The sequence below is a fragment of the Streptomyces sp. cf386 genome, assembly GCF_900103585.1.
Lineage (GTDB): Bacteria > Actinomycetota > Actinomycetes > Streptomycetales > Streptomycetaceae > Streptomyces.
This window is the reverse complement of record NZ_FNHV01000014.1, coordinates 115344-229324: the sequence shown is the minus strand read 5'-3', so window position 1 is coordinate 229324 and position 113981 is coordinate 115344. Positions and strand designations below refer to the sequence as shown.

The 113981-nt window shown below is 70.5% G+C and carries 101 protein-coding genes, 2 tRNA genes and 1 pseudogene (2 of these 104 cut by a window edge); 49 read left to right on the top strand and 55 right to left on the bottom strand.

Annotation, left to right across the window (positions count from 1 at the left end; all coding sequences use genetic code 11):
- Both BLU79_RS32405 and BLU79_RS32400 read right to left on the bottom strand, forming a co-directional pair.
- A tRNA-Asn gene (locus tag BLU79_RS32405) sits at window positions 1-41 on the bottom strand (it extends 32 nt beyond the left edge of the window).
- 5 nt (window positions 42-46) lie between these two features.
- A tRNA-Asn gene (locus tag BLU79_RS32400) sits at window positions 47-119 on the bottom strand.
- Window positions 120-277: 158 nt separating this feature from the next.
- Between BLU79_RS32400 and BLU79_RS32395 the strand changes: the two genes are divergently transcribed.
- From BLU79_RS32395 to BLU79_RS32380, 4 genes are all read left to right on the top strand, one after another.
- Complete coding sequence (locus BLU79_RS32395) at window positions 278-586, top strand: YtxH domain-containing protein (protein WP_093909530.1); 309 nt, start codon at window positions 278-280, stop codon at window positions 584-586.
- Window positions 587-764: 178 nt separating this feature from the next.
- The gene (locus tag BLU79_RS32390; RefSeq protein WP_093909529.1) at window positions 765-2222 is read left to right on the top strand and encodes an FGGY family carbohydrate kinase; all 1458 of its coding nucleotides are present in this window, start codon (window positions 765-767) and stop codon (window positions 2220-2222) included.
- Between the two features lie 162 nt (window positions 2223-2384).
- Window positions 2385-4118 carry an ABC transporter ATP-binding protein gene (locus tag BLU79_RS32385; protein ID WP_093909528.1) on the top strand — a complete coding sequence of 578 codons (1734 nt, stop codon included), beginning with the start codon at window positions 2385-2387 and terminating at the stop codon, window positions 4116-4118.
- Window positions 4118-6046, top strand: coding sequence for an ABC transporter ATP-binding protein (locus tag BLU79_RS32380; RefSeq protein WP_093909527.1), 1929 nt, complete (start codon window positions 4118-4120; stop codon window positions 6044-6046). The genes BLU79_RS32385 and BLU79_RS32380 overlap by 1 nt, the downstream gene beginning before the upstream one ends.
- Before the next feature lie 149 nt (window positions 6047-6195).
- Here BLU79_RS32380 and BLU79_RS32375 read toward each other — a convergent pair whose 3' ends face one another.
- The 3 genes from BLU79_RS32375 to BLU79_RS32365 all read right to left on the bottom strand — a co-directional run bounded on the left by BLU79_RS32375 (window position 6196) and on the right by BLU79_RS32365 (window position 10820).
- Window positions 6196-7506 (bottom strand): RNA polymerase sigma factor, encoded by a 1311-nt coding sequence (locus BLU79_RS32375; protein WP_093909526.1) that lies wholly within the window; start codon window positions 7504-7506, stop codon window positions 6196-6198.
- A 114-nt stretch (window positions 7507-7620) separates the two neighbouring features.
- A complete protein-coding gene (gene dnaG / locus BLU79_RS32370) occupies window positions 7621-9525 on the bottom strand; it encodes a DNA primase (protein ID WP_093909525.1) in 1905 nt (634 codons plus the stop codon).
- A gap of 29 nt (window positions 9526-9554) precedes the next feature.
- A complete protein-coding gene (locus BLU79_RS32365; protein ID WP_093909524.1) occupies window positions 9555-10820 on the bottom strand; it encodes an NAD(P)/FAD-dependent oxidoreductase in 1266 nt (421 codons plus the stop codon).
- A 349-nt stretch (window positions 10821-11169) separates the two neighbouring features.
- Here BLU79_RS32365 and BLU79_RS32360 point away from each other — a divergent pair, with 349 nt between their 5' ends.
- Window positions 11170-12156 (top strand): ArsR/SmtB family transcription factor, encoded by a 987-nt coding sequence (locus tag BLU79_RS32360; RefSeq protein WP_093909523.1) that lies wholly within the window; start codon window positions 11170-11172, stop codon window positions 12154-12156.
- A gap of 24 nt (window positions 12157-12180) precedes the next feature.
- On the opposite strand, the gene BLU79_RS32355 is transcribed toward BLU79_RS32360, so the two are convergent.
- Both BLU79_RS32355 and BLU79_RS32350 read right to left on the bottom strand, forming a co-directional pair.
- A complete protein-coding gene (locus BLU79_RS32355; RefSeq protein ID WP_093909522.1) occupies window positions 12181-13434 on the bottom strand; it encodes a deoxyguanosinetriphosphate triphosphohydrolase in 1254 nt (417 codons plus the stop codon).
- A gap of 164 nt (window positions 13435-13598) precedes the next feature.
- Window positions 13599-14486: a sirohydrochlorin chelatase gene (locus BLU79_RS32350; RefSeq protein ID WP_093909521.1), complete on the bottom strand. Its 888-nt coding sequence runs from the start codon at window positions 14484-14486 to the stop codon at window positions 13599-13601.
- Between the two features lie 223 nt (window positions 14487-14709).
- Between BLU79_RS32350 and BLU79_RS32345 the strand changes: the two genes are divergently transcribed.
- Both BLU79_RS32345 and BLU79_RS32340 read left to right on the top strand, forming a co-directional pair.
- Window positions 14710-15396 carry a SanA/YdcF family protein gene (locus BLU79_RS32345; RefSeq protein ID WP_093909520.1) on the top strand — a complete coding sequence of 229 codons (687 nt, stop codon included), beginning with the start codon at window positions 14710-14712 and terminating at the stop codon, window positions 15394-15396.
- Between the two features lie 108 nt (window positions 15397-15504).
- Window positions 15505-17652 (top strand): molybdopterin oxidoreductase family protein, encoded by a 2148-nt coding sequence (locus tag BLU79_RS32340; RefSeq protein WP_093909519.1) that lies wholly within the window; start codon window positions 15505-15507, stop codon window positions 17650-17652.
- Between the two features lie 36 nt (window positions 17653-17688).
- Here the strand turns inward: BLU79_RS32340 and BLU79_RS32335 are convergent, their stop codons facing one another.
- The gene (locus tag BLU79_RS32335; protein ID WP_177001259.1) at window positions 17689-18123 is read right to left on the bottom strand and encodes a gamma-glutamylcyclotransferase family protein; all 435 of its coding nucleotides are present in this window, start codon (window positions 18121-18123) and stop codon (window positions 17689-17691) included.
- A gap of 111 nt (window positions 18124-18234) precedes the next feature.
- Here BLU79_RS32335 and BLU79_RS32330 point away from each other — a divergent pair, with 111 nt between their 5' ends.
- Together BLU79_RS32330 and BLU79_RS32325 are read left to right on the top strand one after the other, a co-directional pair.
- Window positions 18235-19881, top strand: a complete 1647-nt coding sequence (locus tag BLU79_RS32330; protein ID WP_093909517.1) for a M4 family metallopeptidase — start codon at window positions 18235-18237, stop codon at window positions 19879-19881.
- Between the two features lie 146 nt (window positions 19882-20027).
- A complete protein-coding gene (locus BLU79_RS32325; RefSeq protein WP_093909516.1) occupies window positions 20028-20516 on the top strand; it encodes a GNAT family N-acetyltransferase in 489 nt (162 codons plus the stop codon).
- 30 nt (window positions 20517-20546) lie between these two features.
- Here the strand turns inward: BLU79_RS32325 and BLU79_RS32320 are convergent, their stop codons facing one another.
- Window positions 20547-21578: an IS630 family transposase gene (locus tag BLU79_RS32320; RefSeq protein WP_305657770.1), complete on the bottom strand. Its 1032-nt coding sequence runs from the start codon at window positions 21576-21578 to the stop codon at window positions 20547-20549.
- Between the two features lie 143 nt (window positions 21579-21721).
- Here BLU79_RS32320 and BLU79_RS32315 point away from each other — a divergent pair, with 143 nt between their 5' ends.
- From BLU79_RS32315 to BLU79_RS32305, 3 genes are all read left to right on the top strand, one after another.
- Entirely contained in the window at window positions 21722-22654 is a 933-nt protein-coding gene (locus tag BLU79_RS32315) for an aminoglycoside phosphotransferase family protein (protein WP_093909514.1), read from the top strand.
- Between the two features lie 585 nt (window positions 22655-23239).
- Window positions 23240-23758 carry a hypothetical protein gene (locus BLU79_RS32310; protein ID WP_093909513.1) on the top strand — a complete coding sequence of 173 codons (519 nt, stop codon included), beginning with the start codon at window positions 23240-23242 and terminating at the stop codon, window positions 23756-23758.
- Window positions 23759-23874: 116 nt separating this feature from the next.
- Window positions 23875-24501: a class F sortase gene (locus BLU79_RS32305; RefSeq protein WP_093909512.1), complete on the top strand. Its 627-nt coding sequence runs from the start codon at window positions 23875-23877 to the stop codon at window positions 24499-24501.
- On the opposite strand, the gene BLU79_RS32300 is transcribed toward BLU79_RS32305, so the two are convergent.
- Window positions 24439-24840 (bottom strand): winged helix-turn-helix transcriptional regulator, encoded by a 402-nt coding sequence (locus tag BLU79_RS32300; RefSeq protein WP_093909511.1) that lies wholly within the window; start codon window positions 24838-24840, stop codon window positions 24439-24441. The two genes, BLU79_RS32305 and BLU79_RS32300, sit on opposite strands and share 63 nt — an antisense overlap.
- Window positions 24841-24937: 97 nt before the next feature.
- On the opposite strand from BLU79_RS32300, the gene BLU79_RS32295 reads away from it, so the two are divergent.
- On the top strand, window positions 24938-25876 hold the full coding sequence (locus tag BLU79_RS32295) for an NAD(P)-dependent oxidoreductase (RefSeq protein ID WP_093909510.1): 939 nt from the start codon (window positions 24938-24940) through the stop codon (window positions 25874-25876).
- 173 nt (window positions 25877-26049) lie between these two features.
- Window positions 26050-27117, top strand: coding sequence for a S1C family serine protease (locus BLU79_RS32290; RefSeq protein ID WP_093909509.1), 1068 nt, complete (start codon window positions 26050-26052; stop codon window positions 27115-27117).
- A 33-nt stretch (window positions 27118-27150) separates the two neighbouring features.
- Here the strand turns inward: BLU79_RS32290 and BLU79_RS32285 are convergent, their stop codons facing one another.
- A complete protein-coding gene (locus BLU79_RS32285) occupies window positions 27151-27933 on the bottom strand; it encodes a sulfite exporter TauE/SafE family protein (protein ID WP_093909508.1) in 783 nt (260 codons plus the stop codon).
- A gap of 150 nt (window positions 27934-28083) precedes the next feature.
- On the opposite strand from BLU79_RS32285, the gene BLU79_RS32280 reads away from it, so the two are divergent.
- From BLU79_RS32280 to nirD, 4 genes are all read left to right on the top strand, one after another.
- Window positions 28084-29223, top strand: a complete 1140-nt coding sequence (locus BLU79_RS32280; RefSeq protein WP_093909507.1) for a polyprenyl synthetase family protein — start codon at window positions 28084-28086, stop codon at window positions 29221-29223.
- A 304-nt stretch (window positions 29224-29527) separates the two neighbouring features.
- A complete protein-coding gene (locus BLU79_RS32275) occupies window positions 29528-30760 on the top strand; it encodes an NAD(P)/FAD-dependent oxidoreductase (RefSeq protein WP_093909506.1) in 1233 nt (410 codons plus the stop codon).
- The gene (gene nirB, locus BLU79_RS32270) at window positions 30761-33364 is read left to right on the top strand and encodes a nitrite reductase large subunit NirB (protein ID WP_093909505.1); all 2604 of its coding nucleotides are present in this window, start codon (window positions 30761-30763) and stop codon (window positions 33362-33364) included.
- Complete coding sequence (gene nirD / locus BLU79_RS32265) at window positions 33361-33714, top strand: nitrite reductase small subunit NirD (protein ID WP_093909504.1); 354 nt, start codon at window positions 33361-33363, stop codon at window positions 33712-33714. The genes nirB and nirD overlap by 4 nt, the downstream gene beginning before the upstream one ends.
- Here the strand turns inward: nirD and BLU79_RS32260 are convergent.
- The 4 genes from BLU79_RS32260 to BLU79_RS32245 all read right to left on the bottom strand — a co-directional run bounded on the left by BLU79_RS32260 (window position 33690) and on the right by BLU79_RS32245 (window position 37533).
- A complete protein-coding gene (locus BLU79_RS32260; RefSeq protein WP_093909503.1) occupies window positions 33690-34622 on the bottom strand; it encodes an oxidoreductase in 933 nt (310 codons plus the stop codon). The two genes, nirD and BLU79_RS32260, sit on opposite strands and share 25 nt — an antisense overlap.
- A gap of 77 nt (window positions 34623-34699) precedes the next feature.
- On the bottom strand, window positions 34700-35125 hold the full coding sequence (locus BLU79_RS32255; protein ID WP_093909502.1) for an excalibur calcium-binding domain-containing protein: 426 nt from the start codon (window positions 35123-35125) through the stop codon (window positions 34700-34702).
- Between the two features lie 84 nt (window positions 35126-35209).
- Entirely contained in the window at window positions 35210-36931 is a 1722-nt protein-coding gene (locus BLU79_RS32250) for a SulP family inorganic anion transporter (protein ID WP_093909501.1), read from the bottom strand.
- Window positions 36928-37533 carry a carbonic anhydrase gene (locus BLU79_RS32245; protein ID WP_093909500.1) on the bottom strand — a complete coding sequence of 202 codons (606 nt, stop codon included), beginning with the start codon at window positions 37531-37533 and terminating at the stop codon, window positions 36928-36930. The genes BLU79_RS32250 and BLU79_RS32245 overlap by 4 nt, the downstream gene beginning before the upstream one ends.
- 200 nt (window positions 37534-37733) lie before the next feature.
- On the opposite strand from BLU79_RS32245, the gene BLU79_RS32240 reads away from it, so the two are divergent.
- The 4 genes from BLU79_RS32240 (at window position 37734) to BLU79_RS32225 (ending at window position 41995) form a co-directional block, all read left to right on the top strand.
- Window positions 37734-38558, top strand: a complete 825-nt coding sequence (locus BLU79_RS32240; protein WP_177001257.1) for a response regulator transcription factor — start codon at window positions 37734-37736, stop codon at window positions 38556-38558.
- On the top strand, window positions 38555-40039 hold the full coding sequence (locus BLU79_RS32235) for a sensor histidine kinase (protein WP_093909499.1): 1485 nt from the start codon (window positions 38555-38557) through the stop codon (window positions 40037-40039). The genes BLU79_RS32240 and BLU79_RS32235 overlap by 4 nt, the downstream gene beginning before the upstream one ends.
- Before the next feature lie 242 nt (window positions 40040-40281).
- A complete protein-coding gene (locus BLU79_RS32230) occupies window positions 40282-41439 on the top strand; it encodes an alkaline phosphatase PhoX (protein WP_093909498.1) in 1158 nt (385 codons plus the stop codon).
- 85 nt (window positions 41440-41524) lie between these two features.
- Entirely contained in the window at window positions 41525-41995 is a 471-nt protein-coding gene (locus tag BLU79_RS32225) for an excalibur calcium-binding domain-containing protein (protein ID WP_093909497.1), read from the top strand.
- 41 nt (window positions 41996-42036) lie between these two features.
- Here the strand turns inward: BLU79_RS32225 and BLU79_RS32220 are convergent, their stop codons facing one another.
- The 5 genes from BLU79_RS32220 to BLU79_RS32200 all read right to left on the bottom strand — a co-directional run bounded on the left by BLU79_RS32220 (window position 42037) and on the right by BLU79_RS32200 (window position 48959).
- On the bottom strand, window positions 42037-42285 hold the full coding sequence (locus BLU79_RS32220) for a hypothetical protein (protein WP_093909496.1): 249 nt from the start codon (window positions 42283-42285) through the stop codon (window positions 42037-42039).
- Window positions 42282-43616 carry a S8 family peptidase gene (locus tag BLU79_RS32215; protein WP_093909495.1) on the bottom strand — a complete coding sequence of 445 codons (1335 nt, stop codon included), beginning with the start codon at window positions 43614-43616 and terminating at the stop codon, window positions 42282-42284. The genes BLU79_RS32220 and BLU79_RS32215 overlap by 4 nt, the downstream gene beginning before the upstream one ends.
- Before the next feature lie 326 nt (window positions 43617-43942).
- Window positions 43943-44404, bottom strand: coding sequence for an RICIN domain-containing protein (locus BLU79_RS32210; RefSeq protein ID WP_093909494.1), 462 nt, complete (start codon window positions 44402-44404; stop codon window positions 43943-43945).
- 198 nt (window positions 44405-44602) lie between these two features.
- Complete coding sequence (ppdK, locus tag BLU79_RS32205; RefSeq protein WP_093909493.1) at window positions 44603-47323, bottom strand: pyruvate, phosphate dikinase; 2721 nt, start codon at window positions 47321-47323, stop codon at window positions 44603-44605.
- A 406-nt stretch (window positions 47324-47729) separates the two neighbouring features.
- Window positions 47730-48959 carry an ROK family protein gene (locus tag BLU79_RS32200; protein WP_177001256.1) on the bottom strand — a complete coding sequence of 410 codons (1230 nt, stop codon included), beginning with the start codon at window positions 48957-48959 and terminating at the stop codon, window positions 47730-47732.
- 120 nt (window positions 48960-49079) lie between these two features.
- Here BLU79_RS32200 and BLU79_RS32195 point away from each other — a divergent pair, with 120 nt between their 5' ends.
- From BLU79_RS32195 to BLU79_RS32185, 3 genes are all read left to right on the top strand, one after another.
- Window positions 49080-50504 (top strand): MGH1-like glycoside hydrolase domain-containing protein, encoded by a 1425-nt coding sequence (locus BLU79_RS32195; protein ID WP_093909491.1) that lies wholly within the window; start codon window positions 49080-49082, stop codon window positions 50502-50504.
- Window positions 50501-52438, top strand: a complete 1938-nt coding sequence (locus tag BLU79_RS32190; RefSeq protein WP_093909490.1) for an amylo-alpha-1,6-glucosidase — start codon at window positions 50501-50503, stop codon at window positions 52436-52438. Before BLU79_RS32195 ends, BLU79_RS32190 begins: the two co-directional genes overlap by 4 nt.
- Before the next feature lie 213 nt (window positions 52439-52651).
- Window positions 52652-54523, top strand: coding sequence for an alkaline phosphatase family protein (locus BLU79_RS32185; RefSeq protein WP_371131981.1), 1872 nt, complete (start codon window positions 52652-52654; stop codon window positions 54521-54523).
- A gap of 74 nt (window positions 54524-54597) precedes the next feature.
- On the opposite strand, the gene dusB is transcribed toward BLU79_RS32185, so the two are convergent.
- Complete coding sequence (gene dusB, locus BLU79_RS32180; protein WP_371131980.1) at window positions 54598-55746, bottom strand: tRNA dihydrouridine synthase DusB; 1149 nt, start codon at window positions 55744-55746, stop codon at window positions 54598-54600.
- Between the two features lie 70 nt (window positions 55747-55816).
- Here dusB and BLU79_RS32175 point away from each other — a divergent pair, with 70 nt between their 5' ends.
- Complete coding sequence (locus BLU79_RS32175) at window positions 55817-57262, top strand: MFS transporter (protein ID WP_093909488.1); 1446 nt, start codon at window positions 55817-55819, stop codon at window positions 57260-57262.
- Between the two features lie 51 nt (window positions 57263-57313).
- On the opposite strand, the gene BLU79_RS32170 is transcribed toward BLU79_RS32175, so the two are convergent.
- Window positions 57314-58207, bottom strand: a complete 894-nt coding sequence (locus BLU79_RS32170) for a helix-turn-helix transcriptional regulator (protein ID WP_177001255.1) — start codon at window positions 58205-58207, stop codon at window positions 57314-57316.
- A gap of 101 nt (window positions 58208-58308) precedes the next feature.
- Here BLU79_RS32170 and BLU79_RS32165 point away from each other — a divergent pair, with 101 nt between their 5' ends.
- The 3 genes from BLU79_RS32165 to pqqA all read left to right on the top strand — a co-directional run bounded on the left by BLU79_RS32165 (window position 58309) and on the right by pqqA (window position 60362).
- Window positions 58309-59736, top strand: a complete 1428-nt coding sequence (locus tag BLU79_RS32165; RefSeq protein ID WP_093909487.1) for an MFS transporter — start codon at window positions 58309-58311, stop codon at window positions 59734-59736.
- 146 nt (window positions 59737-59882) lie between these two features.
- Window positions 59883-60089, top strand: coding sequence for a hypothetical protein (locus BLU79_RS32160; RefSeq protein ID WP_093909486.1), 207 nt, complete (start codon window positions 59883-59885; stop codon window positions 60087-60089).
- 129 nt (window positions 60090-60218) lie between these two features.
- Window positions 60219-60362 (top strand): pyrroloquinoline quinone precursor peptide PqqA, encoded by a 144-nt coding sequence (gene pqqA / locus BLU79_RS32155; protein WP_093909485.1) that lies wholly within the window; start codon window positions 60219-60221, stop codon window positions 60360-60362.
- Window positions 60363-60438: 76 nt separating this feature from the next.
- Here the strand turns inward: pqqA and BLU79_RS32150 are convergent, their stop codons facing one another.
- Complete coding sequence (locus BLU79_RS32150; RefSeq protein ID WP_093909484.1) at window positions 60439-61041, bottom strand: TetR/AcrR family transcriptional regulator; 603 nt, start codon at window positions 61039-61041, stop codon at window positions 60439-60441.
- Between the two features lie 29 nt (window positions 61042-61070).
- On the bottom strand, window positions 61071-62078 hold the full coding sequence (locus BLU79_RS32145; RefSeq protein WP_093909483.1) for an aldo/keto reductase: 1008 nt from the start codon (window positions 62076-62078) through the stop codon (window positions 61071-61073).
- A 166-nt stretch (window positions 62079-62244) separates the two neighbouring features.
- Here BLU79_RS32145 and BLU79_RS32140 point away from each other — a divergent pair, with 166 nt between their 5' ends.
- Window positions 62245-63291 (top strand): chitinase, encoded by a 1047-nt coding sequence (locus BLU79_RS32140; protein WP_093909482.1) that lies wholly within the window; start codon window positions 62245-62247, stop codon window positions 63289-63291.
- Window positions 63292-63394: 103 nt separating this feature from the next.
- Window positions 63395-64237, top strand: a complete 843-nt coding sequence (locus BLU79_RS49310; RefSeq protein WP_256333530.1) for a hypothetical protein — start codon at window positions 63395-63397, stop codon at window positions 64235-64237.
- On the opposite strand, the gene BLU79_RS32130 is transcribed toward BLU79_RS49310, so the two are convergent.
- Window positions 64238-64843 (bottom strand): LysE family translocator, encoded by a 606-nt coding sequence (locus BLU79_RS32130; RefSeq protein ID WP_093909481.1) that lies wholly within the window; start codon window positions 64841-64843, stop codon window positions 64238-64240. It lies immediately after the preceding gene.
- A 187-nt stretch (window positions 64844-65030) separates the two neighbouring features.
- On the opposite strand from BLU79_RS32130, the gene BLU79_RS32125 reads away from it, so the two are divergent.
- Window positions 65031-66137, top strand: a complete 1107-nt coding sequence (locus tag BLU79_RS32125) for an endonuclease/exonuclease/phosphatase family protein (RefSeq protein ID WP_093909480.1) — start codon at window positions 65031-65033, stop codon at window positions 66135-66137.
- 46 nt (window positions 66138-66183) lie between these two features.
- On the opposite strand, the gene BLU79_RS32120 is transcribed toward BLU79_RS32125, so the two are convergent.
- The gene (locus BLU79_RS32120) at window positions 66184-67098 is read right to left on the bottom strand and encodes a DUF4394 domain-containing protein (protein ID WP_093909479.1); all 915 of its coding nucleotides are present in this window, start codon (window positions 67096-67098) and stop codon (window positions 66184-66186) included.
- Window positions 67099-67284: 186 nt separating this feature from the next.
- Window positions 67285-68667 carry a glycine--tRNA ligase gene (locus tag BLU79_RS32115; RefSeq protein WP_093909478.1) on the bottom strand — a complete coding sequence of 461 codons (1383 nt, stop codon included), beginning with the start codon at window positions 68665-68667 and terminating at the stop codon, window positions 67285-67287.
- A gap of 175 nt (window positions 68668-68842) precedes the next feature.
- Here BLU79_RS32115 and BLU79_RS32110 point away from each other — a divergent pair, with 175 nt between their 5' ends.
- From BLU79_RS32110 to BLU79_RS32095, 4 genes are read left to right on the top strand one after another with little or no spacing between them, the layout of a single operon-like run.
- On the top strand, window positions 68843-69805 hold the full coding sequence (locus tag BLU79_RS32110; protein WP_093909477.1) for a metal ABC transporter solute-binding protein, Zn/Mn family: 963 nt from the start codon (window positions 68843-68845) through the stop codon (window positions 69803-69805).
- A gap of 36 nt (window positions 69806-69841) precedes the next feature.
- Entirely contained in the window at window positions 69842-70609 is a 768-nt protein-coding gene (locus BLU79_RS32105; RefSeq protein ID WP_093909476.1) for a metal ABC transporter ATP-binding protein, read from the top strand.
- Window positions 70609-71511 (top strand): metal ABC transporter permease, encoded by a 903-nt coding sequence (locus tag BLU79_RS32100; protein ID WP_093909475.1) that lies wholly within the window; start codon window positions 70609-70611, stop codon window positions 71509-71511. The genes BLU79_RS32105 and BLU79_RS32100 overlap by 1 nt, the downstream gene beginning before the upstream one ends.
- Window positions 71512-71570: 59 nt before the next feature.
- Window positions 71571-71981 (top strand): Fur family transcriptional regulator, encoded by a 411-nt coding sequence (locus BLU79_RS32095; RefSeq protein WP_093909474.1) that lies wholly within the window; start codon window positions 71571-71573, stop codon window positions 71979-71981.
- Window positions 71982-72287: 306 nt separating this feature from the next.
- On the opposite strand, the gene BLU79_RS32090 is transcribed toward BLU79_RS32095, so the two are convergent.
- Genes BLU79_RS32090 through BLU79_RS49305 form a run of 5 tightly spaced genes read right to left on the bottom strand, consistent with a single transcriptional unit; the run spans window position 72288 to window position 75369 of the window.
- On the bottom strand, window positions 72288-72812 hold the full coding sequence (locus BLU79_RS32090) for a YcxB family protein (protein WP_093909473.1): 525 nt from the start codon (window positions 72810-72812) through the stop codon (window positions 72288-72290).
- Between the two features lie 44 nt (window positions 72813-72856).
- Window positions 72857-73696, bottom strand: coding sequence for an isoprenyl transferase (locus BLU79_RS32085; RefSeq protein WP_093909472.1), 840 nt, complete (start codon window positions 73694-73696; stop codon window positions 72857-72859).
- A gap of 33 nt (window positions 73697-73729) precedes the next feature.
- Window positions 73730-74476: a DNA repair protein RecO gene (recO, locus tag BLU79_RS32080; protein ID WP_093909471.1), complete on the bottom strand. Its 747-nt coding sequence runs from the start codon at window positions 74474-74476 to the stop codon at window positions 73730-73732.
- A 26-nt stretch (window positions 74477-74502) separates the two neighbouring features.
- Complete coding sequence (locus BLU79_RS32075; protein WP_093909470.1) at window positions 74503-75123, bottom strand: DUF1266 domain-containing protein; 621 nt, start codon at window positions 75121-75123, stop codon at window positions 74503-74505.
- 30 nt (window positions 75124-75153) lie between these two features.
- On the bottom strand, window positions 75154-75369 hold the full coding sequence (locus BLU79_RS49305) for a hypothetical protein (RefSeq protein ID WP_093909469.1): 216 nt from the start codon (window positions 75367-75369) through the stop codon (window positions 75154-75156).
- Between the two features lie 328 nt (window positions 75370-75697).
- Between BLU79_RS49305 and BLU79_RS32060 the strand changes: the two genes are divergently transcribed.
- Together BLU79_RS32060 and BLU79_RS32055 are read left to right on the top strand one after the other, a co-directional pair.
- Entirely contained in the window at window positions 75698-76531 is an 834-nt protein-coding gene (locus BLU79_RS32060) for a helix-turn-helix domain-containing protein (RefSeq protein WP_093909576.1), read from the top strand.
- Entirely contained in the window at window positions 76513-76710 is a 198-nt protein-coding gene (locus tag BLU79_RS32055; RefSeq protein WP_093909467.1) for a DUF397 domain-containing protein, read from the top strand. Before BLU79_RS32060 ends, BLU79_RS32055 begins: the two co-directional genes overlap by 19 nt.
- On the opposite strand, the gene BLU79_RS32050 is transcribed toward BLU79_RS32055, so the two are convergent.
- From BLU79_RS32050 to BLU79_RS32025, 6 genes are all read right to left on the bottom strand, one after another.
- A complete protein-coding gene (locus BLU79_RS32050) occupies window positions 76694-77566 on the bottom strand; it encodes a DUF6879 family protein (RefSeq protein WP_256333529.1) in 873 nt (290 codons plus the stop codon). The genes BLU79_RS32055 and BLU79_RS32050 overlap by 17 nt on opposite strands.
- Before the next feature lie 103 nt (window positions 77567-77669).
- Window positions 77670-78641, bottom strand: a complete 972-nt coding sequence (locus BLU79_RS32045; protein ID WP_093909465.1) for an SCO2521 family protein — start codon at window positions 78639-78641, stop codon at window positions 77670-77672.
- 1 nt (window position 78642) lies between these two features.
- Window positions 78643-79626 (bottom strand): SCO2522 family protein, encoded by a 984-nt coding sequence (locus BLU79_RS32040; RefSeq protein ID WP_093909464.1) that lies wholly within the window; start codon window positions 79624-79626, stop codon window positions 78643-78645.
- Window positions 79623-80540: an SCO2523 family variant P-loop protein gene (locus BLU79_RS32035; RefSeq protein WP_093909463.1), complete on the bottom strand. Its 918-nt coding sequence runs from the start codon at window positions 80538-80540 to the stop codon at window positions 79623-79625. Before BLU79_RS32035 ends, BLU79_RS32040 begins: the two co-directional genes overlap by 4 nt.
- Window positions 80541-80543: 3 nt before the next feature.
- Complete coding sequence (locus BLU79_RS32030; protein ID WP_093909462.1) at window positions 80544-82394, bottom strand: SCO2524 family protein; 1851 nt, start codon at window positions 82392-82394, stop codon at window positions 80544-80546.
- Between the two features lie 65 nt (window positions 82395-82459).
- Window positions 82460-83245: an SCO2525 family SAM-dependent methyltransferase gene (locus BLU79_RS32025; protein WP_093909461.1), complete on the bottom strand. Its 786-nt coding sequence runs from the start codon at window positions 83243-83245 to the stop codon at window positions 82460-82462.
- Window positions 83246-83426: 181 nt separating this feature from the next.
- On the opposite strand from BLU79_RS32025, the gene BLU79_RS32020 reads away from it, so the two are divergent.
- The gene (locus tag BLU79_RS32020) at window positions 83427-83963 is read left to right on the top strand and encodes a GNAT family N-acetyltransferase (protein WP_093909575.1); all 537 of its coding nucleotides are present in this window, start codon (window positions 83427-83429) and stop codon (window positions 83961-83963) included.
- Window positions 83964-83976: 13 nt separating this feature from the next.
- Here BLU79_RS32020 and BLU79_RS32015 read toward each other — a convergent pair whose 3' ends face one another.
- Window positions 83977-85119 (bottom strand): abortive phage infection protein, encoded by a 1143-nt coding sequence (locus BLU79_RS32015; protein WP_093909460.1) that lies wholly within the window; start codon window positions 85117-85119, stop codon window positions 83977-83979.
- 153 nt (window positions 85120-85272) lie between these two features.
- Between BLU79_RS32015 and bla the strand changes: the two genes are divergently transcribed.
- Complete coding sequence (bla, locus tag BLU79_RS32010) at window positions 85273-86151, top strand: class A beta-lactamase (protein ID WP_256333528.1); 879 nt, start codon at window positions 85273-85275, stop codon at window positions 86149-86151.
- Here the strand turns inward: bla and BLU79_RS32005 are convergent.
- On the bottom strand, window positions 86144-86599 hold the full coding sequence (locus BLU79_RS32005) for a protein-tyrosine phosphatase family protein (protein ID WP_093909458.1): 456 nt from the start codon (window positions 86597-86599) through the stop codon (window positions 86144-86146). The genes bla and BLU79_RS32005 overlap by 8 nt on opposite strands.
- An 82-nt stretch (window positions 86600-86681) precedes the next feature.
- On the opposite strand from BLU79_RS32005, the gene BLU79_RS32000 reads away from it, so the two are divergent.
- Entirely contained in the window at window positions 86682-87203 is a 522-nt protein-coding gene (locus tag BLU79_RS32000) for a SigE family RNA polymerase sigma factor (protein WP_093909457.1), read from the top strand.
- Window positions 87200-88141, top strand: a complete 942-nt coding sequence (locus BLU79_RS31995; protein ID WP_093909456.1) for a hypothetical protein — start codon at window positions 87200-87202, stop codon at window positions 88139-88141. Before BLU79_RS32000 ends, BLU79_RS31995 begins: the two co-directional genes overlap by 4 nt.
- A 47-nt stretch (window positions 88142-88188) precedes the next feature.
- On the opposite strand, the gene BLU79_RS31990 is transcribed toward BLU79_RS31995, so the two are convergent.
- The 8 genes from BLU79_RS31990 to BLU79_RS31955 form a co-directional block, all read right to left on the bottom strand.
- Window positions 88189-88605 carry a helix-turn-helix transcriptional regulator gene (locus BLU79_RS31990; RefSeq protein ID WP_256333536.1) on the bottom strand — a complete coding sequence of 139 codons (417 nt, stop codon included), beginning with the start codon at window positions 88603-88605 and terminating at the stop codon, window positions 88189-88191.
- Window positions 88606-88788: 183 nt separating this feature from the next.
- Window positions 88789-91188, bottom strand: coding sequence for an ATP-binding cassette domain-containing protein (locus BLU79_RS31985; RefSeq protein ID WP_093909454.1), 2400 nt, complete (start codon window positions 91186-91188; stop codon window positions 88789-88791).
- A gap of 26 nt (window positions 91189-91214) precedes the next feature.
- Window positions 91215-91625 (bottom strand): VOC family protein, encoded by a 411-nt coding sequence (locus BLU79_RS31980; protein WP_093909574.1) that lies wholly within the window; start codon window positions 91623-91625, stop codon window positions 91215-91217.
- A gap of 215 nt (window positions 91626-91840) precedes the next feature.
- The gene (locus tag BLU79_RS31975) at window positions 91841-92776 is read right to left on the bottom strand and encodes a dihydrodipicolinate synthase family protein (protein WP_093909453.1); all 936 of its coding nucleotides are present in this window, start codon (window positions 92774-92776) and stop codon (window positions 91841-91843) included.
- The gene (locus BLU79_RS31970) at window positions 92776-93795 is read right to left on the bottom strand and encodes an oligopeptide/dipeptide ABC transporter ATP-binding protein (protein WP_093909452.1); all 1020 of its coding nucleotides are present in this window, start codon (window positions 93793-93795) and stop codon (window positions 92776-92778) included. Before BLU79_RS31970 ends, BLU79_RS31975 begins: the two co-directional genes overlap by 1 nt.
- Before the next feature lie 19 nt (window positions 93796-93814).
- The gene (locus tag BLU79_RS31965) at window positions 93815-95803 is read right to left on the bottom strand and encodes a dipeptide/oligopeptide/nickel ABC transporter permease/ATP-binding protein (protein ID WP_093909451.1); all 1989 of its coding nucleotides are present in this window, start codon (window positions 95801-95803) and stop codon (window positions 93815-93817) included.
- Entirely contained in the window at window positions 95800-96759 is a 960-nt protein-coding gene (locus BLU79_RS31960) for an ABC transporter permease (RefSeq protein ID WP_093909450.1), read from the bottom strand. The genes BLU79_RS31965 and BLU79_RS31960 overlap by 4 nt, the downstream gene beginning before the upstream one ends.
- A gap of 17 nt (window positions 96760-96776) precedes the next feature.
- Window positions 96777-98405 carry an ABC transporter substrate-binding protein gene (locus BLU79_RS31955; protein ID WP_093909449.1) on the bottom strand — a complete coding sequence of 543 codons (1629 nt, stop codon included), beginning with the start codon at window positions 98403-98405 and terminating at the stop codon, window positions 96777-96779.
- Window positions 98406-98642: 237 nt separating this feature from the next.
- Between BLU79_RS31955 and BLU79_RS31950 the strand changes: the two genes are divergently transcribed.
- Entirely contained in the window at window positions 98643-99383 is a 741-nt protein-coding gene (locus BLU79_RS31950) for a FadR/GntR family transcriptional regulator (RefSeq protein ID WP_093909573.1), read from the top strand.
- A 74-nt stretch (window positions 99384-99457) separates the two neighbouring features.
- Here the strand turns inward: BLU79_RS31950 and BLU79_RS31945 are convergent, their stop codons facing one another.
- Genes BLU79_RS31945 through BLU79_RS31930 form a run of 4 tightly spaced genes read right to left on the bottom strand, consistent with a single transcriptional unit; the run spans window position 99458 to window position 104767 of the window.
- Window positions 99458-100660, bottom strand: a complete 1203-nt coding sequence (locus BLU79_RS31945) for a sialidase family protein (RefSeq protein WP_093909448.1) — start codon at window positions 100658-100660, stop codon at window positions 99458-99460.
- A 48-nt stretch (window positions 100661-100708) separates the two neighbouring features.
- Window positions 100709-101368 carry a response regulator gene (locus BLU79_RS31940; RefSeq protein ID WP_093909447.1) on the bottom strand — a complete coding sequence of 220 codons (660 nt, stop codon included), beginning with the start codon at window positions 101366-101368 and terminating at the stop codon, window positions 100709-100711.
- The gene (locus BLU79_RS31935) at window positions 101365-102624 is read right to left on the bottom strand and encodes a sensor histidine kinase (RefSeq protein ID WP_093909446.1); all 1260 of its coding nucleotides are present in this window, start codon (window positions 102622-102624) and stop codon (window positions 101365-101367) included. Before BLU79_RS31935 ends, BLU79_RS31940 begins: the two co-directional genes overlap by 4 nt.
- Window positions 102625-102670: 46 nt before the next feature.
- Entirely contained in the window at window positions 102671-104767 is a 2097-nt protein-coding gene (locus BLU79_RS31930) for an MMPL family transporter (RefSeq protein WP_093909445.1), read from the bottom strand.
- 237 nt (window positions 104768-105004) lie between these two features.
- Between BLU79_RS31930 and BLU79_RS31925 the strand changes: the two genes are divergently transcribed.
- Window positions 105005-105433, top strand: coding sequence for a DUF6234 family protein (locus tag BLU79_RS31925; RefSeq protein ID WP_093909444.1), 429 nt, complete (start codon window positions 105005-105007; stop codon window positions 105431-105433).
- A 9-nt stretch (window positions 105434-105442) separates the two neighbouring features.
- Here the strand turns inward: BLU79_RS31925 and BLU79_RS31920 are convergent, their stop codons facing one another.
- Complete coding sequence (locus tag BLU79_RS31920) at window positions 105443-106141, bottom strand: TerB family tellurite resistance protein (protein WP_093909443.1); 699 nt, start codon at window positions 106139-106141, stop codon at window positions 105443-105445.
- Window positions 106142-106403: 262 nt separating this feature from the next.
- A complete protein-coding gene (gene leuA / locus BLU79_RS31915) occupies window positions 106404-108143 on the bottom strand; it encodes a 2-isopropylmalate synthase (RefSeq protein WP_093909442.1) in 1740 nt (579 codons plus the stop codon).
- A gap of 319 nt (window positions 108144-108462) precedes the next feature.
- On the opposite strand from leuA, the gene BLU79_RS31905 reads away from it, so the two are divergent.
- From BLU79_RS31905 to BLU79_RS31890, 4 genes and pseudogenes are all read left to right on the top strand, one after another.
- Window positions 108463-109533, top strand: coding sequence for a M4 family metallopeptidase (locus BLU79_RS31905; protein WP_093909441.1), 1071 nt, complete (start codon window positions 108463-108465; stop codon window positions 109531-109533).
- Between the two features lie 21 nt (window positions 109534-109554).
- On the top strand, window positions 109555-109821 hold the full coding sequence (locus tag BLU79_RS31900) for a protealysin inhibitor emfourin (protein WP_093909440.1): 267 nt from the start codon (window positions 109555-109557) through the stop codon (window positions 109819-109821).
- A 72-nt stretch (window positions 109822-109893) separates the two neighbouring features.
- Entirely contained in the window at window positions 109894-111237 is a 1344-nt protein-coding gene (locus BLU79_RS31895; protein WP_093909439.1) for a GH1 family beta-glucosidase, read from the top strand.
- A pseudogene (locus BLU79_RS31890) lies at window positions 111234-112333 on the top strand (MFS transporter). The gene BLU79_RS31895 and the pseudogene BLU79_RS31890 overlap by 4 nt, the downstream one beginning before the upstream one ends.
- Before the next feature lie 15 nt (window positions 112334-112348).
- On the opposite strand, the gene BLU79_RS31885 reads toward BLU79_RS31890, so the two are convergent.
- Entirely contained in the window at window positions 112349-113203 is an 855-nt protein-coding gene (locus tag BLU79_RS31885; protein WP_093909438.1) for an NAD-dependent epimerase/dehydratase family protein, read from the bottom strand.
- Window positions 113204-113322: 119 nt separating this feature from the next.
- Between BLU79_RS31885 and BLU79_RS31880 the strand changes: the two genes are divergently transcribed.
- Window positions 113323-113981: the 5' portion of a helix-turn-helix transcriptional regulator gene (locus BLU79_RS31880; RefSeq protein WP_093909437.1), read on the top strand. 193 nt of this gene lie beyond the right edge of the window; only the first 659 of its 852 coding nucleotides appear in the window; it begins with the start codon at window positions 113323-113325; its stop codon lies beyond the right edge, outside the window.

Genomic DNA, 113981 nt, shown 5'->3' with positions numbered 1-113981 from the left:
CGGTTAACAGCCGGCTGCTCTGCCAATTGAGCTACGGAGGACCGAGCTCCCCCGACTGGACTCGAACCAGTAACCTGCCGGTTAACAGCCGGCTGCTCTGCCAATTGAGCTACGGAGGAATGCCTCGTTGCATCGAACGTACCTACCTGGGTATTCGCCAGGGGGCGTGCGCTCGCTGCGACACATACATTAGCGCAAGCAGGGGGGTGCTCCGCCAATCGGTTCCCCCCGGCCGCGACGCCGCACCAGGGACCTACGCAAGGGAAGGGTGGCCGCCATGCGCTACCGGCTCACGTTCGTCGTCGGACTCGCCGTCGGTTACGTCCTGGGCACACGTGCCGGACGTGAGCGCTACGAGCAGCTGAAGAAGTCCGCCCGCGAGTTCGCCCAGAACCCCGCGGTCCGCAACACCGCCGAGTCGGCGGCCCAGCAGAGCCGCCATTTCGCGGGCAAGGCCTACCACACGGTCTCCGAGAAGGTGGGCGACCGAGTCCCCGAGTCGGTGGCGGCCCGAGTCCGCTCCCTGCGCGAACGCAGCGCCCACAACGGAGGCGCAGAGGACGACTGGGGCACCAGCAATACGTAGGCCGTACCTGTCGGCTGCTTGGCGTGTCGGTACGTCGTAGGCGCTGGGTGCTGCCACGCCCTGAAGGGGCGCGAGGAACTGCGCGACCAGCCCCACACCACCCGCACCCGAAAACCCACACGCACCCCCACGGCGCCCACGGCCCAAGCCAGCGCAGCGCTACGGCACAATTTGGGCCATGGGGATAGTCGCCGGGTTGGACAGTGCGCCCGATTTCACTCGCATCGTCGTCTGCGACACGGACACAGGTGCCGTGCTCAGGCAGGGGTATGCCCCGCACCCGGTGGAATCGCCGGACGGCGGCGGCACCCGTCCCTCCGATGTCGATCCGCAGGCTTGGCTGCTGTCCCTCGGTGAGGCGGCCGGGGGCGGGCTGCTCGAAGGTGTGCAGGCCATCGGGGTGTCGGCGCAGCAGAACGCGGTGGTGCCGCTCGACGCGCAGGGCAATACCGTGCGCCCCGCGATGGTCGGCGGCGACAAACGTGCGCAGGTCGCGGCGGCCGATCTGATCGACGCGCTGGGCGGGCGCGAGGCGTGGGCGCAGGCGGTGGGGTGTGTGCCGCAGGCCGCGCAGCCGGTGACGAAGCTGCGCTGGCTGGCCAAGACGGAGCCGGAGAACGCCGTACGCGCCGCCGTGCTGATGCAGGCGCACGACTGGCTGGTGTGGCAGCTGCTCGGTCGGCCCGTGAGAAGGACCACAGATCGCGGTGGGGCCTCCGGGACGGGTTACTGGTCGGCGGCGACCGGTACCTACCGCGGGGATCTCGTCGAGCTGGCGCTCGGCCACCAGGCGATGCTGCCCGAGGTGATCGGGCCGGCGGAAGCGGCCGGTACGACCCCCGAAGGGCTGCTGATCTCCGCGGGGACCGGCGAGACCATGGCCGCCGCCTTCGGGCTCGGCATCGGGCTCGGTGACGCCGTCGTGTCGCTCGGCGCGTCCGGGTCCGTGATGGCCGTGCATCCCGAGGCGCTCGTCGACAGCAGCGGGATGATCACCTCCCTGGCCGACGCGACGGGCATGCACCTCCCGGTCGTCACCACCCTGAACGCCGTACGCACCCTGCGCGGCACCGCCGAACTCCTCGGCGTGCCCGATCTGGAGAGCCTGTCCGACCTGGCGATGAAGTCGACGCCGGGGGCCCATGGGCTGGTGCTGCTGCCCTACCTGGAGGGGGAACGGACGCCTAATCTGCCGCACACCGCGGGCACGCTGGCCGGGCTTCGGCGGGAGTCGATGAAGCCGGAGCATCTGGCGCGGGCCGCGTTCGAGGGCATGCTGTGCGGGCTCGCGGACGCGCTCGACGTGCTGCGCGGCCGGGGTGTCGAGGTACGGCGGATCTTCCTGCTCGGGGCGGTCGCCGAGCTGTCGGCCGTGCAGGCGGCGGCGCCGGCGCTGTTCGGGGCGCAGGTCGTCGTACCGCAGCCCGCGGACTACGCGGCGATCGGCGCGGCCCGGCAGGCCGCCTGGGCGCTCGGTGTGTCGCAGGGCACCCTCGACCCGCGCACCCCGCCGGTCTGGCAGGGCGCGGCCGCGCAGGTCCTGGAGCCCGGTGAGGAGCTGGCAGTGGGTCAGGCGGTGCGGCAGCAGTTCGTGTCCGTGCGGGATCAGACGCATCCCGGGGCGTTCCGGCCGTAGCGACGGGATGTGCGGAAGGTAAGAGACCGGTAGGAAGCGAACCCGGAAGGCCGTACGGAGCCGCGCTGACGGCTTAATCGGTTGAGGTAACACCACCGGAGTGTTCGACGATAGGGGCCAGGGGCAACCAATCGCCCCGTCGTCGACTCCGAGAGAAGCAGCGTGCTCATACGACTTCTGCGGACCTACCTCAGGCCCTACCGAAAACCCATCGCCTGGCTGGTGCTGCTGCAGTTCCTGCAGACCTGCGCCACCCTCTACCTGCCCACGCTGAACGCGGACATCATCGACAAGGGCGTCGTCAACGGCGACACCGGTTACATCCTCAGCTACGGCGCCCTGATGGTCGGCATCTCGCTGGCGCAGGTCGTGTGCAACATCGGTGCCGTGTACTACGGCGCCCGGACCGCGTCGGCGCTCGGGCGGGACATGCGGGCGGCCGTCTTCGACCGGGTGCAGTCCTTCTCGGCGCGTGAGGTCGGGCACTTCGGCGCGCCCTCGCTGATCACCCGGACGACCAATGACGTCCAGCAGGTGCAGATGCTGGCGCTGATGACGTTCACGCTGATGGTGTCGGCGCCGATCATGTGCGTGGGCGGCATCGTGCTGGCCCTCGGCCTGGATGTGCCGCTGTCGGCGGTGCTGGTCGCGGTGGTGCCGGTGCTCGGCATCAGCGTGACCTTGATCGTACGGCGGCTGCGGCCGCTGTTCCGGACCATGCAGGAGCGCCTGGACACGGTGAACCGGGTGCTGCGCGAGCAGATCACCGGCAATCGCGTGATCCGTGCCTTCGTGCGGGACGAGTACGAGCAGCAGCGCTTCGGGAAGGCCAACGCCGAGCTCACCGACATGGCGATGGGCACCGGCAGGCTGCTCGCGCTGATGTTCCCGATCGTCATGACGGTGGTGAACCTGTCGTCCATCGCGGTGGTGTGGTTCGGCGCCCACCGGATCGACAGCGGCGGGATGCAGATCGGTGACCTGACCGCGTTCCTCGCCTATCTCATGCAGATCGTGATGTCCGTGATGATGGCCACCTTCATGTTCATGATGGTGCCGCGCGCGGAGGTGTGCGCCGAGCGCATCCAGGAGGTCCTGGACACGTCGTCGAGCGTGGTGCCGCCGGTCGCGCCGGTGCGGGAGCTGCGCCGGCACGGTCATCTGGAGATCCGGGGCGCCGGGTTCCGCTACCCGGGTGCCGAGGAGCCGGTGCTGAAGGGGATCGACCTGGTGGCCCGGCCCGGTGAGGTGACCGCCGTGATCGGGTCGACGGGCAGCGGCAAGTCGACGCTGCTGGGGCTCGTGCCCCGGCTGTTCGACGCGACCGACGGCCAGGTGCTCGTGGACGGCGAGGACGTGGCGGGCATCGAGCCCCAGCTGCTGGCGAAGACGGTCGGCCTCGTGCCGCAGAAGCCGTACCTGTTCGCGGGGACGGTGGCGACGAACCTGCGCTACGGCAACCCCGACGCGACGGACGAGGAGCTGTGGCACGCGCTGGAGGTGGCGCAGGCCAAGGGGTTCGTGGAGGGTCTGGAGAGCGGGCTCGACGCCCCCATCGCGCAGGGCGGCACGAATGTCTCCGGTGGTCAGCGGCAGCGGCTGGCGATCGCGCGGACGCTCGTCCAGCGCCCGGAGATCTATCTCTTCGACGACTCCTTCTCCGCCCTCGACTACGCGACGGACGCGGCGCTGCGTACGGCGCTCGGGCGTGAGACCGCCGAGGCGACCGTCGTCATCGTCGCCCAGCGGGTGGCGACCATCCGGGACGCGGACCGGATCGTCGTACTCGACGAGGGACGGGTCGTCGGCGCGGGCCGGCACCACGAGCTGATGGCGGACAACGAGACCTACCGGGAGATCGTGCTCTCCCAGCTGACGGAAGCGGAGGCTGCCTGATGGCCGGGCCGATGGGGCGGATGATGGCCGGCGGTGGCCCCGACCAGCACTCGCTGGACTTCAAGGTGTCGGGCAAGCGGCTCGTCGCACAGTTCAAGCCCGAGCGGCTCACGATCTACGCGCTGCTGTTCTGTGTGGTCGTGAGTGTGGGTCTGTCGGTCGCCGGGCCGAAGATCCTCGGTGCGGCCACCGACCTGGTCTTCGCCGGTATCGTCGGGCGGCAGTTCGAGTCCGGGATGACCAAGGAGCAAGTCCTCACGACCATGCGGGAGCGCGGCGACAGCCAGATCGCCGACATGCTGCGCAGCACCGACTTCACGCCGGGCCAGGGCATCGACTTCGGCGCGGTGGGGAACGTACTGCTGCTCGCGCTCACCGTGTTCCTCGTCGCCGGTCTGCTGATGGCGGTGGCGACGCGGCTGGTGAACCGGGCCGTGAACCGCACGATGTACCGGATGCGCGAGGACGTGCAGGCGAAGCTGTCGCGGCTGCCGCTGTCGTACTTCGACAAGAGCCGGCGCGGTGAGGTGCTGTCCCGGGCGACCAACGACATCGACAACATCGGGCAGACGCTCCAGCAGTCGATGGGCCAGCTCATCAACTCGGTGCTGACCATCATCGGCGTACTGGCGATGATGTTCTGGGTGTCGTGGCTGCTGGCGCTGGTCGCGCTGGTGACCGTGCCGCTGTCGTTCTTCGTGGCCACGCGCGTGGGCAAGCGGTCGCAGCCGCACTTCGTGCAGCAGTGGCGTTCGACCGGCAAGCTCAACGCGCACGTCGAGGAGATGTACACCGGGCACACCCTGGTGAAGGTGTTCGGGCGGCAGGAGGAGTCGGCGAAGCAGTTCGCCGAGCAGAACGAGGCGCTGTACGAGGCGGGCTTCAAGGCGCAGTTCAACAGCGGTGTGATGCAGCCGCTGATGCTGTTCGTGTCGAACATCAACTACGTGCTGGTCGCGGTGGTCGGAGGTCTGCGGGTCGCGTCGGGCTCGCTGTCCATCGGCGATGTGCAGGCCTTCATCCAGTACTCGCGGCAGTTCTCCATGCCGCTGACGCAGGTCGCGTCGATGGCGAACCTCGTGCAGTCGGGTGTCGCCTCGGCGGAGCGGATCTTCGAGCTGCTGGACGCGGAGGAGCAGGAGGCGGATCCCGTGCCGGGCGTGCGGCCGGAGGAGCTGCGGGGGCGGGTGGCGCTGGAGGGGGTGTCCTTCCGGTACGACCCCGAGAAGCCGCTGATCGAGGACCTGTCGCTGACGGTGGAACCCGGGCACACGGTCGCGATCGTCGGCCCGACGGGCGCCGGCAAGACGACCCTGGTCAACCTGCTGATGCGGTTCTACGACGTCTCGTCCGGACGCATCACCCTCGACGGCGTCGACATCTCCCGGATGTCCCGGGACGAACTGCGCGCCGGGATCGGGATGGTGCTCCAGGACACCTGGCTGTTCGGGGGCACGATCGCGGAGAACATCGCGTACGGGGCGTCCCGGGACGTGACTCGGGGCGAGATCGAGGAGGCCGCGCGTGCCGCCCACGCCGATCGGTTCATCCGTACGCTGCCCGACGGGTACGACTCGGTGATCGACGACGAGGGCAGCGGGGTCAGCGCGGGCGAGAAGCAGCTGATCACCATCGCTCGGGCGTTCCTGTCCGACCCGGTGATCCTGGTGCTGGACGAGGCGACGTCGTCGGTCGACACCCGGACCGAGGTGCTGATCCAGAAGGCGATGGCGAAGCTGGCACACGGGCGTACGTCGTTCGTCATCGCCCACCGCTTGTCGACCATCCGGGACGCGGACACGATCCTCGTCATGGAGAACGGGTCGATCGTGGAACAGGGTGCGCACGGGGAGTTGTTGGCGGCGGACGGGGCTTATGCGCGGTTGTACAAGGCGCAGTTCGCGCAGGCGGTGGCGGAGGTGGACTGACGACTGCGGGACCGTTGTGGCTGGTCGCGCCCACGCGGCGGAGCCGCATATTGATACAGCCCCGCGCCCCTAAAAAAGGGGCGTCACCTGCACGTACCCAAGGGGCGCGGGGAACTGCGCGACCAGCCCCCACCGGCCCGCAGACGGCATCAGTCCAGATAGCCCCTCAGCTGATCCGCGAACGCATGGTCCCGCAGCTTGTTCAACGTCTTCGACTCGATCTGCCTGATCCGTTCCCGCGTCACGCCGAAGATGCGGCCGATCTCCTCCAGCGTGCGCGGGCGGCCGTCCGCCAGCCCGTAACGAAGTTGGACGACCTTGCGTTCGCGCTCGCCGAGGGTCGACAGGACCGCTTCCAGGTGTTCCCTGAGCAGCAGGAACGCCGCCGACTCCACGGGTGACGCCGCGTCGCCGTCCTCGATGAGGTCGCCGAGCGCCACGTCGTCCTCCTCGCCCACCGGCGCATGCAGCGACACGGGTTCCTGGGCCAGCCGCAGGACCTCGCTGACGCGCTCGGGCAGCAGGTCGAGGTGGGCGGCGACCTCTTCCGGCGTCGGTTCGTAGCCGCGTTCCTGCAGCATGCGGCGCTGTACGCGGACGACCCGGTTGATCAACTCGACGACGTGGACCGGCACTCGGATGGTGCGGGCCTGGTCGGCGAGGGCGCGGGACATGGCCTGGCGGATCCACCAGGTGGCGTAGGTCGAGAACTTGTAGCCGCGGGCGTAGTCGAACTTCTCGACGGCCCGGATCAGGCCGAGGTTCCCCTCCTGGACGAGGTCGAGCATGGTGAGGCCACGCCCGACGTACCTCTTCGCCACGGACACGACGAGCCGCAGGTTCGCCTCGATCAGGCGGCGCTTGGCCATGCGGCCCATAACGACCAGACGGTCCAGGTCGAGGGCGAGCCGGCTCTCCAGGTCGGGGGCGCTGCTCAGCTTCTCCTCGGCGAACAGACCGGCCTCGACGCGGCGGGCGAGTTCGACCTCCTCGGCCGCGGTGAGCAGAGGGATGCGTCCGATCTCCCGCAGGTACTGGCGGAAGAGGTCCGAGGAGGGGCCGCTGGTGTCGGCACGGCTGCGGCTCGGCAGCGGCGCTTCGACCGGCTCGGCGGCGTCGGCGTCACCGGCCAGGGCCTCGGCGGGCGGCTCCGCCGGCTCCGGCGCGGCCTCCGGTTCCGTCTCGGGGTGGTGCGCGACACGGCTCTGCGGCGGCACCGCGACGAGAACGTCGGCTTCCGCGTCCGGTTCCGTGCCTTCGGTACTGCTGTCGGTCTGGCTGAGGGTCTGGGTCTGCACGGGGGCGACCTCCAGGATGATCGCTGCCGAGGCATACGGCAGCGCTGCTTCGAGAGCGGAGTGGGCGGCCTCGCCGCTGTCCGTCCCGTACGCGATGAGCGGAACCGCGGGGGTGTGGGACCCGTGGGGAACGGATCGGCCGCGCTCCGAGGACTCAGGCACCGGAACCCAGTGTGGAGTACGACACATCACCGCCACGAGGGGCGTGCGGTGACTTTTTGCGTCCGGTCCGTGACCGCGCGGTTACCCAGCCGTACGCAAACCGCCGCGCACCACTCAGAGCGCCGCCGCGCCCCGCTCGCGCAATGCCTGGTCGTACTGCTGCAACACCCACAGTTCGTTCTGTACGGCGGCGAGTTGGGCGGGGTCGCCGCCCGCGCCGAGGCGGGTCAGCTGGCTCTGGATGTCGCGGATGCGGCGCTCGACGGCGCGGCGGCGGACGGTGACGAGTTGTTCGCCGGCGTAGTTCTCGTCGACGGTCCTGCGCATGATCGCCTCGACCGCGAGCTCCGTGACCATCGCGCGCACCTGGTCGTCGGGGGCCGCCTCGCGGACGCGGACCAGGTACTCCTGCCCGTCCTGGACGCCGTACTCGGCGCCGCCCGCGTCCAGGATCGCCTGGCGTACGGCGGCGTACGGCGCGGCGGTGAACTCGTCGACGCCGTACGCGTCGACCGCCGGGGAGACCAACTCGGGGCGCTGGAGGGCGAGTTTCAGCAACTCGCGTTCGGTGGCGTACACCGGGTTGCGGAGGGTCAGCGCCGGGCCGGACGTGCGGGGCGTGGGAGCGGCGTCGTACGGCTGCTGCGGGCCCCGGTTCGCCGGTGCCGGTCCCCTGCCGCCCCGGTCCCGCGCCCAACGCGCCAGCTGGGCCACCCGCTTGACCACGAACTGGGTGTCGAGGATGCCGAGCATGCCCGCGAGCTGGACGGCCACCTCGTGCTGGGCGCCGCTGTTCTTGATGCGGGCCACGATGGGCGCCGCCTCGTCCAGCGCGGCGGCCCGGCCCGCCGGGGTGTCGAGGTCGTAGCGGACGACGATCTGGCGGAGCGCGAACTCGAAGAGCGGGGTGCGGGGTTCGGCCAGGTCGGCGACCGCCTCGTCGCCCTTGGCCAGCCGCAGTTCGCAGGGGTCCATGCCGTCCGGCGCGATCGCGATGTATGTCTCCGCCGCGAACTTCTGGTCGTCCTCGAAGGCGCGCAGGGCCGCCTTCTGGCCTGCCGCGTCGCCGTCGAAGGTGAAGATCACGCGGGCCGAGCCGTTGTCCATCAGCAGTCGGCGGAGGATCTTGATGTGGTCGCCGCCGAAGGCCGTACCGCAGGTGGCGATGGCGGTGGTGACGCCGGCCAGGTGGCAGGCCATGACGTCGGTGTAGCCCTCGACCACGACCGCGCGGCTGGCCTTGGCGATGTCCTTCTTCGCCAGGTCGATTCCGTAGAGGACCTGGGATTTCCTGTAGATCGCCGTGTCGGGGGTGTTGAGGTACTTGGGGCCGTTGTCCGCCTCGTACAACTTGCGGGCGCCGAAGCCGACCACGTCGCCGCCAATGTCCCTGATCGGCCACATCAGACGGCCCCGGAAGCGGTCGATGGGGCCCCGGCGGCCCTCCTGCGACAGCCCGGACAGGAGCAGTTCCTTGTCGGTGAAGCCCTTGCCGCGCAGGAAGCGGGTGAGGTGGTCCCAGCCCTGGGGGCTGTAGCCGACGCCGAAGTGGACGGCGGCGGACTGGTCGAAGCCGCGCTCGGCGAGGAAGATCCGGCCGGTGTCCGCCTCGGGACTGGTCGCCAGCTGCTCGGCGTACCACTCGGCGGCGATCTTGTGGGCCTCGACCAGGCGGATGCGTTCGCCGCGCTGGTGGGAGGGGTTGTAGCCGCCCTCCTCGTAGCGCAGGGTGATGCCGGCCTGGGCGGCGAGGCGCTCGACCGACTCCGAGAACGTGAGGTGGTCGACCTTCATCACGAACGTGATGGTGTCGCCGCCCTCCTGGCAGCCGAAGCAGTGGAAGAGTCCCTTGCTCGGGCTGACCTGGAAGGACGGCGACTTCTCGTCGTGGAAGGGGCAGAGTCCCTTGAGGTTCCCGCCGCCCGCGTTGCGCAGCTGGAGGTACTCGGACACCACGGCGTCGATCGGGACCGCGTCCCGTACCGCCTTCACGTCCTCGTCGTTGATCCGTCCTGCCACGCAGTGATTCTACGGGGGTGCACTGACACCTAAGAGACGAGGCTTTCGAGCGGAACGTGCGGGTCCGCCAGCGCCTCCGTGTTCACCTGGGCCTTGGAGCGGATCAGCTGCTGGATCGGCTCTGTGACGTCCCACACATTCACATTCATCCCGGCCAGGACCCTGCCGCCCTTCACCCAGAACGCGATGAACTCCCGCTTCCCGGCGTCCCCCCGGATCACCACTTCGTCGTACGACCCCGGCGGCGCCCACCCGCTGTACTCCATCCCCAAGTCGTACTGGTCGGAGAAGAAATAGGGCACCCGGTCGTAGACGACGTCCTGCCCGAGCATCGCCCGCGCCGCCGCCGGTCCCCCGTTCAGCGCGTTGGCCCAGTGCTCCACCCGCAGCCGGGTGTCGAACAGGGCGTGCGGGAAGGACGCGACGTCGCCGGCCGCGTAGATGTCGGGGTCGGAGGTGCGCAGCCGCTCGTCGACCACCACGCCGTGGCCGTGGGCGCGGTCGGCGATCTCCAGCCCCGCCGCCTCCGCGAGGCCGATGCGGGGGGCCGCGCCGATCGCCGCCAGGACGTCGTGCGCGGGGTGCTCCTCGCCGTCGTCGGTGCGCGCGGCCAGCACCATGCCGTCCTGGCCGACGATCTCCGTCAGCCGCCTGCCGAAGTGGAACCGCACCCCGTGGTCGCGGTGCAGCTCGCCGAAGAGCCCGCCCAGCTCCGGGCCGAGGACGCCGTGCAGCGGGGTCGGCTCCGGCTCGACGACGGTGACCTCGGCGCCGTACTCGCGGGCCGCCGCCGCGACCTCCAGGCCGATCCAGCCGGCGCCGGCGATCACGATGTGCCCGTTGTCGCGGCCCAGCGACATCAGGACGCCCTTGAGGCGCTCGGCGTGCGCGAGGCGGCGCAGGTGGTGGACGCCGGCCAGGTCCGTGCCCGGGATGTCCAGGCGGCGCGGCTCGGCACCGGTGGCCAGCAGGAGCTTGTCGTAGTGGACGACCGTGCCGTCCTCGCCGAACCGCACCGACTTCGCCTCGCGGTCGATCGCGTCGACGGTCTGGCCGAGGTGCAGTTCGATGTCGTTGCGCGCGTACCAGGCGGGCTCGTGCACGAAGACGCTGTCGCGCTCCTCCTTGCCGAGGAGGTAGCCCTTGGAGAGGGGCGGCCGCTCGTACGGGTGGTCGCGCTCGTCGCAGATCAGTATCACCCGCCCGGTGAAGCCCTCCGAACGGAGTGTCTCGGCCGCCTTCGCGCCGGCGAGTCCTCCGCCGACGATGACGAATGTCTGATCCGCGTCGACCACTTGATGCCTCCTCGTAAGGGTGCCGCCACATGCGAGCGTCCCGCACGCAGCGTGATGCGGGAAGAGGGGGTGACCCGATCAGGCCACGCAGGGTCACTTTCGAGTGCCCGTTCGCCCCATGTGTCTCACCCGTCGCGGGCCCCTGAGTGCTCCGCGGAGAAGGCCGGCGGCGCGCCTGCCTCCCCCCGGGACAGGCGCTCCCCCACCGCGCCAAGGGTCCCGCGATGGCCGGGAGTTGTCGGGACATTCGTTCAGAACGCAAAGTGCACGGCGCGCTCCGTGGACCTCGCCCGTTCCGTGGCTACGGTGGAGGAGTTGAGCAAACGCTTGCACAGGCTGCGGGGGACGCATGCTGCGTATCGACTTCACGGCGGAGGATCTGAACCGATTACGGGTCGCGGGGGAGCCGGACCCGCTCTGGGAGACCGTGCTGAGCCTGATGCGGCTGCAGGACCGCGGCGCCTCGCTGGTCTTCGACCCGTGGCGGCGCGAGGTGCGCGCCGCGCTCGCCCGGAAGGGGCTGACCTCGACGGCGACCGCGCTGATGCTGCTCGCGCGCCGTGCCGCGTACTTCCCGGACTTTCTGACTCCCGGGCAGGGCGTCGCGGACCTCGAGGTGGGCATCGACCTGGTGCTCGGCACCCCGAGGCGCCGGCTCACGCACGAGCTGTCGAAGCTGTTCCCGAAGGCCCCGCCGCCAGGTTTCCGGCGGCTCGGCGAGGGCGACCCGCGGGCACTGGAGCTGCTCGGCGAGGCGCTGATCCGCTACTACGCGGTGGCGGTGGAGCCGTATCTCCCGGCGATCCGCGCGGCGGTGGCGGCGGACCGCTCGGTGCGGGCGGAGGCGGCTCTGAGCTCGGGTCCCCAAGGCCTGCTCGAGAGCTACCGCACGGTCCTCGGCCGGGAGGAGGAGGCGCTGGTCACCGACTATCCCTTCCACCGGGCGCTACTGCTGGACGGGCGCCCGCTGACGATCGTCCCGGCCTTCTTCTGCATCCGCACCCCGGTGACGCTCGCCGACCCGCACCTCGACCCCGTCCTGGTCCATCCGCTGCACCCGGCGCCCGGCTGGCTGGCCCGCTCCCGGCGGGAGGCCTCCGGGCAGCTGCCGGTGGCCCAGCTGATCGGCCCCACCCGGGCCATGGTCCTGGACGCGCTGGAGTATCCGCACACCACGACCGCGCTCGCCGAACTCCTCCAGCTCACCCCGCCGACGGCCAGCCGGCATGCGACGGTGCTGCGGGAGGCGGGGCTGGTGGAGTCACGGCGGCAGGGAAACCGGGTGTTCCATCGGCGGACCCAGCTCGGCGACGCCCTCCTGAACGGTGCGCTCTAGGCCCGTACGGATGCACGGGGCCCTTCAGGCACGTTGGGTGAGCCGTGTGTGCAGCGCGCGCGCCGACGCGTCCGTCAGGGACGCGATCTGGTCGACGATCACGCGCTTGCGGGCGCGGTCGTCGGCGGCCACGTCGAACAGGGCCCGGAACTGCGGGTCGAGCCCGTCGGGCGCGCGGGTGGTGAGCGCCTCGGCCAGTTCGGCGACCACGATCCGCTGGTCGGCGCGGAGCCGCTCCTGCTCGGCGCGCTGCATGACATACCGGTCGGCGACCGCCTTGAGCACCGCACACTCCAGGCGGGTCTCGTGCGGTACGACGAGTTCGGCGCCGTAGCGGGTGAGCCGGCCGTCGCCGTACGCCGCGCGCGTGGCGCTCTCCGCGGCCAGGCAGAAACGGCCGATGAGCTGGCTGGTGGCGTCCTTGAGGCGGGCCTGGGCGACGGCGGAGCCGTCGTAGCCGTGCGGCCACCACTCCTCGTCCTGGAGCCGGTCGAGGGCGGCGGCGAGTTCGGCCGGGTCGGTGTCCTCGGGGACGTACCGTCCGATGGCCACCGCGAAGACCGCCCGGCGTTCGGGCTCCGCGTGCAGGCAGTTGGGGTCGATGTGGCCGGCGTGCAGGCCGTCCTCGACGTCGTGCACGGAGTACGCCACATCGTCGGACCAGTCCATGACCTGGGCCTCGAAGGTGGTGCGGGCGCCGGGGGCGTCCTTGCGGACCCAGTCGAAGACGGGGCGGTCGTCCTCGTAGACGCCGAACTTCGGTGACGTCGGGTCGGTGGGGTGGGCGCCGCGGGGCCAGGGGTACTTGGTGGCGGCGTCGAGGGTGGCCCGGGTGAGGTTGAGGCCCACGGAGCCCTCCGGGGTGAACCGCTTGGGCTCGATGCGGGTGAGGAGTCTCAGGGACTGGGCGTTGCCCTCGAAGCCGCCGCAGTCCTCGGCGAACTCGTTGAGGGCGACCTCGCCGTTGTGGCCGAACGGGGGGTGGCCGAGGTCGTGGGAGAGGCAGGCTGCCTCCACGAGGTCGGGGTCGCAGCCGAGAGCTGCGCCTAGTTCTCGGCCTACCTGGGCGCACTCCAGGGAGTGGGTGAGGCGGGTTCTCGGGCTGGGGTCCCAGGCGTTGCTGTGGGTTCCTGGGGTGACGACCTGGGTCTTGCCCGCGAGCCTTCTGAGCGCGGCGGAGTGCAGGATTCGGGCGCGGTCGCGTTGGAAGGCGGTTCGGCCGGGGCGCTTGTCCGGTTCGGGGGCCCAGCGTTCGGTTGACGGCAGGTCGTACGGCATGACTCGACAGTACGGGCAGGTGGTGACAAACGGAGTGCGCCTTTGCGTCTGCCGGGTTCTGGTGTCTGGCGAGTGCGGGTCGTGGGGGGCTGGTCGCGCCCACGCGGCGGAGCCGCACATCGATACAGCCCCGCGCCCCTGACGGCACTGCCCTCCCCGGCGTTTTAAGCCGACGCCAACTCCGGTGCTGTCGTCACCGGCGTCGCCGCCATCTGGTCGTAGCGGTGGAGGAGCAGGCTCGCCATCGCCGGGTGGGTGCCCAGGGGGGCCGAGGCGATCCAGGGGGCCGCCTGCGCGGACTCCGTTGCGAAGCGGCCCGGGGCCGTGAAGTACGAGGCCACGGCCACTCTGGTGCGGCCTCGGGTTGCCAGGGCGCGCAGCGCGTCGGGGACCGTGGGGGCCGCTGTCGTCGCGTAGGCCGGGATCACGGGGACGCCCAGGCGGTTGGCGAGGAGCTGGGCCGTGCGGGACGTGTCCACCTTTGACTCGGGGTCGCGGGAACCCGCCGCCGCCAGGACGACCGCGCTGCTGCGGCGGGTGGGCTCGTCCATGCGGGTGCGCCAGCCCGCCTCCACCAGACGGGTGTACAGGGCCTCGACCAGCAGGGGGTGCGGGCCGAGGGCGCCGGCCACGCGTGCGCGTACCGGCGACTCGGCGGCCATCTCGGGGATGTCGCGCTTGATGTGGTAGCCGCGGCTGAGGAGGAGCGGGACGAGGATCGCCTCGCGGTCGCCGAGGGCGGCGAGGGTGTCGGGGAGCAGGGGCTCGTTCAGCTCGATGTGGCCGAGGTGGACCGGCAGGGCGGGGCGCAGCTCGCGGACCTCGTCGAGGAGGGCGCGGACGGTGCTCAGGGCGCGCGGGTCGCGGCTGCCGTGGGCCACGACGACCAGCGCGGGCGGTTCGGGGCGCCGCCTGCCGTCGAGCGAGACGAGGCTGAGCTGGCGGGCGAGCTGGCTGCTGATCCGGTTCATGATGTGCGCCGTACTGTCGAGGTGGGCCCCCGGGCCGGGGAGGGTCGTGGACTCGTCGCGAGGAGGGTTCGACGCCGTCATGGATCGATGGTGAGGGCGGGACGTTGCCTCCCCGTTGCGCGTGAATAACGGGTGTTTACGCCGGGTTCACGGTGGGGTTCCTGGGGTGTGTGAGGTGGCGTGACCTGCGGTTTCGGTGGGTGAAGTGAAGCTGGTCACGTTCGAGGCGGTGAACCGACGACCCTGACAGGACGTCCCTGACTGTCGAGGACAGGCTGTGTGCCGACCGGGAGGGACCGTCCGAATGCGCCGACCGAAGCTGCGAAGACCACGTCTGCCGCGCACCCGCGCGGGGCAGCGGCGGCTCGTGCAGACCGTGATGTTCGGGTGCGTGCTGGCGCTGCTTCCGGCCACCTGGATGTACGTCGTCACGGGTGACCGGCTGCGCACCACGGCCGACGCGCCGCGCACCGACGTCGCCGTCGTCTTCGGCGCCGGGCTGTGGGACGGCGAGCCCTCCCCGTACCTCGCCCACCGGCTGGACGCGGCGGCGAAGCTGTACCGTGCGGGCCGGATCGAGGTCATCCTCGTCACCGGTGACAACAGCCGCAAGGACTACGACGAGCCCGACGCCATGCGCACGTATCTGACCAGGCACGGCGTGCCCGACTCCCGCATCGTCAGCGACTACGCCGGCTTCGACACCTGGGACTCCTGTGTCCGCGCCAAGAAGATCTTCGGCGTCGACGAGGCGGTGCTCATCAGCCAGGGCTTCCACATCCGACGGGCGGTCGCGCTGTGCGAGGAGGCGGGAGTGGCGTCGTACGGCGTGGGGGTCGAGGCCAAGCACGACGCCACCTGGTACTACGGCGGCACCAGGGAGATCCTCGCGGCGAGCAAGGCCGCCCTGGACGCCGTCTTCGAGCCGGATCCCCGGTTCCTCGGGCCGCGGGAGCCGGGGGTGGCCCGGGCACTGGCCTCCGCCCGCTGACGCGGGGGCGAAGCTCACCGCCGCCCGGCCGCGGCAGGGAGGTCACCGTCCCGGCTGCGTAACAGGGAGCCGCCCCGCACGTAACACTCCCGACGCACGCTGAACGACATGCCGAACTCCGCGACGCCCACGCACTGCCCGTACTGCGCCCTGCAGTGCGGAATGAACCTCACGCCCCAGCAGGACGGGGGTGTCGCGGTGGTCGAGCGACCGGACTTCCCGGTGAACAAGGGGGCACTGTGCGGCAAGGGTCGTACGGCGCCCGCGGTGCTGGCGTCGAGTGTGCGCCTGACCTCGCCGTTGGTGCGGTCGGGCGGCACGCTCGTGCCGGCCACCTGGGACGAGGCGCTGGATCGCGTCGCCGAGGGCCTCGCACGCACGCGTACGGAACATGGCCCGGACGCGTGCGGGGTCTTCGGCGGGGGCGGCCTGACGAACGAGAAGGCCTACAGCCTCGGCAAGTTCGCGAGGATCGTGCTCGGCACCTCGCAGATCGACTACAACGGCCGGTTCTGCATGTCGTCGGCCGCCGCGGCCGGGATCAAGGCGTTCGGCCTCGACCGGGGGCTGCCGTTCCCGCTGGAGGACATCCCCAGGACGGGCTGCGTCATCCTCGTCGGCTCCAACCTCGCCGAGACGATGCCCCCGTCGCTCCGCTTCTTCAACGAGCTGCGCGAGAACGGCGGCACCCTGATCGTCATCGACCCGCGCCGCACCAAGACCGCCGAACAGGCCGACCTGCACCTCTCACCCCGCCCGGGCACCGACCTCGCCCTCGCCCTCGGCCTGCTGCACCTGGTCGTCGCCGAGGGGCGGGTCGACGAGGAGTACGTCCAGGAGCGCACGGTCGGCTGGGAGGACGCGCGGGCCGCGGCCATGGCGCACTGGCCGGAGTACGTGGAGCGGATCACGGGGGTGTCCGTTCCCCAACTCCGGGAAGCCGTACGGATGTTCTGCGAGCCGGAGCACGCGATGGTGCTGACCGCGCGCGGGCCCGAGCAGCAGTCCAAGGGCACCGACACCGTGGGCGCGTGGATCAATCTGTGCCTGGCGACGGGACGGGCGGGCCGGCCGCTGTCCGGATACGGCTGCCTCACCGGGCAGGGCAACGGGCAGGGCGGACGCGAACACGGCCAGAAGGCCGACCAGTTGCCCGGCTACAGGAAGTTGGACGACCCGGACGCGCGGCGGCATGTCGCCGCGGTGTGGGGCGTGGACCCGGACAGCCTGCCGGGGCCGGGGCGCAGTGCGTACGAGCTGCTGGACGCGTTGGGTACCGACATCAAGGCCCTGCTGCTGATGGCCTCGAACCCGGTGGTGTCGGCGCCGCGTGCCGCGCACATCGAGGAGCGCATCAAGTCGCTCGATTTCCTCGCCGTCTGTGACGTCGTCCTGTCGGAGACGGCGGCGCTCGCGGACGTCGTCCTGCCGGTCACACAGTGGGCCGAGGAGACGGGTACGACGACCAACCTGGAGGGCCGCGTGCTGCTCCGCAGGCGGGCGATATCCCCGCCCGAGGGCATCCGCAGCGACCTTGAGGTCATGCACGAGCTGGCCGCGCGGCTGGGCGGTGAACGGGGCCTGGAGAAGGGGTTCCCGACCGACGCCGAGGAGGTCTTCGAGGAGCTGCGCCGGGCGAGTGCGGGCGGCGCGGCCGACTACTCGGGCATCACCTACCGCAGGCTGGCGGAGGAGAACGGCGTGTTCTGGCCGTGCCCGGGTAGCGTCGAGAACTCCGAGATCTCCGAGGAATCCGGTAGTTCCGAGATCTCCGAGGGCGCCGCCCCGCACCATCCCGGCACCCCCCGCCTCTTCCTCGACCGGTTCGCCACCCCCGACGGACGGGCACGGTTCGCCCCCGTCTCGCACCGGGCCGCCGCCGAGGAACCCGACGACGAGTACCCGGTGCTGCTGACCACCGGCCGGGTCGTCGCGCAGTACCAGTCCGGCGCCCAGACCCGCCGCGTCGCCGAGCTGAACGCCGCCGCGCCCGGCCCGTTCGTGGAGCTGCATCCCCGGCTGGCGGCGCGGCTCGGGGCGGTCGAGGGCGATCCGGTGGCCGTGGTCTCACGCCGGGGCCGCGCGGTGGCCCCGGCCCGCATCACGACCGGCATCCGCCCGGACACCGTCTTCATGCCGTTCCACTGGCCGGGCGAGGGACGCGCCAACACCCTCACCAACCCGGCGCTGGATCCGACGTCGCGGATGCCGGAGTTCAAGGCGTGTGCGGTGCGGGTGGAGGCCGTGAAGTCGTAGGCGTACGGGGCCTGTTGGGCCTGGCGGCCGGGTGGTTCAGCCGGCCCGGGTCGCCCAGTCGCCGCCCTCGATGAGCTTGCCCCGCGCCCGCAGGCGAGCGGCGACGGACGGGGCGGCGACATATACCCACGCCTGTACGGCCGTTCCGTCCGCGTCGCGGATCACCTCGCGGGCGACGCGTGCGTAGAGGTTGCGGGGGTCGCCGGGGGCGTACTCCTCCAGCAGGTCGAGGGCGGTGAGCAGCGCGGGGTACTCCTCGGGGCGGGCGGTCACGAGGTCGCCCCGCACGGTGCCCGCGCCGCCCGGTTCCTCGACGGCGTACGGATAGCCCGGGCCGTCGTACAGCACCGCCCCGCCGAACCGCGCCGGTTCCTCCACGAGCGTGCGGCCGCGCAGGAAGGCGTCGTGGTTGGGCTCGCCGGGGCGCAGGGTGCCGTAGACGAAGAACGGGAGTCGGGGAGAGGGGGTCACAGAAACGATTCTCTCCTCTCACACACCTCCACGTATTCACCCTGGCCACGGCATGTCCACGCCCCCTTGAATCTTGGTCACGCTTCAGCGTCACCCAGTTCAAGGAGACCGATGAGCCGAATACGGCCGCACCTCAGGGGTTCCCGTCTCGCCACGGCCGGCGTCGCCGCCACCGCCGTCACCCTCCTCGTCGCCGTGCTCTCCCCCACCGCCGGCGCGGACGAACCACCGACCAGGGCCACCGCCCTGAAGAACGCGGCGTCGGCCCTCGCGGACGTCGCGGGGAGGCTGGGGCTGACCGCCGCGCAGGGCACCGCCGTGCGGGACGTGGTCGCGGACGCGGACGGCACCCAGCATGTGCGCTACGACCGTACCTACCGCCAACTCCCCGTCCTGGGCGGCGACTTCGTCGTCCACCTGGCGAAGGACGGCACATACCGCAGCGCCTCCCGCGCCACCAAGGGCGCGATCTCCCTGCCGGGCGTGACGCCCAAGGTCTCCGCGCCGAAGGCGGCCGACCTCGCGGCTGCCGCGCTGCGTGCCGTGAACGTCGGCGAGACGCTGAAGCGGCTGACATCCAAGCCCGAGCTGGTCGTCGACGCCCTGCACGGCACCCCGAAGCTGGCCTGGCGGACCGACGCCGTCGCCCAGGACTCCCTCGGCAACCCGGTCGCCCGCACGGTGCTGACCGACGCCCGCACCGGTACGCAGATCGACGCGTGGGACAGCATCGAGACGGCGTCGGGCGACGGCAAGTCGCTGTACGGCGGCACGGTGCCGTTGGAGACGACGCAGTCGGGATCGACGTACCAGTTGAAGGACCCGACGCGCGGCGGCACTTACACCGGTGACGCCGCGAACAAGACGGACCTGTGCATCCTGATCGTCTGTCTCAACCGGGCTCCGGCGACGGTCTTCACGGACGCCGACAACCACTGGGGTACGGGCTCGACGGCCGACCGGTCGACTGTCGCGGTGGACGCGCAGTACGGCACGGACGTGACGTGGGACTACTACGAGGACGTCCACGGCCGCAAGGGCATCGCGGGGGACGGCAAGGGGTCGTTCAACCGTGTGCACTACGGCAACGACTACAACAACGCCTTCTGGGACGACAACTGCTTCTGCATGACGTACGGCGACGGTGACGGCAACCTGCTCGGTCCGCTGGTGTCGCTGGACGTGGCCGGGCACGAGATGACGCACGGTGTGACGTCGAAGACGGCGGCGCTGACGTACTCGGGCGAGTCCGGGGGCCTGAACGAGGCGACGTCCGACATCTTCGGCACGCTGGTGGAGTTCCACGCGGCGAACTCCTCGGATCGGGGCGACTATCTGATCGGCGAGAACGTCGTCCGGTCGGGGTTGGGGCGGGAGGCCCTGCGGTTCATGGACAAGCCGTCCAAGGACGGTGTCTCGGTGGACTGCTGGAGCACGACGGCAAAGGATCTCGACGTCCATTACTCGTCCGGGATCGGCAACCACTTCGCCTATCTGCTCGCCGAGGGGAGCGGGGCGAAGACGGTCAACGGGGTGAGCTACAACTCTCCTACCTGCAACGGGTCTTCGGTGAATGGGATCGGGCGGGGCAAGCTCGGGGCGATCTGGTACCGGGCGCTGACGGTCTACATGACGTCCTCGACGAACTACGCGGGGGCGCGGACGGCGACGCTGAGCGCGGCGAAGGATCTGTATGGGGCCGGGAGTGGGGAGTACGGGGCTGTGGCGGCTGCCTGGAGTGCGGTGAACGTGGCCTGAGGCTTCGGCACCGGACAGCACCGTGGGGGTGAGCTGCGTGGCCGACTGCCGGTCGTAATTGGCTGGTCGCGCAGTTCCCCGCGCCCCTAGTGCTGTGACCGCATAGGTTCGCCGGGGCGCTGAACTGCGAGCAGTAGTCTCATCGGATGATTGACCGCGGATTTTTCGACCGGACCGGACGGCGCGTCACCTTACGGGAGGTGGGCGACGAGAACTGGCGCGAGGTCGCTGACATCGTGCCTCTCGACGAGCAGCGAAGTCATGTCCCCGCCATGGCAGCCCGCTACCTCTTGTTGTCGATGCGTGAGGACAGCTGGAACTCGCTGGCGGTCTACGCCGACGACGCGGTCGTCGGACACGTCATGTGGGGTCTGGACGAGGACGGCTCGCACTGGATCGGGGGAATGCTGATCGATGGCGCCGAGCAGGGCAAGGGCCTCGGCCGCGCCCTTCTGCTGACCATGACGGGCTGGTTGGCGGCGCAGGAGGGCTGCTGGACGATCCGGCTGGCATATCAGCCGGACAACGCTGTTGCCGGACGGCTCTACACATCGCTGGGTTTCGTGCCGACGGGAGCAGTTGATGGTGATGAGGTCATCGCCGAGTTGGCACCAAGCCGGGTCGGTAATCGCTGAGAAGTGACGGGGGCGGATCACCGGGCCCGGTCATGCTGCGGCTGAGTGGGGGTGTCTGCCCCAGCGGATGCCTTTCTCGCTGCGGATACGAGCACGCTCGCGGCGTTGGGCGGCCAGGACGTCGGGGTGGCGGGCGTTGGCGTTGCGCCCGCGCAGGTAGGCGTGCAGGGCACGGGTCTGGACGGTGTGGTTCGGATGGTGGGAGTTGGCCAGGGTGAACTGCCGCAGCGGTCCGAAGTGGGCCTCGATCGGGTTGGCCCAGGAGGCGTTGGTCGGGGTGAAGCACAGCTCCACCTTGTTTTTCTTCGCCCAGGCGCGGATCTTGGTGCCCTTGTGCGCGGAGAGGTTGTCCATGATCACGTAGATCGGGGCGCCGTCCGGACGCGCGGCGCGGATCGACTTCAGCGCGGTCAGGGAGTTCACGGCTCCCTTGCGTCGGCGGTTGACGCCCCACAGGGTGTCGTCGCCGACCGAGTAGCAGCGGAAGTAGGTCACCCCGTGGGTGCGGTGGTAGGTCGCCGGCACCCGGTCGGGGCGGCCCCGTTCGGCCCAGCAGGACCCACCGGTGGGGCGGATGCCCAGCGGGCCGAACTCGTCGAACGCGAAAACGCGGTCGGGGAAGTGCTCCAGGACGTGTTCGATGCGGTCCAGTTTGGTGTCGCGCTCGGGGTCGGTGGACTCCTTCCAGGTCTTGGTCCGCTGGAAGGTGATACCGCGGCGGGCGAGGAGGCAGCGCAGGGCCTCGCGGCCGATGCGGATCATCCGGCCGTGGGCTTTGCGCAGGTAGGCGGCGAGTTTGCGTAACGACCAGCGGCTGAAGGGCTGGGCGAGCTTGGCCGGGTGGAGCCCGATTTCGTTGAACCGGTGGATCACGTCGCGCACCGTGTCCTCGTCGGCTTGGACCAGTTGGGCGATGACCGGCACGCGGTTCCCGCCGGCCGAGGCCAACAGCATCATCGCCCGCCGGTAGCGCACCGAGTTGGTGCTGCCTCGGCGCACGATCTGCTGCAGCCGCTGCCCCTCGTGATCGGTCAGCCTGCGGATTCGAACGGGCTCTGCCACCACGCCTCCACCTATAGGACGGCCTGTCGGCTCACATCCAACTGGCCCCGCACCCATCAACGCGAACCGCAACCCGGTGAACCATCGCGGTCAGAGCACTAGGTTGGCTGGACCAATGCCGGTTCGAGCCATCACGGAGCCTCATGTCGTCCTCGCCCGCCAAAATGCACGCCGACGAGCTGGACATCGACGAGGCGCTCGTCGCTCGGCTGGTCGCGGAGCAGTTTCCGCGGTGGGGTGGGCTGGCGGTGGCGCGGGTCGCCTCCGCCGGGACCGACAACGCCATGTACCGGCTGGGCGGCGACATGGTCGTACGGCTGCCGCGGCTTCCCGGTGGGGCGCGTCAGATCGACAAGGAACACCGGTGGCTGCCGCATCTGGCCCCGCATCTGCCCCTCGCCGTGCCGACGCCGGTCGCGAAGGGGGAACCCGGTGCCGGGTACGCGCTGCCTTGGGGCGTGTACGAGTGGCTGGACGGGGAGAACGCCTACGACGCGCCGCTCACCGAACTGCGGGACGCCGCCGATGAGTTGGGCCGGTTCGTGGCGGCGCTGCGGAAGGTGGACGCGGTGGGCGGGCCGCCGTCCTGGCGGGGCGGCCCCGTCGGGCAGCACGACGACTACGTACGGACCGCGATCCGGGACCTGGGCGCGGCCGGTGTGCTGGATCCGACGCTCGCGACGGCGGTCTGGGAGGAGACCCTCCGCCTCCCCCAGTGGGACGGCACCCCCGTCTGGCTCCACGGCGACCTCCTCCCGGGCAACCTGCTGACCTCCTCCGGCCGCCTCACCGCGGTCATCGACTTCGGCGGCATCGGCGTCGGCGACCCGGCCGCCGACACCCTCGCGGCATGGGCGGTCTTCGGCGCCGGCACCCGCGAGGCGTTCCGCGCGGCGGCCGACGTCGACGACGCGACGTGGGCGCGGGGGCGGGGGTGGGCGCTGTGCTTCGGGTTGATGGCGGAGCACTACTACGGCGCCATCTGCGGGAACGGCACGAATCCGGTACTGGCGGCGGTGGGGATGCGGACGGTGGACGAGGTGCTGACGGAGCGCTCGGGCGACCTGGCCGGCTGACTTCGGCGACGGGGTCGGTTCCGGCCCGGCGGCTGGGGCGAGGCAGGCTCCGGCCCGGCTGGCCTCGGCAACGCACCCCCTGACCACCTCCGGGCGAGGCGGAGTCGGCGCTCGCCCGGAGGTGGGTTCGGCCCCCGGCCTCGCTGATCCGACCACGCAGGCCGCCGAAGCGGCTGAGCTCGGCCAGGCAGGCCTCAGCCCGGCTGACCCCGGCCACACACGCCCCGGCCCGGCCGACCTCGACCAAGCAGGCCCCGGCCCGCTGACCTCGACCACACAAACTCCGGCCCCACCGACCTCCACCGCCCAAGCCCCGCCCCAGCAGATCACCCGTTCACACCCCCGCCCCCCGCTCATCCCGATCTCTTCCGCGCCACGCCCAAGACGCGGCGATGACCTGCTGAAACAGCATCAGCCCTGTGCCTCGGGTCCTCTCTCCCGACACCCATTCACCTCAATTCCGACGTTCTCTCAAGAAGCGCTTCCGCGCCGGTGCGACTTACCTCGGAAGGGCAGGGGCTCGGCCGAGGCGGCGACACATGGGGGTGTCGCGGGTCGTGCCTTTGTGAGGTCGGAGGAGCATCGATGCGTCGTACCGCCCGTCTGGTGACCGGGACCGTGCTGGCTGTCGGCGCCGTCGGGCTGGTCGGTCCGCCCGCGTACGGCGACGGTGGTGGCCTGGAGGTGTCCCCGTCGGCGGTCGTGCCGGGCGGGGAGGTCACCGTGAGTACGGCGGCGTGCCGGGACGGTGGGGCGGCGGGCGACGCCAGCGCCGTGGGTGCCGGGGAACTCACGCTGGCGCCGGGCACGGACGGCGAGGACGCGAGCGGGGTGTTCCGGGTGCCGCCGAGCGCGCAGCCGGGGACGTACGAGATCGTAGCCACCTGCGGCGGCGGGGGCCGGCGGGTGAGCGGGGACCTGGTGGTCACCTTGACGGCACCGCACGAGCAGGTGCATCCGAGAGGAAGTGTGAAGACGGGGGTCGGCGGCGCTCTCGGCGACGGCGACCCCGTGCAGACCGTGGCCGGCGTGGGCGCTCTCGCCGTCGCTGCCGCGGGCGGTACCTGGCTCCTGCATCGCCGGGCGAGAGGCGACGGGATCTGACGGACACCCTCCGCTGTCCGTCCACCGGTACCGCACGTCCCCTCCCCCTCCGGGTCCGACGCCCCTCGCGGCCCGGAGGGGGATCGGGCGGGCCCAGCAGACCCCAGGAGGCTCGCGTGCGCAGTCACCGCGGCGTCGGCGACGCCGCCATATCCGCCGTCACCGTCCTCGCCCTGTGCTCCGGCGTCTGGCTGCTGAGCGACGGCGCCGCGACACCCGCCCCGCCCCAGCCGTCGGCCGCGCAGGGCAGGGAGCCCCGCGCCCCGCGCCCCGCCGCCCCCGCGCTCCCGCCCTCCCCTCCCGACCGCATCCGCATCCCTTCGATCCGCGTCGACGCTCCCCTCATGGGCCTGGGTCTGACGAGGACGGGCAGCCTCGATGTGCCGCCCGCCGAGCGGAAGAACCTGGCCGGCTGGTACGAGGCCGGTACCACGCCCGGTGAGACCGGGACGGCGATCGTCGCCGGACATGTGGACAACGCCCGGGGACCCGCCGTCTTCTACCGCCTCGGCGCCCTGCGGAAGGGCAGCACGATCGAGGTGGAACGACGCGACGGCGGCACGGCGCTCTTCTCCGTGGACGCCGTCGAGGTCTACGACGCGAAGTCCTTCCCCGACGAGAAGGTGTACGGCGCCGCACCGCGCCCCGAGCTGCGGGTGATCACCTGCGGCGGCGGCTACTCACGGACGACCGGGTATCAGGGCAACGTCGTCGTCTTCGCGCACCTCACCGGCAGCCGCTGACCCGCCCTCACGGACACCCAGGATGTTCTCCCTGCCCCAGGCTCCGAGCGGGCCCAGCGCGTCGTTGAGCGAGGTGCCCCGCGGCGTCAGGGAGTACTCGACACGCGGCGGCACCTCGTCGTACGCCTCCCGGTGCACGATGCCGTCGGCCTCCAACTCCCGCAGCTGTGCGGCGAGGACCTTCTCGGTCACGCCCGGCAGCTCACGGCGCAGCTCCCCGAAACGGCGCGGACGCTCGATCAGCTCCCAGAGGATCAGCACCTTCCACTTGCCGCCGATCACATCCATCGCCGCGTCGGTCCCGCAGACGTACGCACCCGGCCGTCGTCCGATCGGCATGCTGCCCCTCCCCTGTCTGGACTCTTTCCCCGAGGTAACCACCCACTCCGAAGTACGTACTTGAGCAGGCCGTTCCCCTACGACGAGGCTAAACGCCATGACTGACAACCCGGTTGCCCCTCGAACCTCGCCCTCCTCCCCCACCTCCCTCACCCCCCTCGCCCTCCTCGGCACCGGCGCCATGGGCACCGCCCTGGCCCGCGCCTGGCTCGCCGCCGGACACCCGGTCACCGTCTGGAACCGCACCCCGGCCCGGGCGGAGCTCCTGGCCGCCGAGGGTGCGACGGTCGCCGCGAGCGCCGCCGAGGCGGTGGCCGCGAGCCGGCTGGTCGTCGTCTGTCTGCTCGACGACGCCTCGGTCGGCGCAGCCCTCGACGATGCCGACCTGACCGGCCGTGACCTGGTCAACCTCACCACCGGAACACCCGCCCAGGGCCGCGCCCGCGCCACCTGGGCCGAAGCGCGGGGCGCCCGTTTCCTGGACGCCGGGATCATGGCCGTACCGCCGATGATCGGGGACGCGAAGTCGGGGGCGTATGTCTTCTACAGCGGCTCGCCCGGCCTCTTCGAGGAGCACGGCGACACCCTCGCCGTCCCCGCCGCCACCCGGTACGTCGGCGCGGACCCGGGCTTCGCGGCGCTGTACGACGTGGCGTTGCTGAGCGCGATGAGCGGCATGTTCGCGGGCGTCCTGCACGCCTTCGCGTTGCTCCGCCGGGAGGACATCGACCCGCGGGACTTCGCGCCGCTGCTCGTGTCGTGGCTCGGCGCGATGGCACCCGCCGCGCACCAGGCCGCCGACCAACTGCGGAGCGGCGACTACGGCAAGGACGTCGTCTCCAACCTGGCGATGCAGGTCGCCGGCAACGCCACCCTGCTGGCCACGGCCGAGGAGCAGGGCGTGAGCGCGGAGCTGCTGACGCCGTACATGGCCCTCATGGAGCGGTGGCTGGCCGAGGGGCACGGCGACGAGGACACCACAGGTGCGGTCGAACTGCTTGATGTGCGGGGCGGGGGCGCGCCGGGCGTTCGGTAGGTACGCACCTTGGGTGTGTGCCTTTCGGGGGGCTTCGGCGTCGTCGTCTGACGGACCGGCGGATCTGCCCCGAGAAAGGGCGCCGCACGTCGATGACCTGCGGTTTTCCGTCAGCGCGACAGACATTCCGGGGAGCACTAGCCTGAAATGGGGAACGCACTCTAGGAGGCCCAATGCGGCCGACAGCCAGAGCGTACGTCGCCGCCGCGTCCGCCGCCGCCCTGAGTTTCGGCATGACGGCGACCGATGCCAGGGCGGACGATCCGAAGGACATCTTCGAGGAGGTGGCGCCCGCGACCGTGCAGGTGGTGGCGGGAGAAGGGTTCGGCACCGGAGTCATCTACGACGCCGAGAACGGCCTCATCCTGACCAATGCACACGTGGTCGCCGGGCAGGCCTCTCTGCAGGTCCGCATCGGGGACAAAGGGCCCGTGCCCGTACGGCTGATGGGCAGCGACCCCTGCGAGGATCTGGCGGTTCTGAAGCTGGCCACGCCGCAAGAGGACCTCAAGGAGGTGGAGTTCGGCGACAGCGGCGATCTGGAGCAGGGGGACGAGGTGACGGCGATCGGCTATCCGGAGGGTGCCGGCGACATCACGCGGGAGAAGGCCGTCCTCACCACCGGCGTGGTCCAGTCGCCGGACGTCGCACTGACGGATGTGCCGAGTGAGCCCGAACTGCCGTCCACCGTGCAGCATTCGGCAACACTCAATCAAGGCAATTCCGGAGGGCCGCTGCTCGACAGCGAGGGGAAGCTTGTCGGTGTCAACACCTTCAGCATCTCAGGCACCCAGGGCCAGTACAACTCCATCAGCAGCGACCACGCGGAGCCGATTCTCCCAGGGCTCGCTGACGGGAAGAGCAAGAACGACCCCGGCTGGGGAGACCTGTGGGCCCTCTCCGACGACTCTTTCGAGCTGTATTTCCCCGAGGATGTCCAGGCCGATGCCCTGGCGCTCAAGGAGTATCTCCAGGCCCAGGAGATCGACGGCCTCTACGTGTCGAGCGTGGTCGGTAACTCACCGGCCGGCGAGGCGAAGTTGCAGGCCGACGACGTCATCACCCACCTCAAAGGCACGCCGGTCGGCACCGATCAACAGGTGTGCAACATCCTTCAGTCCGCGGCCCTGGGCGAACAGATCACCGTGGACGGCGTCTTCACGGTCGAGGGGACCGACAGCGAGGGGACTTCGATCTCGCCCGGCGACCCCTGGCAGGTCGAAATGACGCTGGATCGGTGACCCCACGCCCGCGGACACCTGCTCGGCCTGCCGCTAGGCGATCCACTGCTCGTACGCCAGCTTCGCCACCAGCGCGAACACCACGGTCAGCAGCACGCCCCGCACAAAACCGGTGCCCTTCTTCAGCGCCGTACGGGCCCCCAGCGTGCCGCCCGCCAGGTTGAACACGGCCATCACCGCGGCCAGTTGCCACAGGACCGTGCCCTGCCAGGCGAAGGTGGCCAGGGCGCCGGCGTTGGTACAGCAGTTGACGATCTTGGCGGTGGCGGAGGCGGTGACGAGGTCGAGGTGGAGCACGGCGGTGAGGGCTAGGACGAGGAACGTGCCGGTGCCGGGCCCGATCAGGCCGTCGTAGAAGCCGATGCCGAGGCCCGCGAGGCCGATCGCGGCGAGGATCTGGCGGCGGGTCGCCGGGCCCGTCGCCGGGGCCGTACCGAAGGCGGGGCGCAGGATCACGAAGGCGGCGACGGCGAGCAGCACCACCATGAGCACGGGCTTCAGCACCTCGGTGCTCATGCCGGCCGCGAAGAGGGCACCGGCGGAGGAGCCCGCGAGCGCCGCCAGTCCGATGCGTACGGCGAGGCGCACGTCCACGGGTGCCTTGCGGGCGTAGGTCACGGCGGCGCCGGTCGTGCCGACGATCGCGACCGCCTTGTTGGTGCCGAGCGCGTACGCGGCCGGGGTGCTCGCGGGGAGGCCCAGCAGCAGGGCGGGGAGCAGGAGCAGGCCTCCACCGCCGACCACGGCGTCGATCCAGCCGGCCGCGAGAGCGGCGAGGCACAGGACGGCGACCGTGGTCAGGGATATGTCGGGCATGATCGCGACCCTAGGCGGAGGATGCGTGCGTGGTCCATGTAAATGAGGAGCACTTGAGGTTCTGAAGCAGCTGAGGGGCACGGTCGGCGGGAGCCCGGATGGCGGGAAGCGATCTTGACCGTGTTCGCTTGAGCGCCGGACCATCCGGTTATGGATGCGGACCCGGACCTGGCCGCGACGCGCGTGGACACCGTCGTACGCCGTGACGCCGCGCTGCTGGAGGACGACCTCCGCGCGTTCCTCGACGCGCTGACGGCCGGGTCGACCGGCACGGCCGCGCTGTACGCCGCCGCCCTGCACCGCTCCCTGCACGCCCCGGTGGCCGACGCGCTCGGCTCCAAGGCGGGCCAGCCCGCACTGCCGCCCCGGGCGGGCGCGCCCGGCGGGACGGCTCCGTTGCGGCCCTCGATGGTGTACTGGGCGTACCGCAACTACCGGGGCTTCCCCGGAGAGCCGTGGCACTCGGACACCTCGGCCGACCTGGCCGTCGTCCGGCGGGTGGCCGTCGCGGTGCGGGTCCTGCTGAAGGCCGCGGTCGCGCTCGACGACATCCAGGATGGCAGCGATGTGCGCTACGGCGAGCCCGCGCTGCACGTCACCCACGGGGTGCCCGTCGCCCTCAACACCGGCTCCTGGCTGATCATGGCGGCGCTGCGGCACACGGCGGACCCGGCCGTCGTGGACAGCCTGCTCCGCAGCGTCGGCGACGGCTTCACCGGCCAGGCCCTCGACCTGGCGACGAGGTCGGCGGACGTCCGGGCCGGCCTGCCGACGGCACCGCGCGAGGAGCGGGTGCGCTTCTGGGAGTCCGTCGCCGCCCGCAAGACGGGCACGCTGTTCCGGATGCCGCTCGACGCGGCCCTCGCCGGGCTGCGCGTCGTCGAGGAGGAGCGGCACGCCCTGGACGAGGCGATGCGGCGGCTCGGGCTGGCGAGCCAGCTGTTCAACGACCTGACGGATGTCGTCCCGGAGCTCGGCGGCGCCAACACGCACGAGGACTTCGACGGGCTGGGCAACCGGGTGTTCCTGGAGCTGCTCGACTCGGCGGCGCCCCCGCCGGACCCGGCCGGCCTCACGGGCGCGCGCCTGAAGTCGTACGTCCTCGACCACCCGAAGCTGTCCGACATCCTCCTCGGCCTCTCCGCCCAGGCGGTCGCGTGGAAGCGCTCGGCGAAGGAGGCCGTGCACGCCGTGTGCCGGTCGCCGCACAGCGCGGCCTACTTCGACGTGACGATCGACCGCAAGGGCCATCTGATCGACCGGCTGCACGAGACGCTTCGGCGACGGTGACACGGATGAGACGCACACCACACGGCTCCCAGGACGGGCGCGCGATGGGCGCAAGCTCGGCGTGAGCTGCTGAAACCGTGCCCCTCCACCGCCGCCGGCCCACCCGGTCGTAGACGATGGTGCCTGCACGGAACCCCGAGGCCGGGCCACCCCCGCCCCGCCCTCCCGGGACCGACCTCACAGCCCGCCCCCGCCACCCCCGCCGAACCCTCACACCGGCCCCGGGCCCCCGCTGAGGGCAGCGTTCCTCGTGGGAAACAGACGTGATGCGGTCGGGTAACACCGGCATCGCACGCTCCTGGACATGACCTCGAATACGCGTGTGGTGGTGATCGGCGCCGGACTCGCGGGCGTACGACTCGCCCGGCGGCTCGGCGAGCTGGGCACGCCCGTGACGCTCGTCGGCGACGAGGAGCACCGCCCGTACAACCGGGTGCTGCTCGCCGAGGTGCTGGCCGGCCGGTACAGCCCCGAGGTGATCGCCCTGCCGGCGCCCGCGGAGCTGACCCGCGGCCGGGTCACCGGCATCGACCGCGAGATGCGAGCCGTACATCTCGCGGACGGTTCGGAGATCGCATACGACACCCTCGTGCTGGCCACCGGCTCCAACCCGGTGCTGCCGCCGCTGCGCGGTCTGTTCACCCCGGACCACCTGCTGCCGGAGGGCGTCCACGCCTTCCGCACGATGGACGACTGCCTGGGCCTGTCCAAGGCGGTACGGCCGGGCGTGCGGGCGGTCGTGATCGGCGGCGGGCTCCTCGGGGTCTCCGCCGCCCGGGCGCTCGCGCTGCGCGGTGCACAGGTCATGCTGGCCCAGCAGTCCGAGCGGCTGATGGAGCGCCAGCTCGACCCGGCCGCCTCCAAGCTGGTCCGGCGCCATCTCGTCGACCTCGGCGTCGAGGTGCACACCGACCTCCGCGTGCGGGACGTGCGCTGCGTCGGCGGTGCGGTCCGCTCGGTGGAGATGGCCGACGGATACGCCCTCGACGCCGACCTCGTGGTCCTGGCCTGCGGGGTCCGCCCGCGCGCGGGCCTCGCTCAGACAGCGGGACTGGCCGTGCGCAAGGGCATCGTCGTCGACGCGGAGCTCCGTACGTCCGACCCGCACATCCGGGCCATCGGCGACTGCGCGCAGCACGACGGCACGGTGTACGGGCTGGCCGCCCCCGCGCTGGAACAGGCGGACGTCCTGGCCGAGCTGCTGGCGGGCGACGCCGGTGACGCGGGTGCCCGCTACACCGGCACCCGGGCACTGACCCGGCTCACCCTCGCCGGGCAGGACAGCCCGCTGGGGTCCTTCGACCTCGCCGCGTTCGGCGAGACGGAGGCACGGCCCGGCGACGACGTCGTGCAGCTCGCCGACGCCACCCGCGGCACCTACCGCAAGGTCGTCGTCCGCGACGACCGCCTGGTCGGCGGGGTTCTCGTCGGCGAACTCGGCACCGTCGGCGCGCTCGCCCGCGCCTGGGAGGGAGCAGAGCCGCTCCCCGACGACGGCCCGCTGCTCCACCTGCTTACCAACGATGGAGGCTCCTGAATGACCGCCACCCTGGGGGCCACCCCCACGATCGTGCTCGTCGGCCACGGCATGGTCGGCCAGCGCTTCCTCGAAGCGCTCGCCGAGCGCGGCCTGACCGCCACGCACCGCGTGGTCGTGCTGTGCGAGGAGCCGCGTCCGGCGTACGACCGCGTGGCGCTGACCTCGTACTTCTCGGGCAAGACGCCCGAGGACCTGTCGATGACGGACATGGAGTTCATCGAGACCCACGGCATCGAGCTGTACATCGGTGACCCGGCCGTCTCCGTCGACCGCGAGGCGAAGCAGGTCACCGCCCGGTCCGGCCAGGTCTTCGAGTACGAGACCCTCGTCCTCGCCACCGGCTCGTTCCCGTTCGTGCCGCCGGTCCCGGGCAAGGACGCCGAAGGCTGCTTCGTCTACCGCACGATCGAGGACCTCCTCGCCATCGAGGAGTACGCCAAGACCCGCACCACCGGTGCCGTGGTCGGCGGCGGTCTGCTCGGTCTGGAGGCCGCGGGCGCGCTGAAGGGGCTCGGACTCACCAGCCACATCGTGGAGTTCGCGCCGCGGCTGATGCCCGTGCAGGTCGACGAGGGCGGCGGTGCCGCACTGCTGCGCACCATCGAGGACATGGGCCTGACGGTGCACACGGGCGTCGGCACGCAGGAGATCGTGGTCGACGCCGAAGGCGCCGTCACCGGCATGAAGCTGTCCGACGGCTCCGAACTCGCCACCGACCTGGTGGTGTTCAGCGCCGGTGTCCGCCCCCGCGACCAGCTGGCCCGCGACTGCGGTCTGACGGTCGGCGAGCGCGGCGGCATCACGGTCGACGAGCAGTGCCGTACGGTCTCCGACCCGCATGTCTTCGCGATCGGCGAGTGCGCGCTGGCCTCCGACGGCCGGGTGTACGGCCTGGTGGCCCCGGGCTACGAGCAGGCCGAGACGGCCGCCGCCACGATCGCCGCCGACGAGTCGGAGCAGCTGACCTTCACGGGCGCCGACCTCTCCACCAAGCTGAAGCTCCTCGGCGTCGACGTGGCGTCCTTCGGCGACGCGCACGGCACCGCCGAGGACTGCCTGGACGTCGTGTACTCCGACTCCCGCGCGGGCCTGTACAAGAAGCTGGTCATCGGCCGCGACGGCACGCTGCTCGGCGGCATCCTGGTCGGCGACGCGGAGGCGTACGGCACGCTGAAGGCGTTCACCGGCTCGGTCCCGCCGGTCTCGCCCGAGTCGCTGGTGCTGCCGGCCGGTGCCGGGGCGCCCGCCCAACTCGGCCCGTCCGCGCTGCCGGACGAGGCGATCATCTGCTCCTGCAACAACGTCACCAAGGGCACGATCCGCGGCGCGGTCACCGACCACCAGTGCACGACCGTGCCCGAGGTGAAGAAGTGCACCAAGGCCGGCACGACCTGCGGCAGCTGCGTGAAGGTCCTCGGCCAGCTGATCAACGCCGAGCTGGAGGCGTCCGGCGTCGAGGTCGACAAGGGGCTGTGCGGCTGCTTCTCGCAGACCCGCGAGGAGCTGTACGAGATCGTCCTCGCCCTGCGCATCAACACCTACCAGGACCTGCTGGACCGCTACGGCCGCGACGGCGCCAAGGGCGGCGACGGCTGCGAGATCTGCAAGCCGGCGGTCGCCTCGATCATCGCCTCCCTCGCCCCGACGATCGGCGCGAGCGGCTATGTCCTGGACGGCGAGCAGGCGTCCCTGCAGGACAGCAACGACCACTTCCTCGCCAACATCCAGAAGAACGGCTCGTACTCGGTCGTCCCGCGGATCGCCGGTGGTGAGATCACCCCCGAGGGGCTGATCGTGATCGGCGAGATCGCCCGCGACTTCGGCCTCTACACGAAGATCACCGGCGGCCAGCGCATCGACATGTTCGGTGCGCGGGTCGAGCAACTCCCCCTGATCTGGGCGCGGTTGGTGGACGCCGGTTTCGAGTCCGGCCACGCGTACGGCAAGTCCCTGCGCACGGTGAAGTCCTGCGTCGGCCAGACCTGGTGCCGCTACGGCGTCCAGGACTCGGTCCGGATGGCGATCGACCTGGAGCTGCGCTACCGGGGCCTGCGCTCGCCCCACAAGCTGAAGTCGGCCGTCTCCGGCTGCCAGCGCGAGTGCGCGGAGGCCCAGTCGAAGGACTTCGGCGTGATCGCCACCGCGGGCGGCTGGAACCTCTACGTCGGCGGCAACGGCGGCGCCACCCCGCGCCACGCGGACCTCCTCGCCCAGGACCTGTCCGACACCGAGCTGATCCGCCTGATCGACCGCTTCCTGATGTTCTACATCCGCACCGCGGACCGCCTGGAGCGCACGAGCGTGTGGCTGGAGCGGATCCCCGGCGGCCTGGACCACGTCCGCGATGTCGTCGTCGAGGACTCCCTCGGCATCTGCGAGGAGCTGGAGACCCTGATGGCCGCCCATGTCGCGAACTACCGCGACGAGTGGGCGGAGACCATCAAGGACCCGGAGAAGCTGGCCCGCTTCGTCTCCTTCATCAACGCGCCCGACACCCCCGACCCGGTCGTCGGTTTCGTCCCCGAGCGCGACCAGATCAAGCCCGACCTGCCGCTGCTGACCATCGGCCACCGCCCCCTGGAAGGAAGCGCCCAGCGATGACTTTGGCACCCGAGACGACCGACCTGAAGGTCCAAGTACTCCTGGACGAGGACTGGTTGACGGTCTGCGACCTGACCCGGCTGCTCCCCGGCCGCGGTGTGGCGGCCCTGCTGCCCGACGGCAACCAGGTGGCCCTGTTCCGCGACCGCGCCGGACAGCTCTACGCCATCGACAACCGCGACCCCTTCGGCGGCGCGGCGGTCCTCTCCCGCGGCCTCACCGGCAGCCACCAGGGCCGCCCGTTCGTGGCCTCGCCCCTGCTGAAGCAGCGGTTCGACCTGGAGACCGGGCAGTGCCTGGACGACGAGGCGGTGCGCATCGCGACTTACGAGGTGCGAAGCACCGGATAGCACGTCACCCCGGTCAGCCGCTCCGACGCCTCCCAGAGCCGTATCCCCGCCCGGTCGTCGAGGGTCCAGGGTGCCCTCCAGGACGGGGCGGGTGCGCCGCGCCAGCCTACGAAGGACGGGCCGGTGAAGGAGTCGGGGCGGACGTCGGGGGCGGTGGCGGCGTACAGCGTGGGCAGGGCGCCGGCCTCGGCGGACTGGGCGAAGACGCGGTTGCCGATCCGCATGAACCACTCGCCGGCCCGGCGACCCGACATGCGCGGCCCGACGGCCTGGAGGTTGGTGTCCGCGTACCCGGGATGGGCGGCGGCCGCCACGACCTCCGAACCCTGTGCCGCCAGCCTGCGCGCCAGCTCATGCGTGAAGAGCAGGTTGGCGGTCTTGGACCGGGCGTAGGCGATCCAACGCCGGTACCGGCGTTCGCTGTTGAGGTCGTCGATGTCGATGTTGGCCATCGCGTGCACGGGACTGGAGACGGTCACCACCCGCGCGCCCGGAGTCCCGAGCAGCGCGGGCAGCAGCAGACCGGTGAGCGCGAAGTGCCCGAGGTGGTTGACGCCGAACTGCGTCTCGAATCCGTCCGCCGTCGTCCCGTACGGCAACGCCATCACCCCGGCGTTGTTCACGAGCAGGTCGAGACGGTCGTACGGGAACGCCGCGGCGAACTCCCGTACGGAGCCGAGGTCTCCGAGATCCAGCAGCCGCAACTCGACCCGCGCGCCCGGCACTTCGGCGACCATCCGCTCCCGGGCCGCCGCACCTCGCGCCTCACTCCGACACGCGAGCACCACCCGCGCACCCTTGCGCGCCAACTCCCGCGCGGTGACATACCCGAGCCCGCTGTTGGCCCCGGTGACGACGGCGACCCGGCCGCTCCGGTCGGGGATGTCGTGCGCGTTCCATCCGGCCATGGCGAACTCCTCCCGCTACGGACGGCTCCGGCTCAGCCTACGAGCGGGGTCCGCACACCGCAGCCCGCCGGTGCGCGTCAGCGACTCGCGCGCCGCCTGCGGGTCACCAGCAGCACCCCGCCTCCGGCGAGCAGAGCGGCCGCGCCGCCCGCCGCCAGATACGGGGTGCTGTCGTCGCCGCCGGTCGCCGCGAGGTCGGTGTCCTTCTGACCCGCGGCCTCGTCGGAGGAATCGTCGGAGGCCGCACCGGAGGTGTCGTCGGAGGTGTCATCAGCGGGGACGAAGCCCGCGGGTGGGTTGTCGCAGCCGAGGCCGTCGCCGTCCCGGTCGAGGTGGCCGCCGTAGTGCTCGTCGTTCGCGGGGATGTCGGCGTAGCCGTTGGCGTAGGCCTCGGTGCAGTTCTCGAACGGGTGGTCGCCGTCATGGGCGGCGGCGGTGGACGGCAGTGCGGCGAGTGCCAGCGCGGCGACGACGATGGCGCCGCGCTTGCGGAACAGGTTCACGGGGAGTCCTTCCCTGGTCGTGCATGAGGTGCCGAACGTAGCCAGGGGCCGCAGTTGCGGTGGAGATATGAAGGACCCGTGACGCTAACGTGACGTGACCGTGCGGTAGCTCTCCGCGTAGTCCTCGTGGTCGCCGAGCAGCGGCCTCGTGTCCAGGTAGAACCACTCGGCATCCGGGCCGGGCGCCGACGGCGAGGCCGGGGCGGGGGCCGGTGCGGTGACGACCGGTGGCTCCGACCGCGCCGGTCCCGGCATCAGCAGCTCGACCCGCAGCCCCATCCCCCGCTGCTGTGCCGTGAACTCCTCCACCTGGTTGCGGCACGCGTGGTCCAGATGGGTGACGCCGGTCAGGTCCAGGCGGATGCGGGGCTTGCCCGAGGCCGCCGCGGACTCCAGCGCGTCGATCACCTGCGGCAGTCGCAGGAAGGTCGCGTTGCCCGCCATGACGACCTTCGCGGTGTCGTCCTCGACGTGCTGCCGGATCACCGTCTGGGACATGCGCAGGGCGGCCAGCACGATCCCGGCCGCGAGGCCGATCAGGACGCCTTCCAACAGCGCGGTCGCGACGATGACCAGTGTCGTCACCGTCATCACCAGGAACTCGCCCCGGTCCTGCCGCCACATCTTCGGGAACTCCTCCGGCGCGAACAGCTTCCAGCCGCTGTGCACCAGGACGCCCGCGAGCACCGAGATCGGGATCAGCGCCAGGACCTGCGGCAGCAGCAGCGCGAAGGCCAGCAGCCACAGGCCGTGCAGGGTGCGGGAGATCCGGGTCTTCGCGCCGGCCTGGACGTTCGCCGAGCTGCGGGCGACGACCGCGGTGATGGGCAGGGCGCCGAGGACGCCCGCGATCGTGTTGCCGGCGCCCTGGGCGATGAGTTCGGTGTTGTAGCGGGTGCGCGGCCCGCTGTGCATACGGTCCACGGCGGCGGCGGTGAACAGGCTCTCCGCGGAGGCGATGACCGTGAAGGTGAGGATGGCGGTGATGACCGCGGTGTCGGCGAGGCCCGCGAACTGCTCGGCCCCCGGCACCTGCACCGACGCCAGCAGGTTCCCGACCTGGAGCGTCTTCACGTCCACGCCGGGCAGCGCGGCGACCGCGATGCCGATGCCGACCGCGACCAGCGCGGCCGGGATCCGCTTCACCGGGCCCGGCATCTTCTTCCACACGAAGCTCAGCACGATCGTGACGACGCCGAGCAGCGTGGCGATCATCGCCTGCGGGTCGGTGAGGATGTCGGCGAACAGGCCCGGTATCCCGGCCATGTTCTCGAGCGGCACGCCCGGCGCCTTGGCGTCGGCCATCGGGTAGGCCTGGCTGAACATCAGCGGCAGCCCGATGCCGGCCAGCATCCCCTGGACCACGGCGATGGAGATCGCCTGGAACATCCGGCCGAGGCGTACGACGCCGAGGACGATCTGCAGGATGCCCGAGAACAGGACGATCACGCCGAGCATCGCCACGCCGTGCTCCAGCACCGTCTCCGCGACGAGCGCGGCGAGCCCGGCGGCCGGCCCGCTGACCTGGAGCGTGCTGCCCCGGACCGCGCCGACGACCAGACCGCCGATCACCCCGGAGATGATCCCGAGCTCAGCGGGGACGCCCGAGGCCACGGCGACGCCGATGCACAACGGCAGGGCGACGAGGAAGACGACGAGGGAGGCGGTGATCTCGTTGGCGAGGTCGAGCTTGGCTCCCGCAGCGCCGACGCCGCCGGCCTTCGGCGGTTTCGGCCCCCCGGCCGCCCCGCTCTTCTGTGGACTGCCCTTGGTGCGCGTACGCCCGCGCGCATGCGCCCCGCTCATCCGCTGTGCACCCGGAACAGCCCGTCGCCCTCCAGTTCATGCACCTGCCCGGTGTCGACCTCGTAGTACCAGCCGTGCAGCCGCAGCCGCCCCGCGTCCAGCCGCTGTCGCACCACGGGGTAAGTCCGCAGTACGGCAAGCTGGTTGACGACGTTGCCCTGCGCCACGTCGGGCAGCGAAGGGTCGTCGGAGGCGGTCGTGAGGACCGTCGCCAGTTCGGGGCGGGCCAGTCGCAGCCAGGCGTCCACTCCGGGCAGTGCGGAGAGGTTGTCGCCGGACTTCAGCGCACCCATCGCGCCGCAGTGTGAGTGACCGCACACGACGATGTCCTGAACGCCGAGCACCTCCAACGCGTACTCGACGGTGGCGGCCTCCCCGGACGCGCCGGGGCTGCCGTACGGCGGCACGATATTCCCCGCGTTTCGCAGCTCGAATATTTCTCCGGGCCGCGCGCCGGTTATCAGCGCGGGTATGACGCGCGAGTCCGAACAGGTAATGAAGAGCGCCTCGGGATATTGCCCCTCGGCCAGTTTCCGGTATTCACCGCTCTCGAAATCGACCCGCCGTTTGAACGAGCGGGCGCGGTCCAGCAATGCCTTCAACGGTGCCTCCTCGGCTGGAAGTTCGTTGCGTTCTGCCAGGTCACCACAACCGTAGAGGGGGCCACCCCAGACGAAGGTTAAGCGAAGGCCAGAGCGCGCCCAGGAATTGGCCATTCTTTGTCGCATGACCACGAAAGCGCTTGTCCCCTGTAGCGTGTCGACTTCAGGGCAGAGATTGTCAATTCGAGAGAACAGGACCCATGGGCATACAAGTGCTGCTCATAGAGGACGACGAGACGATCGCCGAACCGCTCGCCGAGGGACTGGGCAACTTCGGCCTGACGGTGGATCACGTCACCACCGGAGCGGAGGGGTTGAGAAGGCCGTACGGCGATGTCGTCCTGCTCGACCTCGGGTTGCCGGACATGGACGGCATCGACGTCTGCCGCGGCATCCGACAGGTCTCGGACGTGCCGGTCATCATCCTGAGTGCGCGGGGTGAGGAGGCCGACCGGGTGCTCGGTCTCGAGCTCGGGGCCGACGACTATCTGGCGAAGCCGTTCAGCGTGCGGGAGTTGGTGGCCCGGGTGCGTGCGGTGACCCGGCGGACCCAGCGCACGGAGGCGGTGGCGGAGCCGGTGGCCGCCCTGCCGCCCCGGCCGTACGAGACCGTGCCGTCACCGTCGTACGAGATCGCGCCGCCCCCGCACCCGCCGCAGGAGACCGCGGCGCCCTCGGCGTTCGACGACACCGCGCCCCAGCCCGCGTACGCCCCCGGCCCCCTCGTCGTCGACCGCCGCACCCGGCAGGTCTGGGTCGGCGAGGTGCCCGTGAGTCTCACGCCGAAGGAGTTCGAGTTGCTGGCGCTGCTGGCCGAGGATCCGGGTGCGGTCTGTTCCCGGCAGCAGATCCTGGACCGGGTGTGGGATCCGCACTACGAAGGACCGACCAAGACACTGGACGTCCATGTCGCCTCGCTGCGGCGGAAGTTGGGCGACCCGGCGTGGATCCAGACGTTGCGCGGGGTCGGCTTCCGGCTGGCGGTGCAGACCGATCCGGGCGGGCCGCAGGTGTCCTCGCCATGACCCGTCGGCTGCTGCTCAGCTATCTGAGCCTCGCCGCGCTCGTGCTGGTCTGCCTGGAGATCCCGCTGGGCTTCGTCTACTCGCGCAGTGAGCGGGAGCGGGTGGTGAACGCGGCGAAGGACGAGGCCGAGTCGGTGTCGGCGTACGCCTCGCTGTCCCTCAGCGCGGGGCGGTCGGAGCGGGACCTGCCGCGCCGGGTGGCGCACTGCGCCGAGCGCATCGGCGGGAAGGTGGTGATCGTGGACGCCGCGGGCACCCTCCTCGCCGCCTCGCATCCGCTGGCCGCCGTGATGTCCGCCGAACTCGCCTCCCGGCCCGGCATTGCGGCCGCCCTGCACGGCACCTCCACGGTGGACGTCCGTACGTCGACCATCGGCGGGGTGGAGTACCTGTCGGTCGCCGCGCCCATCCGGCACACCTCGGGGCTGCAGGGTGCCGTCTGGCTGACGCTGCCGACCCGGACGGTGCACGAACGCGTCCATCATGTCTGGCTGTTGCTGGGCCTCGGCGGGCTCGGCGTCCTCACCGCGGTCGCGGTGGTCGGCTTCGCCATCGCCCGCTGGACCGGCCGCCCGATCCGCGAACTGGAACGCGCCACCGATGAGTTGGCGGACGGCGGTCTGGCCGCACCGGTGACGATCACGAAGGGCCCGCCCGAAGTACGACGTCTGGCCGCCGCGTTCAACCGTACGGCGGCCCGCCTCGCCCATCTCCTCGACGAACAGCACGCGTTCGCGGGCGAGGCGTCCCATCAGCTCAAGACGCCGCTCGCTGCGCTGCGGCTGAGACTGGAAAACCTGGAGCCGAGCGTCACCGCCCGCGGCCGGGGCAGCCTCGCCGCCGCGGTGACCGAGACGGACCGGCTCTCGCGGATGGTGGAGGGCCTGCTGGCGATGGCACGCCTGGAGGAGAACGCCGCGACCCCCGGCCCGGTCGACGTGGGGGCGGTGTGCGCGGAACGGCACCGCACCTGGCAGCCGCTCTTCGACAAGCAGCGGGTCTCCCTCGTGCTCTTCGCGGGCAGTGTCGGTCCGGTGTTCGCCGTACCCGGCGGGGTCGAGCAGATCGTGGACAACCTGCTGTCCAACGCCCTGCGTGCCTCGCCGTCCGACAGCACCGTGACCATGGAGCTGCGGCTCCATGTGCCGGCCCGCCGCGCCCTGCGCGACGCCCGCCCCGCCTGGGTCGACCTGCACATCACCGACGAGGGCCCCGGTATGACCCCGGAGCAGCGCGCCCGCGCCTTCGACCGCTTCTGGCGCGCGCCGGGCGCGCCCAAGGGCGGGACGGGACTGGGACTGTCGCTGGTCCAACGGCTCGCGCACGCGAGCGGCGGCGAGGCGAACCTGCACGCGGCGGCCGCGGGCGGGCTGGACGCGGTGATCCGGCTGCCGTCGGCTCAGGCGCCGCGCGAGGGGCACGGGCCGGGGCCCGAGAAACCCGGGCAACGCAAGCGCGGGGTGCCGGTGTTGCGTGTGTGAGCGCACACGGGCGGGGACACTCAAGGAGCGCACACGGGCGGATGCACTCCGGGGAGCGCACGCGGGTGGCACTCACATGAGCCCTCATGGGCGGCGCACATGCAGCACCCAGCTACGCCGTCCGACGGCCATGCGTTGGCCACGGCCCGTCCACCATGCGCCCCTAGGTTCCATGCCGCCCCCCCAGGCACGACCCCCGTCGCCGACCGGCGGCGGGGCGGTCTCCACCTCTTGGAGTGAGAGTGGAACGTCGTAACCTCCTGCGTGCGGCCGTCCTCGGCGGCTCTGCCGCCGTGTTCGGCGGAACCCTTTGGCGCGGCGCCGCGTACGCCGCGCCCGCCCAGCCCGGCACCGGCCCCTACGGGCCGCTGGGCTCCCCCGACGCCAACGGCATCAGACTCCCCAGCGGCTTCACCAGCCGGGTCATCGCCCGCTCCGGCCAGACGGTCTCCGGCACCTCGTACACCTGGCACAACGCCCCTGACGGCGGCGCCTGTTACGCCGACGGCAGTGGCTGGATCTACGTCTCCAACTCGGAGATCAACCCCTCCGGCGGCGCGAGCGCGGTGAAGTTCTCGTCGACCGGCACGATCACGGGCGCGTATCGCATCCTCTCCTCCACCCGCCAGAACTGCGCGGGCGGCAAGACCCCGTGGAACACCTGGCTGTCCTGCGAGGAGGTGTCCCTCGGCTACGTCTACGAGACCGACCCGTGGGGCGTCAACACGGCGACCCGCCGGGACGCGATGGGCCGCTTCAAGCACGAGGCGGCCGCCGCCGACCCGGACCGCCAGGTGATCTACCTGACCGAGGACGAGTCCAACGGCCGCTTCTACCGCTTCGTCCCGACGACCTGGGGCAACCTGTCCTCCGGCACGCTCCAGGTCATGGTCGCGGGCTCCGGCACCTCGGGCTCCTTCACCTGGGCGAACGTCCCCGACCCCGACGGCTCCCCCACCGCCACCCGCTCCCAGGTCTCCGGCTCCAAGTCCTTCAACGGCGGCGAGGGCTGCCACTACGCCGACGACACGGTCTGGTTCACCACCAAGGGCGACAACCGCGTCTGGCAACTCAACCTCACCAACAACACCTACGAGTTGGCGTACGACGACTCCCTCGTCAACGGCACCGCCCCCCTCACCGGCGTCGACAACATCACCGGCTCGTCCTCCGGCGACCTCTTCGTCGCCGAGGACGGCGGCAACATGGAGATCTGCCTGATCACCCCGGACGACATCGTCGCCTCGTTCCTGCGGATCGACGGCCAGTCGAGCTCGGAGATCACGGGGCCGGCCTTCTCCCCGAACGGGACACGCCTGTACTTCTCCAGCCAGCGCGGGACGAGCGGCAGTTCGTCGGGCGGGATCACGTATGAGGTGACGGGGCCCTTCCGCGCGTAGCGGTCACGAAACAGACACATCTCCTACACATCCGGACGCCGGGCATTACGGTCATCCCCTCACGCAACACCAGTGGGGGGATGACATGCCCAATCCGGACACCGCACCACATGTGCCGCAGCAGCCGCCGCCGTTCCGCCCGGCGCCCCGATGGGCGCGCAAGCGCTACCTGCTTCCCGCGCTCGGGCTGGCCTTCTTCCTCGGCTTCGCCGCGAGCGGTTCCGACCAGGGCTCGAAGAACTCCGAAGCGCAGCCGACGGCGGCCTCGCCGGGTCCCACGGTCACCGTGACGGCGACCATGACGGCCCCGGCGGAAGAACCCGAACCGGCTCCGACCGTGACGGCCACAAAGACGGTCAAGGTCACCGCCACCGTCACGGTGGAGCCCGCGGCGGACAGCGGCTCCGACAGCGGTGGCGGTGACTCGTCCGGCAGCGATGTCTTCTACGACAACTGCGACGCCGCTCGTGCCGCCGGCGCCGCGCCGGTGTACGCCGGTGATCCCGGCTACGGCCGCCACCTCGACCGTGACGGGGACGGGGTGGCCTGCGAGTAGCGGCCACGCCCCGGGCCGGATGACCGGGGCGTGGGTCGGGCTCACTGGATCGGGGAGTCGGGCGGGGGAAGGCGGAAGGTGAGTTCCCGGTCGACGGAATCGACGCCGTCGACCGCCTCCAGGGCCGGTATCCGGTCCTCCGCGACGGTGCCGGAGAGCGTGCCGAGGAGGGGCTGCTCGGCTGTGACCGTCAGGCCCTTGCGCCGCAGGGCGTCGACGATGTCCGCGAACCGGCCGGGGTCGACCGCGAGGATGACCCCGACCGGCGCGGACGCGGACGACTCGCTCACGGGGCCTGGAGCAGGCCCGAGCCGACGTCCCTGACGGGCTGGGACAGCGGGAACGCGCCGGACAGCAGGGCGGCCTTGAGGTCGGCCGCGGAGGCGTGGGGGTTCGCCTCGGCGATCATCGCGAGGACACCCGCGACATGCGGCGTGGCCATGCTCGTACCGCTCATGTCGTCGTACCCGCCGCCGGGGGCCGCCGAGCGCACGTCCCGGCCGGGCGCGGCGATGTTGATCTCGCCGCCCTGGCCGTTGATGCCGCCGTTGGAGAAGAACGACGGCGTGAGTGACCTGTCGAGCGCGCCCACCGCGAGGATGGAGGGACAGTTGGCGGGCCGGCCGACGGGCTTGATGCTCGGCGGCCGGTTGCTCTCGTTGCCCGCCGCGGCGACGATCACCGTCCCGAGCGCCAATGCGCGCTGGGCGAGGATCTCGTACGTCTGCGGGAAGAGCTCGCCGACCTGGACCGGAGCACCGAGCGACATGGAGATCACCCGCGCACCCCGGGCGATGGCCCAGGAAATGCCCGCCAGGATCTGGCCGTCGGCGCCGCGGCCCCGGTTGTTGAGGACCTTCCCGGCGAGGATCCGGGCGTCGCAGGCCACGCCGTAGCGGGGACCCTGCTGCGGCTTGTTCGGGCCGGCCACGGTGCCTATGCAGTGGCTGCCGTGGCCCTGGACGTCCTCGACCGTCTCGCCGAGCACGAAGGACATCGTCTCCTCGATGCAGCCGACGAGGTCCGGGTGGTCGGTGTCCACGCCGGTGTCGAGGACGGCGACCTTCACGCCGCGTCCGGTCAGGTGGGACAGGTTGGCCCGGATCGCCTGCAGGCCCCAGGTGAAGCTGTGTTCGTCCGGGGCCGGCCCGTGGGCGGCGGCCATCTCTGCCCTGGAGTGACGGGCGACCACGTCCTCGTCGCTGCGGTACGCCGGGAAGAACTCGGTCGGCGCCTGCGTCGGGGCGGTGATCGGCATGGCGTACACCATGCGCTCCGGCTCCGCCGCGATGATCGTCGACTCGGCCTCGGCCGTGGTCACCAGCGCGTGGCGCTGATCGGGCCGCACCTCGACCACGGCGGCGCCGAGTTCCTCGAAGTACACCGAGACGTCGGGGCGTTCCAGCAGTTCGGAGACGTGCCCGACGTCGGTTCCGCGGACTCGTTCGACGGACGCGATGTCGGCGGAGGAACGCAGTGCGCTCAGTCCGCTCTCCTGGTTGCCCGGTTCGAGCAGGACCACGTACCGACCGGTGTACTCCGCACCCTGGCCGGTGACGGGAGTGTTGGGCCGGTTGGGCTGCCCGTCGGAGGCGCGCCTGTCCATGGGTCCGTTCGCCATTGAATTTCCCGCTTTCTGTGTGCTTCCCCCCGTTGTTCGGACGCACGTCGATGCACGGCGCGGCAGGTAGCCGGGAACCGGGAATGTGGAGTGAGGTTCGGTCGTGGATCGACGCGAAATGCCGTTGCCTGCAAGGGCGTCCCTTCTCGGGCCCACGGCACGACCCCCTCGAACACGGTCGCACCGGACACCGTGGCCCGCAACACATCACTGCTGGTGACGGCCACCGGAACGGGCCAGAAGGCGGCACCCCCGCACACGGCGAATGGCCGGCTCCCCGAGCCGGGAAGTCGGCCATTCTCATACCCACGCGTCATGGGGCCCGGCTAGGCGAGGTACCAGATCCACCACCGCTGCGAAGGCCCACCCGTGCACGTCGACAGCTGCACCCGGTCGTTCGCGTTCCTGGCCAGGCACGTGCCCGTCACCGAGTTCTTGATCAGCGCACCCACGGTGTCGTTCTTCTGCACCGACCAGTACGCCGCATCATCGGCGGCCTGGCACTCCTTCATCGCGATCAGCCCGTTCCGCGCCGTCAGGCACAGCCCCGTCGCCTTCTGCCGCAGCGCCGTGTACGCGATGCCGTTGTCCCAGTACCACGACTGGTAGTCGCCGTAATTACAGTCGGTCACGTACGGCCCGAAGTCCGCCCGGAAGTCCAGACAGTTCCCCGTGTCCGGCATGCCCTCGAACGCCGACGTCGAAGCCGCCGCACTCGCCGGCGTCACGTTCAGCCCGATCGTCATCCCGACGGCCGCAACGGTCACGGCCAGCCTCTTCCACATCATGAGACCCCCTCGCCCGGCAAACACCGGTACGTCCGGATGTGAGCGAGTGCATGACAATAGCCAGGATGCAGATGATGCGCGAGAGGGCGGCACCCCCGCACGGGTACCGCCCTCTCTCTTCGTGCACCGGAACCGCCGCCCATCGGTACTGAGGGTCGGGGACGGACGACGGCTCCGGAGTCGCAGTGGCCGTAAGGCCTACCGGTGGTCGCTGCCCTCCGACTGCGTGGCCGCGCGCCCCGCCTCCAGTCGCGCCACCGGAATCCGGAACGGCGAGCAGGAGACGTAGTCGAGTCCGACCTCGTGGAAGAAGTGGACGGACTCCGGGTCACCGCCGTGCTCGCCGCAGACGCCGAGCTTCAGATCGGGCCGGGTCGCGCGCCCCGCCGCCGCCGCGGACGCGACGAGCGAGCCCACGCCATCCCTGTCGATCGTCTCGAACGGGGAGACGCCGAAGATGCCCTTCTCCAGGTAGGCCGTGAAGAACGAGGCCTCCACGTCGTCCCGGCTGAAGCCCCACACGGTCTGGGTGAGGTCGTTCGTGCCGAAGGAGAAGAACTCCGCCGCCTCCGCGATCTGTCCGGCCGTGAGGGCCGCACGCGGGAGCTCGATCATCGTGCCGATCGAGAGCTTCAGCTTCGTACCCGTCGCCGCCTCGACCTCCGCGATGACCTGGTCGGCCTCCTCGCGGACGATCTCCAGCTCCTGGACCGTGCCGACGAGCGGGATCATGATCTCGGCGCGCGGGTCGGCCTTGGCGTTCTTGCGCTCGGCCGCGGCCTCGGCGATGGCCCGGACCTGCATCGTGAACAGACCGGGGATGACCAGGCCGAGGCGTACGCCACGCAGGCCCAGCATCGGGTTCTGCTCGTGCAGCCGGTGCACCGCCTGGAGCAGCCGCAGCTCGTTCTCGTGCGGCTCCTGACGGGACTCGGCGAGCGCCACGCGGACCGACAGCTCGGTGATGTCGGGCAGGAACTCGTGCAGCGGCGGGTCCAGCAGACGGATCGTCACCGGCAGGCCGTCCATCGCCGAGAACAGCTCGACGAAGTCCTGCTTCTGGAGCGGGAGCAGCGCCTTCAGGCTCTCCTCGCGCTCCTCCTCCGTGTGCGCCAGGATGAGGCGCTCGACCAGCTCTCGGCGGTCACCGAGGAACATGTGCTCGGTACGGCACAGGCCGATGCCCTGCGCGCCGAAGCGACGGGCGCGCAGCGCGTCCTCGGCGTTGTCCGCGTTGGCGCGCACCCGCAGCCGGCGCTTGCGGTCGGCGAAGGCCATGATCCGGTGCACGGCCTCGACCAGCTCGTCGGCGTCCTGGGCGCCCGCGTGCATCCGGCCCTCGAAGTACTCCACGACCGGGGACGGGACCACCGGCACCTCACCGAGGTACACCTTGCCGCTGGAGCCGTCGATGGAGATGAGGTCGCCCTCCTCCACCACGTGCCCGCCCGGCACCGTCATCCGGCGCCGCTTGGTGTCGACCTCGAGCTCCTCGGCGCCGCAGACACAGGTCTTGCCCATGCCGCGCGCGACCACGGCCGCGTGGGAGGTCTTGCCGCCACGGCTGGTCAGGATGCCCTCGGCGGCGATCATGCCGTCCAGGTCGTCGGGGTTGGTCTCCCGGCGGACCAGGATGACCTTCTCGCCGGAGCGCGACCACTTCACCGCGGTGTACGAGTCGAAGACCGCCTTGCCGACCGCCGCACCGGGCGAGGCCGCGATGCCCCGGCCGACCTGCTCGACCTTCGCCTCATCGTCGAACTTCGGGAACATCAGCTGGGCGAGCTGGGCGCCGTTGACGCGCTGCAGCGCCTCCGCCTCGTCGATGAGGCCCTGGTCCACGAGCTGCGTGGCGATACGGAAGGCAGCACCCGCCGTGCGCTTGCCGACACGCGTCTGCAGCATCCACAGCTGTCCGCGCTCGATGGTGAACTCGATGTCGCAGAGGTCCTTGTAGTGGTTCTCCAGCGTCTCCATGATCTGCATCAGCTGGTCGTACGACTTCTTGTCGATCGTCTCCAGCTCCGCGAGCGGCACGGTGTTGCGGATACCCGCGACCACGTCCTCGCCCTGGGCGTTCTGGAGGTAGTCGCCGTAGACGCCCTGGTGGCCGGAGGCGGGGTCACGCGTGAACGCCACGCCCGTACCCGAGTCCGGACCCAGGTTGCCGAAGACCATGGAGCAGACGTTGACGGCCGTGCCGAGGTCGCCGGGGATGCGCTCCTGGCGGCGGTACAGCTTGGCGCGGTCGGTGTTCCAGGAGTTGAAGACCGCCTCGATGGCGAGGTCCATCTGCTCGCGCGGGTCCTGCGGGAAGTCCCGGCCGGCTTCCTTCTTGACGATCTTCTTGAAGGCGGTGACCAGCTTCTTCAGGTCGGCGGCCTCGAGGTCGGTGTCGACCGTGACCTTCTTGGTCTCCTTGGCCTTGTCGAGGGCGTCCTCGAAGAGCTCGCCGTCGACGCCGAGGACGGTCTTGCCGAACATCTGGATGAGGCGGCGGTAGGAGTCCCAGGCGAAGCGCTCGTCGCCCGCCTGGTCCGCCAGGCCCTTCACCGACTTGTCGGAGAGGCCGATGTTCAGAACCGTGTCCATCATGCCGGGCATGGAGAACTTCGCGCCGGAGCGGACCGAGACGAGGAGCGGGTTGTCGGGCTGGCCGAGCTTCTTGCCCATCCGAGCCTCAAGAGCGTCGAGGTGCGCACTCACCTCGTCACGCAGTGCCGCCGGCTCCTCGCCGCTGTCGAGGTAGACCTTGCAGGCTTCCGTCGTGATCGTGAAGCCAGGGGGAACGGGGAGTCCCAGGTTGGTCATCTCGGCGAGGTTGGCACCCTTGCCACCCAAGAGGTCCTTGAGGTCCTTGTTTCCCTCGGTGAAGTCGTAAACGAACTTCGCTACGTGGGGTTCTTTGTTTTCCGACACGGTCTCGACTCCCTCGAGGACGCGGTGGCTGCCCTGACGGCGAGGAACATACCCAGATCGAAGGCGCCTGGGTACGTCTACTCACGCGTCATGCGCCTGTAACCACCCGTCCGCCAGTGGATCGAAAGTCAAAGCTTGGCAAGCCCCGACGGCCGGATGTTTTCACTTCTTGAACGCAAGAGCGCCCACAGGTGCGGATTTTCGCTCAGATGAGCAGCCTTACCGCACGTTTGATTTCGATCGATGAACGATCAAGGGGTGGCACCGAGTGCCACCCCTTGGAGAAGTGCAACCGCTCAAGATCCGCTCATCTGAGCGCAACCCTTATCAAGGGTGGCGAGAATCACGCTGCCACAGCCAGGGGATTTCCACCATGCGGACGTGCTACCTGGCCGAAACGTCCTGGTTACACGCCGAGCGCCAGCAGCCGCTGCGCCACCCGCTCCGGCGCGTACAGATGCTCCACGACCAGCGCCCCGGCCCCCACCAGCCCGGCCCGCTCGCCCAGCCGTGAGGTCACGACCTCCAGATGAGCGGTGGAGCGCGGCAGCGCCCGCTGGTACAGCAACTCCCGTACGCCGGTGAGGAACGGCGTCCCGGCCAGATCCCCGGCGATCATCAGCACCCCGGGGTTGAGGAGCGTCACGACGGTCGCCAGTACGTCCCCGACCTGCCGCCCGGCCTCCCGCGCCAGCGCCGCCGCCCCCGGATGCCCCGACGCCAGCAGATCCCGCACATCCGATCCGGAGGCCGCCGGCACCCCGTCCTCGGCCAGCCGCCGCGCCACCGCACCGCCACTCGCGACGGCGGCAAGACAGCCGTACGAACCGCACCGGCACAGCGCGTCGGCGCCCACCCGGATGTGCCCGATGTCGCCCGCGCCGCCGTCGATGCCGCGATACACGGAGCCGTCCACGACGACCCCCGCGCCGATCCCGGTGGACACCTTGACCAGCACGAACGCCGAGCAGTGCGGGTATCCGGTGCGCTGTTCGCCGTACGCCATGAGGTTGGCGTCGTTGTCGACGAGGACCGGCACCGAGGCGGCACCGGTGTGCTCGCTGAAGGCTCTGGCCAGCCGCCCTCTTATGTCGTAGCCGTCCCAGCCCGGCATGATCGGCGGCTGGACGACCCGGCCGGTCTCGTTGTCCACCGGCCCCGGCACCGCGAGCCCGATCCCGCACACCTCGTCGGCCCGGCGCCCGGCCTTCTCCAGCAGCTCGGCGAACCAGCGCCCCAGCTCGCCCAGCACCACGTCCGGCCCGTCCGCGAGGGCCGCCGCGCCGCCGTGCTCGGCGAGGATCTCGCCCGTCAGGGTGAGGACCGCGGCGCGCGCGTGCCGGGTGTCGAGGTCGGCGGCGAGGACGACCGCGTGCTCGCCGTCGAACTCCAGGGTGATGGAGGGGCGGCCGCCCAGCGGGGAGTCCACGGGACCGCCGGCGCCCTCGCGCAGCCAGCCGGCCCGGAAGAGACGGTCGAGACGCTGGCCGACGGTCGCACGGGACAGCCCGGTGGCCTGTTGGAGGGCGCCGCGCGTGGTGGCGCGCCCGCTGCGCACGAGTGCGAGCAGATCGCCGACGCCCGCCTGACTCCCGCTCTTGGTCGCCCTGCCCGTCCGTCCCGGCTGACCGGTCATGCGCACCCCCTTGTGTTTCTCAACTCTGCATTACATATTGAGTTTTGCGTGTTAAATAGACGTAACCCTACGGTAGCCACGACCGAACCGGTCGGCCGAACGTCTTTCGGGGAGCCCCGAGTGGATCGCACTGCCCAGCTCACAGCCCGTCCCACGGAGCGTGACATCGCATACGATCCGCCCCCTGCGGCGGATTCGCCGCACGTCAGGGCCGCACAGGTCCTGGAGACCAACTGGACCGGCACCTCGACCGTCCCCTCGCGCAGCCTGTATCCGCACCAGTGGTCCTGGGACTCGGCGTTCATCGCGATCGGCCTGAGGCACCTCTCGCCGTTACGGGCCCAGACGGAACTGGAGACACTGCTCGACGCCCAGTGGGGTGACGGGCGCGTCCCGCACATCGTCTTCAACCCCTCCGTGCCGCTCGACGCCTACTTCCCGAGCCCTGACTTCTGGCGCTCCTCGACCGCGGGGCGCGCTGCGGGCGCCCCGCGCACCGTACAGACCTCCGGCATCGTGCAGCCACCGGTGCACGCGCTGGCGGCCTGGCTGGTGCACCGCGCCGACCCCGGGCTGTCCCGGGCGCGCGGCTTCCTCACCCGGGTGTATCCCCGCCTGGCCGCCTGGCACCGCTATCTGCTGCACCGGCGCGACCTCGGCGGAGGCGGCCTGGCGTCCGTCGTGCACCCCTGGGAACAGGGTATGGACAACAGCCCCTGCTGGGACGCCCCCCTCGCCCGCATCACGCCCGCCCCGGCCCGGACCTTCCGCCGCGCCGACCTCGACCACGGGGCGGCCGAGGACCGGCCGACGGATCTGGACTACGGGCGGTATGTGCGGCTGGCGACGGAGTACCGGGACGGCGGGTATGCCGACGGGGCCGGGGACTTCGCGGTCGAGGACCCCTCCTTCAACGCCCTGCTCATCGCCTCCGAGCACGCGCTGGCCCGGATCGCGCGGGAGCTGGGGGCGACGGGGACGGCCCGGCAGGCGCGCGCCGAGCGGCTGACGGCGGCGCTGATCGAGCGGATGTGGGACCCGGCGGAGGGGATGTTCTTCTGCCGCGACGTGCGCGGCGGGGCACTCGTGCCCGAGCGCAGCGTCTCGGGCCTGATCCCGCTGCTGCTGCCAGGTCTGCCGCGGGACATCTCCTCCGCCTTGGTGCGGACGACGACGTCCAAGCACTTCGGCCTCGGCGACTCGACCCGCCTCGTGCCGTCGTACGACCTCCTCGGCGAGGCCTTCGATCCGCACCGCTACTGGCGCGGCCCAGCTTGGTTCAACACGAGCTGGCTACTGGAGCGGGGGTTGCGGACACAGGGGGAACACCAGCGGGCCGACGCGCTCCGCGAGGCGTTCCTGGACATCGCGCAATCTTCCGACTTCGCCGAGTACGTCGACCCGTACACCGGCGAGGCCTGCGGAGCCACCGGCTTCGGCTGGACCGCCGCGCTCACGCTCGACCTGCTGCACAGCGACACCGAAGCCACTGCGATCACCGAAGCCACTGCGATCACGGGATTCAAGGGAGGTAACCGGGGATGACGGACCGGCATCATCTGCTCGTGTACGGGGGCACGTTCGCCGCCGTGGGAGACCGTGGGGACATCAGCGGCGTACGGGGCGTCGGCTCCCCGGAGGGGTTATTCGTACGGGACGCCCGGCACCTGAGCCGCTGGCAGCTCACCGTCGACGGAGCGGTTCCCGAGACGCTCAGCCCGGTGGCCGACGGCGACACCGCCCACTGTGTCCTGGTCCCGCGCGGCGGCCGCAACGAACCGCCCGCGTACACGCTCTTCCGTGAACAAGCGGTCGGAGACGCGTCGTTCATCGAGTCACTCCGCGTCACCAGCAACCGCCCGGTACCGACGACGGTCCGTCTCGCGGTCACCGCCGACGCCGACTTCACCGACCAGTTCGAACTCCGCTCCGACCATCGCACCTACGCCAAGACCGGCGCCACCCGCGCCCGCCAGGTCCTCGACCACGGCGTGGAGTTCACCTACCAGCGCGGCGAATGGCGCTCGATCACCACCGTCACGGCCGACCCCGCCCCCGACGGCGTCGAGGAGACGGGCACCGGCGCCCGCCGCCTGGTCTGGACCCTGGACCTGGAACCCCACGGCACGGCGGAACTGACCCTCCGGGTGATGGCCCGCCCGCACGGCGACAAACGAGCCTTGCGCGTCCCACGCTCCCCCGCCGCCCTCACCGAACAACTCCTCTCCCTGGAGGGCGAGTTCGTGGAGGGCGTGGCCTTCCCGACGGGCTGGCCCGAGCTGGCCGCGGCCTGCGCCCGGGGCCTGGCGGACCTGGCCGCGCTCCAGGTCCCGGCGACGGGCCCGGAGGGCGAGGAGCTCCGCGTCCCGGCTGCCGGCGCCCCCTGGTTCCTGACCCTCCTGGGCCGAGACGCCCTGCTCACCTCCCTCTTCTCCCTCCCCTACCTCCCCCGACTGGCCGCCGCCACCCTCCCCGCGCTGGCCGCGGCCCAGGCGACGGAGACGGACCCCGAGTCGGTGGCCCAGCCCGGCAAGATCGTGCACGAGGTACGGCACGGCGAGCTGGCGCACTTCGGGCAGGTGCCGTACGGCCGTTACTACGGCTCGGTGGACGCGACGCCGCTGTTCCTGGTCCTGCTGGGCGCGTACGTCGAACGGACCGGCGACACGGCACTCGCGCAGCGCCTTCAGCCGTACGCCCGCGCGGCGATCGGCTGGATGCTGGACCACGGCGGCCTGACCTCCCGCGGCTATCTGGTCTACCGCGCCGACCAGGGCGGCCTCGCCAACCAGAACTGGAAGGACTCCCCCGGCGCCATCTGCTCGGCCGACGGCACCCGCCCCGCCGGACCGGTGATGGCGGCGGGCGCCCAGGGCTACGCGTACGACGCCCTGCGCCGCACGGCGTGGCTCGCCCGCACGGTGTGGCAGGACGAGACCTACGCGGCCCTCCTGGAACAGGCGGCCGGCGACCTCCGGGACCGTTTCCAGCGGGACTTCTGGATGCCGGAGCACTCCTTCCCGGCGCTGGCGCTGGACGGCGAGGGCCGCCAGGTGGACGCACTCGCGTCGGACGCGGGGCACCTGCTCTGGTCCGGCCTGCTGGACAAGGAGTACGGCGAACTGGTGGGCCGCCGCCTCCTCGAACCCGACTTCTTCTCGGGCTGGGGCGTCCGCACACTCGCCTCCGGCCAGCCGGCGTACCACCCGCTCTCCTACCACCGCGGCTCGGTCTGGCCGCACGACAACGCACTGATCACCCTGGGCCTGTCCCGCTACGGCCTGCACGACGAGGCCCGCACGGTCGCCCACGCCCTGGTCGACGCGGCGACGACCACCGGCCACCGCCTCCCGGAGGTCATCGCGGGCTACGGCCGCGACACCCACACGGAACCGGTGCCGTACCCCCACGCCTGCGTACGCGAATCCCGCTCGGCAGCGGCTCCGTTGGCGCTGCTGACGGCGGTGGGCGGGGCGTAGGAGGGGAGCGCCAGGCTTGTTGGCCTGGCGTTTGCCGAGCGTTTGCCGAGCGCTGGGGCGGAGTGACTGAACATGGGTCGGGGGCGACCCGTACGAGGGTGTGGCGGGCCCTGCGGGTCCGAGGAGGTGCCCGCACCTCCTCGGACCCGCCACCTCCCCAGCGCGGCCCGCCACACACTCTCCACCAGGGGCCTCGCACGGAAGGACCTTCGGGTGCCCGTCTTCACGCGCCTACGTCAACTGCCCGGCAAGAAGGACGACTTGCCGGTCGAGCACGCCGTCACCGAGTCCGCCACGGAGAACCAGCCGACGGATGCACTCGCAGCCACCGACGACGCACCCGCAGCCGCCGGCGGCGAGGAAGCCCCACAGGGGCCACCCGCACCCGACGACGATGGCAGCACGGGTGGTGCAGGTGGGAACACCAAGGCCGAAGGCGAAGCCGAGGCCGAAAAGCCCGGGCCCCCCTACCTCCGCTGGACCCTCACCACCCTCGCCACCGCCCTCATCTACATCTGCCTGCAAATGCCGAACACCCGAGGCAACCTCAAAGCCACGGAGTTCATGCGCCTCCCCGCGGAGGCGATCATCGGCGCCGCCGTCCTCCTCACCCTCCCCCGCCGCCCCCGCCTGATCGTCGCGGCCACCACCGGCGCCGCCCTGGGCGCCCTCACCGTCCTGAACGTGATGGACATCGGCTACAACGAATTCCTGGGCCGGCACTTCAACATCGTCCTCGACTGGGAACTCCTCGACGACGCCCAGTCGTACATGAAGGACTCCTTGGGCGGCACGACCACGACCCTCCTCACCATCGGCATCGTCCTCCTCGTCGTCGCCCTCATAGCCCTCGTCGCCCTGGCCACCGTCCGCGTCGCCGACGTCCTCGCCCGCCACAAGGCGGACGCGTCCAGAGGCGCCCTCATCGCCGGCACGATCTGGATCACCTGCACGGCGTTCGGCCTCCAGGTCGCCGGCGTGCCGATCGCCGCGGACCACACCGCCGGCGTCCTCAAGGTCCACGCCCGCCGCGCGATGGACACCCTCCGCGACGAGGCACAGTTCGCGAAGGACGCGAAGGCCGACACCTTCGGCAACACACCGCCCGACCAACTGGTCCCGGACCTGCGCGGCAAGGACGTCATCTTCACGTTCATCGAGAGCTACGGCCGCAGCGCACTTCAGGACCCGGCGATCGCCCCCGGAGTCACCAGCACCCTCGACACCAGCACCCAGGCCCTGGCCGACGCCGGCTTCCACGCGAAGAGCGGCTGGCTGACGTCGGCGACGTACGGCGGCAGCAGCTGGCTCGGCCACTCCACCACCCTGTCGGGCCTGTGGATCGACAACCAGCAGCGCTACCGCACCGTCATGGCCAGCGACCACCTCAGCCTCACCAAGGCCTTCCAGAAGACCGGCGACTGGGACACGGTCGGCGTCATGCCCGGCGTGCAGAAGGCCTGGCCGGAACAGAAGTACTACGGCCTCGACAAGGTCTACAACGCCTTCCAACTCGGCTACAAGGGCCCGAAGTTCAGCTGGTCCACGATGCCCGACCAGTACGCCCTGGAGGCCTTCCAGCGCCAGGTCCACGGCAAGAAGCGCGACAAGCCCCTGATGTCGGAGATCATCCTGACCTCCAGCCACCAGCCCTGGGCCCCCATCCCCAAGATGGTCGACTGGGACGACCTGGGCGACGGTTCGATCTTCAAGCCCATCCAGCAGTCAGGCACCGAACCGGCGGACATCATCTCCGACTCCACCCGTTCCAAGCAGGAGTACGGCAAGTCGATCTCGTACTCCGTCACCAGCCTCACCCAATGGCTGGAGCGCTACGGCACCGACGACACGGTCCTCGTCTTCCTCGGCGACCACCAGCCGATGTCCCGGGTCAGCGGCACGAAGGCCAGCCGGGACGTCCCGATCTCCATCGTCGCCAAGGACCCCAAGGTCCTGGACAAGATCGCCGACTGGAACTGGGCGGACGGCCTCCAGCCCACCTCCAAGACCCCGGTCTGGAAGATGAGCTCCTTCCGGGACCGCTTCCTGACGGCGTACGGCTCGATCCCCAGCCCGTCGAAGTAGCCGCGGGGCAAGCCGACCTGCTGAAAATGCCGGGACCGGCGCCGAGAGGGGATGGGCGTGCGTGTACCCCACCCTCACCCGCCGGAGGTATCCAGCTCCGCGTCCTCGCTCACGCCCGCGCAGTCGTACGGGTCCTTGAGCCAGCCATCCGGCAGCACCACCCGGTTGTTGCCGGACGTACGGCCGCGGGGCCCGTCGGCGCCCACCGGCCACGGCTGGTCGAGTTCCAACTCGTCCAGCCCGCCCCGCAGTTCCTCCAGCGACGACGTGATGGCCAGCCGCTTGCGCATCTCCGAGCCGACCGCGAAGCCCTTCAGGTACCAGGCAACGTGCTTACGGAAGTCGATGACGCCACGCGCCTCGTCCCCGATCCACTCACCGAGCAGCGTGGCGTGCCGAACCATGACGTCGGCGACTTCCCGAAGGGCCGGCCGTGCGATGTCCTGGTCCCGCCCCTCGAAAGCCGCGACCAGATCCGAGAACAGCCAAGGCCGCCCCAGGCACCCCCGCCCGACCACAACCCCGTCACACCCGGTCTCCCGCACCATCCGCACGGCATCCTCGGCCGACCAGATGTCACCGTTCCCGAGCACGGGAATCTCCGGCACATGCTCCTTGAGCCGCGCGATGGCGTCCCAGTCGGCCGTACCGCCGTAGTGCTGGGCGGCCGTACGACCGTGCAGCGCGATGGCCGTCACGCCCTCCTCCACCGCGATCCGCCCGGCGTCGAGGTAGGTGATGTGATCGTCGTCGATGCCCTTGCGCATCTTCATCGTGACGGGCAGATCCCCCGCCCCGCTGACCGCCTCCCGCAGGATCGCCCGCAGCAGATTCCGCTTGAACGGCAGCGCAGACCCCCCGCCCTTACGCGTCACCTTGGGCACCGGGCACCCGAAGTTCAGGTCGATGTGATCGGCCAGCCCCTCCTCCGCGATCATGCGGACGGCCTTGCCGACGGTGGCCGGGTCGACCCCGTACAGCTGGATCGAGCGCGGCTTCTCGGTCGCGTCGAAGTGGATCAGCTGCATGGTCTTCTCGTTGCGCTCGACCAGCGCCCGGGTCGTGATCATCTCGCTGACGAACAGCCCCTTGCCGCCGCTGAACTCCCTGCACAGCGTGCGGAAGGGCGCGTTCGTGATCCCGGCCATCGGGGCGAGGACGACGGGCGGCTGGACGGTGTGCGGGCCGATCTCCAGGGGAGCGGCGACGGGCGAGGCGGTCATGGGCATTCCCCCATTCTCACGTACCGGACGGGGTGCGGCGAAATTCATTAGTTAGGCGTACTATTCAAGAATGCCGGAGCTCAGTTCTCGCCGCCGACGGCTGGTCCTCGCGATCTGCTGCATGAGCCTGCTGATCGTGAGCCTCGACAACACCGTGCTCAATGTCGCCCTGCCCGCCCTGCAGCGCGACCTGGGCGCGAGCACGTCGGGCCTGCAGTGGACCATCGACGCGTACACCCTCGTCCTCGCCTCGCTGCTGATGCTGGCCGGCTCCACGGCGGACCGCATCGGCCGCAGACGCGTCTTCATGGCGGGCCTGGTCATCTTCACCATCGGCTCGGCCCTGTGCTCCCTCGCACCGAACCTCGACGCCCTGATCGCCTTCCGGATGGTGCAGGCGGTGGGCGGTTCGATGCTCAACCCGGTCGCGATGTCGATCATCACCAACACCTTCACGGACCCGCGGGAGCGGGCCCGGGCGATCGGCGCGTGGGGCGCGGTCGTCGGCATCTCCATGGCCGCGGGCCCGCTGGTCGGCGGTCTGCTGGTGGAGTCGGTCGGCTGGCGGTCGATCTTCTGGGTCAACCTCCCGGTGGGCCTCGCCGCCCTCCTCCTCACCCTCCGCTACGTCCCCGAGTCCCGCGCCGCGAAGCCGCGCCGCCCCGACCCGATCGGCCAGGTGCTGGTCATCGCCCTGTTCGGCTCACTGACGTACGCGATCATCGAGGCACCCACCGCTCCGGCCCGCGAACTCCTCGTCTTCGGCGGCATCGCCCTGACCGCACTGACAGCCCTCCTCGCCTACGAGCCCCGCCGCGCCGAGCCCCTCATCGACCTGCGGTTCTTCCGTTCGGCGCCGTTCAGCGGGGCCACGGTGATAGCGATCAGCGCGTTCGCGGCGCTCGGCGGCTTCCTGTTCCTGTCGACGCTGTATCTGCAGAACGTACGCGGGCTGGACGCGCTGGACGCGGGCGTGTGGATGCTGCCGATGGCCGCGCTGTGCTTCGTCTGCGCGCCGGTGGCGGGACGGGTGGTCGGCAACCGGGGGCCTCGGCTGCCGCTGCTGATCGCGGGGGTGGCGATGACGACGTCCGGGGTGCTGTTCGCGGCGTTCGAGGCGGAGACGCGGAACGTGACGCTGGTGCTCGGGTACGTCCTGTTCGGGCTCGGCTTCGGCTTCGTCAACGCGCCGATCACGAATACGGCGGTGTCCGGTATGCCGCGTGCCCAGGCGGGGGTGGCGGCCGCCGTCGCCTCCACGAGTCGGCAGTTGGGGCAGACGTTGGGTGTGGCGATCGTCGGTGCGGTGCTGGCCTCCGGCGTGGGGACGGCGTCGTATCGGGCCGCGTTCGTCGATGCGGCTCGTCCGGCGTGGTGGATTGTCGCCGGGTGTGGGCTTGCGGTGCTGGTCGTGGGGTTGGTGACCAGTGGGGCGTGGGCACGTCGTACTGCGGAGCGGTCGGCTGAGAGGCTGGAGTCGGCGGAGGTGCGCGCGGCGTCTCGGGTCAGTGCGTAGTTCGGCGGCTGACGGTTGGTGGGGTCTGGTCGCGCAGTTCCCCGCGCCCCTTTAGGGCACTGCCCTCGCCAGCGATATCGAGTGCAGCCTTTCCAGCCGTTGCCTCGACTCCTCGTCCGCCGGCACATAGGTGACCATCCTCGGGCCCGCCTCCGGGCTCAGCCACAGATCCGTGTGGTCGACCACCAACCGCCCCACATGCCGGTTGATGAACTCCTTCCTCTTGCTCCGGTGAGCCACCACCTCATGGCGATCCCACGCCTCGCGGAACTCGGCGGACTCCGTGCGCAGGCGCTTGAGGAGCATCTTCCAGGCGGGTTCCCCGAGGTGGCCGGCCATCGCGGCGCGGAAGCGGGCGGCCATGAGGCGTTGGGCCTCCTCCAGGTGCACGATCGACGACTGCCACTCCTCGTGCGTGTACGAAAGGATCATGCAGTTGCGGTCCTCGGGCGGCACCGCCTCCAGGTCGCACAGCAGCAGGCCGTAGGTGCGGTTGTGGGCGAGGATGTCGTACCGGCTGTTCTGGAGGCAGGCCGGATACGGCTCCAGCTGCTCCAGTACAGCCCTCATGGCGGGGGTCACCGACGGGCAGGTCGTCGCGGGTGTCGGGTCCACCGCCCCGGCCAGCTGGAAGATGTGGGAGCGCTCGCTGGGGTCGAGCATCAGGGTGCGGGCGAGGGCGTCGAGGACCTGGACCGAGACCTGGATGTCCCTCGCCTGTTCGAGCCACGTGTACCAGGTGACGCCGACCGCCGAGAGCTGGGCGACCTCCTCGCGGCGCAGGCCGGGTGTGCGGCGCCGGCGGCCGCGGGGCAGGCCGACCTGCTCGGGGGTGATGTGCTCGCGGCGGTGGCGCAGGAACTCGGCGAGTTCGTGGCGCCGGACCGCCGAAGCGGCCCCGGCGCGCGGCGCCTCGGTGACCGTCTCCTGTGCCATGGTCGTCATGCCTCCAGCCTGCCGCCGTCCGAACCCTGTTTCCAGGTGGTTCTTCTACCAGGATAAGAACACTCTGGTACCACTCTCCGAACCGCCGCAGTCTCGTAACCGTGACCGAAACCATCACTGCGCTCAAGGCCAGGACGGCCGCGGCCCCACCCACGCTCGGCACCCTCGGCCTCTTCACCGTGCTGCTCGCCGCGGCACTCCCCCTCATCGACTTCTTCATCGTCAACGTCGCCCTGCCCACCATCGGGCACGACCTCGCGGCGAGCGAGACCATGCTCGAACTCGTCGTCGCGGGCTACGGGTTGGCGTACGCCGTGCTGCTCGTCCTCGGCGGGCGGCTCGGCGATCTGTTCGGCCGGCGTCGGCTGTTCCTGGGCGGTATGGCGGCCTTCGGGCTGACCTCGCTGGCGTGCGGGCTGGCGCCCAGCGCGTGGACGCTCGTCGCGGCGCGGGTCGCGCAGGGCGCGGCGTCGGCGGCGATGCTGCCGCAGGTGCTCGCCACGATCCAGGCGGCGACCAGCGGTCAGCGCCGCGCCAAGGCCATGGGGCTGTACGGCGCGACGGCCGGGCTGTCCATGGTGGCCGGGCAGATCCTCGGCGGCGTCCTGGTCGCGGCCGACATCGCGGGCACCGGCTGGCGCTCGGTGTTCCTGGTGAACGTCCCCGTCGTCCTCGTCGGCCTCTTCCTGGCCGCCCGCGCGGTCCCGGAGACCCGCTCCCAGCACCCCGAACCGATCGACGGACCCGGCACGGTCCTGCTCGCCGTCTCCCTCCTCACGCTCCTGGCCCCGCTCACCGAAGGCCGGGCGGCGGGCTGGCCGCTGTGGACGTGGCTGTCGCTGGCGGCGTTCCCGTTCGTGGCGGCGGCGTTCTACGCGGTGGAGCGCAGGGCGGACCGGCGGGGCCGTACGCCACTGGTGCCGCCGAGCCTGTTCGCGCTCACGTCACTCAGGCGTGGGCTGGTGATGATCGTGCCGTTCTCCATCGGCTTCAGCGGCTTCATGTTCGTGATCGCGGTGGCGCTGCAGCAGGGGGCGGGCCGCGGTCCGGTCGCGGCCGGGCTGGCCCTCGCCCCCATGGCGGTGGTGTTCTTCTTCGTCTCGCTGGCCGGCCCACGGCTGGTGGCCCGCTACGGCACCCGGGTCGTGACCGCCGGGGCGGCGATCCAGGGGGTGGGCGTGGCCCTGATGGCGCTGGCGGCCTGGTACTCCTGGCCGGACCTCGGCCTCGTCGAACTGCTCCCCGGGGCGGCCGTCGCCGGCGCGGGACAGGCCCTCCAACTCCCCGTCGTCTTCCGGATCGTGCTCTCCGAGGTGCCGGCGGCGCGGGCGGGCGTGGGCAGCGGGGTGATGATCACGACCCAGCAGTCGTCCCTGGCCCTGGGCGTGGCGACGCTGGGTACGCTCTTCCTCTCCCTGGTCCCCGGGCTCGGTATGCGCGACGCCCTGGTGACCACGCTCCTGGTCCAGCTGGCCGGAGTGGCGCTGACGGGGCTGCTCAGCCTGCGTCTGCCGCGCACGATCGGCTGACGGACATGTGAGGGTGTGGCCACAGGTTGGCCAACTTGCCGAGGAAGTGTCCCTGTTGATGTTGGTCTTGCTGCACACTCCTTGCTGCGCACGGCTGCTCAGGGCCGGCGCACACAGACTCGATGTCCTCGGACGCTGGAGGCGTCATGCTGGAGATCAACACAAGCAAGGTGAGCCGCTGGGACCAACACGGACGGGAGCACGTCGTACAGGTACTACGCAGGGGCGCGCAGCGCACGGTCAGATGTGACACATGTGGTTGGCGCAAGGCCGCGCAGTTCCTGCCGTGGCTGAAGGCGGAGGAGCATCTGGCGGAGGCCCACCAGGCGACGGTGGATCCGACGGAGGCGTAGCCGCGGTCGCGGGGCCGCCGTGGGACGGTGCGAGGCCCGGTTGGGCGACTCCAAATGGCCGAACATCCGGGGTCCTTGAATACTCCTTGGCAAGAGTCCTCGCAGGATTCCGAAAGGAAGGTACGCAGGATGAACGAAGCCATGGAGCAGGCGGAACAACCGGCCGCCCGGACCGCCGAGACCCCGACCGACGCGATCGCCTGGCAGACCCCCGAGTGCACGGTCGTCGACACCGCGCTGGAGGTCACCGCCTACTCCCTGACCGCCCGATAGCCCACGGCAGACGGCCGACGGCGACATCCCGGCGGAACCGCGCGTGCCCCGCCCCTCGGGGCACGCGCCCGCTCCTCTACGCGCTGTCGTCCTGGGCGCCCAGGCCGCGCAGCAGCAGCTCCAGCATCGCGGCGAAGTCGTCCTCGGCACCCGGCTCCTCCCACTCACGCGCATAGCACGGGTCGTGGAAGCGGCCGGTGGCCTGGAAGACGGCGCGGGCGGTGGCGGCGGGGTCGGCCGCGGTGAAGTTTCCCGCGCCGACGCCCGCCTCGATGATCTGCGCCAACTGACCGGTCAGGTCGGCGATGTGCGCACCGACCGCTTCGGTGTTCTCCCCTGCCAGGACGCTGTAGGTGGCGAACAGCTCGGGGTCGTCGCCCGCCTTCCTGCGCTTGGCGGCGAACAGGGCCGTCAGCCAGTCCCGCAGCCGGGACTCGGGGTCCCCGTCCTCGGCGACGATGGCGGAGAGGGCGTCCGACGTACGGTCCAGCCACCTCTTCGTCACCGCCTCCCGCAGCGCCGCCTTCGTGCGGAAGTGCCGGTAGACGCTGCCATGGCTGACGCCGAGCGCACGGGCCACGTCGACCACGGTGGCCTTGGCGGGGCCGTGGCGGCGCAGCACCTCCTCGGTCGCCACGAGGATGCGCTCGGCGGTCAGGGTCACGGGGGGCGGTGCCATGAGTCAGACGGTACCTGGCGGCTCGGACACTACTTGCTGCCCAGGTGTGCCATCTGTGCGGCCGGGTAGCGGTCGCCCGCCGCCGCGTCCGCCGGCACGGCCTCCTCGATCGCGGCGAGGTCGGCCGCGTCCAGCGTCACGTCCAGCGCGCCCAGCGACTCGCCGAGCCTCTCCCGGGTGCGGGCGCCGACGAGCGGCACGATGTCCTCGCCCCGCGACAGCACCCAGGCGATGGCGATCTGCGCGACGCTCACGCCCTTCTGCTCGGCGATCTTCCGCAGCGCCTCCACCAGGTTCAGGTTGTGCTGGAGGTTCTCGCCCTGGAAGCGGGGCGACATGGCACGGAAGTCGTTCGCGCCGAGCTGCCGGTCGCGGGTGAAGTGGCCGGAGATCAGACCGCGGGACAGGACGCCGTACGCGGTGATGGAGATGCCCAGCTCACGGGTGGTCGGCAGGACCGACTCCTCGATGCCGCGGGAGATCAGGGAGTACTCGATCTGCAGGTCGGCGATGGGCGCGACGGCGGCGGCCCGGCGGACGGTCTCGGCGCCGACCTCACTGAGGCCGATGTGCCGGACGTACCCCTTCTCGATCAGTTCGGAGATCGCGCCGACCGTCTCCTCGATGGGTACGGCCGGGTCGAGCCGGGCGATCCGGTAGACGTCGATGTGGTCGACGCCGAGCCGCTGCAACGAGTACGCGGCGAAGTTCTTCACGGCGGCGGGCCGGCCGTCATACCCGGACCAGCCGCCGTCGGGGTCCCGCAGCGCACCGAACTTCACACTCACCAGCGCCTGTTCGCGCAGGTCGGCGGGGGCGGCGCGCAGGGCCTCGCCGATCAGCATCTCGTTGTGGCCCATGCCGTAGAAGTCGCCGGTGTCCAGCAGGGTCACGCCTGCCTCCAGGGCGGCGTGGAGGGTGGCGATCGACTCGGCCCGGTCGGTGTCGCCGTACAGCGCGGACATGCCCATGCAGCCGAGGCCGACGGCGGAGACCTGGGGGCCGGTGGTTCCGAGGGGGCGGGTTTGCATCGTCATGCCTCCACCATGCCCTAACAGATGACAGATTTCAATATCTGTCATTCCATACTCGTCAAGCCCGAACGGAAATGGTCCAGACCTATTGACGGGAGGTCTGGACCACGAGCACTGTCATGCCTACGACACGTATGACACCTCACCGCACCCCCACCGGGAGGCCCGCATGCTCCGCCGCGCCCTGCGCCTGCTCGCCACCGCACTGACGACCGCCTGTCTCGCCCAGTTGCCCGTCGCCACGACCGCCTCCGCGGCCGACACCTGCGCGGTCAAGCCGAAGCCCGCCGGCAAGGTCCTCCAGGGCTACTGGGAGAACTGGGACGGCGCCGCGGGCGGTGTCCACCCGCCCTTCGGCTGGACCCCCATCACCGACTCCCGCATCCCCGCGCACGGCTACAACGTGATCAACGCGGCGTTCCCGGTCATCCGCTCCGACGGAACGGCCCTCTGGGAGGACGGCATGGACACCGGCGTGAAGGTGGCGACACCGGCGGAGATGTGCGCGGCGAAGGCGGCCGGCCAGACGATCCTGCTGTCGATCGGCGGCGCCACAGCGGGCATCGACCTCAGCTCGACCGCGGTGGCCGACCGCTTCGTGGCGACGATCGTCCCGATCCTGAAGAAGTACAACTTCGACGGCATCGACATAGACATCGAAACGGGCCTGGTCGGCAGCGGGAACATCGCCCAACTCTCCACGTCCCAGGCCAACTTGATCCGCATCATCGACGGAGTGCTGGCACAGATGCCATCCGGCTTCGGCCTGACGATGGCCCCGGAGACGGCGTACGTCACCGGCGGCAGTGTCGTCTACGGCTCGATCTGGGGTGCGTATCTCCCCGTCATCAAGAAGTACGCCGACAACGGCCGCCTGTGGTGGCTGAACATGCAGTACTACAACGGCAGCATGTACGGCTGCTCCGGCGACTCCTACTCCGCCGGCACCGTCGAGGGCTTCGTCGCCCAGACGGACTGCCTCGACAAGGGCCTAGTCATTCAAGGTACGACGATCAAGGTGCCGTACGACAAGCAGGTCCCGGGCCTGCCCGCCCAGCCGGGCGCGGGCGGCGGCCACATGTCCCCGACCCTGGTCGCCCAGGCCTGGCGGCACTACGGCACCGCGCTGAAGGGCCTGATGACCTGGTCGATCAACTGGGACGGCTCGAAGAACTGGACGTTCGGCGACAACGTGAAGGCGCTGCAGGGGCGTTGAGCGGTGGGGTGAGCGGAGGTCGGCGGCCGTCAGTCGGGGGGGCAGGCGGCCGCTCGCCGAAATGGCCGCGACGCCGACCGCGCGCCCGTGCAACCCTGCCCCCGTGATCGACACGACACCCCACGACAACGACGCCTTTGGCCCCTACACCCGGGAGGCCCTGGCCCGGCTCGTGCTCAGCCGGGCCGCCGCCGACCTCGCCCGGATCGCGGGCACGTTGGTGGTCACCCGCAACGACGCCGACACCGGCCTCGGCGGCCGGGCGAGCGAGGCCCGGCAGCTGGTGGAGCACGCCGGAGAGCTGCTGGCGCGGGCGGTCGTGTTCGAGCGGGAGCGGGGCGCTTCGTGGGAGGACATCGCCCAGTACCTCGACCTGGACCCGCAGGCGGCCGAGCAACGGTACGCAGCCGAACTCGCCCACTGGAGCCAGGCGTTGACGGAACCCTGCCTGTTCGACGAGGCCCGCCGCAGGTACGTGCGGCGACTGCCGCTCGCCGCGCAGGACCCGGACTGCACCCGTCGCGAGCTCGATCTCTGGGCGCACTTCCACGTCACCATCAGGGACCTGTACGCGGTCGGCGCCGGGCTACGGATGACCGATCCGACGCGGCAGGAGACGTACCCGGAGACCGAGCCGGACGAGATGAGAGGCACTGTCCGGAAGGAGTCCGATCTCGGCACCTTCCTCGGACTCCTCTCCGGCTACATCAACTACCCCTTCGACGACACCGACTGGGAGACGGTGGAGATCGGCCTCGAATCGACGGACGACGAGGACCCGGAGGCCTGGTACTCCTACCCCCTGATCGGCCCCGTCCACTCCCTGGAGGTCCGCGCCGCGCGGGACGTCGAAGACGGCGACATGATCTCGGTGGCCATCAAGGGCGCCACCGCGGCCGACCTGCGCCTGCGCATCGACACCCTCTTCGCCGCCTTCGCCTGCTGATCACGTCGACGCCAGCTTCGCCCCCAGCGCCACGAACGCCCCCGCGAAGGTCCGCCGCAGCCACGTCATCACCCGGGGCCGGGAGGTGACATGACTGCGGACGGAGGCGGCGAGCACGCCGTACGCCGCGAAGACCACGAACGTCATCGCCATGAACACCCCACTCAGCGCCAGCATGCGCGGCAGGGCGTTCGCCGCGCCCGGGTCCACGAACTGCGGGAGAAAGGCGAAGAAGAACATCGTCAACTTCGGATTGAGGACGTTGATCAGCACGCCCCGCACGATCACCCGCCCCGAGGAGAGCGGCGCGGCACCCTCGTTCACCGCGATGGCGTCCTTGTCCCTGAGCATGGCCCACGCCATGTACAGCAGATAGGCGACACCGGCGTACTTGAGGATCTGGAACGCGGTCGCACTCGCGTGCAACAGCGCGGCCAGGCCGGTGACGGTGGCCAGCATGTGCGGCACGATCCCGAGCGTGCAGGAGAAGGCGGCGACGACACTCGCCCGGCGGCCGCGGGAGAGGCCTGCCGCGAGGGTGTAGACGACGCCGGTGCCGGGGGTGGCGACGACGACGAGGGTGGTCAGCAAAAACGCGAGGCTCATGCGGCCCACGCTGTCGCCGTCCCGGTCCGGGGAACAGGGCCAATCGCGCGCCGGGCAAGGGGACCAATCACCGCTCCGTTCGACACGGTTGCGCAGCGGTCCGAGAATCGAAGTGTCGGCGAGCAGCCCCTGGTGGCGCCTGCCCCCGGCCGCGCGGATGCACCTGCGCCACCGCAGAGGAGGCGCCATGACAATCCGTATCGCCACCTTCAACGCGGAGAACCTCTTCCACCGCCCCAGGGTCTTCGCCCTCGATGACGACGCCGCGCGCGACAAGATCCTTGCCGACTTCAACGAACTGGTCGCCCTCCTCGAAAAGGACACCTACCAGCAGACGGACAAGGACCGGATCGCCGAGCTGATCAAGGAGCACCAGGTCCACAACTCGGAGAAGGACAGCCCAAGGCCGTTCTTCATCAACCAACTCAAGGGATCGGGCGCCAAGCTCTTCCAGGCAGACGGCCCCGTGGACAACCCCACCATCGTGATCCAGGCCGACGGCCGCGGGAAGTGGCCGGGCTGGGTGGAACTCGTCCGTGGCGATCTCAGCTGGACGGCCGTGCAGAACACCGCGCGAGTGGTCGCGGAGGTCAACGCCGACGTGCTGCTCGTGGTGGAGGTCGAGGACCGTCCCACCCTGGAGCGCTTCAACGAGCACGTCCTGGGCGAGGCGTTGGGGCATCAGCCCTACCCGTTCAACCTGCTCGTCGACGGCAACGATCCCCGCGGCATCGACGTCGGAATCTTCAGCCGTCATCCGATCACGTCCGTGCGCTCGCACATCTTCGACCCCGGACAGGGCGGCAGGCGGCTGTTCAGCCGGGACTGCCCCGAGTTCGAGACAGCCGTCAACGGGACGCCCGTGTGGATTCTGGGCAACCACTTCAAGAGCAAGATCGGCGGTGGCGGGGGGCTGCGCAAGCGCCAGGCCGAGCGGGTGCGGGAGATCTACGAGGCCGCGCTCCAGCGCTCCGAGCGCGTGGTGGTCGCCGGGGACCTCAACGACTTCATGGCCAGCACCCCGGTCAAGATACTGCTGGACGCGGGCCTGAAGGACGCGATGACCCACCCCGGCTACACGGGAGACCCGGGCACGCACGGTCCGGGCACGGGCGACGACGACAAGCTCGACTACCTCATGTTCTCGCCGAAGCTGTGGGACCGCGTCGAGCATGTGGAGGTGGAGCGCCGCGGCATCTGGGCACCCAGGACGTTCAAGTCGTTCCAGACCGTGAAGTCGAAGGCGACACAGGCTTCCGACCACGCCGCCGTCTACGCCGACCTGGACCTGTAGACGCCGTCCCCGCACCCCACCCGAGGGGTGCGGGGAACAGCCGGCCTCAGCCCTGCCGCAGCGGCATCGCCAGATCCACCACCTGACGCCCCTGCGGGAACGAGCCGAGCGAAGTCGCCCTGCCCGTCAGCAGGTTGACCCGATAGGCCCGCGAACCGGTAACCGCATAGCCCGTGTTCGTCCCCGCGTTCGCCGAGCTGTAGATGTCGAAGCCCGAGTCGCGCGGAACGTCCACGCCCGTCCTGCCGGTCGGGGCGAGGTTGCCCGCGTTGGCCGGGGACTGGACGGCGATCTGGTCCTGGGCCGTGTCGAGGTCGAACAGGGTCGTGGCCGTCGTCGCGTCGAGGTCGTTGTTCGTGTACGCCGCCCCCGTCACGCCCGTCGCCGTCGCACCCGTCGTCGCGGGCGGCACCGGCGGGTTGGTGAGGGTGCCGTCGACGGCCGTCGTGCCCGCGGCGGGGGCGCCCGCCGGGTCGTCGATGTTGTGGCGGAGGTTCTGGCCGGTGTCGCTGATGACGCGCAGCCGGTTGACGGCCGGGTTGAAGTCGACGCCGAAGCCGGTGCCCTGCAGGGCGACGCTCAGCTGCGAGACCTTGGTGGCCTTGGCGCCGATCTCGCGGATCGTGTAGACGCCGCCCTTGTCTCCGACGCCGTACAGCCTGTTGTTCTGCACCCGGTAGTCGATGCCGACGAGCTTGCTGTCGCCCTTGAGGCCGCTCACCTTGCCGAGCGGCAGGACGACACCGGGTCGGTCGGCGCGGAAGCGGACGAGGCGCTGGTCGGCGGTCAGGCCGACGGCGACGAGCCGGTTGCCGGATGCCTGCGGCAGCCCGGCCGCTGTGCCGCCGGACTGGGTGGAGATCGCCGGAGAGGACCCGCTGTTGTCCTTCGCGGCGACGAGGCCGACGGTCCCGACGGCCAGGGCGAGCGTGGTCACGCCGATGACTGCTTGCTTGCGCATGGTGCCCCCGTAAGAGACGCGTGGCCCCCTGCGGGCCGCGCATGCCTCCCCTTCGGAGCCGTATGCGCCCTGGATGGGCGAAACCCCGGTTTCGTTACGTCTGTTACGTCCGTAACGAAACCGGGGTTTTCAGCAGATTCCGCAAACTCTGCAGATCCCTCAGATCCCGCAGATCCCGCAGATCCCTCAGGCGCCGATCAGCCGGCTGGCGAGGTACCCCTCGATCTGGTCCAGCGACACCCGCTCCTGCTTCATCGAGTCACGCTCGCGCACAGTCACCGCGTTGTCGTCCAGGGTGTCGAAGTCGACCGTCACGCAGTACGGCGTGCCGATCTCGTCCTGGCGCCGGTAGCGGCGGCCGATCGCGCCCGCGTCGTCGAACTCGATGTTCCAGTTCTGGCGGAGCGCCTGGGCGAGGCCCTTGGCCTTCGGGGACAGCTCGGGGTTGCGGGAGAGCGGGAGCACCGCGACCTTCACCGGGGCCAGACGGTGGTCGAGGCGCAGCACCGTGCGCTTCTCCATCTTGCCCTTGGCGTTGGGCGCCTCGTCCTCGACGTACGCGTCGAGCAGGAACGCCAGCATCGCGCGGCCGACACCGGCCGCCGGCTCGATGACGTACGGCGTCCAGCGCTCGCCGGCCTCCTGGTCGAAGTAGGAGAGGTCCTGGCCGGAGGCCTTCGAGTGCGCGCCCAGGTCGTAGTCCGTCCGGTTCGCGACGCCCTCCAGCTCGCCCCACTCGTTGCCGCCGAACTGGAAGCGGTACTCGATGTCAGCGGTGCGCTTGGAGTAGTGGGAGAGCTTCTCCTTGGGGTGCTCGTACCACCGCATGTTCTCCTCGCGCAGGCCCAGGCCGGTGTACCAGTTCCAGCGCTGCTCCATCCAGTACTCCTGCCACGTCTCGTCCTCGCCCGGCTTGACGAAGAACTCCATCTCCATCTGCTCGAACTCGCGGGTGCGGAAGATGAAGTTGCCGGGCGTGATCTCGTTGCGGAAGGACTTGCCCATCTGCGCGATGCCGAACGGCGGCTTGCGGCGCGAAGTGGTCTGCACCTGGGCGAAGTTGGTGAAGATACCCTGCGCGGTCTCCGGGCGGAGGTACGCGATCGAGCCGGAGTCCTGGGTCGGGCCGAGGTGGGTGGAGAGAAGACCCGAGAACTGCTTGGGCTCGGTGAACTGGCCCTTGTTGCCGCAGTTCGGGCAGTTGAGGTCGGCGAGGCCGTTCTCCGGGAGGTGGCCCTTCTTCGCCTCGTAGGCCTCCTCAAGGTGGTCCGCGCGGAACCGCTTGTGACAGGAGGTGCACTCGGTGAGCGGGTCCGTGAAAGTGGCGACGTGGCCGGAGGCGACCCAGACCTCGGGGGCCAGGATCACGGACGAGTCGATACCGACCACGTCCTCGCGCGACGTCACCATGTAGCGCCACCACTGGCGCTTCAGGTTCTCCTTGAGCTCGACACCCAGCGGCCCGTAGTCCCAGGCGGCGCGCTGGCCGCCGTAGATCTCACTGCAGGGGAATACGAAGCCACGGCGCTTGCTCAGGCTGACGATGGTGTCGATCTTGTCGGCGGCCACGGTGCTCTCTTCATTACGACGACGGGCGACGAAGCGAGGCGCTTCACAGCGAATGCTTCAGGGTACCGGCGGGGGCTGGCCCTCAACCAAATCGGTTCCCCTCCGAGGTAGCGCTCCGTGGACGGCCGCTCACGTTTGTTGACAATGGTTTCCATATTTGCTGAAAATGAGTGTCATGAACGTACGTCGACACCACATATCCGGGGTTGCCCTCGCGGCCGTCACCGCCCTCGGGCTGGGCACCCTGTCCGCATGCTCCTCGGACAGCGCGGCCGCCGGCAACACGGAGAAGTTCGACGTCGTCGCGTCGTTCTACCCCATGGCCTTCCTCGCCGAGCAGATAGGCGGCGACCATGTGAAGGTCACCAGTCTGACCGAGCCCGGCCAGGAGCCGCACGACCTGGAGGTCAGCGCGCAGCAGCGGGCACAGATCGAGGAGTCCGACGCGGCGCTGTACCTCAAGGGTCTCCAGCCGGCCGTCGACGAGGCCGTGACGCAGTCCGGCACCAAGACGAAGATCGACGCCGCCTCGCTGACCGAGCTGGAGGACCACGGCAGCCTTGAGGACAGCCACGGGCACGAGGGCGAGGAGGCGCACTCCGAGGAGGAGGGGCACGCCCTCGACCCGCACGTCTGGCTCGACCCGGTGAAGTACGCGGAGGTCGCCAAGGGCGTCGGCGCGGCCTTCGAGAAGGCCGACCCGGACCACGCGGCCGACTACAAGAAGAACACCGCAGCGCTGGTCAAGAGGCTCGACGGCCTCAACACGCAGTTCGCGGACGGCCTGAAGAACACCAAGACCAAGGTCTTCTTCACCAACCACGCCGCCTTCACCTACCTCGCCGAGCGCTACGGCCTGACCATGGAGGCCATCTCCGGTCTCGACCCGGAGAGCGAGCCCAGCCCGGCCCGGATCAAGGAACTCCAGCAGGAGGCCAAGGCCGACGGCGTGACCACCGTGTTCTACGAGACACTGGTGTCCGACAAGACCGCGAAGACCCTCGCCGACGACGCCGGCCTGAAGACGGACGTGCTCGATCCGCTGGAGGGCATCACCGACAAGTCCAAGGGCGACGACTACTTCACGGTCATGGAGGCCAACCTCGCGGCCCTGAAGACCGCCCTGGGCGCCAAATGACCAGCCCACGCACATGATCGACCTACGGAGGACGGCATGACCGAGCCCGTCATTTCGCTGCGCGACGTCCGCGCCGAGCTGGGCTCACGCCCCGTCCTGCGGGGCATCGACCTCACCGTGCACCGCGGTGAGGTCGTCGCGCTGCTCGGCGCCAACGGCTCCGGCAAGTCGACCGCCGTGCGCAGCGTGATCGGCCAGGTGCCGGTCAGCGCCGGCGAGATCGAGCTGTTCGGCACCCCGCGGGCGCGGTTCCGCGACTGGGCGAGGGTGGGCTACGTCCCGCAGCGCACGACGGCGGCGGGCGGGGTGCCGGCCACGGTGACGGAGATCGTCTCGTCCGGCCGCCTGTCCCGCACCCGCTTCGGTCTCTTCCGCAAGGCCGACCACGCGGCCGTACGGCGTGCCCTGGAGCTCGTCGGCATGACCGACCGCGCCAAGGACTCCGTGAACGCCCTCTCCGGCGGCCAGCACCAGCGCGTCCTCATCGCCCGTGCCCTGGCCTCCGACCCCGAACTGCTGATCATGGACGAGCCGATGGCGGGCGTGGACCTGGCCAGCCAGGAGGTGCTGGCGCGGACGCTCAGGGAGCAGGTCGCGGCCGGTGCGACGGTCCTCCTCGTGTTGCACGAACTCGGCCCCCTGGAGCCCTTGATCGACCGGGCGGTCGTCCTGCGCGACGGCTGCGTCCTGCACGACGGCCCGCCCCCGAAGGCCGTCGGCCAGCACGCGCTGCCCGGCCACGACCACGTACACCCGCACGCGGCTCACGACGCCGAACCGATCCGGACGGGACTGCTGAGCTGATGGACTTCCTGAACTACGACTTCATGCAGCGGGCGCTGCTCGCCGCCGTCCTGGTCGGCATCACGGCACCCGCCGTGGGCATTTACCTGGTCCAGCGCCGCCAGGCCCTGATGGGCGACGGAATCGGCCATGTCGCGATGACGGGTGTCGGCCTGGGCTTCCTGCTCTCCTGGTCCCCGGTGTGGATGGCGACGCTGGTCTCCGTCCTCGGCGCGGTGCTCATGGAGCTGATCCGCTGGTACGGCCGCACCCGCGGCGACATCGCCCTCGCGATGCTCTTCTACGGCGGTATGGCCGGCGGCGTGATGTTCATCAACCTCGCGCCGACGGGCTCCAACGCCAACCTGACGTCGTACCTGTTCGGTTCTTTGTCGACGGTGAGCGAGTCGGACGTGACGGCGATCGTTCTGCTCGCCGCGTTCGTGGTGTTGGTCACCCTCGGTCTGCGCCGCCAGCTGTTCGCGGTGAGCCAGGACGAGGAGTTCGCGAGGGTCACCGGGCTTCCGGTGCGCGTGCTGAACCTGCTGACGGCGATCACGGCGGCGGTGACGGTGACGGTCGCGATGCGGGTGGTCGGGCTGTTGCTGGTCAGCGCGCTGATGGTGGTGCCGGTCGCGGCGGCCCAGCAGTTGAGCCGCAGCTTCGCGGCGACGTTCGCGATCGCCGTCGCGATCGGCATCACGGTGACGATCGGCGGCACGGTCACCTCGTACTACCAGGACGTCCCGCCCGGCGCGACGATCGTCCTGCTGACCATCGGCGCGTTCATCGCGCTGACGGCGCTGGCGGCCCCGCTGGCCCGTCGCAGGGCCCGAGCCCTGGCCGCGGCACAGCCCGCCGGCGACCCGGCGGAGTGTGCGATTCCGGCCAGCAGGGAATCCGACGGCAAGGTCGGCGTCTGACCGCTGTGGGTCCGGGCTGGCACAATGGCCCGGCAAGTGCAGACGTGAGGAGGCAACCGGTGACGACCGCTGGACCGCCCGTGAAGGGCCGCGCGACCCGGCAGCGGGCAGCCGTGGCGGCGGCCCTTGACGAGGTCGACGAGTTCCGCAGTGCGCAGGACCTGCACGACATGCTCAAGCACAAGGGCGACTCGGTCGGACTGACCACGGTCTACCGCACCCTGCAGTCCCTCGCCGACGCCGGCGAGGTCGACGTGCTGCGCACCTCCGACGGCGAGTCGGTCTACCGCCGCTGCTCGACCGGCGAACACCACCACCACCTCGTCTGCCGCGTCTGCGGCAAGGCCGTCGAGGTCGAGGGCCCCGCGGTGGAGAAGTGGGCGGACGCGATCGCGGCGGAGCACGGGTTCGTGAACGTGGCGCACACGGTGGAGATCTTCGGCACGTGTGCGGAGTGCGCCGCGGGTTGAGCCGGATTCGGTGCGGTGCGTGGGGGTTCGCGTCCCTGGGGGCTGCCGCCCCCGGACCCCCGCTTCGGCCCTGAAGGGGCCTCGTCCTCAAACGCCGGACGGGCTGAAATGCCGGGCCTGGCGTCTGAGAGGCGGCGGCCGAAATTCCAGCACTCGCCCCATCCAGCCCGTCCGGCGTTTGAGGACGAGGCCGTTCAGGCCGATCGGGGGGCCAGGGGGCAGAGCCCCCTGGCGGGGTCGAAGGGGCGGAGCCCCTTCAAGGACGGGACGGGTAGGGGCGGCGGGGGCGAAACCGGTGGCGGTCGGTCACGCGCGGGGCAGGTGCTGGTCCAGTAGCCCGCGTAGGCGGTCGACGTCCGCCGGGTCCGCGGCGCCGCGCTTGGGGATGACCTCCAGGACCAGGATGTTCGGGTCGCGGCTGAGGAGCACCATGTGCTCACGGGTCTCGCGGTAGCCACGAAACATCGACCAGCGCTGCACCAGCGTGGCGTGCTCGGTCTCGGCCCTGATCCCGGCGTCGGTCACGGTGGTGCGGTACCCGCCCTGCCAGGAGACGATCCGGAACACATGGTTGGCCTGGATGCGGGGCATGCCCCAGATCGCGACCGCCGTCAACAGGAAGATCGCGACCGACAGCACGGCCTTCGCCCCGCCGGTTGCGAGAAACAGGGCGTATCCGGCGAACAGCGAGGTGAGCGCCCACCTCAGCAGCGCCAGCCTTCGTATGCGGTCGCGTACCTGGATGCCCCGCAGGATGTCGGTTCGGGTCGGCCGGTAGGCCAGCTCGACGGAGTCCGCGTCCTGAATGATGTCCCGCCCCTGGTGAACCATGGGCGGAACCCTAGCGCTCGACTCCGCCTCGCACGCCCCCCGGCTCAGGCCTCGTCCTGCCTGCCCTCCATCGCCAGCAGCTCCTCATTCGGGATCGCCCCACCGAACCGCCGGTCCCGCGAAGCGAACTCCACGCACGCGCGCCACAGGTCACGCCGGTCGAAGTCCGGCCACAGCACATCCTGGAAGACCATCTCGGCGTAAGCGCTCTGCCAGAGAAGGTAGTTGGAGGTGCGCTGCTCGCCGCTCGGGCGCAGGAACAGGTCCACGTCGGGCATGTCCGGGTAGTACATGTACTTGGCGAAGGTCTTCTCATTGACCTTGGACGGATCCAGCCGCCCCGCCTTCACGTCCTCCGCGAGGGCCTGCGCCGCGTCCGCGATCTCCGCACGCCCGCCGTAGTTCATGCAGAAGTACAACGTCAGCTTGTCGTTGTCCTTGGTCTGCTCCTGGGCGATCTGGAGCTCCTTGGCGACGGACTTCCACAGCTTCGGCATCCGCCCGACCCACCGCACCCTGATCCCCAGCGCGTCGAGCTGGTCCCGGGTCTTGCGGATGAAGTCGCGGTTGAAGTTCATCAGGAAGCGCACCTCGTCCGGCGACCGCTTCCAGTTCTCGGTGGAGAACGCGTACAGCGAGATCGCCCCCACGCCCATCTCGACCGCGCCCTGAAGCACGTCCAGCACCCGCTCGGCACCGACCTTGTGCCCCTCGGTGCGCGGCAGCCCCCGCTCCTTCGCCCAGCGGCCGTTCCCATCCATCACGATCGCCACATGCTTCGGAATCAGCTCGCCGGGGAGCTTCGGCGCGCGGGCACCGGACGGGTGCGGCTCCGGCGCCTGATACCCACGTCGCCGGCGCCCCAGGATCCCGCTTACCACCATGTGCTTCTCGTCTCCTCTTCCGGCTCTTCCGGCTTACTTCTCTACGTAACGAAGCGAACGCAGCCCGCGTTCCAGATGCCAGTGCAGATACGCGGACACCAACCCGCTGCCCTCCCGGACATACCGCGCCTCGCAGGCGTCCGCGGTCTCCCAGTCTCCCGTAAGCAGCGCACCCAGCAGTTCCAGCGTCTGCGGCGACGGTACGACGCTACCGGGCACCCGGCAGTCGACACAGACCGAGCCCCCGGAGGCGACCGAGAAGAAGCGGTTCGGTCCGGGCATGCCGCACTTCGCACAGTCGCTGAAAGTGGGGGCGTAGCCATTGACGGCGAGCGACCGCAGCAGGAAGGCGTCGAGAACAAGGTGCGGCTCGTGCTCACCGCGCGCGAGCGTCCGGAGCGCACCCACCAGCAGCAGGTACTGCTGCACCGCCGGCTCGCCCTCATGATCCGTGAACCGCTCGGCGGTCTCCAGCATGGCCGTCCCGGCGGTGTACCGCGCGTAGTCGGTCACGATCCCGCCGCCGTACGGCGCGATGGTCTCGCTCTGGGTGCAGAGCGGCAGCCCGCGCCCGATCAGCTCGCTCCCCCGCGCGAAGAACTGCACGTCGACATGGGAGAAGGGCTCCAGCCGGGCACCGAACTTGGACTTCGTACGCCGCACACCCCGGGCCACGGCCCGCACGCGCCCGTGACCGCGCGTGAGCAGGGTGATGATCCGGTCCGCCTCGCCGAGCTTCTGGGTGCGCAGCACGATGCCGTCGTCGCGGAACAGACTCATGGGCTCATTCTCGCGTACGGCAGGAGTCAGCGGGTGCGGTCGGGGTGGCTTATGGCGTCCCAGGGGGCCATGTTCCATGGGCTGGCGCGGTTCGCCGGGTCCAGGAGGGTCCTCAGGTGCTCGTCCGCGACCGCCTGCGGAGCCGGGAAACCGGAGTCCTCCGTCCCCTGCAGCCCCTCCCGCCACACCCGCCGCCCGAGCAGATAGTGATCGGCGTACTCGCCCCACGAGCTGTACGTCCCCACCACCGTCGGCACGATGTTCTTCAGCGCCGTCCAGGCGTCGGACTCGTCGATCAGCCCGCCGGCGAAGCCACGGCGGGTGATGTCGACGTACAGGGCGGCGTCCCAGGCGAGCGGCGCGACGCCGGTGACGCGGTACGCCCGCGCCCGGTAGCCGCTGCGGGACAGCCCGTCGAGCCGGCCGACCAGTTGCTCACGCGAGGTGATCTCCCACTGCTCGGCCAACCAGCGCCGGGCGGCGTCCCCGTCGATCCGCGTGAACGGATACAGCGTGGTGCGCGAGGCGTCCCGGTCCCGGCTCACCGGCGCGCTCAGCGACACCATCCACAGCTGGTGCACGGTGAGCGGCACGGGGTACCTGCGGGACGCCTTCGCGCCGCGTCTCCTCCATCTCCACAAGGCCATGCCGCCGCACCCTATGCGCACGCCCCTACGTCAAGGAACCTCACCCCGGCTGCGTGCGTTGGCGTAAGCGGTCGCCGCGCGGAGCCGCTCGGCGGGCGTGGCGTTGCGTACGGCCCCCGGGTCGGCGTCCCACTCCTTCCCGCCCCCGTACGGTCTCAGCTGGACATAGGGCCCCTCATGCCCCATCACCACGCCGATCCGACCCGAACGAGTGTCGACGACGTACGATCCGATCGGCGGCTTCATCGCAGTACCGCCGCCAGCCGCTGTGCGGTCTCGACGGAACACCGCCCCAATTCCACGAGCGGGCAAGGTGCTTCACGCGCGAGACTCGCCGGGTCGAGCCGGAGTGTCGGGAGCGTAATTCCTGCCTTCTGCAGCACCGCCCGCAATTCCTTCACTGTTTCCTCCGCTTCTTCGACGCAGCGCGCCGAGTGTCGTGCCGTCACTGAACTCCCCTCCTATTCGGGTTTCACTCTTTGCACTTCCATGGTGACCTGCGCCGCCTACACTCGGCAGGAGTATGTGCCCCAAATGGGCACTACAAGTGCAGGGCAGCACAAGGGGGTTGGCCATGGCCAACGGTTCGCGTCAGGCGGCCTGGGAGTTCTTCGGCGCGGAGTTGAAGCGACGGAGGGAGGACGCCGGCATGACCCAGGTGGAGTTAGGAGCGCGGGTATTCGTCTCCGGCGGATACATCGGCCAGTTCGAACAAGCGATTCGGAAACCGCAGCTTGATGTCGCGCAGCGGATTGACGAGACACTGCAAACCGACGGTATTTTCGAACGGCTTTGGCGGAAGCTCATCAAAGAGCAGCCGTATACGGAGTACTTCGCGCATGCGGCGGAGCTGGAACGGTTGGCGACAGAGATCTCCGAGTACGCGCCGATGGTGATCCCGGGACTTCTCCAGACGCCGGAGTACGCACGAGCAGTCTTCCTGGCGAGCAATCCGCTCGCCGCCGATGCGTACATCGAGGAGTTGGTCCGGGGGCGCATGGACCGGGCCCAGGTCCTCAAGGACGCTACACGGCCCGTGTATTGGGCGGTCCTGCACGAGGCAGCCCTGCGCATCCCGGTCGGCAACCCGGCGGTCATGGCACGTCAGCTGGACCACATCGCGGCGTTGATGCGGGAGCGCAAGGCGCTTGTCCAGGTGCTGCCGAACGCGGCTGGGGCGCACCCGGAGATGGGCAAGATGATGTGGCTCCTGGACTTCGACGACGCACCTCCAACTGTCTATACAGAAGGCGTGCGTTCGGGGAGTTTGCTGGACGACCCGGCGGTGGTGAAGCGAGTCCGGGCGTCTTACGATCTCCTCAGGGCCGCCGCGCTGTCCCCGGAGGCGTCCCTGGCCCTGATCGAGTCGGCAGCAGAGGACTACAGACGATGCGCGAGTACGACCTGAGCAACGCTCGCTGGCGCAAGAGCAGCTACAGCGGAGGCAGCGGCGGGGAAGCCTGCATCGAGATCACGTACGACTTCCCCGGCGTCGTCCCCGTCCGGGACAGCAAGCTCGCCGCCGCCAGCCCCGTACTCCTCATCCCCGCCCCCGCCTGGAGCGGTTTCCTCACGTCTCTGCGGTGACCCGCGGAGCGGCCTGCTGGCGCTCCGCCTCCGACCACAGCTCGGTGAACTGGGTGATGTGGTCCTCGATATGGTCCGGCTCGGCGTTCAGCAGTGTGCTGTCCGGGTTGTTCTCCTGGTCCGGCTTGGTCTCGTGGCAGAGTTCGCCGTCGAAGACGATGAAGTCGCTCACTCTGGGGTTCGACTCCATCAGCGACCGCACCGCGATACGCGCGTCGATACCCCGCCGCCGATGCGCGTCGCACAGCGCCCTGAGCTCCGGTGTGACCTCGTCCTCGGTCCGCACGATGAACAGGCGCCGGATCTCCACGCCCCGCCGCTTGATCGCCTTCTCCTGCGCGGCGAGGTAGCGCTCGGCGGGCCCGCTGGACCAGAACTCGCGGTCCACCGAGGTGCTGGTGGCGTCGAGGGTCATCTTGACGCAGTCGGTGATGTCGATCAGCCACTCGTGGTTCTCGCCGGGGCAGTCCGCGCTGCCGCTGCCGAGGCCTTCCATCATCTTGGCGAGGCGGCCCAGCTCCTTCTCGGCGAAGGCCTGCATGATGTCGCCGCCCTGCTCACGGACCTTGGTGTAGCCGAGGACCAGCCGGGTCACCTCGTCGGAGCGGAGCACCGAACCGTCCACCTGGCTGAACAGGGTCGTCGCGGCGAGGATCTCGTTGAAGCGGGTGTCGACCTTCTCGAACCGCTCGCCGAAGTCGATGAGGAACTGCACGATCAGCGCCGCGCTGCCGATGACGATGGACGCCGTCCACTGCCAGATGTTCCCGTCGTTCTCGCTCAGCAGGCTGGTCAGCAGGAAGGTCCCGCCCGCCGCCCCGGCGGTGAACAGGATCCGCCAGAACATCTTGGGCATGCGTGGCTCCTGGCGCGGTCCCTGTCCTCCGTTGTTCCCTGTTCCTAATGGCGCTCCGTTCATTTCTCATCCCCCGTCTGTATGTGGTTAGGGTTGCTGTCCCTCAGCGCGCGCTGAGCGCCTGGTTCGGCGCGGCCACGGCCTGGAGGGCCAGTCGGTCTCTGATGCGGCGGCTCAGGTTCTCCCACTGTCGGGAGAACCCCGGTTTCTCTTCCAGTACGTCCCACAGGTGACCCAGCGCGGGGTCCACATGCGCCCGCGGCATCCACAGATGCAGCAGGTGAACCACGACCGGATGGAGCGCCTCCACGACCGAAGGCCCGTCCGCCGTGCCGAGACGGCTGTTGTCAAGCATGTGCTGAACACTCGTCAAAAGCCAGTCGTGCAGGGCGAGATCCTCGCAGATACCGGCTGCCGATGCGGCTGGGATGTGCTCCGGCAGCCGTAGTTCCATGGTCCGCAGTCCGCCCTCGGCCACGGTGAAGTTCACCAGGGACGCCCGCTCGCCCTCCGGTTCGCGCCGGGCCACCCAACGCAGCCTGGTGGGGCTGGACTTGAACGGCACCCTGCGGTCCAGGAGCGGGTGGCGGCGGAGTTGGGAGAGCAGGCCCTCCGCGATCATCCCGAGGTCCAGCTCACCGCGCCCCGCACCGCGCAACACGCCCTCCGCGGCGGCCTGTTGGGGCAGCTTGCCGAACGGTTCGACCAGGCCGGGGCGGACCAGGTACTGGCCCCAGGGGCGCCGGGTGTCGGGCCCGGCGGCCGGGAGGCTGAAGTACGCGGTCGACTGGAGCAGCCGGCCCTCGGTCAGCGCCACGCGGGCGGCCACCGTACCGACGCCCCGGACCTTGCTGCCGTTGGCGGTGGGCAGCCGGCAGTCCACGCCGGTCAGGATCTCCGGGGAGAGGACGTGCATGGTGGGCCGTTCGGAGACCCGGACGGGTACGTCGGCACGGAGCTTGAGCAGCTGGGCGGCGGCCCGGCCGTCCAGTGCCTGGAAGGACGGGAGAAGACAGGTGCGTACCTCGCCACAGGCGAGGACCGAGCGTGCGGGCTGTCCGGGGGCCGCCGTCATCTCAGGTCTCCTCGGCCTCGGAGGAGTCGCCGGGCTCCTCGTAGAAGACGTAGCCGGCGCGTTGCGCGACCGCCGCCGGAACCGGCATCCCCTCGGCCGCCGACCGGTCCTCGACCTGCTTCAGCGCCCCGGCGTCGACGTCTATCTGGTCCAGGATGAGCCGTACGGCGTCCTCGACGGCGAGGAACCGGTTGGGCATGAGCGTGCAAGTGCGGTACGCGCTGAACGGCGCCCTGGTGTCGGTGAGCTTGAGCAGCGGCGGCAGCCGGTCCCAGTCGTGCGGGAAGTCCTCGCCCTGCCAGTCCTTCGGCACCAGCACCGGGTCACCGAGGTGCCGTAAGAGCCCGAGGCGGGCCAGTTGCCATACGGCGGCCAGGAACGGGCAGGACCACAGCCGCCGTCCGTCCTTCTCGGACCACAGCTCGACGTCCATGAAGACCGAGTGGTTGCGGGCCGCGGTCTCCTGGGGCGGCACCCAGCCCTTGGCCACCTTGCCCAGGGCGGGGGCCGGCATCGTCGGTGTCCGCTGGCCGTTGGCGAGCCAGCCGGTCTGGCTGACGGGCGGGCGGGAGCCGTAGCTGCCCGGCGGCGGCGACTCGACGAGGCGGTGCATGACCGATTCCGCGAGTTCGATGCGGTCGGCGACCGCGCAGGCCGACTCACGGGCGAGGTAGTCGATGACCAGGCCCGCCTTCTCGGCCTCCTTCAGCACCATGGGGATGAGGTCGGCCGGGGTGGAGAAGCGGGTGAAGTAGTCGTCGATGAGGAAGCAGGTGCTGATGCGCGGGCGCTTGCTGCGGCGGGCCATCGACGCGCGCACCGCGTCCACCCAGATCCGCACCTCGGCGAAGTGCTCGCCCAGGCGCTTGGGGCCCGCCTCGAAGTCCTCCATGTAGAGGTGGCCCAGCTCCAACGAGAGGTGCGCCAACGGCACGGACTGGGTGCGCAGCTCCGCGGTGGTCTCCTGGAACACGGCTTCGGTCACGCCTGCTCCCAGGACTCGTCGTCGGTCAGGCGCTTGGCGAGCCCGCTCAGCGCCGTCCAGGTGTCCTGGTTGGCGATCTCACTGTCGAGCACGTCCTCGTCGGTGATGAGCTGCTCCCGCCACTGCAGGACCGGTTCGAGCGGTACGGAGCCGAGGACCTGGCTGTATCCGATGCCCAGGTTGGAGGCGAGCTGCTTGAGGTCGTCGTCGGTCTTGCGCATCCAGGCCGACTGGGTGGGCGAGACCTGGGACCACAGCGGGGATTCCGGGTCGGGTACGGCGGCCCTCACGAAGCGGATGGAGTTGCGCAGCGCCTCCTCGTCATGCCCGCGGTCGACGCCGCCGGCGACGATGCCGCGCCTGCCGAAGACCAGGCTCGCGGCGGCGCCCACGTGCTGGCGGGTCCAGCGGTGGAAGACCAGCCAGCGGGCCGTGACCTCGCTCATCTCGGGCTGTGCGGTGGCCTCCAGGACCATGTCGACGGCGTAGGAGCGGCCGGCGCTGAGGTCGACGACGACCAGGTCGAACTCGTAGTAGAGCGTCATCAGCAGGTCGACGCAGCGGCGCAGGTTCTCGTCGCCGGTGGCGAACTCGCCGCCGCTGACGTCGCCGGGCATCAGCACCAGGCGTCCGGAGCCGGGCGGCGGGAAGCGCAGCACCTGGTGCTCGGTCTCGGACCAGACGTCGATCCGGGCCGGTTCGCTCACCTCTCCTATCAGGTAGGCGTGCAGGCCGCGGTCCTCGGTGTCCTGGCGGGCGTCGGCCACGTCGAAGACGGCCGCCGCGGTGGGCGAGCCGAAGTCGAAGTCGAGGTAGCAGACGTCGTCACCGGCCAGCGCGCGGTGGTAGGCGAGGTTGGCGCTGGTCACGGAGCGGCCCGTGCCCCCTTTGTCGGAGGCCGCGAAGATCAGCACGGTTCACACTCCCCGGTCCGCGGCTTCGCGCGCCCGGGCGAGCGCGTCGAGCTGTCCCAGCACCTCCAGCGTCAACGCGTAGGCCGTGCCCGGCTGTTCGTCCACGAGAGTGCGGGCGCGGCGCAGCTTGACCTCGATGTTCCTGAGCTGCATCCCGTGCCGGCCGTCGTCCTTGGGCGCGGGTTCCATCTGTTCGTTGCCCAGGAGGTGGGCGGACTCACTGAGCAACGCCTTTGACAGCTCGGTGAGTTCGAGGCTGCGGATCGGTGGCTGCTGGTACATCTCGTAGGCCTGCACCATGACCTCGGTGACGCGCTCGGTGATGCTCCAGGACACCGGCACGCGCCGCTTGTGGATCTCCGCGTCGGGATAGGCCGCGTGGATGTTGTCCCACAGGCCGACGCCCTCGCCGTCCCGGATCCGGCGCTTCCACATGTGGTCGAAGATGTCCTCGGCCAGCCTGAGCAGCCGGTCGTGCGAGGCCAGGTTGCGGGACAGGGTGCACAGCTGGACGGTTCGTTTCAGCAGCTGCGCCGAGAAGTCCGTCATGGACCAGGTCATGGGCGGGCCGAGCCGCTCGCTGCCCTGCAGCGGCAGGGCGATGCCGACGTTGTGCAGCGCGTGGACCATGGGGTCGTCGGCGGTCATCCGGCTGGTGATACGGCCGCGTTCGGCGAGGCGCTCCATGATGCTGACGGTGCGGGTCAGGTCGTCGTCGGTGGCGCGGCGCCGCATCAGGTCGTGTACGAGGATGGCGGCGACGGAGAGGGAGAAGTACTCCGACTCCAGCTTCTGTCCCGTCGTACGCCAGGGCAGGTCCTCCAGGGGCCAGCGGTCGTCGTCGAAGCGGGCGATGCGGGACCAGTACTGCTGGGTCAGCTCCCACCGCAGCCGGAGCGCCTCGGCGAGCTTCTGCTGTTCGGTGTTGAGCAGGCCGAGGGTGAGGGTGCGGTCGGAGAACAGGTCCTGGATACCGTCGAGGGCGACCACGGTGAAGTACAGATACGGCACCGCGTTGGCGACGCCCTCCGGCTGCGGCCCGATGGATTCGTCGGTCTCGACCTCGGGAGCGCCCTTCACCATGCTCCAGGCCCAGCCGCACTCGAAGAGCTGGTTCTCGTCCTTGAGGCCTTCCTGGACGTCGATACCGAGGAAGACGCTCTCGTTGATCGCCGCGCGCAGTGAACGGAAGCGGTTCTGGAACTTGTTGACCACCTGGCGCTGTGACAGCCGTCCCTGGCCGAGGAGTTCGCAGAGCGTGGCGCCCTGCGAGGAGTCGGTGTCGAAGACGTTGACGGTGAAGGAGCGCAGCAGGCTCACCATGGCGGCGGTGAGCCGGTTGCTGGTGTCCTGGCGCAGCTCGGAGATCGTCTCCTTGATGTCGCTGCGCCGGGTCCTCGTCTCGTAGATCTTGAGGAAGCCGAGCGTGGCGAGGCATAACGTGATCGACATGGAGAACGAGTCGACGACGCCGACCTGGCGCTGTTCCTCGCTGAGCTGCTTGGTCTTGTCGGCGGAGCCGAAGTAGTAACCCCCGGCGAAGGTGGGCCTCTTGTCCTCACCGGTGTGTGCCCGCATGAAGTCGGCCGCGGCCGTGACCAGGTTGGCCGGCACCTCCAGGCGTCCGCCGGCCCGCTTCAGGGCCTGCTGGACGTCCTCCTGTGTGGTGTCCGGGTCATCCAGTCGGAACGCGGGGATCTCGGTGGCGGGGTACAGCAGGCAGAGCAACCGCTCCGCGTCGGCAACGCTGCTCTCCTTGCCCCATTCGCCCCATTCCCACGCTCCCCCGTCGAAAGAGTGGCGGGCGACCGCCTGCCAGATGTCCAGCAGATGCTGGCGTGGCTTGATCTGCATCCCATGCCCCTGTCACAGGCCGCACTGCCATCAATTGAGGAATATCGCTGTTCTGTTGTGAAGATTCACCGTGGAAAGTCATCCATATTTCGGCGCCAGCCGTAGGCGACGATCATTCCCGAATATCCGTCGCGTACCTCGGCCTCGGATTCGAGCCGCTGCACCTTGAAGTCGCTCGCGAATGTCTCAAGGCTCGCGCGCACCTCGGATTCTCCCACGTCACAGGCCGGGAAGAAATGCTCGCCCGCGTGATAGCCCTGCGAATGCGCCATGAAAGCGGCGGCGAAAGGGGCGCCTGGGGCGAGGGCGCGCAGAAAGCGCTCGACACCGAGCGCGAACTCCTTGTGGGAGGTGGTCATCGATTCGGCGACGAAGAACATGGTCCCCATGGACCACCGGCCCTCGTGCCGCGCCAGGCCGAAGAGGTCGCCCTGCTCGACATGGACGACCTTGCGGAACCTCTCCCTCGGGTCCGCGCCCAGGGAGCTGTAGGCCTCGTCCTCGCACAGGGCGCCCCAGAACGGGTCCCAGTTCGTGTCGTAGGCGTCGACCTGGCTCGTCAGGTACTTGACGTTGGCGGGCGAGCGCTCCAGGAGGGTGATCTCCTCGCACCACGGCATCATGGCGAGTGCGGGATAGAGATTGGCGCCGGCGCCCACGTCGATACCGGAAACCGGACCGACGCCCTGCTTCCGGAAATGATCGACGAAATGATCCCGGATCAGGTGCAGGATCTCAGCGTCCTCCGCCTGTAAGGCGCTGTAGTTGTGCTGCACGTAGGCAATCGGGTCGAACTCAGCCCAGTGGACCTGCGCGTTCAGCTGGACGTCCCCCGACGATCTCTGGGTCATTCACTTACGGTACCAAAAGAAGGCGCACTGGGAGCGCGTCGAGGCATAGCCAAGTCACGGTCTTGAAGCGCCGGATCGGCCCTGCTCAAGATGGGCTGATCTCCAACTGAGCATCCGAAACGGCGGGCAAGGGGTGCTCACCCTCACGAGTGACTCCATTCCATCGCATAGGGGGCAGTTGATGGCTGTGCCGGAGGAACGTTTCCCTGTTCTGGGTAGCCGCTCTGACCAGGCGTTCTTCGCCGACAGCAGCGATCGGCCGCTGACCATGAGGGGCGTCACCGAGGCGGATCTGCCCGAGCTCCTCCGCGTGGACAGAGAGGTCTTCCCCGAGGACCCCTACCCCTACTTCGTACTCCGCCAGCACCTCGACGTGCACGGCGACCGCATCCTCGTCCTCGACGACGGCGAAAGCCTGCACGGCTACGTCCTGTTCGTCACCACCTCGGACGGCTATGTGTGCTGGGTACTGAGCCTGGCCGTCAGCGCCGACCAGCGCGGCCGGGGGCTCGGCAAACGGCTGATGCTGGAGGTGCTGCGGCAGTTGCGCCGGGAGCGGGTCGGCGAGGTGCGGCTGACGGTCGAGCCGACGAACGCGGCGGCCATCATGCTGTACCGGTCGCTGGGGTTCGCCGCCGAGGGCGGGGTGCATCGGGACTATCTGGGGCCCGGGGAGGACCGGCTCATCATGGTGTTGGGGATGGGGTTGCGGCCCTAGCGGCACCGCGGCCCTAGCGGCACTGCGCGTACCGCCGTGCCAGGGCGTGGAAGGCCTCCTTCGGTTCCCAGTGCCAGTCCGAATCGGGGTCGTCCGGGCGGTCCTTGAGGGGCTTGGTGATGGCGTAGCTCGCCAGGTCCAGGTCGTAGCGGGGGTTGTCGGGGCGGTGGGGGGCGTCGGGGGTGACGAACTCGAAGGCCATCGCCGCGTACAGGTTCATCGACTCGAAGACGTCCAGCAGATCTGTCATGTAGGCGGCCTGGGTGCGTTCGCTGCGCACCACGTCGCCCTTGATCTCCGGCGGGTTCTTGTCGTAGTCGACGATGTACCAGCCCATGCCGCCCGACTCGGGCGCACCGACGTACGCGCACGTGCCGAACTCGGTGATGGCGAGGGGCTTGCCCCAGCGCAGGTAGGGCTTCAACTCGCGTACGTAGTCGGCCGGTTGGCGGTGGTACGAGTAGTAGTCGATGCCGACGACGTCGAAGAGGGTCCAGTCGACCGGCTCGAAGGCCTCGTCCTGCGCGGCGGCGTAGCTCAGCCGGCCGTGGAAGACGGAGCGGGCGACCTTCGCCGCCTTCGCGGTGAAGCGGGCCAGGCGGCGCTGCATCTTCGCCATGTCGACCGCGCCCTTCTGGAGGTTCTCGATGCGGTCGAGGACCGTCTCCCCCGGCACGATCCCGGGCACGAACAGCCAGAACTCGCAGCCCACGCTGAAGTCGACGCTCGCGCCCTGCCGGCGCAGTCGCTCCGCGAACCGGCCGCACTCGGCGATGCTCTCCAGGATCTCCCGCTCCGGCACGTCGCCGAGGGTCGGCTGGAGCCAGACGTGCAGCCCGCGCTCGGCGGCTTCGGCGGCCGTCGCGGTGAGGCGCTCGACGCCGTCGCCGGTGACGTCGAGGGTGTCGGCGTGCAGCTCGTCGCGGATGATCCGGACGTCCCTGCGCATCCGGGCCGTACTCCACGCGGTTCCGGGCGTCTCCCCCTCGCCGACGGTGTAGACGACACCCCGGTGTTTCAGTCCCCCGTGCCGCCGCCCTCGTCCGCTCGCTCCGGTCGCGGTGGCCCGCCCGGCGGGCAGCACCGCCCCCGCCAGTCCGACGGCCGCCGTCCCCGCCAGAAACCCTGCCCGGCTGATCCCCTTGGTGTTCTCCATACGGCCACTGTGGCGAGGACGCGCCCGGCGCGCCGTCGGCCGATGGTCTACGGCGACGCAACCATGGGATGAGACAGGACGTCGACCACTGCAGAGATCGTCGAAGACGCACGAGCGAAGGAGAGCAAGATCTTAATCCCCGCCACTTCCCCGGTGACCCGACGCGCACTCCTCAGGGCCGGCACCGCCGCCACCGCGGCCACCCTCCTCACGAGCGCCCCCGCCCATGCCACCGGGCGCGAGGACGACGTCACCGCCCGCCTCCGGGCGCTGGAGCAACAACACGGCGCCCGCCTGGGCGTGTTCGCCCACAACCTCGCCACGAAGCGGACCGTCCGGCACCGCGCCGACGAACGGTTCCCGATCTGTTCCCTCTTCAAGACCCTGGCCGCCGCGGCCGTACTGCGGGACCTGGACCGGGACGGCGAGGTGCTGAACAAGCGCATCCACTACACGGCGGCCGACGTGGTGGCGAACTCCACCGTGACCGAGAAGCACGTGGCCACCGGCATGACCGTCGCCGAACTCGCCGACGCGGCCATCCGCTTCAGCGACAACACGGCCGGCAACCTCCTGTTGCGCGAACTCGGCGGCCCCACCGCCATCACCCGCTTCGCCCGCTCCCTGGGCGACCCGGTGACCCGCCTGGACCGCTGGGAGACGGAGCTCAACTCGGCGGAGCCGTGGCGGGCCACGGACACCACGAGCCCGCGCGCGATCGGCCGTACGTACGCCCGCCTGGTCCTCGGCAACGCCCTGAACCGCCCCGACCGCGACCTCCTCACCCACTGGCTGCTGAACAACACCACCAGCGTCAACCGCTTCCGCGCCGGGCTGCCCAGGACCTGGTCGATCGCCGACAAGACGGGCGGCGGCTCCTACGGCACGAACAACGACGCGGGGATCGCCTGGACCGAGGACGGCACCCCGCTCGTCCTGGTGGTCCAGACGACGCGACCCGACCAGGACGCGGCGCCGGACCACGCGCTGATCGTCGAGACGGCCGAGCTGCTCGCGGACACGCTCACCTGAAGCGCCGCACGTATCTGCGCTGCCAGGGCGTCTCCACGGCGTGCCGGTCGTAGTTCCGCCGCACGAAGTCCACGGCCTCCTCCGCCGGTACGCCGTCCAGGACCGCCAGACACGCCAGCGCCGTACCCGTACGACCGCGACCGCCGCCGCACGCGATCTCGACCCGCGCGGTGGCGGCCCGCTCCCAGGCCTCTTTGAGCGCGGTGCGGGCGGCCGGGCGGTCGGCGGGGAGCCTGAAGTCCGGCCAGCGGAGCCAGTGGGACTCCCAGGGGACCTCGGGTGGTTGTCTGCCGAGCAGGTAGAGGGCGTACGTGGGGGTCGGTGCCGTCGGGTCCAGGGGATGACGCAGGCCCCGGCCCCGTACCAGGCGTCCGGACGGCAGCCTGAGGACTCCGGCGTCGTTCTCGTCCCACTGCTTCTCGTCTTCCCTCTGCTTCTCGCTCTCCATGGCCCCTATTCGAAAGGTGCCCGGCCACCCGGGCAACCGAATCCGGCGCATCCGTGGTCTGGTGGGCGAGGGAGGGTGCTTGATGCAGGCCGAACCAGAGGCCCAGTTCCAGGAGTTCGTCAGGGCGCGGTGGTCCCATCTCGTGCGGACCGCGTATCTGCTCACCGGTGACGCGCACCATGCCGAGGACCTGACGCAGACCGCGCTGGCGAAGGCGTACCGGTCATGGCGGCGGGTGGCACGCGCCGACAATCCGGAGGCGTACGTCCGGCGGATGCTGGTCAGCTGCAACAGCGACCGGTTCCGCAAGCGACGGGTCGCCGAGCGGCTGACCGACGTGCCGCCTGAGGTGGCGGGGCGCGACGCGGGCTACGCGGGTGTGGACGAGCGCGGCGCGCTGCTCGGCGCTCTCGCCCAACTGCCGCCCAAACAAAGGGCGGTGGTGGTCATGCGCTACTGGGAGGACCTGTCCGAGGCGGAGGTCGCCGACGTGCTCGGCTGCTCCGTCGGCACGGTCAAGAGCCAGGCGTCCAAGGGGCTGGCGAAGTTGCGTACGTTCCCGGGGCTCGCACGGGTCCCGGAGGAGCAGGGAGGCGGCAGGTGAGCGGCGAGGAGCAGCGGCAGGGCGCGCAGGACGAGCGGGACTTCGAGGAGCAATTGCGGGAGTTGCTCGCCGAGGACGCCTACACGATCCGGCCGTCGCCGGCGCCGTATCCGGCGATCCGGCGGCAGGGCGTGGTCGAGCGGCGGCGCCGGGTGGCGGCGGCCGGGGCGGCGCTGGTGACGTTGGCGGCGATGCCGGTCGGGGCGTACGCGCTGGGCGGTGGCGGGAGGGGCGGCAGCACGGCGACGAACCCGACGACCTCGGCCAGTGCCACGCGGGCCCCTTCACCGACGCCGTCCGCGACACCGCGCGGGCCCGCGCGGCCGGGCACGGAACGGCAGCTGTTCGACGGGATCACCTTCGAGCAGGCGGCGGACGGACTGGAGAACTGCCTCGCCTACGACGCGGGGGGCCTCCAGGCCTCGGGCGACCCGGGCCGGGGCACGGCGGAGGACTACCGGATCCTGCTGGCGATGCGCAGCACCGGCGACTCCAACGCCCCCGGTGACGGCATGTTCGTCGTCGCGGTGCAGGAGAAGTCGCCGGATCGGACTTCGCTGATGTGCCGCATCAACGACGGCCAGACCGAGGGCATCTCCGGCTTCAGCGACGACACCGGTCTCATGGAGGACGAGGGCCCGGTGTACGTCAACCCCAACGCCGGCAAGCTCTACCAGCAGTCGGTCATCGACCGCGGCAACTGGAAACTGCCGTTCCGCTGGGGTGTGGTCGGCATGGTCAAGCCGTCGGTGGCCGAGGTGACGGTCTCCTACGGCGGCTCCAGCAGTAAGGCCGCGCTCGACGACGGCTTCTTCGTGGCGTCCGGCGAGCTGAACCAGCAGGTCACCGTGGCACCGCACATCAAGGGCTACGACGCCGGCGGCAAGTTGGTCTACGACTCCGACGGCGACAAGTACTACCAGCGGACCCTTCCGTAACAACGACAGGTCGGGGGCGCCGCACCGGGGACGGCGCCCCCGACCCGTCAGGATGCCTGCGGCTCGCCGACCTGCGTTTCGCGGTTCCTGAGCGGCCGGGTCACCTGCTTCGACAGGCACGACGGCATCCCCGCCGTAGTGCCCACCGTCGTGCCCGCTGCCGCCTCCGTCGTCGCGTCCGTCGTCTGCCGCCGGTAGGCGCTGGGCGACATGCCGACCAGCTCGTTGAACCGCGTGCTGAAGGTGCCCAGCGACGAGCAGCCGACCTCGAAGCACACCTCGGTGACGCTGAGGTCGCCCCGGCGCAGCAGCGCCATCGCGCGCTCGATGCGCCTGGTCATCAGGTAGCCGTACGGCGACTCGCCGTACGCGGCCCGGAACTCGCGGCTCAGGTGCCCGGCCGACATGTGCACGCCGCGCGCGAGCGCCTCGACGTCCAGTGGCTGTGCGTACTCGCGGTCCATCCGGTCGCGGACGCGGCGCAGCGCCTTGAGGGTCCGCAGGCGCTGGTCATCGGGCGTCGAGTGGTTTGAGGACACACCCGCATCATCCCGAACGCCCTCCGGGCCCGTCCACTGCTGTGCCCGCTCACGGGAGCGGGCCGCGACGAAGGACCTCACCGGCAGCGTCGTGACACACATCCCGGCTCAGCCGCCGACGTAGGTCGCGAGGTGCTCACCGGTGAGGGTGGAGCGCTGGGCGACGAGGTCGGCGGGGGTGCCCTCGAAGACGATCTTGCCGCCGTCGTGGCCGGCGCCGGGGCCGAGGTCGATGATCCAGTCGGCGTGCGCCATGACCGCCTGGTGGTGCTCGATGACGATGACCGACTTGCCCGAGTCGACGAGCCGGTCGAGGAGCCCGAGCAGTTGCTCGACGTCGGCGAGGTGGAGGCCGGTGGTCGGCTCGTCCAGGACGTAGACCCCGCCCTTGTCGCCCATGTGTGTGGCCAGTTTCAGCCGCTGCCGCTCGCCGCCGGACAGCGTGGTGAGGGGCTGGCCGAGGGTGAGGTAGCCGAGTCCGACGTCCGCCATCCGCTCCAGGATCTTGTGGGCGGCCGGGGTTGCGGCCTCGCCGCCGCCGAAGAACTCCTCGGCCTCGGTCACCGACATCGCGAGCACCTCGCTGATGTCCCGGCCGCCGAGGTGGTACTCCAGCACCGACGCCTGGAACCGCTTCCCCTCGCAGTCCTCGCAGGGGGTGTCGACGCCGGCCATCATGCCGAGGTCGACGTAGATGACACCGGCGCCGTTGCAGGTGGGGCAGGCGCCCTCCGAGTTGGCGCTGAACAGGGCCGGCTTCACGCCGTTGACCTTGGCGAACGCCTTGCGGATCGGGTCGGCGAGGCCGGTGTACGTCGCCGGGTTGCTGCGTCGCGAGCCGCGGATCGGCGTCTGGTCCACCGAGACGACGCCCTCCGGCGCCGGGATGGAACCGTGGATGAGGGAGCTCTTGCCGGAGCCGGCGACACCGGTGACCACGCAGAGCACGCCGAGCGGGATGTCGACGTCGACGCTCTGGAGGTTGTTCGTGGTCGCGCCGCGGATCTCCAAGGTGCCGGTGGCCTTGCGCACCGTGTCCCGCAGCGTGGCCCGGTCGTCGAGGTGGCGGCCGGTGACGGTGTCGCTCGCCCGCAGCCCCTCGACGGTGCCCTCGAAGCAGACGGTGCCGCCCGCCGTGCCCGCGCCGGGGCCGAGGTCCACGACATGGTCGGCGATGGCGATGGCCTCCGGCTTGTGCTCCACCACGAGGACCGTGTTGCCCTTGTCCCGCAGGCGCAGCAGCAGGTCGTTCATGCGCTGGATGTCGTGCGGGTGCAGGCCGATGGTGGGCTCGTCGAAGACGTACGTGACGTCGGTGAGCGAGGAGCCGAGGTGGCGGATCATCTTGACGCGCTGTGCCTCGCCGCCGGACAGGGTGCCCGCGGACCGGTCGAGGGAGAGATAGCCGAGGCCGATCTCCGTGAACGAGTCGAGGGTGTGCTGCAGCGCGGTGAGCAGCGGCGCCACGGTCGGATCCTTGAGCGCGCGGACCCATTCGGCGAGGTCGCGGATCTCCATGGAACAGGCGTCGGCGATGGAGAGCTTGTTGATCTTCGATGACCGGGCGCCCTCACTGAGCCGGGTGCCGTCGCACTCGGGGCAGGTGGTGAAGGTGACCGCACGCTCGACGAAGGCCCGGATGTGGGGCTGCATCGATTCCTTGTCCTTGGACAGGAACGACTTCTGGATCTTCGGGATCAGGCCCTCGTAGGTGAGGTTGATGCCGTTGACCTTGATCTTGGTCGGCTCGCCGTAGAGGAAGGCGTGCATCTCCTTCTTGGTGTACCGGCGGATCGGCTTGTCCGGGTCGACGAAGCCGGACTGGGCGTAGAGCTGCACCGTCCACTGGCTGTCCGACTTCCAGCCGGGAATCGTGAACGCGCCCTCCGACAGCGACTTGGAGTCGTCGTAGAGCTGGGTGAGATCGATGTCGGAGACCGAGCCGCGGCCCTCGCAGCGGATGCACATACCGCCGGTGCGCTCGAACGTCGCCTTCTGGGCCTTGGTCTTCGCGCCGCGCTCGACGGTGATCGCGCCGCTCGCCCGGACCGAGGCGGTGTTGAAGGAGTACGCGCTGGGCGGGCCGATGTGGGGCGTGCCGAGTCGGCTGAACAGGATGCGCAGCATCGCGTTGGCGTCGGTGGCGGTGCCGACCGTGGAGCGGGGGTCGCCGCCCATGCGCTGCTGGTCGACGGTGATCGCGGTGGTCAGCCCGTCCAGGACATCCACCTCGGGGCGGGCCCTGTTCGGCATGAAGCCCTGCAGGAAGGCGCTGTACGTCTCGTTGATCAGCCGCTGCGACTCGGCGGCGATCGTGTCGAACACCAGCGAGCTCTTGCCCGAACCGGAGACGCCGGTGAAGACCGTCAGCCGGCGCTTGGGGATCTCGATGCTGACGTCCTTGAGGTTGTTCTCGCGGGCGCCGTGCACGCGGATCCACTCATGGCTGTCGGCGGCGTGCGGTGCGGGGGACTGCGCGTCCGTCCTCGTGGCCCTGGCCCTGCTCATCGTGTGCTCTCCCTCCGGTGGGTGGCTCAGCCCCGCTGCTGGATTCGGATCATGTTGCCCGCGGGGTCGCGGAAGGCGCAGTCACGGACCCCGTACGGCTGGTCGATCGGCTCCTGGACGACGTCGGCGCCGGCGGCCTGCACGCGCTCGAACGTCGCGTCGACGTCGGGGGTGGCCAGGACGATGCCCCCGTAGGTGCCCTTGGCCATCATCTCGGCGATGACCTTGCGTTCGTCGTCGGTGACGCCGGGGTCGGCGGCGGGGGGAGTGAGCACGATGGAGGTGGCGGGCTGGCCGGCCGGGCCGACCGTGATCCAGCGCATTCCGCCGTAGCCGACGTCGTTTCTGACCTCGAAGCCGAGGATGTCGCGGTAGAAGCCGAGGGCGGCGTCCGGGTCGTCCTGCGGAAGGAAGCTGGCGTGAATCGAGATGTCCATGGCCGTCACGCTAGCGGCGGCCGGGGGGCGGCGCTTCTTGATTCCTGACCGCTCTTTTCTCACCCCCCAGACCCCGCTCCTCGAACGCCGGAGGGGCTGAGTCGTTCAGCCCGTCCGGCGTTTGAGGACGAGGCCCCTTCAGGGCCGATAGCGGGGGTCTGGGGGCGGAGCCCCCAGGGATGGGACGGGTAGGGGCGGCGGGGGCGAGAACCGCCCTACAGCAACCCCGCACCGGCCAGATACTTCCCCACCCGCTCAACCTCCTCCACCGACAGCGGCACCTGCGGCTCCGCCGTCGCCGGACAGTCGATGACCCCCCGCAGATGCAGCGCCGCCTTGAACGCGCCCAACGCCGACGAACTGCCCCCCATCCGCTCGGGATCCCCGACGGTGACCAGGCCGAACAGGGCGCACAGCCGCTCCTGCTCGGACCGCGCCCGCTCCCAGTCCCCGGCGCGGCACAACCGGTCGAGGTGGACGTACCCGTGCGGATCCACGTTGGCGAGCCCCGGCACCGCCCCGTCCGCCCCCATCGCGAGCGCCGCGTCGACGAAGAGCTCCGAGCCGGTCAGCACGCTGAAGCCCTGGATGTCGGCTCGGCCGCGGGCACCGGTCACGACCTCGCGGAAACCGGCCAGGTCGCCACTGGAGTCCTTCAGCCCCGCCAGGACGCCCTCCGCGCCGAGTTCCAGGATCACGTCGGCGGGCAGCTTGGTGTGGACGGAGGCCGGGAGGTCGTACGCGATGACGGGGACGGGAGAGGCCGCCGCGAGAAGCCGGTAGTGCCGGGCGATCTCGGCGCGGTGGGTACGGGCGTAGAAGGGGGCGGTGGCCACGACCGCGTCGGCGCCCGCACCCGTGACCTCCCGTACGTGGTCCAGGACCCTGGGCGTCGTCATGTCGATCACGCCGGCCAGCACCGGGAGCTGCCCCGAGACATGCCCGGCCACCGCCTCCACCACCACCCTGCGCTGCCGGTCCGTCAGATACGCCGCCTCCGACGTCGAGCCCAGCACGAACAGACCGTGCACCCCGCCCGCCACCAGGTGGTCGACCAGCCTGAGCAGCGACGGGACGTCCACCTCGCGGTCCGGTGTCAGGGGCGTGCAGACGGGCGGGACGACACCGGTGAGCGGGGTGGGGATGGTCATCAAGGCTCCTTGGAATGGTGACTCTGTCGTACGAGGTCGCGGGTGGCCTCGCCCTCCTCCACTGGATGGTGACACCTGTAACGATGCTCCGGGCGAGACGCGGCCGAGAAGCCCGGCATCACGTCCGCACACACCCCGTCCGCCTTCCAGCACCGCGTCCGGAAGGGGCACCCGCTCGGCGGACGCGTCGCCGACGGCACCGGGCCGACCAGCGGGATCGGGTCGATGGGGTCCAGCAGGCCGGGCGTCGCGGAGAAGAGGGCCCGGGTGTACGGGTGCCGGGAGCCGTCGGTGACGTCGGCGGCCGGGGCCTCCTCGACGATCCGGCCCAGGTACATCGTGATCACACGGTCGCTCATCCGCCGTACCGTCTGGATGTCGTGCGAGACGAAGACCAGGGCCAGACCCAGCCGCTCCTTCAGATCCAGCAGGAGGTTCAGGATCTGGGCCCGCACCGACACGTCCAGCGCGCTCGTCGGCTCGTCGGCCACCACCAGGTCGGGGTCCAGCGCCAACGCCCGCGCGATCGCGACGCGTTGGCGCTGACCGCCCGACAGCTGGCCGGGCAGCGCGTCGGCGAGGGCGCGCGGGAGGCCGACCAAGGACATCAACTCCCTTACGCGCGCCTCGCGTTGGGATTTCGTGCCCCGGTCGTGCACGTCCAGCGGATCCCGCAGTACCTGCCGGACCGGGAGGCGACGGTTCAGGGCCGTCGACGGGTCCTGGAAGATCATCCCGGTGCCCGCCCCCACCGCCGTCCTGCGCTCGGCCGGCGTCATCGTCCACAGGTCGCGCCCCCGGAAGGCCACCGTCCCCTCCGTCGGCCGTTGCACCCCCACCAGCACCTTCGCCAGCGTCGACTTGCCGCACCCCGACTCACCGACCACGCCGACCGTCTCACCGGGCGCGATGACGAGATCGGCGCCGGTCAGGGCGTACACCCTCTCCCGGGTGAACAGGCCGCCGCTGCGCGCCTTGTGCACGACGTGCGCGTCGGACAACTCCACCAGCGCGTTCACCGGGCGACTCCCCTCGCGTTCACTGGACGACCCCGCTCTCCGACCGGTCCGTCGGTGCCAGCACCACCGCCGGGTGATGACAGGCCGCCGTATGCGTCGCCGGACCCACCAGATCCGGTGCCGTCGCCCGGCACACCTCGCTCGCCAGCGGGCAGCGGTCCGCGAAACGGCAGCCCGCGGGGAAGTCGGCGGGGGACGGGACCACGCCCTTGATCTGCGTCATCCGCTCCTGCGCCGACTCCAGCGACAGCACGCTGCCCAGCAGGCCCCGTGTGTAGTGGTGCGCCGGCGCCTCCACCAGGTCGGCGGTCACGCCCGTCTCGACGATCTGGCCGCCGTACATCACGGCCACCCGGTCGGTGACGTCCGCGATCAGCGCGAGGTCGTGCGAGACCAGGATCAGGGCGAAGCCCAGCTCCTCCCGCAGCCTCAGCAGCAGCTCTATGATCTGCGCCTGCACGGTGACGTCCAGCGCGGTCGTCGGCTCGTCGGCGATGATCAGCTTCGGGTCGCGGGACAGGGCCATGGCGATCAGGACGCGCTGCCGCTGGCCGCCGGAGAGTTCGTGCGGGTAGCTGCGCAGGGTGCGTTCGGGGTCGAGGCCGACCAGGGTGAGGAGTTCTTGGGGGGTACGGCGGCCTCCGCGGCGTACGACCTGCTTGAGCTGCGAGCGGATCGTCATCGCCGGGTTCAGGGACGACAGGGCGTCCTGGTAGATCATCGCCATCTCGTGGCCCAGCAGCCGTCGCTTCGCGCGCATCGGCTCGCCCACCAACTGCCGCTGGTTGAACCGGACATGGCCGCGCACCCGGGCACCCTTGGGCTCAAGGCCCATCACCGCGAGGGCGGTGAGCGACTTCCCGCAGCCCGACTCACCGACCAGCCCCAGCACCTCACCGGGCTGCACCTCGAAACTGATGCCGTCGACGATGTCCACCCCGCCGTGCCGGCCCTCGAACCCGATCGCCAGGTGCTCCACGGCGAGCACCGGTTGCAGCCCCTGGGGCAACGGCCGCGCCCGTGACCGCAGCCGCGCCGCCGCCTCCATCAGCCCGGGCAGCTGCAGCACCTCACCGCTGCCCGGCTCCGGCGCCTCCAGATGGTCGTGTTCGTCGCGTACGTCGACCTCGCGCGCCGAGGGTGCCGCCCACGCGTCCGACACGCCCTCGGAGAGGATGTTCAGGGAGAGGACGGTCACCAGCATCAGCAGGCCGGGGAAGACCGTCGCCCACCAGCCCCCGGTCAGCACCATGTTCTTGCCGTCCGCGATGACACTGCCCCAGGACGGGTCCGGCGGCCGGACGCCCGCGCCGATGAAGGACAGCGACGCCTCGAAGACGATCGCCTCCGCCACCTGGACCGTGCAGAACACCAGCACCGGGGCGGCGCAGTTGATCGCCACGTGCCGCAGCACGATGTGGGGCGTCCGGGCGCCGATCACCCGTTCCGCCGTCACATAGTCCTCGCCGTACTGGTCGAGGACGTTCGCCCGTACGACCCGTGCCACGGGGGGAGTGAAGAGGAACGCGATCGCGCAGATCAGGACCGTGATGCCGCCGCCGAAGACCGCGACCAGTACGGCCGCCAGCGCGATGCCGGGGAACGCCATCACCACGTCCAGGCAGCGCATCAGCGTCTCGTCGACCGCCTTGCGGGAGGTGGCCGCGATGGCGCCGATCAGGGCGCCGACGACCAGCGCGAGTCCGGTCGCGCCGAGCCCGATCGCCAGCGACCAGCGGGCGCCGTACATCAGCCGGCTGAGGATGTCCCGGCCGAGGCTGTCCTGGCCCATCCAGTGCTCGGCGGACGGGTGTCCGGTGCCGTCGACGGGGGCCTGCTGGTCGAGCGGGTCGTGCGGGGCGAGGAGCGGGGCGAACAGGGCCATCAGGACCACGACGGCCAGGAAGCAGACGGCCACCTTCGACAGCAGCGGCAGCTTGCGCCAGCCGCGCAGCCGGATGCCCGGCCGGGACAGTGCCTCGGCCAGGCGCTTGCGGTTGAACGTCATGTCGCCTCCCGCAGTCGCGGGTTGACCAGGAGATAGAGGATGTCGATGACGAGGTTGACGACCACGAAGCCGGTCGCCGTGGTGAGGACGACACCTTGGACGACGGCCGGGTCACCGTTCTTCACGGCGTCGATCATGAGCTTGCCCATCCCGGGGAGGGAGAAGATCGTCTCGATGACGACGGCGCCGCCGAGGAGGTAGCCGACGCGCAGGCCCAGCACGGTCAGCGGGTTGATGAGCGCGTTGCGCAGGACGTTCCGGCCGACGACCACCACCGGGGGCAGCCCGCTGCCGATCGCCGTACGGACGTAGTCCTTGTCCAGTTCCTCCACCACCGACGTGCGCACGATACGCGTCAGCTGCGCCGCCACCGGCAGCGACAACGCGAGGGCGGGCAGGGCCATGGTCTTCAGCCAGCCGGTGAAGGAGTCCGCCGGGTTGATGTAGCCGCCGGTCGGGAACCAGCCGAGGTCGACGGCCAGGTACTGGATCATCAGCAGCGCCAGCCAGAAGCCGGGGGCGGCGACCCCGGTGAGGGAGACGACGCGGATGATCTGGTCGGGGAGACGGTCGCGGTAGATGGCCGCCGTCACGCCGCCGAGCAGCGACAGCACGACCGCGATGCCGAGGCCCAGGAAGGTGAGCTGGAGGGTGAGCGGCAGCGCGGTCATGACCTGGTCGACGACCGGCGCCCGGGTCAGGGCGCTGGTGCCCATGTCGCCATGGAGCAGATCGCCGAGGAAGACGACATAGCGGACGGGGAGGGGATCCAGCAGGCCGTTCTCCTCGCGGAAGTCGTGCAACTGCTGGGCGGTGGGGTTCGCGCCCTGGAAGAACGCGGACGCCGGGTCGACGTCCGAGAACCGCATGACCAGGAACACGAACAGCACGATGCCCAGCATCAGCGGCACGAGCAGCACGACGCGACGGGCCAGGATCCTGACGACAGTGACCACTCAGGAACTCCTAGGGCCTAGGACCACTTGGCCTGGAGGAGGTTGATGCCGGGGTACGGCTGTGCCCTTATCCCGCTGAGCTGCTTCGGGTTCCAGGCCGTCATCAGCTCGTTGTGGACGACCGGGTAGAGCACGGCCTGCTCGGCGACGACGTCGATGTAGTCCTGGACCATCGTCTTCTTCTTGTCGGTGTCCGGCTCCTGGGTGGCCTGGTCCATGTCCTTGAAGAGCGCCTTGGCGACGGAGTTGTCGGCCCACCGCGTGTACTGCATCCACAGGTTCTCGGGGCCGTAGTTGTAATGCATGATCAGGTCGGCGTCGAGGCCGAACTGGTTGGGGTTCGAGGCCGCGGCGACCACCTGGTAGTCCTGCTTCTGGTCCATCTTGGTGAAGACGGCCGTCGTCTCCTGCGGGGAGAGGGTGGTCTTGACACCGATCGCGTCCCAGGATGCCTTGATGGTCGGCAGACAGTCGACGATCCAGCTCACGTTCACGGCGAGGATCTCGATCTCCAGCCCGCTGACCCCGGCCTCCTTCAGCAGCGCCTTCGCCTTGTCGGGGTCGTAGTCGTAGACGGTCTTCGCGCGCCGGTAGCTGGGGTTGGCCTCGTTGAGGAAGGACGACGCCGGCTTGCCGTGCCCCTTGAGGGCGACCTCGATCATCTTGCCGGTGTCGACGGCGTAGCGCAGCGCCTGGCGGACCCGTACGTCGTCGAAGGGCTTGTGCTTGGTGTTGAACATCAGGAACAGGTTGTTCATCCCGGCGCCGCCCGCGACCGTGAGCCCGCCGCTCTCCAGCTGCTGGATGTTGGCGTACGGGATGTTGTCGGAGATCTGCGCACCGGCGCTGGCGCCCGAGATCCTGGCCACGCGCGGCGCCGCGTCCACGATCGTCAGCCAGTTCATCTTCTTGAAGGCGGGCTTGCGCGGGCCGTTGTAGTCGGCGAACGCCTCGAAGGTGGTGTTGGACTTCGGGTGGTGCGCGGTCTGCCGGTACGGCCCCGAGCCGATCGCCTTGCCCGCGATGGCGTCCTCCCAGGCACCCGGCTGGGAGAAGACGTGCTTCGGCATGATCTTGGCGAGGGTGAGCCGCGAGATCCCGTCCGGGAAGGGGAACTTGAGCACCAGCTCGACGTTCTGGGCGTCGATCTTGCGGACCTCCTTCAGCCAGCTGGCGAAGAAGCCCTTGGCGAGGGTCTGCGTCTTGGGGTCGAGGATCCGGTCGAAGACGAAGACCACGTCGTCGGCGGTCACCGGCTTGCCGTCGTGGAACTTCGCGCCCGCCCGTAGCGCGAACTTCCACGACGTGCTGTTCGGGTCCGCCGGCACCTGGGTGGCGAGCGCGGCATACGGCTCGCGGGAGATCGGGTCGGTGTCGAGGAGGCCCTCGTAGATGTGGTTGTTGGCGGCCATGCAGAAGGCGGAGGCCGTCTGGGTGGGGTCCCAGCTGCCGTCGTTGCCGTAGCCGATCACCGCGGTGAGCGTCCGGTTCCGGCCACCGCCCCCACCGGTCTCGTTGGTGGACTCCGGCCCCGACGAACAGGCCGACAGCGACGCGGAGACGGCGGCGGCCGCGCCCAGCGCGCCGGTGTACTTCAGGAACGACCGGCGGTGCAGCGCCGGCACGTCGTGGGTCACGTCGCGCACGGTTCCTCCAGCGGTGGGTTGTGTGAGGAGAAGTGAGGAGATACGACGTCCTACGTCCTGACGGTCAGCGCGACCATAGGTGGGGCGCTGGGGGCGGTCAAGGGATCTCACACGAATGGCGCATCTGCCACAGGTCGGACCAATGGCGCTGTGAAATGGCGAGAGTTGATCCCCCGTCAGAGCCGTATCCGGCAGACATGGGACGTGGGACGTCTGGGTGCGCGTACCATGCGCCGCATGCCCGGGCAGCCCAGGAACAGCCGTACGTCCCGTACGTCCGAGGAGTCCAGGAACAGCCGGATCCAGCGCCAGGTCATGCAGCTGATCATCGACCGCAGGCTCCAGGCCGGCGCCCTCCTGCCCACCGAGGCCGAGCTCATGGACGACCTCGGCGTCAGCCGCAACTCGGTCCGTGAGGCGCTCAAGGCGCTCCAGGCCCTGGACATCGTGGAGATCCGGCACGGCTACGGCACGTACGTCGGCCAGGCCTCACTCACCCCGCTGATCGACGGGCTGACCTTCCGCACGCTCGCCCGGCACGACCATGACGCCGGTGCGCTCGCCGAGATCCTCCAGGTGCGGGAGGTGCTGGAGGAGGGGCTGATCCGGCGGGTGGCGGCGACGGTCACGGAGGCGGAGCTGGATCGGCTGGAGGGGGTGGTGGCGAGGATGGAGACGGCGGGTCGTGCGGGGCGGGCGTTCCCGGAGCTGGACCGTGAGTTCCACGAGCTGCTGTACGCGTCCCTCGGCAACGACCTGGTCCCGCAGCTCCTCGGCGCGTTCTGGACGGTCTTCCGCCGAGTGTCCGGCGCGCGGGGGCGCCCCGACGACCCGTCCCCCGAGCTGACGGCTCGTCGGCATCACGAGATCGTGACCGCGTTGCGCGCCCGCGATGTGGAGGGGGCTCAGCGAGCGATGACGGTGCATTTCCGGGGGATCGCGGCGCGGGCGGGTCGGGGGTCTCGGGCGTCTGACTGACGGCTGCGGGCCGGGAGGGTTGTTTTCGCCCCCGCCGCCCCTACCCGTCCCATCGCCGGAGGGGCTGATGTCAGCTAGCTCAGGTCGGCCACCGGCAGTCGGCGGAACTCGATCGTCTCGTACGTTCCCGTCACCCCCGTCTCGTACAGGATCCCGACCGTACGCCGGTCGAGCGACACCAGGTCGGAGTACGCCGCCCGCTGCTGAGACAGCGTCAGCGCCTTCGTGAAGGTCGATCCACCGTCCGCGCTGCGCCATACCGCCATCGACTGACGGGCGGTGGGCACGGACGGGCCGGAGAAGAGCAACGGGGCGTCCTGGCCGGGGAGTTGGAGGACACTGGCCTCCACCACGGGGACGTCGTTCAGGTCAGGCTGGACGGTGTACGGGAGGTCCAGGGTCTCGGCGCCGTCGCCCGAGTGCGCGTCGAGCCGGTTCCCGGCGCTCGCGCCGAGCTGGTCGCGGGAGTTGAAGTACACCCTGCCGTCGGGGAGTTCCGCGGCAGTCGATTCGTTGGCGTTGCTGTCGCCGTCGTAGGAGTCGTCCACGAAGCCCACGCGCCAGCTGAGCCCGGCGTCGTCGCTGTAAATGGCGTGCCCGCCGTAGTACTTGGGCTCCTGGCCGGTATCGGCGGAGCCGGCCGGCGGAGCCACCGAGTGGTTCGAGGCGACGACCAGCCGTCCTGCGTACGGGCCCTTCCTGAGCGCGATGGCATGCCCCGGGCCCGTCGCGTACCAGCGCCAGTTCGCCGGCTTCACCTGCCGCGTGATGTCCCGGGGGGTGGTGAAATGGCGGCCGTCGTCGAGGCTCCGCTGGACGAACACCCGCCGGCTCTCCTCCGGCGTCACCTCGCCCCGCATTATCTCCGCCTCCGTCACGGCACCGCTGTTGTAGGAGGTGACCAGCACGACCGCGCCCGTGCGCGGATCCACCACCGGCGCCGGATTGCCCCGCGTGTCCCCCTCCCCGGCGGCGACCACCGTCAGCGGGCCCCAGGTGCAGCCGCCGTCGGTGGAGCGTCTGAGGACGACATCGATGTTGCCGGTGTCCCCCGCACCGTCGTGCCGGCCCTCGGCGAAGGCCAGCACCGTGCCCCGCCGGGTCGTGACGGTCGCCGGGATACGGTAGGTGTCGTAGCCGCCCTCGCCCGACAGGTACGGGACGGAGGAGGTGCAGCCGGTGCCCGCCGAGGCGGTTCCGGTCGTGGTGAGGGGGGCGGTCAGGAGTACTGCGGTGACTAGGAACGTACGGCTGAGTGTGCGGCTCAGGATGGTCATCGAGTTCCCTTGGGTTCCCTTGACGGGGTGTCAGCATTGACCTGTCCGTCACAGGCTCCCCGGTGTCACCATTCCTGACTCATACGCCACGATGACCAACTGCGCCCGGTCCCGTGCCCCCAGCTTGCCCATGATGCGGCTGACGTGGGTCTTCGCCGTCAGCGGGCTCAGTCCCAACGCCTCGCCGATCTCCGTGTTGTTGAGGCCACGGGCGACCAGCGTCAGCACTTCGCGTTCACGTTCGGACAGGCATTCGGGCCCGCCGGCAGGGGGTGCGGAGGGGCTGCGCAGGAAACGCTCGATCAGCCGTGCGGTCGGGCCCGGTGACAGGAGGGACTCCCCCGCGGCCACCGTACGGATGGCGTCGAGGAGTTCGGCGGGCCTGGTGTCCTTGACGAGGAATCCGGAGGCGCCGGCCCGCAGCGCGTCCACGATGTTCTCGTCGGTGTCGTAGGTGGTGAGGACCAGGATCCGCACCCCGGCCAGGTCCTCGTCGGCCGCGATGAGACGGGTCGCCTCGATGCCGTCCAGGTCGGGCATGCGGATGTCCATCACGACGAGGTCGGCACGTGCGCTGCGGACCAGTTCCGCGGCCTGGCGGCCGGTGCCCGCCTGGCCGACGACCTCCATGTCCGGGGCCGACTCGACCAGCATGGCGAAGGCTTCCCGGACCAGCGTCTGGTCGTCCGCGAGCAGGACGCGGATCACCGGTCACCTCCCCCGTCCGTTCCAACCGTTCCGACAGTTCTGACGGGCAGTACGGCCGTCACCTGGAAACCCCCCTCGTCGCGCCGTCCGGCGTCGAGTGTGCCACCCACGCTGCGGGCCCGTTCCCGCATGCCGACGAGTCCGTAGCCGGGGGCGCCGTCCTCGCCCCCGGGGCACGCGCCCTCGTCGGTGACGGACACGCGCAGGGCGCCCAGTTCCTCGTACAGCTCGACGCGTACGGCGGGTTCGGGCCCCGCGTGCCGTACGACGTTCGTCAGCGCCTCCTGCACGATCCGGTACGCGGCCGCGCCCACGGCGGGCGGCGCCTGTCGCACCCGTACCGACGACTCCACCCGCGCCCCGGCCAGCCGCGCCGCCTCCACCAGGTCCGGCAGGCCGTCGAGGCCGGGCAGCGGGCCGCGCGTCTCGCCGGCGACCCCCTGCTCGCGCAGCACGTCCAGCGTCGTACGGAGTTCGCCGCGTGCCGTGCGGCAGGTCTCGGCTATGTCGTCCAGGGACTTCGCCACCGTCTCGCGGTCCAGTCGCTCGGGGTCCGCGGCCAGGACATGGGCGGCCACCGAGGTCTGCACGCCGATGAGCGTGATGGTGTGGGCGAGCAGGTCGTGCAGGTCGCGGGCGATGCGCAGGCGTTCCTCGGCGACGCGGCGGCGGGCCTCCTCCTCGCGGGTGCGCTCCGCGCGTTCGGCGCGTTCGACGATGGCGGCGACGTACTGGCGGTAGTAGCGGACGTCGATGCCGCAGAAGAGGAACGCGACGACCCAGCCGGAGATCCGCAGGATCTCCATCGTCCCGTCGGGGTTGGTGACGGCGTTGAGGATCAGTGTCACACCGAGGACTGCGGCGCCGGTGAGCAGCGTGCGGCGCACCGTGCCGGTCGCCGCGACCGTGTACAGCACCACCATGGTCCCGAAGATGGGCGCGGCGTGGTTGTTCTCGAAGGCGTGGTACGGGGCGATGCAGACCATCACCACGACCAGCACCAGCAGCGGACGGTGGCGCCGCCACACCAGGGGTATGTGGGCGGCGAACAGCAGGGTCCAGCCGAGCGCGTCGGGCCGCCGCCCGTCGTCGACGAGCAGGGCGACGACCGTGGCGAGGGCGGCCCATGCCGCGGCCAGCAGTGCGTCGTTGCGGGTGCGGTGCGGGGCGGTCAGGGGGTCGCGGTTGATCGCGGCCATGACCCGCTCGCCGATCTGGGGCCGGGGCGCTGTCGTGGTTGCCTGCACGGGGTTCATCTTCCGGGACGGCGGCGCCCCTCCGGGAGGGAGGGGCGCCGGTCGGTCAGGGGAGGGAGACGGCCACGGCCTCCGGTTCCTTCGGCGGGACGGCCGGTCGGGGGCCGTCGGGCTCGCGGGACAGTCCGCCCGGCCACCACACCTTGCGCCCCAGGGCCACGCTCGCGCTGGTCACCAGGTAGGTGCGCACCAGGAACGTGTCGAGCAGCACGCCCACCGCGATGACGAAGCCCAGCTCGACGAGCTGCACCAGCGGCATGTTGGTGAGCACCGCGAAGGTGGCGGCGAGGATGAGTCCGGCGGAGGCGATGACACCGCCGGTCGTGCGCAGCGCGGTGAGCGCGGCCGTCGCCGGTTCGGCGCCGTTCAGGCACTCCTCGCGCATCCGGTGCATCAGGAAGATGCCGTAGTCGACGCCCAGGGCCACCAGGAACACGAAGGAGAGCAGCCCGAGTCCGGGATCCGTGCCCTCGAAGCCGAAGAGCGGTCCGAAGACGAGCCCGCCGATGCCGAGCGCCGCGCCCCACACGGCGACCACGGCCGCCACCAGGATCAGCGGCGCGACGAGCGAGCGCAGCAGGGCGATGAGGATCAGCAGCACGGACAGCAGCACGATCGGTACGACGACGAGACGGTCACGGGCGTTGGTGTCCTTCAGGTCGAGCTGCTCGGCGCTGGGCCCGCCGACGTAGGAGCCGTCGAGCCGGTCGCGCAGGGCCTCGATGGTGGCGGTCTCCCCGGCGGACTGGGGCGGCGCGGTGGCGAGGACGGAGATCTCGGTCCAGCCGTCTCCGGTACGGCCTTCCCGCGCGCTGTCGACTCCCCGGGTGGAGTGGATCGAGGCGAGGGTCGCCTCGGCGCGGTCCTCCGGCGTGATGACGCTGATGGGCTGGGTGCCGCGCTCGGGGTAGGCCCGGCCGAGGGTCTCCATGGCGGCGACCGCGTCGGGCTTGCTGGTGAAGGAGTCCTCCTGCTTGAGGTTGCCGGGCAGGTTGAGGACGCCGAGGGCCAGCGCGCCGAGCAGGACGGCGCCGCCCGCGAGAACGGTCAGCGGCCTGCGCCCGGCGGAGCCGCCCATCGCCGTGAACAGGGACCGGCGGGCCTTGGGCGTGCTGCCGAAGCGCGGCACGAGCGGCCAGAACACGCGCCGGCCGAGCAGCACCAGGAGTGCGGGCAGCAGCGTCAGCATGGCGGCGAGCGCGCACAGCACACCGACGGTGCCGAGCGGGCCCATGCCCCGGCTGGAGTTGAGGTCGGCGGCGAGCAGGCACAGCAGCCCGGCGGCGACGGTGCCCGAGGAGGCGAGCACGGCGGGCCCGCAGCCCTTGAGCGCGGCGACCATCGCGTCGTACGGCCGCTCGATGCGCCGCAGTTCCTCCCGGTACCGGGAGACGAGCAGCAGCGCGTAGTCCGTCCCCGCCCCGAACACGAGGATCGTCATGATCCCCGAGCTCTGGCCGGACACGGACGTCCCGAACCACTGGTTGAGGCCGTAGGCGACGCCCATCGACAGATAGTCGGCCAGGCCCGCGACGGTGAGCGGCACCAGCCACAGGAAGGGGCTGCGGTAGATGAGGACCAGCAGCAGCGCCACGACCCCGGCGGTGGTGTAGAGCAGCGGTCCGTCGAGCGAGTTGTACACCTCGCTCGCGTCGGTGGCGAGCGCTCCCTCACCGCCGACGTCGACGCCGAGCCCGTCGCCGCCCCGCGCGATGTCCCTTACGGCGTTGACCAGTTGGTCGCGGGCCTCCTCGTCCTGGCCCGGCTCGGTGCTGGCCACCGGGTACATCAGCGTGGTGCCGTCCCGGGACGGGATGCCCCGCGGTTCGGCGGTGAGCCGGTGCGCGCCGGCGATCCGGTCGATCTGCTCGGCGGCGGTCGCCTTGTCGCCGGCGGTCAGCCCGCCATCCCGGTGATAGACGACGACCATCTCGGTGGCCTCGCCACCGGGCAGCCGGTCCTGGACCTTGGCGACCTGCGTGGAGTCGGCGCTCGCCGGCAGGTAGTCGATGGCCCGGTCGCGCTGGACGTCCGCCAGCTTCGACGCGAACGGCGAGGCGATCGCGAGCACGGCGATCCACAGCCCGAGCACGATCCAGGGCACGGCACGCCGTCGCCGCACTGCTGTCCTTACGGCCCCCATTGACGGGCCTCCCTCCGGTCCGGGTGTCTGGGTCGGTTCCCAGACTTCCGGCACGGGGGTGCCGATTCGTCGGGCGGGAGGGCGAGTTGGGGGCTACTGCCGGGGGCGGCGCGATGCGACGATTACTCCCTGGGGAGTACTGCGGGACGCGGCATCGGAGCAACCGTTGCCGGAGCAGCCGTCACCTGAGTATCCGTACTCAGGCACCGGCCCCGCTTTCCGGGAAGGCTTGCCCCCATGACCGCCCCGACCGGCCTCCCGCACTTCCGCGGCGCCAATGTGCCGCCCCCGCCCGGCGGACGCCGACGGCTGCCCGTCGCCGGGGACATCGCCCTGGCGGTCGGACTGCTCGTCCTCGACGTCATCGGGGCCGTCGCGGCCTTCCTGCTCGGCATCGACGTCAACGGCGACTGGAAGCCCTTCGACCCGGGCGCGGACAACTCCGACGTCACGTTCACGCAGGACTGGCTCTACGTGGGCATCGCCGGCGGCATCGTGCTGCTGACCGCCGCGCTGCTGTATCTGCTCCGGGCCTTCGTCAGCGCCTCGCTGCAGGTGCTCGCCGGCATGGTCGTCCTGCTCGTCGCGGTGGGCGGCGCGCAGTTCGACGAGCAGCAGGACGACCGGGCCCGCGTGTCCATGTCCGCGCCCGCGGCGCACCGCTGATCGTCCGGTTTACGAAGGCGTCCGCGCCGCCGCGGCCAGCAGACGGGTCACGTCCTCGGCGCAGATGGTCAGGGCGGCGCCGACCGTCGCGAGGACGTCGCGCTCCGCGGGTGTATACGGCCCGTCGGCGAGGGCGATCCGGGCGCCCTGGAGCAGGATGGACTCGCGGCCGGCCGGAGCGAGGTGCGGGGCGAGCGGGTCGAGGGCCTCATGGAGCTCTATGGCCAGCCCGGCACCGCAGGGCTCGGAGAAGACCCGCCCGGTGTCCGCGGCCAGCGCCTCGACCAGGGCGTTGAGCTGTTCCTCCGTGCAGTCGTCGAAGCCGGCCGCACGCACCGTGGCCGCGGCGGCCTCCAGGGCCGGACGGGCACAGGTTCCGCCCGCCGCCAGCACCGCGAGGGCGACGGTGTGCACGGCGTCGCGGAGCATCGCGGAGAAACGGGTGGTGGTCGGGTGGTCCAGGACGTCGGTGCCGAAGTGCCGACGGCAGGCCGCGCACTCCACGACGGGCGCGGTCTCACCACGCGGCAGGACGGGCATGCCGAGCAGGGTGAAGCGGCGCTGCCCGGTGAGCCGCTGGTAGTTGCGGTCGCCGCCGCATCCGGGGCAGAAGAACTCGCCGTCACCGACGGCCGACCACGCGGTGCGGGTGCCCAGGATGCGCGCAACCCTGGCGGCACGGCCGTCTTGTCCCCGTCCTGGCAGCACGTCGCACCTCCGTAATGCCGCGGCAACATCGCCGCGCTTGCGTGATGTTAGCCACATCCGGCAGCCGGAGTCAGCACCCTGGACGAGACCTTTCCGTGACCTGCACAGGTCAATGGCCGGAAATGAGCGGACCCCGCCCACCGGAAACACGGCGAGCGGGGTCTCAAAACGCCGGACAGGGCAGCGCCGCCAGGGGCGCGGGGAACTGCGCGACCAGCCCCCGCGGCGCCGCAGCGAACCAAACCACCTACCGCGGCACGACCTAGCCGCGCGCCCCCGCGGAGCGACCCGCCCGGTTGACGGCGGAGACGACCGCCTTCAGCGACGCCCGCGTCGTGTTGGCGTCAATCCCGATCCCCCACAGCACCTTGCCGTCGATCGCACACTCGATGTACGACGCGGCCTGCGCGGACGCACCCTCGCTCATGGTGTGCTCCTGGTAGTCCAGCAGCCGCGCGTCCACACCCACGGCGTCCAGCGCGTCGAAGAAGGCCGAGATCGGACCGTTGCCGGTACCGGTCAGGACCGTGTCGACGCCATCGATCGTCGCCTCCACCTTCAGCGTGTCCACGCCGTCCGTGTCCGTCGTCGACTGACCGTTCTTGACCTGGATACGACCCCACGGGTTCTCGGGGTTCGGCAGGTACTCGTCCTGGAAGGTCGCCCAGATGTCGCCGCCGGTGACCTCGCCGCCCTCGGCGTCCGTCTTGGCCTGGATGATCTTCGAGAACTCGATCTGCATCCGGCGCGGCAGGTCCAGCTTGTGGTCGTTCTTCAGGACGTACGCGATACCGCCCTTGCCGGACTGCGAGTTGACGCGGATGACGGCCTCGTACGACCGCCCCACGTCCTTCGGGTCGATCGGCAGGTAGGGAACGGCCCACTCGATGTCGTCCACCGTCACACCCTTGGCCGCCGCGTCGGCCTCCATGGCGTCGAAGCCCTTCTTGATGGCGTCCTGGTGGGAGCCGGAGAAGGACGTGTAGACCAGGTCGCCCACGTACGGGTGGCGCGGGTGGACCTCCATCTGGTTGCAGTACTCCCACGTGCGACGGATCTCGTCGATGTCGGAGAAGTCGATCTGCGGGTCGACGCCCTGCGAGAACAGGTTCATGCCCAGGGTGACCAGGTCGACGTTGCCGGTGCGCTCGCCCTGCCCGAACAGACAGCCCTCGACGCGGTCGGCGCCGGCCATCAGCGCCAGCTCGGCGGCGGCGACGGCCGTACCGCGGTCGTTGTGCGGGTGGACGGAGATGCAGACGTGCTCGCGGCGCGACAGGTTGCGGCTCATCCACTCGAAGCGGTCCGCGTGCGTGGACGGCGTCGAACGCTCGACGGTGGCAGGCAGGTTGAGGATGATCTCGCGCCCCGGACCGGGCTGCCAGACGTCCATGACCGCCTCGCAGACCTCCAGCGCGAAGTCCAGCTCGGTGTCGGTGAAGATCTCCGGCGAGTATTGGTAGCCGAACTCGGTCTCCGGCCCCAGCAGCTTCTCGGCGTACTCGATGACCAGGCGCGTGCCGTCGACGGCGATCTGCTTGATGTCGTCCTTGGAGCCACGGAAGACCACCCGGCGGAAGACCGGCGCGGTGGCGTTGTACAGGTGGACGGTGGCGCGCTTGGCGCCCTTCAGCGACTCGACGGTCCGCTCGATCAGGTCCTCGCGAGCCTGGGTCAGTACGGAGATGGTGACGTCGTCGGGGATCGCGCCCGGGTCCTCGATGATCGACCGCACGAAATCGAAGTCCGTCTGTCCCGACGCCGGGAAGCCGACCTCGATCTCCTTGTAGCCCATCTTGACCAGCTGGTCGAACATCCGGCGCTTGCGCTCGGGCGACATGGGGTCGATCAGGGCCTGGTTGCCGTCACGCAGGTCGGTGGAGAGCCAGCGGGGGGCCACGGTGACGCGGTTGTCCGGCCAGGTCCGGTCGGGGATGTCGACCTGCTCGTAGCGGCCGTACTTGTGGATCGGCATAGTGCTGGGCTGCTGGCGATTCGCCATGTCTGCGGGGCTCCTCAGGATGTCCGGAAGGACGGCCGACGACGCAACGCGAAGCTCCGCGGGGAGGGAGTCGACCTGGACTACAGGCCCTCGCCGCGGCAGCTAAGAAGAAGCAGCCCGAAACGCATGATGCGCAGCATGCTAGCCGAGCCACCCCCCGTGCGGGGCGTCGTATCAGTATGCGGGACCCGGGGGACGAAGTGGACAAAAAGTGCGCCATACCACTTCGTCACGGAGCGTGCGGCTCCCTGTCCGCATATTTCACCAATCATGGTTGCGGGTAGTGACAGCGGCATAACGCAGTGCAAGGGTGCCGGGCATGACGACCAACGGGGGCTTCGAGCCCGTCTTCTGCACCGTCGTACCACCACACGTCCTCGACAAACTGGCCCGGAACGACGACCCCGCACTCTCCGGTCCCGCCCAGCGGACCCTGATGCGAGACAGCGAGCTGCGCGGCCGGCGCCGCGTGACGACCGAGTTCGCCCTCGCGGCCGCCCCGACGGCGAAGGCACCGTCGGACCAGCCGCTGCGCACCATCTACGACGCCGAGCGCAGGACCGCCCTGCCCGGCACCAAGGTCCGCGGCGAGGGCCAGGACCCCGGCCAGGACGCCACGGTCAACCGGGCCTACTCCGGCCTCGGCGCCACCTTCGAGCTCTTCCTCAAGGCCTACGGGCGGCATTCGATCGACGGCGACGGCCTGCCCCTGGACGCGACCGTCCACTACGACGAGGACTACGGCAACGCCTTCTGGAACGGCGAGCAGATGGTGTTCGGCGACGGTGACGGCGAGATCTTCCTCGACTTCACCATCCCGATCGACGTGATCGGCCACGAGCTCACCCACGGCGTCACCCAGTACACGGCCAACCTCACGTACTACGGCCAGCCGGGCGCGCTGAACGAGTCGATGTCGGACGTCTTCGGCTCCCTGATCAAGCAGTACACGCTCGGCCAGACCGCCGCCGAGGCCGACTGGCTGATCGGCGCGGGCCTGCTCGCGCCCAGCGTCTCCGGCAAGGCCCTGCGCTCCATGAAGGAGCCGGGCAGCGCGTACGACGACGACGTCCTCGGCAAGGACCCGCAGCCCGCGACCATGGACGACTACGTCCGCACCGGCCGCGACAACGGCGGCGTCCACATCAACTCGGGCATCCCCAACCACGCCTTCTACCTGGCCGCCACCGCGCTCGGCGGCAACGCCTGGGAGAAGGCCGGACAGATCTGGTACGACGTCCTGACCGGCGGCGAGCTGACGGACCGGGCCATGTTCGCCGACTTCGCGGCGCTCACCGTCAAGGCCGCGCGCGAGCGCTTCCACGACGGCAGCGAGGAGCTCCAGGCCGTGTCGAAGGCATGGGAGCAGGTCGGGGTGCGGATCCCCTGAGTCCGTACTAGACAGAGACCCATGCGTATTCAGGTACGGCGCACGGGTGGATTCGCCGGCATCGAGCGGCTCGCCGAGGTGGACACCTCGGGGCGGCCCGACGCCCAGGAGTGGCAGGCCCTGGCCGAGCGCGCGGTCGCGTCCGGCCGGGGCACGCCCCCGATCGGGGTTCCGGACGGCTTCAGCTACCAGATCACCGTGGACGGCAACACGGTGTACTGCGCGGACCCCCGCCTCACGGACGAGCAGCGCAAGCTGATCTCCAGGGTGCTGAAGGAAGGAGCGTGACGGACGGTTCACGCGGGGGGCCGTAACGGGCAGTTCACGCCGGGCCGTTGACTTCCGTTACCGCCGGTACGGATGATCCGGCGCATGGCGACTGATGCGCGCGGCGCGACGAACCCGATACCTCAGTTCCCGGCCGGCTTCCTGTGGGGCGTCTCGACCTCGGCCCACCAGATCGAGGGCGCGACGGACGAGCGCGAGGCGTCCGTGTGGGACGCCTTCACGGCCGAGCCGGGACGGGTGAAGGACGGCTCCACGGCCGCGGTGGCCTGCGACCACTACCACCGCTACCGCGAGGACGTGGCCCTGCTGGCCGACCTGGGCGTGGGCGCGTACCGCTTCTCGATCTCCTGGCCACGGGTGAACGCGCCGAAGGGCCTCGACTTCTACGACCGTCTGGTCGACGGCCTGTGCGCGGCGGGCGTACGCCCCGTCCCGACCCTCTTCCACTGGGACCTGCCGGTCGCGCTGGACTGGCTGGACCGGGACACGGCCGCCCGTTTCGGCGAGTACGTGTCCGTGGTCGCCGAGCGCCTGGGCGACCGCGTCAAGAAGTGGATCACGATCAACGAGCCCGCCGAACACACCCTGCTGGGTCACGCACTCGGCACCCACGCACCCGGCAAGCAGCTGCTGTTCGACGCGCTGCCCGTCGCCCACCACCAGCTGCTGGCCCACGGCCAGGCCGTACGGGCCCTGCGCGCGGCCGGCGCCACGGACATCGGCATCGCCAACTCGCACGGCCCGACCTGGCCGGCGTCGCAGGAGCAGGCGGACCTGGAGGCGGCGGGCTTCTACGACGTACTCCTCAACCGCCTGTTCGCCGACCCCCTGCTGCTGGGCGAATACCCGGAAGGAATCGGCGAGTTGATGCCGGGGGACGTCGCGTCGGACCTGAAGGTCATCGCGGAGCCGCTCGACTTCTACGGCATCAACTACTACGCGCCGACCCGCGTGGGCGCCCCGCAGGGCACCGAGATCGAGTTCGGCGGGATCAGCATGCCCGCCGAACTGCCCTTCTCGGTACGGGCGATCGAGGGCGTGCCGACGACGGACTTCGGCTGGCCGGTGGTCCCCGAGGGCCTCACGGAACTCCTCACCGGCTTCCGCGAACACTACGGCGACCGGCTCCCCCCGATCGTCATCACCGAGAACGGCTGCTCGTACGAGGGCGTCGACGACCAGGAACGGATCGCCTACCTGGACGGCCACCTCCGCGCGCTGCACCGGGCGGTGGAGGCGGGCGTGGACGTCCGCGGGTACTTCGTCTGGTCGCTGCTGGACAACTTCGAGTGGGCGGAGGGGTACGCGCGGCGGTTCGGGCTGGTGCACGTGGACTTCGAGGACGGCGTGACGCTGACGCGGACGCCCAAGGCGTCGTACGGCTGGTTCCAGGAGCTGCTCCGGGCCCAGAGATGACCGCGGCCCCACCGGATGCCCTCGCCGAGCCCGGCGACCGGGTCGGCGGGGGCTGGACGGCGGCGCTGTCGCTCGCCAACGTGGCGATCTGGGTGGGCTGGTACGGCCCGCTGCAGATCCTGCTGGCCCAGCAGGCGGAGGACTTCGCGCCCGGCACGGGGATGTCGAAGGAGACGGTGCTGGCGTGGGTGACGGGTGTGGGGGCGGTGGTGTCCCTGTTCGCCAACCCGCTCTTCGGCGCACTGTCGGACCGCACCACGGGCCGCTGGGGCCGCCGTACGGTGGGGGTCCCCCCGCTCGAGCGAAGTTCGAGAGTGGGGGAGGATCGTGGCCGGGGCGGCGGGCGGGATCGCGGCCGGGTATGCGGCGTGCGCGGTGTTCGCGGTGGCGGGGGTGCTGCCGTACGTGTGGAAGTACCGGGATCTGAGGCTGGGGGCAGCGGACCGGCCGGCCTGGTCCTGGGGTTCCTTCGTGCGGGGCTTCTGGCTGAGCCCGCGCCGCTACCCGGACTTCGGCTGGGCGTGGCTGACCCGCTTCCTGATCAACCTCAGCAACGCGCTGGTGATCCTCTACCTCCTCTACTACCTGCGGGACCGCCTGCTCCCCCACTCTCGACTTCGCTCGAGCGGGGGGACCCCCATCGACGACCCCGAGCAGGGCGTGCTGATCCTCACCGCGGTGAACAGCGTGACGCTGCTGGCCACGGTCGTGGTCGGCGGCGTCTGGTCGGACCGGGTGGGCCGCCGCAAGCCGTTCGTCCAGTGGTCCGGGGTCCTGATGGCGGCGGCCACCGCGCTGCTCGCCGTCTGGCAGACATGGACCGGCGCGATCGTGGTCGCGGCTGCTGGGGCTGGGCCTCGGGGTGTTCATGTCGGTCGACTTCGCGCTGATGACGGACGTGCTGCCGAAGGCGCTGGACCGGGGCAAGGACCTGGGCGTCATCAACGTGGCCAACGCCCTGCCCCAGGTGGCCGCCCCCGCCCTCGCCGCCCCGGTCGTCACCTACCTCGGGGGATACCGGGTGCTGTATCTGGTGGCGGCGGTGGCGGGGTTGGCGGGGGCGGTGCTGGTCGGACGTATTCGAGGGGTGGACTAGAGAGCTGAGCGTGGGCTAGAGCGCTCCGGCCTCCCGGGCTGCGTAGACCGACGGGTACAGCGGCCGGTAGCCCAGCTCGCGGCGGATACGGTCGGTGGAGGTGATCACGAGCCACGGGTCGGGATCGGTGCGGGTGTACAGCTCGGCGGGTACCTCGACGCCGTTGAGCTGGTGCAGCTCGACCGCCGTCACGGGCGCGTCGTCGGCGATGTTGTAGATCCGGCCGGCGATTCCGGGTGCGTGCAGGATCCGCAGCAGCCCCTGAGCGACGTCCGCGTGATGGCCCATCTGGAGCCGCTGCGTCGCGGCCCAGTTCCGGGCCCACATCATGGACTGGGCAAGGTGCGGATCGCCCTCGCCATAGACGAAGGGAAGGCGGGCGACGCGCACGTCCAGCCCTTCCAGGGCGAGCAGCTCGCGCTCCGCCTCGGCTTTGGACTCGGGATACGCACCCCACATCGCTCCGCCGGGCCGGGTCTCGTCGTCCTCGGTCAGCAGGCGGCCGCGTCCGACGCCGTACACCAGCCCCGTGCTGACCTGCACGAACCTCCGCACACCGGCCGCCTGCGCGGCGCGGCCCAGTTCCACGGCCGCGTCCCGGTTGACGGCCCACGCCTCCTCGTCCGGCACCCCGCGGAAAGACGCGGCGACGTTCACGACCGCGTCGACCCCGGCGACGGCCTTGCCGAGCGCCTCGGAGTCCCGCAGATCCCCTACGACGACCTGGGCGCCCAGTTCCGCGAAGGGTTCGCCGCGCGAGGCGTCACGCACGAGAACCCGTACCTCCTCCCCCGGCCGCCGCTGCGCCAGCAGCCTGGGCACAAAGCGCCGGCCGACCTGACCCGTCGTACCTGTCACCAAAGTCAGCATGTTCCGCTCCTCTCGTCACCGACCACCCTCGGTCGGCGCCGGTACGAGCGGGAGAGACCCGTTGATCAGGGGATCGGCAGTCCCTGGATAAGCCGGGCGGTGTGCCGCAGCCTGGAGGGGTGAACCGAGCCGAACTCGCCGACTTCCTCCGCCGCGGCCGTGCCCGCCTCGATCCCTCCGACGTGGGCCTCACGGCCGGCGCCCGCCGCCGTACGCCGGGGCTGCGCCGGGAGGAGGTGGCGGCGCTGGCCGGGATGTCCGTGGACTACTACGCGCGGCTGGAGCAGTCCCGGGGACCACGCCCGTCCCGCCAGATGCTGACGGCGCTGGCGCGCGCCCTGCGCCTCACGGACGACGAACGCGACCACCTGTTCCACCTGGCCGGCGAGGAGCCCCCGCGCCGCGAGACGGCGTCCGACCATGTGCGCCCCGGCCTGCTGCTGATCCTGGACCGTCTGCACGACACACCGGCGCAGGTGGTGACCGACTGCGGCGAGGTACTCGCCCAGAACACCATGGCCAGGGCGCTGATCGGCGATGTGGTGTCCCGCCCTCGGCGCGACCGCAACCTGGCCCGCCTGTTCTTCCTCGACCCGACGGCGCGGGCCCTGTTCCCGGAGGAGGACCGCGCGGACCACGCGCGCGGCCACGTCGCGAACCTGCGCGCGGTGGCCGCCGCCCGCCCGGACGACCCGGAACCGGCCGCGCTGGTCGCCGAACTCCGGGCATCCAGCGAGGAGTTCGCCCGCCTGTGGGACGAACACCAGGTGTCCCAGCG

Bases quoted from the DNA above. Each gene is read 5' to 3' on its own strand.
- BLU79_RS32360 (WP_093909523.1), top strand. From the start codon at position 11,170: ATGCTGCGTATCGACTTCACGGCGGAGGATCTGAACCGATTACGGGTC.
- BLU79_RS32315 (WP_093909514.1), top strand. From the start codon at position 21,722: ATGTCGTCCTCGCCCGCCAAAATGCACGCCGACGAGCTGGACATCGAC.
- BLU79_RS32355 (WP_093909522.1), bottom strand. From the start codon at position 13,434: ATGCCGTACGACCTGCCGTCAACCGAACGCTGGGCCCCCGAACCGGAC.
- BLU79_RS32145 (WP_093909483.1), bottom strand. From the start codon at position 62,078: ATGACGATGCAAACCCGCCCCCTCGGAACCACCGGCCCCCAGGTCTCC.
- BLU79_RS32150 (WP_093909484.1), bottom strand. From the start codon at position 61,041: ATGGCACCGCCCCCCGTGACCCTGACCGCCGAGCGCATCCTCGTGGCG.
- BLU79_RS31990 (WP_256333536.1), bottom strand. From the start codon at position 88,605: ATGGACCGCGAGTACGCACAGCCACTGGACGTCGAGGCGCTCGCGCGC.
- BLU79_RS32100 (WP_093909475.1), top strand. From the start codon at position 70,609: ATGGACTTCCTGAACTACGACTTCATGCAGCGGGCGCTGCTCGCCGCC.
- BLU79_RS32215 (WP_093909495.1), bottom strand. From the start codon at position 43,616: ATGGCGAACGGACCCATGGACAGGCGCGCCTCCGACGGGCAGCCCAAC.
- BLU79_RS32190 (WP_093909490.1), top strand. From the start codon at position 50,501: ATGACGGACCGGCATCATCTGCTCGTGTACGGGGGCACGTTCGCCGCC.
- BLU79_RS32110 (WP_093909477.1), top strand. From the start codon at position 68,843: ATGAACGTACGTCGACACCACATATCCGGGGTTGCCCTCGCGGCCGTC.
- BLU79_RS31895 (WP_093909439.1), top strand. From the start codon at position 109,894: ATGATCCGGCGCATGGCGACTGATGCGCGCGGCGCGACGAACCCGATA.
- BLU79_RS32210 (WP_093909494.1), bottom strand. From the start codon at position 44,404: ATGATGTGGAAGAGGCTGGCCGTGACCGTTGCGGCCGTCGGGATGACG.
- BLU79_RS32260 (WP_093909503.1), bottom strand. From the start codon at position 34,622: ATGGCCGGATGGAACGCGCACGACATCCCCGACCGGAGCGGCCGGGTC.
- BLU79_RS32350 (WP_093909521.1), bottom strand. From the start codon at position 14,486: ATGACGGCGTCGAACCCTCCTCGCGACGAGTCCACGACCCTCCCCGGC.
- leuA (WP_093909442.1), bottom strand. From the start codon at position 108,143: ATGGCGAATCGCCAGCAGCCCAGCACTATGCCGATCCACAAGTACGGC.
- BLU79_RS32395 (WP_093909530.1), top strand. From the start codon at position 278: ATGCGCTACCGGCTCACGTTCGTCGTCGGACTCGCCGTCGGTTACGTC.
- BLU79_RS32125 (WP_093909480.1), top strand. From the start codon at position 65,031: ATGACAATCCGTATCGCCACCTTCAACGCGGAGAACCTCTTCCACCGC.
- BLU79_RS31965 (WP_093909451.1), bottom strand. From the start codon at position 95,803: ATGACGTTCAACCGCAAGCGCCTGGCCGAGGCACTGTCCCGGCCGGGC.
- BLU79_RS32050 (WP_256333529.1), bottom strand. From the start codon at position 77,566: ATGCCCAAGATGTTCTGGCGGATCCTGTTCACCGCCGGGGCGGCGGGC.
- BLU79_RS32340 (WP_093909519.1), top strand. From the start codon at position 15,505: ATGCCGAACTCCGCGACGCCCACGCACTGCCCGTACTGCGCCCTGCAG.
- BLU79_RS32055 (WP_093909467.1), top strand. From the start codon at position 76,513: ATGCGCGAGTACGACCTGAGCAACGCTCGCTGGCGCAAGAGCAGCTAC.
- BLU79_RS32075 (WP_093909470.1), bottom strand. From the start codon at position 75,123: ATGGCCTTGTGGAGATGGAGGAGACGCGGCGCGAAGGCGTCCCGCAGG.
- BLU79_RS32240 (WP_177001257.1), top strand. From the start codon at position 37,734: ATGGGCATACAAGTGCTGCTCATAGAGGACGACGAGACGATCGCCGAA.
- BLU79_RS49305 (WP_093909469.1), bottom strand. From the start codon at position 75,369: ATGAAGCCGCCGATCGGATCGTACGTCGTCGACACTCGTTCGGGTCGG.
- BLU79_RS31905 (WP_093909441.1), top strand. From the start codon at position 108,463: ATGACGACCAACGGGGGCTTCGAGCCCGTCTTCTGCACCGTCGTACCA.
- BLU79_RS32345 (WP_093909520.1), top strand. From the start codon at position 14,710: ATGCGCCGACCGAAGCTGCGAAGACCACGTCTGCCGCGCACCCGCGCG.
- BLU79_RS32045 (WP_093909465.1), bottom strand. From the start codon at position 78,641: ATGACGGCGGCCCCCGGACAGCCCGCACGCTCGGTCCTCGCCTGTGGC.
- BLU79_RS32300 (WP_093909511.1), bottom strand. From the start codon at position 24,840: ATGCCGATCGGACGACGGCCGGGTGCGTACGTCTGCGGGACCGACGCG.
- BLU79_RS32225 (WP_093909497.1), top strand. From the start codon at position 41,525: ATGCCCAATCCGGACACCGCACCACATGTGCCGCAGCAGCCGCCGCCG.
- BLU79_RS32005 (WP_093909458.1), bottom strand. From the start codon at position 86,599: ATGGAGAGCGAGAAGCAGAGGGAAGACGAGAAGCAGTGGGACGAGAAC.
- BLU79_RS32285 (WP_093909508.1), bottom strand. From the start codon at position 27,933: ATGCCCGACATATCCCTGACCACGGTCGCCGTCCTGTGCCTCGCCGCT.
- dusB (WP_371131980.1), bottom strand. From the start codon at position 55,746: ATGACCGCCTCGCCCGTCGCCGCTCCCCTGGAGATCGGCCCGCACACC.
- BLU79_RS32030 (WP_093909462.1), bottom strand. From the start codon at position 82,394: ATGCAGATCAAGCCACGCCAGCATCTGCTGGACATCTGGCAGGCGGTC.
- BLU79_RS32120 (WP_093909479.1), bottom strand. From the start codon at position 67,098: ATGCGCAAGCAAGCAGTCATCGGCGTGACCACGCTCGCCCTGGCCGTC.
- BLU79_RS32280 (WP_093909507.1), top strand. From the start codon at position 28,084: ATGGATGCGGACCCGGACCTGGCCGCGACGCGCGTGGACACCGTCGTA.
- BLU79_RS32090 (WP_093909473.1), bottom strand. From the start codon at position 72,812: ATGGTTCACCAGGGGCGGGACATCATTCAGGACGCGGACTCCGTCGAG.
- BLU79_RS32000 (WP_093909457.1), top strand. From the start codon at position 86,682: ATGCAGGCCGAACCAGAGGCCCAGTTCCAGGAGTTCGTCAGGGCGCGG.
- BLU79_RS31985 (WP_093909454.1), bottom strand. From the start codon at position 91,188: ATGAGCAGGGCCAGGGCCACGAGGACGGACGCGCAGTCCCCCGCACCG.
- BLU79_RS31925 (WP_093909444.1), top strand. From the start codon at position 105,005: ATGACCGCCCCGACCGGCCTCCCGCACTTCCGCGGCGCCAATGTGCCG.
- BLU79_RS31950 (WP_093909573.1), top strand. From the start codon at position 98,643: ATGCCCGGGCAGCCCAGGAACAGCCGTACGTCCCGTACGTCCGAGGAG.
- BLU79_RS32175 (WP_093909488.1), top strand. From the start codon at position 55,817: ATGCCGGAGCTCAGTTCTCGCCGCCGACGGCTGGTCCTCGCGATCTGC.
- BLU79_RS32020 (WP_093909575.1), top strand. From the start codon at position 83,427: ATGGCTGTGCCGGAGGAACGTTTCCCTGTTCTGGGTAGCCGCTCTGAC.
- BLU79_RS31885 (WP_093909438.1), bottom strand. From the start codon at position 113,203: ATGCTGACTTTGGTGACAGGTACGACGGGTCAGGTCGGCCGGCGCTTT.
- nirD (WP_093909504.1), top strand. From the start codon at position 33,361: ATGACTTTGGCACCCGAGACGACCGACCTGAAGGTCCAAGTACTCCTG.
- BLU79_RS31945 (WP_093909448.1), bottom strand. From the start codon at position 100,660: ATGACCATCCTGAGCCGCACACTCAGCCGTACGTTCCTAGTCACCGCA.
- BLU79_RS32060 (WP_093909576.1), top strand. From the start codon at position 75,698: ATGGCCAACGGTTCGCGTCAGGCGGCCTGGGAGTTCTTCGGCGCGGAG.
- BLU79_RS32295 (WP_093909510.1), top strand. From the start codon at position 24,938: ATGACTGACAACCCGGTTGCCCCTCGAACCTCGCCCTCCTCCCCCACC.
- BLU79_RS32330 (WP_093909517.1), top strand. From the start codon at position 18,235: ATGAGCCGAATACGGCCGCACCTCAGGGGTTCCCGTCTCGCCACGGCC.
- BLU79_RS31935 (WP_093909446.1), bottom strand. From the start codon at position 102,624: ATGAACCCCGTGCAGGCAACCACGACAGCGCCCCGGCCCCAGATCGGC.
- BLU79_RS32130 (WP_093909481.1), bottom strand. From the start codon at position 64,843: ATGAGCCTCGCGTTTTTGCTGACCACCCTCGTCGTCGTCGCCACCCCC.
- BLU79_RS32310 (WP_093909513.1), top strand. From the start codon at position 23,240: ATGCGTCGTACCGCCCGTCTGGTGACCGGGACCGTGCTGGCTGTCGGC.
- BLU79_RS32170 (WP_177001255.1), bottom strand. From the start codon at position 58,207: ATGACGACCATGGCACAGGAGACGGTCACCGAGGCGCCGCGCGCCGGG.
- BLU79_RS32325 (WP_093909516.1), top strand. From the start codon at position 20,028: ATGATTGACCGCGGATTTTTCGACCGGACCGGACGGCGCGTCACCTTA.
- BLU79_RS32390 (WP_093909529.1), top strand. From the start codon at position 765: ATGGGGATAGTCGCCGGGTTGGACAGTGCGCCCGATTTCACTCGCATC.
- BLU79_RS31930 (WP_093909445.1), bottom strand. From the start codon at position 104,767: ATGGGGGCCGTAAGGACAGCAGTGCGGCGACGGCGTGCCGTGCCCTGG.
- BLU79_RS32025 (WP_093909461.1), bottom strand. From the start codon at position 83,245: ATGACCCAGAGATCGTCGGGGGACGTCCAGCTGAACGCGCAGGTCCAC.
- BLU79_RS31900 (WP_093909440.1), top strand. From the start codon at position 109,555: ATGCGTATTCAGGTACGGCGCACGGGTGGATTCGCCGGCATCGAGCGG.
- pqqA (WP_093909485.1), top strand. From the start codon at position 60,219: ATGAACGAAGCCATGGAGCAGGCGGAACAACCGGCCGCCCGGACCGCC.
- BLU79_RS32250 (WP_093909501.1), bottom strand. From the start codon at position 36,931: ATGAGCGGGGCGCATGCGCGCGGGCGTACGCGCACCAAGGGCAGTCCA.
- BLU79_RS32140 (WP_093909482.1), top strand. From the start codon at position 62,245: ATGCTCCGCCGCGCCCTGCGCCTGCTCGCCACCGCACTGACGACCGCC.
- BLU79_RS32105 (WP_093909476.1), top strand. From the start codon at position 69,842: ATGACCGAGCCCGTCATTTCGCTGCGCGACGTCCGCGCCGAGCTGGGC.
- BLU79_RS32200 (WP_177001256.1), bottom strand. From the start codon at position 48,959: ATGACCGGTCAGCCGGGACGGACGGGCAGGGCGACCAAGAGCGGGAGT.
- BLU79_RS32235 (WP_093909499.1), top strand. From the start codon at position 38,555: ATGACCCGTCGGCTGCTGCTCAGCTATCTGAGCCTCGCCGCGCTCGTG.
- BLU79_RS31980 (WP_093909574.1), bottom strand. From the start codon at position 91,625: ATGGACATCTCGATTCACGCCAGCTTCCTTCCGCAGGACGACCCGGAC.
- BLU79_RS32275 (WP_093909506.1), top strand. From the start codon at position 29,528: ATGACCTCGAATACGCGTGTGGTGGTGATCGGCGCCGGACTCGCGGGC.
- BLU79_RS32380 (WP_093909527.1), top strand. From the start codon at position 4,118: ATGGCCGGGCCGATGGGGCGGATGATGGCCGGCGGTGGCCCCGACCAG.
- BLU79_RS32085 (WP_093909472.1), bottom strand. From the start codon at position 73,696: ATGGTGGTAAGCGGGATCCTGGGGCGCCGGCGACGTGGGTATCAGGCG.
- BLU79_RS32160 (WP_093909486.1), top strand. From the start codon at position 59,883: ATGCTGGAGATCAACACAAGCAAGGTGAGCCGCTGGGACCAACACGGA.
- recO (WP_093909471.1), bottom strand. From the start codon at position 74,476: ATGAGTCTGTTCCGCGACGACGGCATCGTGCTGCGCACCCAGAAGCTC.
- BLU79_RS31975 (WP_093909453.1), bottom strand. From the start codon at position 92,776: ATGACCATCCCCACCCCGCTCACCGGTGTCGTCCCGCCCGTCTGCACG.
- nirB (WP_093909505.1), top strand. From the start codon at position 30,761: ATGACCGCCACCCTGGGGGCCACCCCCACGATCGTGCTCGTCGGCCAC.
- BLU79_RS32015 (WP_093909460.1), bottom strand. From the start codon at position 85,119: ATGGAGAACACCAAGGGGATCAGCCGGGCAGGGTTTCTGGCGGGGACG.
- BLU79_RS32290 (WP_093909509.1), top strand. From the start codon at position 26,050: ATGCGGCCGACAGCCAGAGCGTACGTCGCCGCCGCGTCCGCCGCCGCC.